The organism is Gemmatimonadaceae bacterium (genome assembly GCA_035633115.1).
Classification (GTDB): Bacteria; Gemmatimonadota; Gemmatimonadetes; order Gemmatimonadales; family Gemmatimonadaceae; genus UBA4720.
The window spans coordinates 173,014-288,356 of record DASQFN010000047.1; the positions used below are offsets into that span (position 1 = coordinate 173,014).

General features: G+C 61.3%; 103 protein-coding genes and 2 tRNA genes (2 of these 105 only partly in view). 75 read left to right on the plus strand and 30 right to left on the minus strand.

The window, feature by feature from the left end; genetic code table 11:
• The 12 genes from VES88_05355 to VES88_05410 form a co-directional block, all read left to right on the plus strand.
• Positions 1–534 carry the final stretch of a hypothetical protein gene (locus tag VES88_05355; protein ID HYN80909.1) on the plus strand. The gene continues 1,014 nt to the left of window position 1, outside the view, so 534 of the gene's 1,548 nt are visible here — the last part of the coding sequence; its start codon lies off the left edge, out of view; the stop codon is at positions 532–534.
• A 53-nt stretch (positions 535–587) separates the two neighbouring features.
• Positions 588–2,753: a hypothetical protein gene (locus VES88_05360; GenBank protein HYN80910.1), complete on the plus strand. Its 2,166-nt coding sequence runs from the start codon at positions 588–590 to the stop codon at positions 2,751–2,753.
• Positions 2,732–3,694 carry a glycosyltransferase family 2 protein gene (locus VES88_05365; protein HYN80911.1) on the plus strand — a complete coding sequence of 321 codons (963 nt, stop codon included), beginning with the start codon at positions 2,732–2,734 and terminating at the stop codon, positions 3,692–3,694. The genes VES88_05360 and VES88_05365 overlap by 22 nt, the downstream gene beginning before the upstream one ends.
• Positions 3,695–3,787: 93 nt before the next feature.
• Positions 3,788–6,067, plus strand: a complete 2,280-nt coding sequence (locus VES88_05370) for a hypothetical protein (protein HYN80912.1) — start codon at positions 3,788–3,790, stop codon at positions 6,065–6,067.
• Between the two features lie 7 nt (positions 6,068–6,074).
• Positions 6,075–8,006 (plus strand): glycosyltransferase family 39 protein, encoded by a 1,932-nt coding sequence (locus tag VES88_05375; protein HYN80913.1) that lies wholly within the window; start codon positions 6,075–6,077, stop codon positions 8,004–8,006.
• Positions 8,007–8,064: 58 nt separating this feature from the next.
• A complete protein-coding gene (locus VES88_05380; GenBank protein HYN80914.1) occupies positions 8,065–8,505 on the plus strand; it encodes a hypothetical protein in 441 nt (146 codons plus the stop codon).
• The gene (locus VES88_05385; protein ID HYN80915.1) at positions 8,502–9,617 is read left to right on the plus strand and encodes a DegT/DnrJ/EryC1/StrS family aminotransferase; all 1,116 of its coding nucleotides are present in this window, start codon (positions 8,502–8,504) and stop codon (positions 9,615–9,617) included. The genes VES88_05380 and VES88_05385 overlap by 4 nt, the downstream gene beginning before the upstream one ends.
• Before the next feature lie 175 nt (positions 9,618–9,792).
• Positions 9,793–10,887 (plus strand): hypothetical protein, encoded by a 1,095-nt coding sequence (locus tag VES88_05390; protein ID HYN80916.1) that lies wholly within the window; start codon positions 9,793–9,795, stop codon positions 10,885–10,887.
• A gap of 131 nt (positions 10,888–11,018) precedes the next feature.
• Complete coding sequence (locus VES88_05395; GenBank protein HYN80917.1) at positions 11,019–11,702, plus strand: glycosyltransferase; 684 nt, start codon at positions 11,019–11,021, stop codon at positions 11,700–11,702.
• Positions 11,695–12,762 carry an N-acetylneuraminate synthase family protein gene (locus tag VES88_05400; protein HYN80918.1) on the plus strand — a complete coding sequence of 356 codons (1,068 nt, stop codon included), beginning with the start codon at positions 11,695–11,697 and terminating at the stop codon, positions 12,760–12,762. The genes VES88_05395 and VES88_05400 overlap by 8 nt, the downstream gene beginning before the upstream one ends.
• Positions 12,763–12,802: 40 nt before the next feature.
• Positions 12,803–13,543 carry a glycosyltransferase family protein gene (locus VES88_05405; protein ID HYN80919.1) on the plus strand — a complete coding sequence of 247 codons (741 nt, stop codon included), beginning with the start codon at positions 12,803–12,805 and terminating at the stop codon, positions 13,541–13,543.
• Between the two features lie 172 nt (positions 13,544–13,715).
• Entirely contained in the window at positions 13,716–15,407 is a 1,692-nt protein-coding gene (locus VES88_05410) for a hypothetical protein (GenBank protein ID HYN80920.1), read from the plus strand.
• 64 nt (positions 15,408–15,471) lie between these two features.
• On the opposite strand, the gene VES88_05415 is transcribed toward VES88_05410, so the two are convergent.
• Together VES88_05415 and VES88_05420 are read right to left on the minus strand one after the other, a co-directional pair.
• The gene (locus VES88_05415; protein HYN80921.1) at positions 15,472–16,302 is read right to left on the minus strand and encodes a class I SAM-dependent methyltransferase; all 831 of its coding nucleotides are present in this window, start codon (positions 16,300–16,302) and stop codon (positions 15,472–15,474) included.
• A 136-nt stretch (positions 16,303–16,438) separates the two neighbouring features.
• A complete protein-coding gene (locus VES88_05420) occupies positions 16,439–17,839 on the minus strand; it encodes a right-handed parallel beta-helix repeat-containing protein (protein HYN80922.1) in 1,401 nt (466 codons plus the stop codon).
• Between the two features lie 143 nt (positions 17,840–17,982).
• On the opposite strand from VES88_05420, the gene VES88_05425 reads away from it, so the two are divergent.
• The 7 genes from VES88_05425 to VES88_05455 all read left to right on the plus strand — a co-directional run bounded on the left by VES88_05425 (position 17,983) and on the right by VES88_05455 (position 25,128).
• Positions 17,983–18,759 (plus strand): class I SAM-dependent methyltransferase, encoded by a 777-nt coding sequence (locus tag VES88_05425; protein ID HYN80923.1) that lies wholly within the window; start codon positions 17,983–17,985, stop codon positions 18,757–18,759.
• A gap of 70 nt (positions 18,760–18,829) precedes the next feature.
• The gene (locus tag VES88_05430) at positions 18,830–20,002 is read left to right on the plus strand and encodes a glycosyltransferase family 1 protein (protein HYN80924.1); all 1,173 of its coding nucleotides are present in this window, start codon (positions 18,830–18,832) and stop codon (positions 20,000–20,002) included.
• Positions 19,999–21,036, plus strand: a complete 1,038-nt coding sequence (locus VES88_05435; GenBank protein HYN80925.1) for a glycosyltransferase — start codon at positions 19,999–20,001, stop codon at positions 21,034–21,036. The genes VES88_05430 and VES88_05435 overlap by 4 nt, the downstream gene beginning before the upstream one ends.
• Positions 21,020–21,895, plus strand: a complete 876-nt coding sequence (locus VES88_05440; GenBank protein HYN80926.1) for a glycosyltransferase family 2 protein — start codon at positions 21,020–21,022, stop codon at positions 21,893–21,895. Before VES88_05435 ends, VES88_05440 begins: the two co-directional genes overlap by 17 nt.
• 8 nt (positions 21,896–21,903) lie before the next feature.
• Positions 21,904–22,854, plus strand: coding sequence for a glycosyltransferase family 2 protein (locus VES88_05445; protein ID HYN80927.1), 951 nt, complete (start codon positions 21,904–21,906; stop codon positions 22,852–22,854).
• Positions 22,851–23,750 carry a glycosyltransferase family 2 protein gene (locus VES88_05450; protein ID HYN80928.1) on the plus strand — a complete coding sequence of 300 codons (900 nt, stop codon included), beginning with the start codon at positions 22,851–22,853 and terminating at the stop codon, positions 23,748–23,750. Before VES88_05445 ends, VES88_05450 begins: the two co-directional genes overlap by 4 nt.
• Position 23,751: 1 nt before the next feature.
• A complete protein-coding gene (locus VES88_05455; protein HYN80929.1) occupies positions 23,752–25,128 on the plus strand; it encodes a hypothetical protein in 1,377 nt (458 codons plus the stop codon).
• A gap of 25 nt (positions 25,129–25,153) precedes the next feature.
• On the opposite strand, the gene VES88_05460 is transcribed toward VES88_05455, so the two are convergent.
• From VES88_05460 to VES88_05470, 3 genes are read right to left on the minus strand one after another with little or no spacing between them, the layout of a single operon-like run.
• Positions 25,154–26,116: an NAD-dependent epimerase/dehydratase family protein gene (locus tag VES88_05460; GenBank protein ID HYN80930.1), complete on the minus strand. Its 963-nt coding sequence runs from the start codon at positions 26,114–26,116 to the stop codon at positions 25,154–25,156.
• 39 nt (positions 26,117–26,155) lie between these two features.
• Complete coding sequence (locus tag VES88_05465) at positions 26,156–27,094, minus strand: glycosyltransferase family 2 protein (GenBank protein HYN80931.1); 939 nt, start codon at positions 27,092–27,094, stop codon at positions 26,156–26,158.
• Positions 27,091–28,368, minus strand: coding sequence for an NAD-dependent epimerase/dehydratase family protein (locus VES88_05470; protein HYN80932.1), 1,278 nt, complete (start codon positions 28,366–28,368; stop codon positions 27,091–27,093). The genes VES88_05465 and VES88_05470 overlap by 4 nt, the downstream gene beginning before the upstream one ends.
• Before the next feature lie 24 nt (positions 28,369–28,392).
• On the opposite strand from VES88_05470, the gene VES88_05475 reads away from it, so the two are divergent.
• Positions 28,393–29,427 (plus strand): glycosyltransferase family 9 protein, encoded by a 1,035-nt coding sequence (locus VES88_05475; protein ID HYN80933.1) that lies wholly within the window; start codon positions 28,393–28,395, stop codon positions 29,425–29,427.
• Here VES88_05475 and VES88_05480 read toward each other — a convergent pair.
• Entirely contained in the window at positions 29,420–31,156 is a 1,737-nt protein-coding gene (locus VES88_05480; GenBank protein ID HYN80934.1) for a hypothetical protein, read from the minus strand. The two genes, VES88_05475 and VES88_05480, sit on opposite strands and share 8 nt — an antisense overlap.
• 119 nt (positions 31,157–31,275) lie before the next feature.
• On the opposite strand from VES88_05480, the gene VES88_05485 reads away from it, so the two are divergent.
• The 3 genes from VES88_05485 to VES88_05495 all read left to right on the plus strand — a co-directional run bounded on the left by VES88_05485 (position 31,276) and on the right by VES88_05495 (position 34,869).
• Positions 31,276–32,487 (plus strand): glycosyltransferase family 4 protein, encoded by a 1,212-nt coding sequence (locus VES88_05485; GenBank protein ID HYN80935.1) that lies wholly within the window; start codon positions 31,276–31,278, stop codon positions 32,485–32,487.
• A 215-nt stretch (positions 32,488–32,702) separates the two neighbouring features.
• Entirely contained in the window at positions 32,703–33,722 is a 1,020-nt protein-coding gene (locus VES88_05490) for a glycosyltransferase family 4 protein (protein ID HYN80936.1), read from the plus strand.
• Positions 33,712–34,869: a GNVR domain-containing protein gene (locus tag VES88_05495; protein ID HYN80937.1), complete on the plus strand. Its 1,158-nt coding sequence runs from the start codon at positions 33,712–33,714 to the stop codon at positions 34,867–34,869. The genes VES88_05490 and VES88_05495 overlap by 11 nt, the downstream gene beginning before the upstream one ends.
• Before the next feature lie 45 nt (positions 34,870–34,914).
• On the opposite strand, the gene VES88_05500 is transcribed toward VES88_05495, so the two are convergent.
• Positions 34,915–36,549: a hypothetical protein gene (locus VES88_05500; GenBank protein ID HYN80938.1), complete on the minus strand. Its 1,635-nt coding sequence runs from the start codon at positions 36,547–36,549 to the stop codon at positions 34,915–34,917.
• 249 nt (positions 36,550–36,798) lie between these two features.
• Between VES88_05500 and VES88_05505 the strand changes: the two genes are divergently transcribed.
• Positions 36,799–38,466: a hypothetical protein gene (locus VES88_05505; GenBank protein ID HYN80939.1), complete on the plus strand. Its 1,668-nt coding sequence runs from the start codon at positions 36,799–36,801 to the stop codon at positions 38,464–38,466.
• A gap of 37 nt (positions 38,467–38,503) precedes the next feature.
• Here the strand turns inward: VES88_05505 and VES88_05510 are convergent, their stop codons facing one another.
• The gene (locus tag VES88_05510; GenBank protein ID HYN80940.1) at positions 38,504–40,243 is read right to left on the minus strand and encodes a capsule assembly Wzi family protein; all 1,740 of its coding nucleotides are present in this window, start codon (positions 40,241–40,243) and stop codon (positions 38,504–38,506) included.
• 171 nt (positions 40,244–40,414) lie between these two features.
• Here VES88_05510 and VES88_05515 point away from each other — a divergent pair, with 171 nt between their 5' ends.
• From VES88_05515 to VES88_05545, 7 genes are all read left to right on the plus strand, one after another.
• A complete protein-coding gene (locus VES88_05515; protein ID HYN80941.1) occupies positions 40,415–42,109 on the plus strand; it encodes a capsule assembly Wzi family protein in 1,695 nt (564 codons plus the stop codon).
• A gap of 129 nt (positions 42,110–42,238) precedes the next feature.
• Positions 42,239–43,300 (plus strand): hypothetical protein, encoded by a 1,062-nt coding sequence (locus tag VES88_05520; protein HYN80942.1) that lies wholly within the window; start codon positions 42,239–42,241, stop codon positions 43,298–43,300.
• An 8-nt stretch (positions 43,301–43,308) separates the two neighbouring features.
• Positions 43,309–44,772, plus strand: coding sequence for a flippase (locus VES88_05525; protein ID HYN80943.1), 1,464 nt, complete (start codon positions 43,309–43,311; stop codon positions 44,770–44,772).
• Between the two features lie 4 nt (positions 44,773–44,776).
• The gene (locus VES88_05530; protein ID HYN80944.1) at positions 44,777–45,865 is read left to right on the plus strand and encodes a glycosyltransferase family 2 protein; all 1,089 of its coding nucleotides are present in this window, start codon (positions 44,777–44,779) and stop codon (positions 45,863–45,865) included.
• Positions 45,862–47,145, plus strand: coding sequence for a DUF6337 family protein (locus VES88_05535; protein HYN80945.1), 1,284 nt, complete (start codon positions 45,862–45,864; stop codon positions 47,143–47,145). The genes VES88_05530 and VES88_05535 overlap by 4 nt, the downstream gene beginning before the upstream one ends.
• 4 nt (positions 47,146–47,149) lie before the next feature.
• Complete coding sequence (locus VES88_05540) at positions 47,150–48,451, plus strand: glycosyltransferase (protein HYN80946.1); 1,302 nt, start codon at positions 47,150–47,152, stop codon at positions 48,449–48,451.
• Positions 48,452–48,453: 2 nt separating this feature from the next.
• Positions 48,454–49,221, plus strand: a complete 768-nt coding sequence (locus VES88_05545; GenBank protein ID HYN80947.1) for a class I SAM-dependent methyltransferase — start codon at positions 48,454–48,456, stop codon at positions 49,219–49,221.
• 33 nt (positions 49,222–49,254) lie between these two features.
• Here the strand turns inward: VES88_05545 and VES88_05550 are convergent, their stop codons facing one another.
• The 10 genes from VES88_05550 to VES88_05595 form a co-directional block, all read right to left on the minus strand.
• Positions 49,255–50,256, minus strand: coding sequence for a glycosyltransferase (locus VES88_05550; protein ID HYN80948.1), 1,002 nt, complete (start codon positions 50,254–50,256; stop codon positions 49,255–49,257).
• A 62-nt stretch (positions 50,257–50,318) separates the two neighbouring features.
• A complete protein-coding gene (locus VES88_05555; GenBank protein HYN80949.1) occupies positions 50,319–51,059 on the minus strand; it encodes a sugar transferase in 741 nt (246 codons plus the stop codon).
• Entirely contained in the window at positions 51,056–52,069 is a 1,014-nt protein-coding gene (locus tag VES88_05560) for a transketolase C-terminal domain-containing protein (protein HYN80950.1), read from the minus strand. Before VES88_05560 ends, VES88_05555 begins: the two co-directional genes overlap by 4 nt.
• Positions 52,066–53,145 (minus strand): thiamine pyrophosphate-dependent dehydrogenase E1 component subunit alpha, encoded by a 1,080-nt coding sequence (locus tag VES88_05565; protein HYN80951.1) that lies wholly within the window; start codon positions 53,143–53,145, stop codon positions 52,066–52,068. Before VES88_05565 ends, VES88_05560 begins: the two co-directional genes overlap by 4 nt.
• Entirely contained in the window at positions 53,138–54,265 is a 1,128-nt protein-coding gene (locus tag VES88_05570; GenBank protein ID HYN80952.1) for a DegT/DnrJ/EryC1/StrS family aminotransferase, read from the minus strand. The genes VES88_05565 and VES88_05570 overlap by 8 nt, the downstream gene beginning before the upstream one ends.
• Positions 54,266–54,402: 137 nt before the next feature.
• Positions 54,403–55,410 (minus strand): dTDP-glucose 4,6-dehydratase, encoded by a 1,008-nt coding sequence (rfbB, locus tag VES88_05575; GenBank protein ID HYN80953.1) that lies wholly within the window; start codon positions 55,408–55,410, stop codon positions 54,403–54,405.
• Positions 55,411–55,430: 20 nt separating this feature from the next.
• A complete protein-coding gene (rfbD, locus tag VES88_05580; protein HYN80954.1) occupies positions 55,431–56,327 on the minus strand; it encodes a dTDP-4-dehydrorhamnose reductase in 897 nt (298 codons plus the stop codon).
• Positions 56,328–56,876 carry a dTDP-4-dehydrorhamnose 3,5-epimerase gene (gene rfbC, locus VES88_05585; GenBank protein ID HYN80955.1) on the minus strand — a complete coding sequence of 183 codons (549 nt, stop codon included), beginning with the start codon at positions 56,874–56,876 and terminating at the stop codon, positions 56,328–56,330.
• Positions 56,873–57,760, minus strand: coding sequence for a glucose-1-phosphate thymidylyltransferase RfbA (gene rfbA, locus VES88_05590; protein ID HYN80956.1), 888 nt, complete (start codon positions 57,758–57,760; stop codon positions 56,873–56,875). Before rfbA ends, rfbC begins: the two co-directional genes overlap by 4 nt.
• A 93-nt stretch (positions 57,761–57,853) precedes the next feature.
• Entirely contained in the window at positions 57,854–57,994 is a 141-nt protein-coding gene (locus VES88_05595) for a hypothetical protein (protein ID HYN80957.1), read from the minus strand.
• Between the two features lie 741 nt (positions 57,995–58,735).
• Between VES88_05595 and VES88_05600 the strand changes: the two genes are divergently transcribed.
• From VES88_05600 to VES88_05610, 3 genes are all read left to right on the plus strand, one after another.
• Positions 58,736–60,277, plus strand: a complete 1,542-nt coding sequence (locus VES88_05600; GenBank protein HYN80958.1) for an exopolysaccharide biosynthesis polyprenyl glycosylphosphotransferase — start codon at positions 58,736–58,738, stop codon at positions 60,275–60,277.
• A gap of 154 nt (positions 60,278–60,431) precedes the next feature.
• Complete coding sequence (locus VES88_05605) at positions 60,432–61,433, plus strand: NAD-dependent epimerase/dehydratase family protein (protein ID HYN80959.1); 1,002 nt, start codon at positions 60,432–60,434, stop codon at positions 61,431–61,433.
• 173 nt (positions 61,434–61,606) lie between these two features.
• Entirely contained in the window at positions 61,607–62,782 is a 1,176-nt protein-coding gene (locus VES88_05610; protein HYN80960.1) for a glycosyltransferase family 9 protein, read from the plus strand.
• An 86-nt stretch (positions 62,783–62,868) separates the two neighbouring features.
• On the opposite strand, the gene VES88_05615 is transcribed toward VES88_05610, so the two are convergent.
• The 4 genes from VES88_05615 to VES88_05630 all read right to left on the minus strand — a co-directional run bounded on the left by VES88_05615 (position 62,869) and on the right by VES88_05630 (position 68,507).
• On the minus strand, positions 62,869–63,897 hold the full coding sequence (locus VES88_05615; GenBank protein ID HYN80961.1) for a glycosyltransferase family 2 protein: 1,029 nt from the start codon (positions 63,895–63,897) through the stop codon (positions 62,869–62,871).
• Between the two features lie 54 nt (positions 63,898–63,951).
• Positions 63,952–66,549 (minus strand): SLBB domain-containing protein, encoded by a 2,598-nt coding sequence (locus VES88_05620; protein ID HYN80962.1) that lies wholly within the window; start codon positions 66,547–66,549, stop codon positions 63,952–63,954.
• 52 nt (positions 66,550–66,601) lie between these two features.
• Positions 66,602–66,675, minus strand: a tRNA-Val gene (locus tag VES88_05625).
• Positions 66,676–66,947: 272 nt separating this feature from the next.
• The gene (locus tag VES88_05630) at positions 66,948–68,507 is read right to left on the minus strand and encodes a capsule assembly Wzi family protein (protein HYN80963.1); all 1,560 of its coding nucleotides are present in this window, start codon (positions 68,505–68,507) and stop codon (positions 66,948–66,950) included.
• Positions 68,508–68,704: 197 nt separating this feature from the next.
• Here VES88_05630 and VES88_05635 point away from each other — a divergent pair, with 197 nt between their 5' ends.
• Genes VES88_05635 through VES88_05650 form a run of 4 tightly spaced genes read left to right on the plus strand, consistent with a single transcriptional unit; the run spans position 68,705 to position 72,666 of the window.
• A complete protein-coding gene (locus tag VES88_05635; protein ID HYN80964.1) occupies positions 68,705–69,124 on the plus strand; it encodes a hypothetical protein in 420 nt (139 codons plus the stop codon).
• On the plus strand, positions 69,124–70,248 hold the full coding sequence (locus VES88_05640; protein ID HYN80965.1) for a glycosyltransferase family 4 protein: 1,125 nt from the start codon (positions 69,124–69,126) through the stop codon (positions 70,246–70,248). The genes VES88_05635 and VES88_05640 overlap by 1 nt, the downstream gene beginning before the upstream one ends.
• 4 nt (positions 70,249–70,252) lie before the next feature.
• Complete coding sequence (locus VES88_05645) at positions 70,253–70,975, plus strand: WecB/TagA/CpsF family glycosyltransferase (GenBank protein HYN80966.1); 723 nt, start codon at positions 70,253–70,255, stop codon at positions 70,973–70,975.
• Positions 70,975–72,666: a capsule assembly Wzi family protein gene (locus tag VES88_05650; GenBank protein ID HYN80967.1), complete on the plus strand. Its 1,692-nt coding sequence runs from the start codon at positions 70,975–70,977 to the stop codon at positions 72,664–72,666. The genes VES88_05645 and VES88_05650 overlap by 1 nt, the downstream gene beginning before the upstream one ends.
• On the opposite strand, the gene VES88_05655 is transcribed toward VES88_05650, so the two are convergent.
• From VES88_05655 to VES88_05685, 7 genes are all read right to left on the minus strand, one after another.
• Entirely contained in the window at positions 72,638–73,666 is a 1,029-nt protein-coding gene (locus VES88_05655) for a glycosyltransferase family 2 protein (GenBank protein ID HYN80968.1), read from the minus strand. The genes VES88_05650 and VES88_05655 overlap by 29 nt on opposite strands.
• Before the next feature lie 11 nt (positions 73,667–73,677).
• Complete coding sequence (locus tag VES88_05660; protein ID HYN80969.1) at positions 73,678–75,078, minus strand: O-antigen ligase family protein; 1,401 nt, start codon at positions 75,076–75,078, stop codon at positions 73,678–73,680.
• Positions 75,038–76,159: a hypothetical protein gene (locus VES88_05665; GenBank protein HYN80970.1), complete on the minus strand. Its 1,122-nt coding sequence runs from the start codon at positions 76,157–76,159 to the stop codon at positions 75,038–75,040. Before VES88_05665 ends, VES88_05660 begins: the two co-directional genes overlap by 41 nt.
• A gap of 222 nt (positions 76,160–76,381) precedes the next feature.
• Positions 76,382–76,455 (minus strand) — tRNA-Ile (locus tag VES88_05670).
• Between the two features lie 31 nt (positions 76,456–76,486).
• The gene (locus VES88_05675; protein ID HYN80971.1) at positions 76,487–78,025 is read right to left on the minus strand and encodes a hypothetical protein; all 1,539 of its coding nucleotides are present in this window, start codon (positions 78,023–78,025) and stop codon (positions 76,487–76,489) included.
• Positions 78,013–79,020 carry a DUF2279 domain-containing protein gene (locus VES88_05680; GenBank protein HYN80972.1) on the minus strand — a complete coding sequence of 336 codons (1,008 nt, stop codon included), beginning with the start codon at positions 79,018–79,020 and terminating at the stop codon, positions 78,013–78,015. Before VES88_05680 ends, VES88_05675 begins: the two co-directional genes overlap by 13 nt.
• 38 nt (positions 79,021–79,058) lie before the next feature.
• Entirely contained in the window at positions 79,059–80,081 is a 1,023-nt protein-coding gene (locus VES88_05685) for a PfkB family carbohydrate kinase (protein ID HYN80973.1), read from the minus strand.
• Positions 80,082–80,168: 87 nt separating this feature from the next.
• Between VES88_05685 and VES88_05690 the strand changes: the two genes are divergently transcribed.
• The 26 genes from VES88_05690 (at position 80,169) to rsmA (ending at position 104,696) form a co-directional block, all read left to right on the plus strand.
• Positions 80,169–81,029 (plus strand): ABC transporter permease, encoded by an 861-nt coding sequence (locus tag VES88_05690; GenBank protein HYN80974.1) that lies wholly within the window; start codon positions 80,169–80,171, stop codon positions 81,027–81,029.
• Positions 81,026–82,087, plus strand: coding sequence for an ATP-binding cassette domain-containing protein (locus VES88_05695; protein HYN80975.1), 1,062 nt, complete (start codon positions 81,026–81,028; stop codon positions 82,085–82,087). Before VES88_05690 ends, VES88_05695 begins: the two co-directional genes overlap by 4 nt.
• A gap of 24 nt (positions 82,088–82,111) precedes the next feature.
• Positions 82,112–83,089 carry an MlaD family protein gene (locus tag VES88_05700; protein ID HYN80976.1) on the plus strand — a complete coding sequence of 326 codons (978 nt, stop codon included), beginning with the start codon at positions 82,112–82,114 and terminating at the stop codon, positions 83,087–83,089.
• 7 nt (positions 83,090–83,096) lie between these two features.
• Entirely contained in the window at positions 83,097–84,128 is a 1,032-nt protein-coding gene (locus VES88_05705; protein ID HYN80977.1) for an asparaginase, read from the plus strand.
• Positions 84,129–84,147: 19 nt separating this feature from the next.
• Entirely contained in the window at positions 84,148–84,822 is a 675-nt protein-coding gene (locus VES88_05710) for a carboxymuconolactone decarboxylase family protein (GenBank protein ID HYN80978.1), read from the plus strand.
• 30 nt (positions 84,823–84,852) lie between these two features.
• Complete coding sequence (obgE, locus tag VES88_05715; GenBank protein HYN80979.1) at positions 84,853–85,872, plus strand: GTPase ObgE; 1,020 nt, start codon at positions 84,853–84,855, stop codon at positions 85,870–85,872.
• 18 nt (positions 85,873–85,890) lie between these two features.
• Positions 85,891–86,754: a DNA-processing protein DprA gene (dprA, locus tag VES88_05720; GenBank protein ID HYN80980.1), complete on the plus strand. Its 864-nt coding sequence runs from the start codon at positions 85,891–85,893 to the stop codon at positions 86,752–86,754.
• A gap of 24 nt (positions 86,755–86,778) precedes the next feature.
• Positions 86,779–87,897, plus strand: a complete 1,119-nt coding sequence (hemW, locus tag VES88_05725; protein ID HYN80981.1) for a radical SAM family heme chaperone HemW — start codon at positions 86,779–86,781, stop codon at positions 87,895–87,897.
• 22 nt (positions 87,898–87,919) lie between these two features.
• Positions 87,920–88,960: a heat-inducible transcriptional repressor HrcA gene (hrcA, locus tag VES88_05730; GenBank protein HYN80982.1), complete on the plus strand. Its 1,041-nt coding sequence runs from the start codon at positions 87,920–87,922 to the stop codon at positions 88,958–88,960.
• A 10-nt stretch (positions 88,961–88,970) separates the two neighbouring features.
• The gene (gene dnaJ / locus VES88_05735) at positions 88,971–90,101 is read left to right on the plus strand and encodes a molecular chaperone DnaJ (protein ID HYN80983.1); all 1,131 of its coding nucleotides are present in this window, start codon (positions 88,971–88,973) and stop codon (positions 90,099–90,101) included.
• 96 nt (positions 90,102–90,197) lie between these two features.
• Complete coding sequence (locus VES88_05740) at positions 90,198–90,968, plus strand: 50S ribosomal protein L11 methyltransferase (protein ID HYN80984.1); 771 nt, start codon at positions 90,198–90,200, stop codon at positions 90,966–90,968.
• Positions 90,941–91,696 carry an RsmE family RNA methyltransferase gene (locus VES88_05745; protein ID HYN80985.1) on the plus strand — a complete coding sequence of 252 codons (756 nt, stop codon included), beginning with the start codon at positions 90,941–90,943 and terminating at the stop codon, positions 91,694–91,696. The genes VES88_05740 and VES88_05745 overlap by 28 nt, the downstream gene beginning before the upstream one ends.
• Positions 91,696–92,037 (plus strand): histidine triad nucleotide-binding protein, encoded by a 342-nt coding sequence (locus VES88_05750; protein HYN80986.1) that lies wholly within the window; start codon positions 91,696–91,698, stop codon positions 92,035–92,037. Before VES88_05745 ends, VES88_05750 begins: the two co-directional genes overlap by 1 nt.
• A 102-nt stretch (positions 92,038–92,139) precedes the next feature.
• Positions 92,140–92,328: a 30S ribosomal protein S21 gene (rpsU, locus tag VES88_05755; GenBank protein ID HYN80987.1), complete on the plus strand. Its 189-nt coding sequence runs from the start codon at positions 92,140–92,142 to the stop codon at positions 92,326–92,328.
• Between the two features lie 3 nt (positions 92,329–92,331).
• Entirely contained in the window at positions 92,332–92,775 is a 444-nt protein-coding gene (locus tag VES88_05760; protein ID HYN80988.1) for a GatB/YqeY domain-containing protein, read from the plus strand.
• An 82-nt stretch (positions 92,776–92,857) separates the two neighbouring features.
• Complete coding sequence (locus VES88_05765) at positions 92,858–95,266, plus strand: endonuclease MutS2 (GenBank protein ID HYN80989.1); 2,409 nt, start codon at positions 92,858–92,860, stop codon at positions 95,264–95,266.
• Positions 95,263–97,080: a DNA primase gene (dnaG, locus tag VES88_05770; GenBank protein HYN80990.1), complete on the plus strand. Its 1,818-nt coding sequence runs from the start codon at positions 95,263–95,265 to the stop codon at positions 97,078–97,080. Before VES88_05765 ends, dnaG begins: the two co-directional genes overlap by 4 nt.
• 17 nt (positions 97,081–97,097) lie before the next feature.
• Complete coding sequence (locus VES88_05775) at positions 97,098–97,805, plus strand: hypothetical protein (protein ID HYN80991.1); 708 nt, start codon at positions 97,098–97,100, stop codon at positions 97,803–97,805.
• 31 nt (positions 97,806–97,836) lie between these two features.
• A complete protein-coding gene (gene recJ, locus VES88_05780; protein ID HYN80992.1) occupies positions 97,837–99,594 on the plus strand; it encodes a single-stranded-DNA-specific exonuclease RecJ in 1,758 nt (585 codons plus the stop codon).
• Complete coding sequence (rsmD, locus tag VES88_05785) at positions 99,581–100,117, plus strand: 16S rRNA (guanine(966)-N(2))-methyltransferase RsmD (protein ID HYN80993.1); 537 nt, start codon at positions 99,581–99,583, stop codon at positions 100,115–100,117. Before recJ ends, rsmD begins: the two co-directional genes overlap by 14 nt.
• A gap of 1 nt (position 100,118) precedes the next feature.
• Positions 100,119–100,616 (plus strand): pantetheine-phosphate adenylyltransferase, encoded by a 498-nt coding sequence (coaD, locus tag VES88_05790; protein ID HYN80994.1) that lies wholly within the window; start codon positions 100,119–100,121, stop codon positions 100,614–100,616.
• A 1-nt stretch (position 100,617) separates the two neighbouring features.
• A complete protein-coding gene (locus VES88_05795; GenBank protein HYN80995.1) occupies positions 100,618–101,529 on the plus strand; it encodes a phosphate acyltransferase in 912 nt (303 codons plus the stop codon).
• 22 nt (positions 101,530–101,551) lie between these two features.
• The gene (locus VES88_05800) at positions 101,552–101,884 is read left to right on the plus strand and encodes an STAS domain-containing protein (protein ID HYN80996.1); all 333 of its coding nucleotides are present in this window, start codon (positions 101,552–101,554) and stop codon (positions 101,882–101,884) included.
• Positions 101,884–102,300, plus strand: a complete 417-nt coding sequence (locus VES88_05805) for an ATP-binding protein (GenBank protein ID HYN80997.1) — start codon at positions 101,884–101,886, stop codon at positions 102,298–102,300. Before VES88_05800 ends, VES88_05805 begins: the two co-directional genes overlap by 1 nt.
• Positions 102,297–103,889, plus strand: coding sequence for a GAF domain-containing SpoIIE family protein phosphatase (locus VES88_05810; protein ID HYN80998.1), 1,593 nt, complete (start codon positions 102,297–102,299; stop codon positions 103,887–103,889). Before VES88_05805 ends, VES88_05810 begins: the two co-directional genes overlap by 4 nt.
• A 3-nt stretch (positions 103,890–103,892) precedes the next feature.
• Entirely contained in the window at positions 103,893–104,696 is an 804-nt protein-coding gene (rsmA, locus tag VES88_05815; GenBank protein HYN80999.1) for a 16S rRNA (adenine(1518)-N(6)/adenine(1519)-N(6))-dimethyltransferase RsmA, read from the plus strand.
• A gap of 53 nt (positions 104,697–104,749) precedes the next feature.
• On the opposite strand, the gene VES88_05820 is transcribed toward rsmA, so the two are convergent.
• Positions 104,750–105,376 carry a redox-sensing transcriptional repressor Rex gene (locus tag VES88_05820; GenBank protein HYN81000.1) on the minus strand — a complete coding sequence of 209 codons (627 nt, stop codon included), beginning with the start codon at positions 105,374–105,376 and terminating at the stop codon, positions 104,750–104,752.
• Positions 105,377–105,519: 143 nt separating this feature from the next.
• Here VES88_05820 and VES88_05825 point away from each other — a divergent pair, with 143 nt between their 5' ends.
• The 11 genes from VES88_05825 to rny all read left to right on the plus strand — a co-directional run.
• Positions 105,520–106,755 (plus strand): arginine deiminase family protein, encoded by a 1,236-nt coding sequence (locus tag VES88_05825; GenBank protein HYN81001.1) that lies wholly within the window; start codon positions 105,520–105,522, stop codon positions 106,753–106,755.
• A complete protein-coding gene (locus VES88_05830; protein ID HYN81002.1) occupies positions 106,746–107,729 on the plus strand; it encodes a 3'-5' exonuclease in 984 nt (327 codons plus the stop codon). The genes VES88_05825 and VES88_05830 overlap by 10 nt, the downstream gene beginning before the upstream one ends.
• Positions 107,726–108,604 (plus strand): MBL fold metallo-hydrolase, encoded by an 879-nt coding sequence (locus VES88_05835; protein HYN81003.1) that lies wholly within the window; start codon positions 107,726–107,728, stop codon positions 108,602–108,604. Before VES88_05830 ends, VES88_05835 begins: the two co-directional genes overlap by 4 nt.
• 467 nt (positions 108,605–109,071) lie before the next feature.
• A complete protein-coding gene (gene infC / locus VES88_05840; GenBank protein HYN81004.1) occupies positions 109,072–109,587 on the plus strand; it encodes a translation initiation factor IF-3 in 516 nt (171 codons plus the stop codon).
• 37 nt (positions 109,588–109,624) lie between these two features.
• Positions 109,625–109,822, plus strand: a complete 198-nt coding sequence (rpmI, locus tag VES88_05845) for a 50S ribosomal protein L35 (protein HYN81005.1) — start codon at positions 109,625–109,627, stop codon at positions 109,820–109,822.
• 12 nt (positions 109,823–109,834) lie between these two features.
• Complete coding sequence (gene rplT, locus VES88_05850; protein ID HYN81006.1) at positions 109,835–110,197, plus strand: 50S ribosomal protein L20; 363 nt, start codon at positions 109,835–109,837, stop codon at positions 110,195–110,197.
• A gap of 97 nt (positions 110,198–110,294) precedes the next feature.
• The gene (pheS, locus tag VES88_05855; GenBank protein ID HYN81007.1) at positions 110,295–111,323 is read left to right on the plus strand and encodes a phenylalanine--tRNA ligase subunit alpha; all 1,029 of its coding nucleotides are present in this window, start codon (positions 110,295–110,297) and stop codon (positions 111,321–111,323) included.
• A complete protein-coding gene (gene pheT, locus VES88_05860; protein ID HYN81008.1) occupies positions 111,320–113,803 on the plus strand; it encodes a phenylalanine--tRNA ligase subunit beta in 2,484 nt (827 codons plus the stop codon). The genes pheS and pheT overlap by 4 nt, the downstream gene beginning before the upstream one ends.
• Positions 113,778–114,077, plus strand: a complete 300-nt coding sequence (locus tag VES88_05865; protein ID HYN81009.1) for a hypothetical protein — start codon at positions 113,778–113,780, stop codon at positions 114,075–114,077. Before pheT ends, VES88_05865 begins: the two co-directional genes overlap by 26 nt.
• Entirely contained in the window at positions 114,074–114,370 is a 297-nt protein-coding gene (locus VES88_05870; GenBank protein ID HYN81010.1) for a cell division protein ZapA, read from the plus strand. The genes VES88_05865 and VES88_05870 overlap by 4 nt, the downstream gene beginning before the upstream one ends.
• A gap of 80 nt (positions 114,371–114,450) precedes the next feature.
• Positions 114,451–115,343, plus strand: the 5' portion of a protein-coding gene (gene rny / locus VES88_05875; protein ID HYN81011.1) for a ribonuclease Y. 697 nt of this gene lie beyond the right edge of the window; only the first 893 of its 1,590 coding nucleotides appear in the window; its start codon is at positions 114,451–114,453; the stop codon falls past the right edge of the window.

Sequence of the window (115,343 nt, forward strand, 5' to 3'; positions counted from 1 at the left end):
CAGGCGGCAGCTCTGCCCGTGGTAACACGCCGGGTGCTCTTGTATCCCAGTTCTTCCAGTAAAGAGTTCGCCACACTGATCGATCGTAGTCCTGCCTGGCGCGACGCCATTCTTGCCGGAGAGCCGGACTACATCATGGAAGCCATGCCTTACTATGTCGGGAACAGAGTGTTCATGCCGCGTCAGCGCGCTTTCGACTATCGTGTCTACTTCGATCGTGGTGCGAGACGCAAGCTCAACCTGCGCCTCGGAGGGCTGATCGATATGGCGGACAGTCTGAGCTGCGCCACCGGGCGGCCGGTTCTCCTGGCGATCGGATACGCCGAGGTTCTTTCCGATTCTGCCGGCGAAGCGCATCCCGGCTACCCGGGAACGGTGTTCCGGTGGGACACAGCGGAGCGGGCGCGGCTGTTCGCCGAGGGAAAGCTCGTGGGCTCCTTCGTGCAGTCTACGGGGGATGAGAACTACTCGGTCTTCGAGTTCCGCCCCCCTGCGTGCGGCCGCGACCGGCAACGCCAGACGCAGCCAACGTGACCGAAGCCGAGCGAGCTACCCGCCTTGGCCCTCAGGCACTACATCCAGTCTGGATGCAGGCTGAGCCCCTGTGGATTGCCGCACTGGCGCTTCTCATCATACTGCCCGGCTATCAGTTTGGCCCGGGGTTCATTCAGTTTTTCGGAAGAGGAGGGCGAAGAGAGACGGTCGAGTGGCTAACCTATCTCTCCGTTCTAGCTGGCCTGCCGACGGGCGCATTTGTGATAGTGCGCCTTCTGCCGCGCGCGACTTCGTCACGCGTGCAGTCAATCGTCAAGATGGCACTGCTGTTCTTTGTAGTAGCCGAGAGCGCCGTGTACGTCGCCGGGTCTCAGTGGCAGGCGATTGGAGCGGCTGCCGTGCTGTCGCTGGTCACTGTCGCATCGGTCGCCAGGGCTGATGACCGGAATGATTCCCAGCCCGTAATGCATCCGGATACCCTCAGTTGGATCGTACCGATCCTGGTCGGCACGAGCGCCTGGATGAGCGCCGGGTCGCTCGTCTCGTGGTCTGATGCCACGCGGTGGTTCCTCGCGAGCCCCGGGCGCTTTGCGGTATTCGTCCTGGCATTTGCAATTTCGGTCCTCGCCATGCGGGCGATCTTTCGCTCGTCCGCGAAGCCGAGTTCGGGCAGGGTAGCGAAGCTTTTCACTCTTCTGGGGGTTGTGCTCCTTCTCGCGCTGAGCTTTCGCACCAATCCGGTCCTCGAGTTTTATCACTGGGCCTTCTACGTCGGGCCGATGCAGGAGCTGCGGCAAGGCGGCTGGCTGCTCTGGGATGCTCCGGCTCAGTACGGCGTTCTCAGCATTCTCATTCCCACTCTATTCCCCGGAAATGCCTGGCAGTCCTTCCACCTGTTCCAGTCCCTGTGCAACGCCGTCGTCGCGCTGCTCATGTTCTGGGCGCTCGGCGCCACAGGATCCTCGACCACCCGGATAATTCTTGCAACCGCTCTCACTGCAACGACGCTTTTCTTCCGGCCGAGGGAGGGGCCGGTGCTGATCGCCGGGCAGATGACGCCGTCAGGTGGGCCGGTACGGTTTATATGGCCTTTCGTCATGCTTGCCTTCGTTTTCCGCTACTACCGCAAGACGACGAACCGGGGCGGCCGCGATGATCGTGCAGATTCGCGTTTCGAGATTTGGGGTCATCTCATCTGGCTGGGATCGGTTTGCTGGTCGGTGGAGGCGGGCGTCTACTGCTCCGCGGTGTGGTTTCCGGTATATGCCCTGTTCCTGATGCAGCGAGCGTCCCATGATGTGCGGAGTGGCCCGAGCCGGGCAAACGCCGCCCGCCGGATTCTGCGGTCCATCGCGTTCCCGATAGGCGCACTGGTGTTGATCATCGGCGCCGTCTCAGCGTTCTACCGCTTCACGCTTGGTCACTTCCCCGACTGGATGGGTTATTTCGAGTACGCCCTGCTGTACAGCGGGGGCTTTCGCGCCCTGCCGATCGATCCGTCGGGCTCGGTGTGGTATCTGCTGACCATCTTCCTCGCAATCTCCACGGCCGCGGTGATCTATCTGCTCAGGGATCCGCATCATCCACGGGTCATGGTCCTCGCCGGCGCGTGGAGCGGAGTGTGGGCAATCAGCAGCTACTTCGTTTCGCGGAGTCACCCCGCAAACCTGCTGAGCATCGCCACGTTCCTCATCTTTGCGGCGGCGATCACCCTCCGCATGATCGCCGATCAGCCTCCGGAATCGTGGCATGGGCTGGTCCGCGTCGCTGTTCTTCCGATGTTCGTCACGCCGGTCGCACTGACGCTTGGTCATCCTTCATTTGTGCGTGAGATCACGACGCCTCAACTTTCCTACAGCTCGTTCACCGAGCAGATTCCTTTGATGGAGCTATCGTTGAATGAGCTGTTGCTCGAGGCGGGAGCGAAGCCGACGGATCCCGTAGTTAGAATAGGGGACGGCCGGCTGATGCTTCCGGCGTGGCGGCCGCGGGACCCGCGGGGCGCGAAAGTTGTGAGCCCCTATTCATGGCTGCCGAAACAGTACGAGATTATCGGCACCTTGCCGCCCGACGGGCGGCAGAAATACATCGACCGTATTGCCCAGCATCTCCAGTTGAGCGGTTGGCTCATTCACAGCAAGGCCGGTGGCATTCAAGACTTCGACAAGCAGCTCTCCGACATTCAAAGAACGCACGTCGAGACCAAGCGCTTCGAGAACAAGGATTGGATCGTATCATGGCACCAGCTCAAACACTGATGGCTGATCCCGTGCAACCAGTAATCTCTCTAGTGGTGCCGTTCTACAACGAGGAGCTCGTCATCGACGAGTTCCGCTCATGCATCGTCCCGGTTCTCGAAGCGACCAATGAGCTGTTCGAAGTGATCTGCGTCAACGACGGCAGCCACGACCGCACTGCGGAGATGCTCGACGCGATCTGCGCGGAAGATCCGAGATTCAAGGCTGCGCATTTCTCCCGAAATTTCGGGCACCAGGCCGCAGTGACTGCGGGGCTTCATATCGCGAGGGGGAGATGCGCGATCGTCCTAGACGCCGATCTACAGGACCCTCCGGAGCTAATCCGCTCGCTCCTCGCAAAATGGCGGGAGGGCTTCGACATCGTCTACGCGCAAAGGCGCGCGCGGGCGGGCGAAGGGCGGATGAAACGGGGGACCGCTTTTTTGTTCTATCGGACCCTGGCGAAGCTGACTGAAATCGAGATTCCCGTCGACACCGGGGATTTCTGCCTGATCGACAGGAGAGTCATCGACATACTGAACGCGATGCCTGAGCATAATCGGTATATTCGCGGACTCCGCGCCTGGGTTGGTTTTCGGCAGGCGGCAGTCGAGTTCGACCGCCGGGAGCGCTACGCCGGCGAATCGAAGTATCCTCTCCGGCGAATGGTTCGCCTCGCACTCGATGGGGTCTTTTCACTCTCGTGGGCTCCACTTCGAATGGCGATCTGGCTCGGATTGCTTTTGGCAGCGACAAGTCTGATTGTCGCGATAGTGCTGCTGGTCAGAAAAATGACGGGGACGTACGAGACCGCCGGCTGGGCCTCGATGATCGCCATTGTCCTCTTTCTTGGCGGAGTGCAGCTCGTTTGCATCGGAGCCGTCGGCGAGTACATCGGACGCATCTACGACGAAGTAAAGCAGCGTCCTCTTTACATAATTGCGCGCACGAGCGGACTCTAAGCCGGTCAACGACAACGCAATGCTCTTTCCGGTCTTTGACTGATCGTCAGGGTTGAAAAAATACACCACCGGGATAGAGTGTCCTCCGCGCCAGTGACCACGCCTCGAGCCCTGCCGGAGAACCAGGAGCGCGACGACCGGACGACCATCGCCGTTTTCGCGACAGTCATGGCGACGACCATCGCTGCCTTGTACTACCTGGGCAGATGGGGATTCGACAACCCGGTTTGTCCAGTCCTGACAACCCTCGGGCTGTCGTTCTTCATCACGGTTGCGCCGCTCGTTGTCTGGAGATTGGTCACGCAGAGTCATTACGCCGAGCCCGAGCCGTGGTGGCGGACCCAGCCAGCGCTGACGCTTGCCGCGCTTGGCCTGACGGCACTGGCGGGAATGCTCGTGCCCGCGACGGGATGGAACGCAATGGTTGTCTTAGGCGTCGCCGGCTTCGCGTCGGCTCTCGTGGCCGTCGTAATCTGGATGAGACACGGGGGGAAGGGGACGAACCTCCTTTTTCTGATGGGCGCCATTGTTTTTGCGACGTGGGCATGCGGTGTCGCGTGGAGCACGCGCTACAAGACTCCGGTTTTCTGGGAGACCCTCGAGTACCAGGCCAACGTCCATCACGACCCGCTCTACAATGTCAGCATGGCGAATACCATGCGGACCTACGGCATGCCGAGCACGGGTCTCGACGGATTTCCGTACACTCCGTACCACTACGGCGCGGCCTGGCTCAATTCGCAGTGGGCGTACCTCGCCAATACCGACGTGCTGGAATTCTACTCGCTCGGCCCACCGGTAATCGTCATCCCGCTCTTTTTTTCCGCGATTCTGATGCTGGCCGTGGAGGTGCGGAAAGCCTGGCGATCCTCAGTTGCGGACGTCGAGCGACCGCTCAGATCCGATTACGCTGCGTGGATTTTTCTCATCGCTGCGACAGTTGGCGTGATTCCGACGTCCGGCCTCGACGCAATGGGAATCTGGAATCAGCACGCCTTGATCTCGGAATCTTATGTCATCGGCATCCCCGTATTCCTCCTGGTGATGGCGACAACGATAGGGTTCTGGCGCCGAAAGGTAAGCTCGCCTCGTCCGGACGATGTCGTGTTCCTTCTCGTCTTCGCACCGGCGATGCTCGTTGCCCTGGCCTTCCTGAAGATCTCTCTGATGGTGCTTTTCCTCTGCGCAGGATTCGCACTCCTGCTTCTTGGCCGGCTGTACCGCGACCGTTGGCTCGCCGCTTCTGCGGCGATCTGCGTGGCGGTGTCGGTTGTCGCGTACAAGCTCGTGTCGGTTGCCGCGCAGAATCAGGGCCTTGCTCCTTTCGCATACATACGCTTCTCCGGCGTGAACACCGAGTGGTGGCCGTATTTCATTCTGATCCATCTCTTCTGGAGCTGGCTCTACATCTATCTGAGGTTGCGGGAGGAGAAGCTGAACGATGTTGGAGCGATCAGGCAGGCCGTGCTCGAGGGCAGACTCACAGATGTAGTGGTGATGGCGACCGTCGCCGTCGCTGGGTTCCTGCCGGGCGAGCTGGTCGACATACACGGTGGTTCCGCAATCTATTTCTCGGACGTTCAGCGCTGGCTGGCGATCGCGCTTCTCATGGCGTCAGCTCCGCGGTGGTTGGCGCAGGTGCGGGCAAACCGTGAAGCGGCTTCCGGCGAAAGGCGGTCGTTGGGGAGCATCCGGCTGTCCCATCTTTGGATCGCCGCGCTGATCCTTCCGATTAGTATCACGTTGATACTAAATGTGATTCGTGCCCCGATGACTGCGTTGCGCGCCAACGTCGCCCTCCGCCAAGCGTTCTACGCCCAAGCGGGCATAGCGGGCTCCGTCGGCATTCGTTCGCTCGCCGATTCCCGGCTGCTAGCGATCGGACTGCACCGGTCCCCCGCCTACAAGCTCATCGCCGCCCTTCGCGACCTCGACCGTATGCCACCGGCAATCAAGCGCCGGACTCTTCTCTTCATCCCGCAGTCGTACGGCGCCTTCTGGCGAATCTGGAAAGGCGAGCGCGGCCGCTGCTCGTACACGCCGATGATCGCTCCGGCAACTTCTGGCCTCGCGTTACTCGATGGAATGCCACCGGTCGACTGTGACGTGACGGACCAGTACGGGATGCTCCGCTACCACCGCCGCACGGTCCCGCAGACTCCAGCAGATGCGGCACCAGCCGCGCTGTGCGCAAAAGCCCGCGCTAAGGGCTTCCCGAGAGTCGTTGTGCTGAACGGCTCACCGTCCGGGGAGGTGAGTGTGAAGACCGTCGACTGCGGCGTGCAAGCGAGCTCGCCGGCCAGCGAATCGTCAGACAGGATTTCTCGTTTCCCCACGCACAGGGAAACCGCCGGCCTCAGTCACAGGCGGTGACTCCGGCATGGTGATCCTTCCGCTCGCGGCGCTGGTCGCACTGATCCTCGGACAGCGGACCGCGTCTGGAAGTATGCGGGAGGCGATTTTGCGCGGATCGGTACTCTGGGGATTCGCGCTCGTGTTGCTGACCGAGGTGCTGAGCGTGATGACGCTCCTGACGAGCTGGTCGGTCGCTGCGGGATGGGCCGCTGTACTTACCGTCGCGCTGATCTGGATGCGGCGTCGGAGTACATCGACGACCACCGCGACGGTTGCGTGGCGCGTCTGGCGAGACGATGCGGGTGCACTCTCTCTCGCGCAGATACTCGCGATCATCGTCGTGGCTGTCGTTACTCTGGCGCTCGCGCTGCTCGCTGCCCCAGCGACCGAAGATTCGATGGTCTACCACCTGCCGCGCGTGATGCACTGGATTCAGGACCGCAGCGTCGCGCCGTATCCGACACATATCGCGCGTCAGCTCTGGCCAAGTCCGGGCGGTAGCTTCGTCGCGCTGCATGGCCAGCTTCTAACCGGGAGCGACCGCTCGGTGCCCGTCGTACAGTGGCTTGCATTCATTGGCGACATCGTTCTAGCGAGCCTGGTGGCGAAAGAGCTCGGAGCGAAGAGGAAGGGCCAGCTGTTCGCCGCCTTTTTTTTCGCGCTTCTTCCCCCCGCGGTCGCACAGGCGTCCGGTGCGCAGGTCGAGCTCATTGCGGCGTTCTGGTTCGGAAGCGCTGTCGTGCTTGGCCTCCAGATGATGAACGACAGAGAGGAGACCAGGAGTTGGTTGTCGGTTTTCCTGCTCGGCGCAGCCATTGGGCTGGCAATACTGACCAAGACAACTGCCTTTATTTTTTTAGCGCCCTTCGTCCTTTGGTATCTGGCCACTGCCATTCGCCGCGGTCCGGGCCGCGCAATCGGCAGCTGGGTAGTGGCCGGATTCGTTGCGCTTGCCTTGAACGCACCGCACGCAGTCCGCAACCTCGCGACGTATGACAATCCCCTCGGAAGACGCGGTGGATACGGCCTGGTAAATTCGGAGTTCTTCCCGGCCGGATTCATCTCGAACGTAGTACGGAATACATCGCTGCACTTCGGTACCAGATCGCCGCGTGCAAATCTCGCAGTCTACAGCTCGGTCATTGGAGTCCACAGACTTCTCGGCGTGAGTGCTGATGATCCGCGGACTACTTTTCCGGGATTGCGCTATAAGCCAGTGCGGATGGAGTACGCGGAGCAGACCGCCGGCGCGCCGATTCATGTACTGCTTATTGTAGCTTCCGCGCTGATTCTGGGGTGGAAGGGTGGGAGAAAGCACGCCACCTCTCTTTTTCTTCTCCTAGCCGTAGTAACTGGATTTCTGCTGTTCAGCTTCTACCTGCGATGGCAACCCTGGCATTCCAGATTATGGGTTCCACTGTTCGTGGTGGGAGCAGGCGCAGTTGGTGTCGCGTTCGAATCAATCCTAGCTCCTGTCATTCGAGCGGGCATCATCGTGTCAATGATGTTGGGCGTCCTGCCTGCGCTTGTGCTCAATCCTCCCCGGCCTCTGGTGTTGCGGCAGCCCATCTACGCGATTCCCAGGGAACGGCAATACTTTGCCGAGGACTACCGGCCGTACACGACATATCGGGACGCTGCCGACCATCTGGCGAGTGCGGGCTGTTACGATATCGCAGTGTGGATGCGCGGAGACGGCGCGGAGTATCAGCTTTGGGCGGTATTGCAGACGCGCGCTGCGCGTGTCGGCAGGCAGACCCGCATCCGCCATTTTCTGGTACGCAACGAATCGAGGAAACTGGTGGGAAGGCTTTCGGGAGACAATTTCCGCCCGTGTGCCGTGGTATACATTCACCCGGACGTCCCGCTGTCGGCACTGCCGGTCCCCGCCCGCTTCAATCTCGTGTGGGAGCGCAATTTTTTCAGAATATATTCCGCGCCGGCAGATGTTCGGTAACCACTTTCGCTTCATCGATCCACACCTTTTCTGTCGGGCGGATTGTATCTTGTAGCCCATGATCGAGACCCTGAAAGTAGGCGACCAGCTGCTCGCGGTTATCGTCTCACGCAGCTTCGACAAGCCGGGAATCCATTTTTTCACTCCCGATGACCTGTCCCAGCAACTGGCCTACATGCGGCATCCGGTCGGGAAAGTGATTGATCCACACATTCACAATCCGGTGAGCCGCAGCGTCCAGTACACGCAGGAGGTGCTGTTCATCAAACGCGGCCGCCTCCGCGTGGATTTCTACGACAACAACCGGAGTTACATCGAGAGCCGCATCCTTGAGGGCGGCGACGTGATTCTCCTCGCAACTGGCGGACACGGATTCGAGGTGCTGGAAGAGATAGAGATGATCGAGGTGAAGCAGGGCCCTTACGCCGGCGATCAGGACAAGACACGGTTCGACGGCGTGTCGGCCGACGAGGTGACGATCGGGCGGGGAAGCGGGTGAGCGAATTCATTCCCGTCAACGAGCCGGTCCTCGACGGAAACGAAAAGAAATACCTCGCCCAGTGCATAGACAGCGGGTGGATCTCTTCCGAAGGGCCGTTCGTCCGCGACTTCGAGATCAGGTTCGCCGAGCGCGTCGGACGAAAGCACGGCGTCGCAGTGTGCAACGGCTCGGCCGCGCTGGACGCGGCAGCAGCTGCGATACGCCTCGGTGCAGGCGACGAGGTGATCATGCCGACTTTCACGATTATTTCGTGCGCCTCCGCCATTACGCGGCTTGGCGCTACGCCGGTGCTCGTGGACTGCGACCCCGCGACATGGAACATGGATCCATCGGCGATAGAATCGCGGGTCACACCGAAAACCAAAGCGATCATGGTTGTCCATCTCTATGGGCTTCCGGTGAATATGGATCCGGTGCTCGACCTCGCGAAGCGCCACAACCTCCGCATAATCGAGGACGCGGCGGAGATGATCGGCCAGACCCATCGCGGCCGGCCATGCGGATCGTTCGGCGACCTCTCGACGTTCAGCTTCTACCCCAACAAGCACATCACGACAGGCGAAGGCGGGATGATCGTCACCGACGACGAAGCTCTCGCCGAGCGGTGCCGGTCGCTTCGCAATCTCTGCTTCGCGCCGCGAAGGTTCGTCCACGAGGAACTGGGCTGGAACTTTCGCATGACCAATCTCCAGGCGGCGCTCGGCCTGGCCCAGCTCGAGCGGCTCGACGAATTCGTGGCGCGCAAGCGGCATTCATTCGCGCGTTACATGACGCTGCTCGCCGACGTTGGAGGCATCCGGCTTCCCGTGGCCTGCACCGAGTACGCCGACAACATCAACTGGGTATTTGGCGTCGTCCTGGACGACGAGGTTCCTTTTGACGCGATGGGAGCGATGACGCGTCTCACAAAGCTGGGCATCGGGACGCGTCCATTTTTCTGGCCGATGCACGAGCAGCCCGTGTTCAGGCGGATGGGACTGTTCGCCGATGAGCGGTACCCTCAGGCGGAGCGCATAGCGCGCCGCGGTTTCTATCTTCCCAGCGGACTCGCGCTCACTGACGACCAGATTGTGCGCGTCGCCGAGGCAGTGCGGCGGATTCTGGCTTGAGCTCATTTGTCGCCCGAGGCCCTTCCACTGGTGCACCCGGGGGTGACATTTCTACTGGCGTTTGACACGTCACCAAGTAGTAATTGACCTGAGTCAATACCGGTATGACATTTCTCACTCTTTCCGATTGCAAGCCCCGTTGACAACTCCGCGACCCCGCCCGACCGAGCCACTGTTGCCGCCAGTTCCGTGGGAGCCGGGGAGGGTGGATCCTCCCTCCGAGGGAGGATCGACCACTGTCGTGTCGTTGCTGAGCGTCCTCCTCAGGTACCGGGCACTGATTGTCGTGCTCGGGTTGCTTTCCGGCTTTTACGCCGGCTATCTGAGCCTGACCTCGCCCCGTTACTTCACTACCGAGGCCAGTTTCATGCCCCAGGGCGGGCGTGGGCAGAGCCAGCTTTCCGGGCTCGCACAGCAATTCGGCCTGGGCTCAGTGGACGGTGGGCAGTCGGCGTCATTCTACATGGACCTTGTAGAGTCGCGCTCCCTCCTGGCAGCCGTCGGCAACCGCGATTACTCGATGCGCACCGATTCGGGGGTTGTGACGGGAAACATCGTCAAGATCTACGGAATCCGTTCGAGGAATCCGGCAGTCCAGAAGATACGCATGGTCGACGCTCTCAGGGGCCAGGTGGACAAAGCCGTGAATACGAGAACGGGCGTCATCACGGTCAAGGTTCAAGCTCGAACTCCCGAGATGGCCGTTCAAATCAGCCGGAACATCCTCGACGAGGTGAACAGGTTCAATCTCAACCGGCGGCAGGCGCTGGCGGGTGCCGAGCGCAGCTTTGTCGAGAAGCGACTTGGCGAGGCGCAGCTGGAGCTCCGGCAGGCGGAAGAGAACCTCCAATCCTTCCTCACCGAGAATCGCGAATTCAGAAGCTCACCCGGTCTTCAGCTCGAATTCGACCGTCTCAATCGCACCGTGTCGATGAGGCAGCAGCTGTATAACGGGCTGGCGCAATCGTACGAGCAGGCGAAGATCGAAGAAGTCCGGGATCTTCCTGTGATCACGGTAGTCGAGCCACCGGAGACGCCGATTGCGCCGGAGCCACACGGCACCGTGCGCAAGACGCTCATTGGGATCATCGTCGGCGTGGCAATTGGTATCCTCATTGCCTTCGGCAGCCACCTGATAACACGGTTGACGCGCAACCAGCAGTCGGACGACTTCGTTGAATTTGCCGCGCTGTCGCGCGAGACAATGGACGACCTCATACATCCGTGGCGTATCTTCACGCGGCTGCTGCCCCCTCGGCGCCAATCCTGACGGTGTCGGCAACGGTTGGTCGAGTGGACGACTCAGGACATTCGGCGCGCCGTCCGACGGTCGAAAACGACCCTTCGAGTGCGTCTGCCGAACCGCGGGTTGGCTCCCGCGAGAAACTGTTCCGATAACCGATGCCCGCTCATCACATGCCTGCCGTTTCGCTCGTCGTCGCAGTCCGAAATCAGGAGAGGTACATCGGCCGGTGTATGCGCTCCATCCTCAATCAGACTTACCCGAGAGATGAGTTCGAGGTGATTGTGGTAAACGACGCGAGCACCGATCGAACCCGTTATGCGCTGGAGCTCTTCGGAGATGACATCCGGCTGATCGACAACACCGACCGGAAGGGCCTGCCCGGGTCGCTCAACATCGGTATCAGGTCGGCGCGGGGACGGTTTGTCGTGCGGATCGATGGCGACGATTACGTTCATGCGGAATACCTGAACGTTCTTTCGATGCACCTGGCGCTCAACACCTGGATGGATGCGGTGGCATGCGACTACCACCTGGTGGCGGACGACGACTCTGTCATCGAGAGGCGCAACTGTGCGGAGCATCCAATTGGGTGCGGCATAATGTTCCGGATAGATCAGCTCGTGGAGCTGGGCCTCTACGACGAGCAGTTTCTCCTTCACGAGGACCGCGACCTTCGCATCAGGTTTCTCGAGAAGCACCAGATCCACCGCGTCGCCCTTCCGCTCTACCGGTACCGGCGTCACGGAGAGAACATGACGAACGATCATGGGGTGGTGAACGGCTACATGAAGGATCTGGAAGCGAAGCACGGAGCGAAAAAGGTCAACGGGAATGCGTGAGCTCCACCTCGGCAGCCGTCACGTCACGGACGACTCACCACCTTACATCATTGCGGAGATCGGCGTCAATCACGAGGGGTCGCTCGACCTCGCGCGTCAGCTGATAGATCTCGCGCGGGAGGGAGGCGCGGACGCGGCGAAGTTCCAGACCTACAAGGCGGAGACGCTGGCGTCGCGGCACAGCCCGGCGTACTGGGATTTGACGAAGGAGCCGACGACGAGCCAGTTCAAGCTGTTTCAGAAATACGATGCTTTCGGCCCGGACGAGTACCGGCAGCTCGCTCGTCATTGCGAGGAAACCGGAATTGATTTCGTGTCGACTCCGTTCGATCGTAAAGCGGTGAAGCTGCTCGATTCGCTGATGCCCTTCTTCAAGATTGCTTCAGCGGACCTGACGAATACTCCACTGCTGCGACAGGTCGCGCGCTGCGGGAAGCCGGTGGTGTTGTCAACGGGGGCGTCGACGCTGCTGGAGATCGGGGAAGCGGTCGCGACGCTGCGCACCAGCGGGTGCCTGGAGCTGTCGCTCCTCCACTGCGTGCTCAACTATCCAACGGCCGACGAGAACGCGAATCTCGGGATGATCACCGGGCTGAGGCAGGCTTTCGGCGACCTCGTCATCGGGTATTCCGACCATACCGTACCGGACGAGGGCATGACCGCTCTGTGCGCGGCCTACCTGCTGGGGGCGCGAGTCATCGAGAAACACTTCACCCACGACAAATCGCTTCCCGGCAACGATCACTATCACGCAATGGACGTCGACGACCTGAAGCGCTTCGTCGCGAACGTCCGGCGCCTAGAGGTGCTCCAGGGTCAAAGCACGACGAAGCGCCCTGTGCCTACCGAGGAGATGGCGCGCGCGAATGCGCGGCGCAGCATCGTTCTCGACGCGGCCGTCAGCGAGGGCGCAGTGCTCACCGAGGAGGCACTGACGTACAAGCGGCCCGGGACGGGAGTGAGTCCCGTCTACTGGGACAGCATCATCGGGCGGCACGCAGCCCGGGATCTCGAGCGAGACCACGTTCTTCAATGGGACGACCTCATCCCGCTGGAATGACCGGCGCGTGGGGGCCGCCGTCCCCATGGGTCGGTGTCTGATGGAGCGAACGGTTGCCATCATCCAGGCCCGCATGGCTTCCGAGCGACTTCCCGGCAAGGTGCTCCTCGACATTGCCGGCCAGACGATGCTCGAGCGGGTCATCCGGCGCGTTCGCGGCGCCCGTCGGGTGGATGAAATCGTCGTCGCAACTTCGGTCAATCCGCTAGACGACGCAGTCGTCGCAGCGTGCACGGCTTTCGATGCGACGGTATTTCGCGGCAGCGAGGACGACGTGCTCGACAGGTTCCACTCCGCTGCGCGCGCATTCGGCGCCCGGGTCTGTGTCCGTGTGAGCGCCGATTCCCCGTTCGTCGATCCGGAGGTCTGCGATCAGGTCATCGATGCCCTCGCGACCTCGAATCCGCCTGCAGACTACGCCAGCAACAAGCTCCGGCCGAGCTTTCCGCTTGGCCTCGACGTGGAGGCGTTTACGGCCGTCGCGCTCGAGCGCGCCTGGCACAAGGCCGGGGAGGCTTACGAGCGCGCCCACGTGACGCCTTATATCTATGGGCATCCGGAAGAGTTTCGGCTGACTGCAGTCGAGACCGATGTGAACCGCCACAACTGGCGCTGGACGGTGGATAGCCGCGAGGATCTGGAGTTCGCGCGCGCGATGTTCGAGCGGCTTGGGGGGGGAAACGACTTCAGCTGGCGCGACGCGGTGGCGGTGGTGAATCGGGAGCCCGCTCTGGCCGAAATCAACGCGCTTTCGATGCAGAAGGACGTCACGGCCGGCTGAGCCCATGCGTGAGCGCTGAGTGGAGGAGACTCTGCTTGGGCTCCTTTGACGGCCTTATATTCATCCGCTACGTCACCACCAGTCCAGCCACCCTTAACATCCGTTTAGTCTCTCCGTCAACCAATATGATAGCGCGCACCATTTATAGAAATTGAGCGATACACTCAAATCAATGAGCCGCTATGCGCGCCTGGCCGCGCATATTGCGATTCAGAAGTCCCCGCCGTCATTGCAGGCATTGTTCAGCCATACTGAGGAATACCGCAAGCGGAAGATGGCGGGCTTGTACAATCGGGGCGTCGCGAAGGATCCGTCGAAGGGCACACTACTCTTCTGGGTCCCGGGCGGCATGCCTCTTCTCCTCCACGTCGAGACTTCGATCGCGGCCGCAATGAAGCTTCGCGGCTATCGCGTCCACGCCGTCATCTGCAATGCGCCCTACCGCGCCTGTGCCATCCGGACGGCGAGTGACGGTGTCCCGATTGAGAATTGGCGCGACCGGTGCCCTACGTGCCTCCGCAAGACGAGCTCGGTGCTCGAGACGATGGGAATCACTTATTCCTACAACGGCGACTTCATCTCCGAAGCGGAGCGCAGCGCTCTCTGGGAGAGCACGGCCGATGTCACGTGGGACACGCTGGAGACGCTCAGCTACAAGGGCATCAGCATCGGCAAGAACATTCGCTCCTCGATCGTCCGCTATCTGCAGGGGGGCTTGCTGGCAGGGCGCGAAGCTGTTGTGCGGGAGTTCGCCTTCAGCGCACTGGTTACTGCCTGCGCGGCGGAGAACGCCTTCGACCGGTTCGATCCCTGGCGCGTGTTCATGTCACACGGTGTCTACGTCGACTGGGGCCCGGCACTCCACGTGGCGCGCGCGCGGGGCATTCCCGTCACCGCGTGGAAGTCGTCGTACCTCTCGTGGCATTTCTACCTGCGTCATGTCGAAGATCCGACGCGAATCGACTTCAAGGGCGTCAGCCCGACGAAATGGAACGAGATTCGTCGCGCAGACCTGACTCCTCGCCAGAACGCCCGGCTCGACAAATTCTTCGACGATCGATACCAGAAACAGATAAGCTTCGACATGAGGCAGAACCTGAAAGCCTACAACAGCGACGTCAGCGCCCTCCGCGCGAAGTACGCGTCGACCGATAAGCCCGTTTGGGCGGTTCTCGCGCACATCAACTGGGACAGCGTCGCCGATTTCGCGCCGATGGCGTATCCATCGTTTGAAGAGTGGATGGTCGATACGATACGGCAGGCGATAGGAATTTCGGACGTCCAGTGGCTGATCAAGATCCACCCCGCCGAGGCCCGGGACGATCCGGCCGGTGGAGTGCAACGGCTCATCGAGACCACCTTCGCCACCTTGCCCGACCATGTTCGCGTCATTCCGGCCGAGGAGGAGATAAGTCCCGCCAACCTGTTCGAGCTTATTGACGGGGGCGTGACGGTGTACGGGACAGCGGGCCTGGAGCTCGCCCTCATGGGCAAGCCGGTAATTCTTGCCGGTGAGGCCCACTATGGTGGCAAAGGGTTCACACACGATGGACTCACGCCGGGCGAATACCGCGACCTTCTCCAGCGTGCCAGCACCCTCGGTCCGCTATCCAACTCGCAACGTGCCGACGTTCGCAAGTATTCGTACTCGCACTTCATACAGCGGCAGGTTCCGATGGAGCTGCTGCACGATCCAAAAGGTCCCTGGTGGAATCTTCAGCACGAAAAGCGCGAGCTTTTGCTTCCCGGGAACGATCCATTCGTGGGGCTTATCTGCGACCGGCTGGTGGACGGATGCGACTTCCACATGGACGAGTCGCTGGTCGCTGTGTCCGGCCGGGAGCTGGCCGGAGAATCTCGATGATCGTTCCCTACGAGGGGATGTAGAGGCATTCGTGCGCGATGAGCTGAAGCTGGCTGCCGCGGCTCTACGACGCGAGCTCCGGCTTCCTGAAGACTGCCGTGTAATGCCATGCGAACGGTCTCGAAAAGGGAAGCCGCAATACGCCTTTGTCAGCCAGCAGCAGGAGGCGCTCGATTGCCCGCGGCAAGCGGAGACGCCGACGCAGACGAAACACCCGGAAAATGGTCTCCAACCCGTAATGAGCGAAACCCGTAAAGAACCAACCCGGAAGAACTTTTTCCAATTCCCACCCGGTGAGGGACGCGATGCGCGCGAAATCGCTCATCACGAATCCATCAGCGACCTCATCAGCGGCGGAATGAGCCTTCGCCGGAAACAGCTTCCGGTAGACAGGCCGGAGCCGGGTGAGTGTCTGCATCCAGAAGAAATTGGGCTCTATCCCGAAGACGATCCGGCCACCAGGCTTCAGCACTCTGTCCATCTCCCGGACGGACTTGTCCAGATGAGGAAAGTGATGAAGCGCCGCTACCGTATAAACCACGTCGACCTGGCTGTCGCCGATCAGGATCTGGTTGGCATCGAGGCAGCACAAGACGACGGGTTTCTCGGCCAGAAGGTGGTTGTTCTCCCTCGCGTACTCCAGCATCGAAGGCGATAGCTCCGAGAGGATATAACAGCTGAATTGATCTGTCCGTCGCAGGAACAGGTCGGCATCGAACCCCACACCGCCCGCGAGCTCCAGGATGACCGCCCGGTCGTCCAGCTGTCTGGCCACCTCGTCGATCACCCGCTGATGCGCATTCAGGTTTCGCTCGGTGGCCATCTGGTTGTTCTCGACCCACCGCTCTCGCGAATCCGAGTGGTACTCGGCGTCGCGCACTGTGACTTCTTCCATGGAATCGGGAAGAAGATCCAGTATGTTGTCCCTGTTCCGCAGAAGATCCGGTACCGCTTGAGCGGTACGGAGCTTCAGAACCCTTGTGCGCATACGTGTTATGAAGGTGTGATTAAAGTGTTCAGGCGTTGGGGGGCTATCGGCCGGGTTGCGTTATCCACCGTTTGGATTGCACATCGTATGTCATAACCGCCGCGTCGCCGAAGGAATTCGGGTCTCGCGCGCCCGTGAACGAATAAGAGCCGACCACGACGGTGCTCACGCCGAGATTTTTCACGCCGCGCGCATGAGACTGGGCGCGGGCATCCGTGACGTGCAGGTCGGTCACGGAACAGCGGTGGCAGTTTGCGTCCACGAATATCGCATAGGTGTCATCTACCTTTGCCTGTGGGGAACCGTTGTCTCGTGACGTCACATTCGAGACGCTGATGTCGTCGCAGCCGATGAGACGCACCACATTGCCCGATGAAAACGACGACGCGACTCCGATGATCTGCGAGGAATCACAGGATTCCATCCGGATGCAACCGGTGTCGGTGGGACCGCCCAGATAATTGATTCCCATGATTTGAACCTGGCGAGCCGATCTTACGGCTATGCCACCGGCTTTCTTCGGGCCGACCTGCTGAATGAAGCAGCCGATAATCGACGTATAGCCCACATTGCGATCGCCCGGTGACTTCCCCTCGATCATGATGTTCTGTCCAATGTTCTCGCCGAGGTATCCACCGATGACAGAATTGATGAGGTTGTTGTGGGCAGATTGGCCGGTGATGTGAATGCCGTGCGAATCGTTGGAGTTGATGAGATTGTCGGTGATGCGGTTCCCCCCGCTGGCCACGATCAACCCGACGCCGACGTTCGAGCCTATCTCCGAGCCTGAGATCCAGCTGTCGCTATAGACACGTACTCCAGTGCCCTTGTTGTTGCGCACATACGACTGTCTGAGCTCACACAGCCCCTGGTTGAAATAGATGCCGCAAGTTGTGAAGCGGTCGACGAGAACGTTCAGCAATCTTGCCTTGTTCCCGTCCTTTCCATACCAGCCATAGGTGCCGAGGTTGTTGCCGTCGAGATGCACGAGTGACAGCTCGAGACCGTTCACTCCACCGGCGGGAACGAACATCGGTGACGCACTCGCGCTGACAAGGCGTGTGTTTGCCCCCGCGTCGAGGCTCCACCCCTGGCCTACGAACCGTATCGTGCCGCCGCGGATCCTCGGAATCCTGATTGAGTCCACAAGGTAAGTGCCGGCCGGGAGATCGATCACGCCACCGCCGGCCGCAGCGACGGCATTCACCGCCGACATTATTGCCGCAGTGTCGTTCGTGCGGCCATCGCCCTTTGCCGCGTAGGGATGCGCCCTGACGTTCACCGTGAGACCGCAGCAGTTGGCGGGCGGAGCTGTATCCGCGCTGTTGAAGGCAGGCGGTTGCGCGAATGGCAAGACGAGCGCACTCCCTGTGCCGCCGGCGACAGCGCCGCCGGCGACAGCGCCGCCGGCAAGGGAAAAGAAGGTTCGGCGATCGATTGTCATGCGCGAGGGCTCTCCGGCATTTTCCGAGTCTGGAAGTTGATTCTAAGTTTACAGTCCCGAGACGCGCTCCGTGATGATCAGTGTATCTTGTAGCTCATGATCGAGATACTCCATGTTGGCTGTGCGCCGAGAGAAATGCTCTCTTGAGCGTCTTCGCGGGCTACTCCCGCTACTATGACCTGCTCTACCGCGACAAGGATTACGCCGCCGAAGCACGCCACGTCCACGACATTCTGCAAAAACATGCGCCGGGCGTTCGCTCGCTGGTCGAGATCGGATGCGGCACCGGCGCCCACGCCGCGGAGCTGGCATCGCTCGGCTACGACGTCGTCGGGGTGGACATGAGCGTGGGTATGCTTGCGGCTGCCGCAGCGAGGAAGGGAGAGCTGCCGGCCGCGCATGCCGAGCGAATCGAGTTTTCGCACGGCGATGCGCGGAGTGTCCGGCTCGGGCGACGATTCGGCGCGGTGGTCTCCCTTTTTCACGTCATGAGCTATCAGACTTCGAACAGCGATCTCGCGGCGGCGTTTGCAACGGCGGCCGCGCATCTCGAGCCTGGCGGAGTCTTTGTTTTCGACTGCTGGTACGGCCCCGCCGTGCTCACCGACCGTCCATCGACCGTCGTCAAGAAGCTGGCGGACGAAGCGATCGATGTGACGCGAGTCGCCGAGCCTGAGATGCACGCCGAGGAAAACGTTGTTGACGTCAACTATGCCGTAACAATCACAGATCGGGTCACCGGCAAAGTCGAGACGCTTCATGAGACCCACCGCATGCGATATCTCTTCACCCCGGAGATAGCGATGATGCTTGAAGCGACGGGAATGGCACTCATCGAGTCCCGCGAGTGGATGACTGACAGAGCTCCGGGATTCCACAGCTGGTCCGCATGCTTTGTCGCCCAGCGGTCGCAATCTTGAGCCTTGCCGGGTGCCGGGCCGGGTTTTCGCGGGCACCCGGCGAACGCGAGGCGGTCGTTCCCCGCCGCCGATGAAGAGGATCGGCGTGCTTCTTACGGCTCGCCCGGTGGGAGGAGCGTTTCAGTACACGCAGGCCATACTCGAGGCCGCCCTCGAGCTGCCGCGCGACCGCTACTCCATCGTGCTTGCGTATTCCGATCCATCGTGGCTCGATGTAATTCGCGATCGTGCGAGGGCATTCCGGTTGAACGATTCGCTATGGAGTCGCCTCCTGAACCGGATATGGCACGAGGCCCGGCTCCCAGTGTCGGCCTGGCGGAAATTCGCGGCGCCATTCGACTCGAATATGCGCACGCTCGTTGCCGAACGATGTGATCTCTGGATCTGTCCCAACCATGATCGCTACGCTTTCAGGGCGGAGATCCCCGCATTGGGAACCGTGCACGATCTGATGCATCGGTATGAGCCGTCATACTCCGAGGTTTCCGAAAACGGTGAATACGCCGCCCGCGAATTCCATTTTTCCGAGACCTGCCGGTGGTCGAAGGGGATCCTGGTTGATTCTCGTGTAGGGAAGGAGCAGGTGCAGGCATCGTATGGAGTGCCCCCAGGAAAGGTATTCGTCCTGCCGTACATCGCACCCGGATACATTTACGACCATGACGCGGCGGCGGATGCCGGGCTCGAGCAGTGCTATTCGCTGCCCTCGAAGTACTTCTTCTATCCCGCGCAGTTCTACACGCACAAGAATCATCGTGCCTTGATTGCCGCACTGGCTCGAATGCGGGAGTCGCATCCCGATGTCAAACTGGTGCTGGTCGGTCTCAAGGAGCGAAACGGATTTCCAATCGTTCAACAGCTGGTCGAGGAGAACGGCCTTGGCGACAATGTGCTGTTTCTGGGTTACGTTCCCGACACGGATATCCCCGGACTTTACCGCCGTGCCCGCGCGCTTGTGATGCCCACATTCTTCGGTCCTACAAACATCCCTCAGCTCGAGGCATTCGCCATGGGATGCCCGGTCGCCACTTCCCGGATCTACGGAATTCCAGAGCAGGTAGGCGATGCCGCACTTCTCTTCGATCCCCATTCCGTGGACGAGATTCACGAGTGCATGGTGCGACTGTGGACCGACGACCGTCTCTGCGCGACGCTCGCCGAGCGCGGCAGGAAGCACGCCCGTGAGTGGGGGCCTCCGCAGTTCCGTGATCGTCTTCTCGAAGTGGTCGAAGCGCTGACGTGAATATCGACAAACCCCCGTTCGTATCGGTCATTATCCCCACATTCAACCGATCCGCAACGCTGCAGATCACCGTGGAGACCTTTCTCGCGCAGTCGTATCCCGCAGACCGGTTCGAGATCGTAATCGTCGACAACGGCTCGACGGACGACACACCGCAAGTCATCGAGAAAATGACCGCCCGCGCACCCAATGTTCGCGGAATGACCGACGGCCGTCGTGGGGCCCATTTCGCGCGAAACAGCGGAGCAATTTCCGCGCGTGGGAGCATACTGTACTTCACCGACGACGACATGCTCGCGGCGCCCACGCTGCTCGAAACGATCGTGACGGCATTCGCACCTGGCTCACAAGTCGGATCGGCAACGGGGCGAATACTGCCGCGGTGGGAGACCGAGCCTCCCCGCTGGGTTCTCGAGCATTGCCGGAATGAGCTTCTGAGCCTCAATGATCGCGGGGAAGCGACGATTATTTCCGACCATGATCTCGGAGTGTTCAGCTGCCATCAGGCGATCTTGCGCGAAGCTTTTATGGCCGCCGGAGGCTTCAACCCGGACACCAATGCGGAACACTTCACGGGCGACAACGAAACAGGCCTCAACATCAAGGCGCGGAAGCTGGGATATCGATTTGCTTACGTCGGCAGCTCTGTCACGCACCACATGATACCCGAGTCGCGGATGACTCAGCGGTACCTGAACAGCAGGTTCGCGGATCAGGGATTCTGCGACAGCTATACCGCGTATCAGGCCGTTCAGGCGAGAACGCCTCGACTCGCGGCGCGTGTTGTCGCGCACGGGCTGCTTGCCGGCGTCACTGCGGCCAGGGCTCTCGTACGGCGTGTCGCCAATGATTCGCGTTGGCGTCTCGATCTCGCGCGTCTGTTCTATTATCGCAATCGGGCCCGGTACGATACGCGGCTCATTCGTCACGCCGAGTGGCGTCGGTTCGTGCTCCGGTCCAACTGGCTGAGCGACGACGACGAGCCAGCTGACGAGGTCGCCCGGATGTCCGCGCGTCGTGCTGCGAGCCGCTAGTCTTTCGCCGGAGGAGTCGGTTCTGCCGTTGAAAGGCGGGCGCCGAACCCGCGGACATCGCGCCGCTGGAACAGCCGAGTACCCGCTCGTGTCTGTCGTGACAGTGGTTCACAATCGCGCGTCGCAGATCGAGAGAACGATCCTTGGCGTACTCGAGCAGACCTACCCCCACATCGAGTATATCGTCATCGATGGCGGCTCCACCGACGGGACAGTCGACATCATCCGTCGGTATGACGACCGGATCGATTACTGGGCGAGCGAACCCGACACCGGGATCTACGACGCCATGAACAGGGCGATCGACCTCGTTCTGGATCCCGATGCATATGTGCTCTTCGCCAACTCCGACGATCGTCTCTACGCCAACGATGCATTGGCGCGCCTGGTGGCGGGAGGCAAAGGCGCTGATCTCGTGTACGGCAGAATGGTACTCAGCGACGGCGACGTCTCGGCAGTACACGGCAGGGAGGTCGAGCTCAGGGATCTCGCGGGGGAGACGCTCTGTCATCCCGCAACGCTGACCAGGCGAAAGGTGTTTGATGAGGTGGGGAAGTTCGATACGAGCTTCCGCATTGCGGCCGACTACGACTTTCTCGTCCGTTGTTTCGCCCATCCGGTGACGACCCGGTATGTGCCCGAAATAGTATCGCGTATGGCGATGGGCGGCATGAGCGAGGACCACTACATCCTCTCATGCCGTGAGAGAAAGCGAGTTGTGCGCACGAGGTTCAAATCGCTCACGCGTCTCGTGGGAGTGTGGCGCGTCAACCTGTATGACATACCTCGCCACACGGCGCGTCACTGGCTCAGCCGCGCCGGACTGCTCGGCTACTGGCGAGCTCTCAAACGACTTTAACCGAGCCAATGCATCCCGCTGCAGGACTTACAGTTGTGGTTCCCACCTATATGCGCAGCGAGGGCCTCGGGCTTTGCCTCGAGGATCTCGCTGCGCAAGACACACAGGAGCCCTTCGAGGTGGTGGTCGTCCTGCAAGCACATCCGCCGGGCGCGGCCGAAGCGCTGAGAGAGCGATTCGGCGGTCGCCTTCAGCTCGAGTGCCTGACGTATCCCGAGGGACTCGGTACGAGCCGCGCCCGAAACATCGGTTGGAGGAAGGCCCGCGGCGAGATCATCGCTTTTACCGAGGACGACGTTCGGCTCCCGCGGCATTGGGTGCGGGCGCTGCTCGCCTTTTACGAGGACGAGTCCGTAGGGGCCGTGGGAGGATTCGTAGATCATCCCGGGCATTTCAGCCCTCTGCGGAACGCAGTGTATCGCCTTCTCGGCCTCACCTCGAGCCGGTACAAGATCGACTGGGGCGGCTTCAACGTGGGTCCCACCGCGCATCCGGATCACGACCTGCTTGCCGGGTGGCTCTCGGGTGGTAACATGTCGTTCCGGCGTTCCGCTATCGAGCGCGCCGGGGGCTTCGACGAAGCAATCGGGACTTTCTGGCATGAGGACGCGGATCTTTCTCATCGTGTGGCCAGGTCGGGGTGGCGGATGCTCAGTACACGGAAGATGACGGTCGAGCACTACCCCAGCGCGACAGGCAGGCCTCCGCTTCATGTTCAGATGCGCGAGCGTGAGCGCACTCGCGTTTTATTCGTGTGGAAGGCAATCGGCGACAAGCCTTTGTGGCGGGCGCGCTATGCCGCGCGACTGGTGCTCCAGGCAGCCGCGATGTCTGTCGTCGGACTCGCGAAGAGGGATATTCGGATCCCGGTGAACGTGCTGCGCGGCGGTTGGGACGGTTACAGGGGATTACCCACGGCGCGGGCGGCCAGTGAATCGAAAAGGGAGGCTCACGGTTGAGCGGCTCGATCACCATCGTCATTCCAACATTCAATCGCATGAGAGCACTCGAGGCGGTTTGGCCCTCATACCTTCGCCACCCCGATGTTGCCCGCATCATTGTCGTGGATGACGGTAGCACGGACGGCACGAAGACAATGGTTGAGCGCTTGGCCCGCTCGGCACCTGTCCCGGTCCATGTAATCCGCCATGACGAGAGGCGAGGGCAGCCGGCGTCACGACTGACGGGAATTGCCGCGGCGACTACGGAGTGGATACTGTTTGGCGAGGACGACGTCTGGCTTTCCGACGACTATTGCTCCACTCTGCTTCATGAAGCCGGAGCGCTGGGCGCGTCGATCATCGCCGGACGGATTGTGACGGCTTTGGTCCCTGGGGATTTCTCCGAGGACCGGCTGGTCGACCCGCCAAGTGACGCAAAGGATTACGAGTCGGTTTTCGACATCGATTCCATGGGCGCTGATTATTCGGCGCGAGTCCCCGAGCCGATGTCGGTGCCGTACTTACATTCGATCGCACTGATCCGGCGCAGTATTTTCGACAGCGTTTCCTTCGATACGTGGTACGCGGGAAATTCGTGGCGAGAGGAGACTGACTTCTACCTGGCGGCGAACACGAGCGGGGCGAAGGTCTATTTCACGCCCAACACCGTTTGCTATCATCTGCGCGGACCCATCTGCGCGTCGGGAGGTCAGCGCATCAACCGGCTGCGGCTGGAATATCTCGTCTGGCGCAATACACGTTATCTGGTGTCGAAACATTGGCAGTATCTCAAGCGTGTGCACGGCCTTCGCGGCTCGGTGAACGGCTGGATGGTCAGATACTATCTTCGTCGCCAGCTGGCTCAGCTGCAGAGGATCGCACGTCACGGCGCGAGGTCCACGTATCGTGGATAGCGTGAACCGGGAACGCGCCCCGAGATTCCCAACGTCCGCAGGAATACTTCTTGGCGTGGCGTTGTGTGCCAGCCTGACGGCGATCGTTCAGGCGACTCTGGGCGAGTCGACGACCGGCGCGACGCTTTTTTTTGTTGGACAGGCCGCGCTCTCGTTTGCTTTGATCCGGCTGATTGACGGCGATTGGATCTTTCAGGATATCAGGCTCCTGTTCGCCATCTTTGTTTTCCTTTACGGCGGCACGCTTCCCCTGATCGCCGCTTTTGACAACCATCACAATCCAGGCATCACGGGAGCTGCATTTCTCTACGGGACAGCCTTGTTGGGCTTCAACGTCGTGCAGTGGTGGTACAAAATGCCCTGGCGCGACGTGCCCCCCTCGGCCTTCGCGAGGATCCGCCCCACTACGGCGAATCTGGCGACCCTTGTCTCCGTGTTTGGTTTCATGATCGCGTATGCGTACTACAGAGGCTTGCGCCTCGCACTCAACATAGACCGTACGCAACTCCAGTTTCTCGGTACGCAGCTCTGGATAGTTTGTCAGTTCGCGATGAACGGGGCGGCGATGTTCATGTTTGCAGGATGGACAAATCTCACCCCCCGGAGACGCGCGATCGTGGTTGTCGTGGTTACGGCGTTCGTGCTGATCCAATTGTCATTCGGCAACCGTCGCGACTTCCTGCCGCTCCTGGTGTTCATCGCAGCTCTCATCGCCACACGCAGGCAGTCCGTAATCCGCGCCGGCACTGTCGTTCTGGGTTCCGCGGCGTTCGCGTTCTTCCTGCTGATTGCTCTGGTGCGTCAGATCATCCAGTACCCGAGTCTGCTGGCCAGGAGCTCGGTGCAGTTGCTGCTGGAGAGCAACGAGTTCGTCGTCCCGATTCAAACATTGATGCACTATTCGACAGTGGAGCGTCCGTTGCGCTGGGGCTGGACATATATCCTGGCGCCGGCGCTTTTCATTCCGCGGAAGGTCTGGTCCGGAAAGCCGGAGAGTCTCTCTCTGGAATTCCTGCGCGACACGTTCGGTTACACCGCCATGATGGGCTACGCTTATACGCCGGTCACCGAGGCGTTCATCAATTTCGGGTGGGTAGGGCCGTTCGCGGTATTTGCGATTCTCTCCCTCATGATAGTCAAGCTTGTCCGTCACGCGGATACGCATCCGAGCCTCTATTTCATCTCTTATGCAATGGTGGTGGACTTCAATCGCGGGGATTTCGCGGGGATTTTCTACACGTTTGTCGCTATCTGTGCGACCTATTACACAATGCACTTCCTATCGAAGCTTACGTGGGCCGGCAGATCTTCGCGTGTACCCCTGCGAACGCTGCCGGACTCGGGTACCTCGGGACATCCGGCACCACTGAACGTCTGATGCGATCGAATCGCACCCGAGACGACTATCGAGCTGCGTTCCTTGCGACCAGGTCGCGAGCAGCGGTTTCAAAGGTTCGCTCGGTCGTGAAGCCCAGCTCGCGCTCGATCTTCGCCGCGCTGTAGACAGCGTTTCGGGACAGCTTGGACAGCGCCGCCGAGTTGAACGGCAGCTTGCGCCGTGTGACCCGTTCGCCGAAATCCGCGGCCACCGCACTAGAGGCAAGCAGAGCCCGCGGCACATGCCATCTGGGCGGCCGCCGTCCAAGAGCCCGAAGAATGATCTGATAAATCTCGCGCGAGGAATACGCGTGAGGCTCGGCGACAATGTAGACCTTGCCGGCCGCTTCCGGCCTTTCGGCGACCAGAATCGCGGCGCGCGCCGCATCTTCGACATGGATGAGACTGCGCTTGCCCGCGTAATCAGGGAGCGGGGGGAAGACTCCTCGATCGATCGCCCTGATCATGCGTGCCAGATGGCCTTTGTGACCCGGGCCGTACACCATGGGAAGTCGAATGCAAACGGTCCTCATCCCTTCCAGGCCGTTCATTTTCAGCACCAGGTCCTCGGCATGCAGCTTGGCGCGGCCGTAGGGCGTCGTTGGATCTGGGGGACTGGTCTCATCGATCGCGGATGCGGAGCCCTCCGGCATCACGGCGCAGGTGCTGAAAAAGACGAAGACACCGGCCCCCGCGTTGGCAGCGGCGCGGAGAAGGTCCCGCGTACCCTCGACCGTTACGCGCGTGTGCTCCGCGTCTGCATCATGACCGTCGTCTACAATGTGAACGCGGGCGGCAAGGTGGAACACGACGTCCGGCCGAACGTCATTCAGTCCAACGATGGGATCCCTGCCGAGGTCGGCCGAGATCGCATCAGGTCCGGACGCTTTTCGCGAAAGGCGGTAAACCCCGACGCCCATTTCCTCGAGGCGCGAACAGAGTACGCGCCCGATGAAGCCGCCCGCCCCCGTAACTAGACACGTCTTCACTGCAGGAAGTCGCCCGGCTGAATGTCAGCCACTTTCTGATCAGCGATTCGCGGAACGATCTGTCGCAGAGACACCTGGAGTGCTGAATACTCGCTTGTCGCCGCTGAGCTCGTACTCGAGCAACTTGAACTTTTCGCGCAGCCAGATGCCGGCGCGAATAAGCGTTCGGGACAGGGGATTGTGCTGGCTCGCAATGTAGTAGTCGTAGAACTTCCGCAGCTCCCGATGCATCAGGCGGATCTCTCTCAGCCCATCCTTGTTTATGCTCTTTCCGCTGTAGTGAAGCACGACCGCGTCGGGCACATAATAGATGTTCTGCTTGTGCTGTCCCAGCATGTGGCAGTACGCCAGATCGACGAACGCGAGGGTCAATCTCTCGTCGAGCATGCCGTAAGTCTCCCAGGTGCTGCGGCGGATGATGAAGCTCGTAGTCCCGATGCTCTCGACGGTCTGCACTCGACTGTAGTCGAACCTGGTGTTGTAATAGACATCGGTGATCGGGTTGCCGGGCCAGATCCTATGCAGGCTCAGTGACTGGAAGGCCATCGCAAGCGGTCTTGCAAAGCTCCGAATACAGTGCTGCACAGAGCCGTCGGGGTTTACGAGCTTGGGTCCGGCCGCAGCCGCATCCGGGTGCTGATCCATGAATCGCACCAGGGTCTGAAACGCGCCCGGTCGAACTATCACGTCGCTATTGAGGAGCAATCCGTACCGCCCCTGGGCGGCCCGGAGTCCGGCGTTGTTCACCTTTGCGTAGCGAAGGTTGGTGGTGTTGCGAATCACGCGAGTCTCACGAAACAGCTCGTTCACCATCTCGACGCTGCCGTCAGTCGAGCAATCGTCCACGACAATCACCTCGAAACTGATTTCTTTCGTGGTGTCGTAAATCGATCTCAGGCAATCACGAAGAAGGTCCTTCGTGTTGTAGCTCGCGATGATGACGGATAGATCGACCGCACCCATTGACGTTGTCGTCACCGCGATGCGAGAGTCCGCTGATATCCGAGATTCCTTGACGCGAGCTCATCCGCCGCGATCTGGGAGCGATCGACGAACTCAGGTAGCGTCTTCGCCCATTCGGCGAACTTTTCCAGGCCAGCCTTCAGCGGAGTTGTGTCCCAGTCGGGGAAGTACTTCCGCAGAAGGTCGAGGTCCGCCCAGTTGTGGCGGATATCGCCGATTCGATAGTCGCCAGAGACTGCCATCTCGCTGGTGCTTCTCCACGTATCTCGGAGTATCTGCGCAAGGTCGATCAGTTTCGTGGGATATCCGCTGCCGACGTTCATCAGCACCGGAGAGCTCTTTAGACTCAGTGACGATGCAAGTATCTCGGCGACGTCGTCGATGTAAACGAAGTCGCGTGTCTCGTTGCCGTCCTCATAGATGTTGACGGGGAGATTCTGGCGCATCTGGTTGCTGAAGATCGAGATGATCCCCGTGTACGGGTTCCGAAGCGACTGGCCCGGCCCGTAGACGTTCTGAAGACGTAGAACCGTCGTCGCGATGCCCAAGGCACGTCCCATTGTCAGCGAGATGCTTTCCTGAGCCAGCTTTGTACACCCGTATATCGATGCGGGCTGGGCGACGCTCCATTCGGTCGTTGCGACTGGCCACGCCTCTTCGCCGCAGACGGGACAGCGCGGCTCCCAATGTCCGGATTCGAGCTGCGGCTTTGAACGCGGCTCGGGCGACACCAGCCCGCATCGGGCCACACAACGGTATGCACCTTCCCCGTAAACTGCCCGGGACGAGGCGACCACCACACGTTTCACCGTCGTCTTCTCGTTCGCCAGAATCTCCCAGAGCAGTGCAGTTCCGCCGACGTTTACATCCGTGTAGTCGGCGACTCGGTACATCGACTGGGCGGTACCGGTCTGGGCAGCGAGGTGTATCACGGCGTCGATGCCGTCCAATGCCTTTTTCCAGTCTTCCCGCGCACGAACGTCGCCGAGAATCATTTCGTTTGGCGGCCGGCAATAATCAGGTTTTGCGGCGGCGTCAGCATCATGAACCTGTGGATCCAGGTTGTCGAGCCAGCGAACCCATCGTCCAGTTGAATGGAGCCGTGCCGTGACGCCACGACCAATGAAACCCGCGCCGCCCGTAACGAGGATTTTCGTGGTGTCCGTCAGTGGTTTTCTCCGATGTCGAATGCGTTCAAGAGTTGAGCGCGAATTGTATCCAAATGGTGACGCTGCATCTATTTTGCTTAGGGGGAAACAGACCCGCGCGACAAGGACAAAGTGAGCCATTTGCTACTCGATAAACAAGTCGCAGTGACGCAGGACAACGGGCAGGGACGCCGCGGATTGCCGCAGGCCGTCGTGATCCACGACTCCTTCTGCCTCGGCGACCTGATCTATCTCGGGGCAATGCTGGCTGCCCTCAGGGAACAGGCACCGAGTCTGCCCATCTCGGTCGTGGTGGGCGGAATCGCGAGGGAGTTTCCGTTCTTCGAGAGCATCGGCGTGCGCCTTATCGAGCTCGCAGTGCCGTGGGACGATCGTCGCTGGTACAAGCGGCCATTTTATACGCTCAAGGGACTCCCCCGCGCCGCAATGGGTCTTCGCTCACTCGCCGAAGAGTCGCTTCTTGCCGATCCCCGCGGCGATCTGCGGCATATAGCCGTCGCCACGCTCGCCGGCCGGAGAACGTTGTCCAGCCTTTCTCTCGGGAAGTGGGGGCGGCTTTGGGGCCGGTTGCCGAATCACATATTCGTCGCGCGGAGAGACTGGTTCTGGAAGCTTCAGGACTCTCTTGGTCTTCCCAGAACCGAGCCGAAGTGGCCATGGATCGAGGTTCGGGGCGCGCCGCCGAAGGATCCAGCTGCGCCTCCGACCGTCCTCCTTTCGCCCGGAGTGGCGGGGCGGCTGAGAGAATGGAGCCCCGAGAAATGGAAGCAGCTCGCCGCGATTCTCCGCAACATGGGCCTTCATTGCGTCTTCATCAGAGAGCCAGGGAGGAGACCTTCAGTCCTCGATGAGGAAGAGGAATGGAGCGGGAGTATCGAGCAGCTCGCTTCGCTCGTTGCATCCGCCGATCTGGTCGTCGCCGTGGACTCGTTTGTTGGACATCTCTCGGCCGGTATCGGTACGCCGACGCTGACGCTGTTCGGGCCTCAGCTCCCGGAGCTCTGGACGCCATGGGGAGCACATGCGCAATACGTTATCGCTGAGCCGTTTTCGTGTCGTCCATGCGTTCAAAAAAGGTGCGTGCAGCCCGGTGGTGCGTCGTGCATGGACCTTCTTCAATTGAAGGTCGTGGTCGATGCAGTCGGTAATTTCTTTTCGAGAGCGGCGCCGGTTACCTAGCTATTCGGAAGCCCTTCGCCAGCGTGCCGCGATCCCTGAGCTCGAGCCGCTCGTCGGGCGGTTTGCTGCTGCAGGGGAGGGGAGCATCACCGCATCGGTCTCCGGAGACGGGCAAATAGACGCTCAAGCCCGACAGCGTCGTGATTGGCTTGACAAGACGTCGTGACGGGCGCCGCACGGGTTCGCTGAGCGCGACCGCGCATGCCGTCGCGAGCATTACTCCGAGGCCGGCAGGCACGAGTTTGCGCAGGCGAACCTCGTTTAGCCGCTCATCCCCCGACGCAGCAACGGAAAGCGCGAGCACCCCAATTGCAACCACCCACAATGGGCCAATTGCAAAACGAACGGCCGGCGCCGTGAAGAGCCAGAACGCCAGGAAAAGCACGGACGGCAGCAGGAAGATGTAAGCACGTGCCGCAGCGGGATTCGTCAGGCGTCTTCGCCGTCGTCGGTTGGCGAAAGCCAACGCGACTCCGAGCGCGAGAGCAAACGCTGCCCCCACGACGTCGCGATCGCGAGCGGTCGCAGCGAGCCATCTCTGAACCCAATCCTGGTTTGCGAGGACTTCGCGCGGATCCATTCCGGGACTCCTGGCCCAGGCGAAAATCCAGTCGGCGTCTGAACGAATGATCGAGGCCGGAGTTCTCCAGTCCACGGGAAGGTATCCGATGGCCGATGGGTAGGCGATGTACCCGCTCAGCATGACACCATGTGCGATCCATAGAACGCCAGCAAGGATTGCCGGCAGGATCATGCGAGCGAGCCGCCGCCCCCGAGCGCTGCTCCCGTGTGCGACGGAAGGAGAGCTTGCAGCCCGCGGCGTCCACCAATTCCACAGTGCCAGCGCGACGGCTCCGACCGCGAAAATCGCAAGGCTCACTTTCACGGTTACTGCAATGGCCATCAGCAGGATTATCTCGAAAACGCGGTAATCCCAGTCCGATTCCGATAGGTTTTCATCGGACGCTCTGCGCTCGGTACCAAGAAGTCGCAACAACTCCGCCGACACCACCACAGTGAGTAGGAATACGACGCCATCCGGCGACATCGACGATGCATACTGTCGCGCCTGCCAAAGCGTTACCGGGACCATCATCGTCTGGAACCATCCAACGGGACCCATTTTCTGCCTGCCCGTCACTGCCGCATGCACTCTCAGAATTCCCTGAACGATCACTGGCAAAAACATGAGGCCCGCTGCAAGGCGCAGCGTGGTGCCATGGATTCTCACGGCGTCGGTGAGCGCAGCGAAAAGGAAGAAGGAGCTGTTCGTTCCGAACCGCCCGTCGACGTTCGCCAGTCCCGGCACTACCGGGTAGGCTTGAGCCCAGCGAACGCTCTGCAGATGGTACAACCCCGTGTCATATTGCCGGTCGGGGCCCACTGCCATAGCGGCAACCGTGAGCCATGCAAGCGCGACGAGCGACGACAGGGCTACTGGATTGCGAAGCGACGGTTGGACTGCGCGCTTCCAGTCTTTCAGTGCAACCGATGCACCAGCGAGCCCCACGATCGTTATAGGCACGAACGCCCAGGCATTAACCGGCATCGCGAGGTGCCAGCCGAGGAGGAATATTATCACCAACCCCCAGCCGATCCACCAATCGAAAAACACGTCGCTTTCGTCCACGACGCGCGAGCGAAACGCGCGGCGCACCAGCGCCCCGACTCCGCAGAAAACGAGAGAGAGGAGGAGCCATGCGGCGGCAAGGACGAGGATCTCCAGCATCAGCCTACCGTCACGCGACATTCAGAATCGCCAACCGGCTTCACTCCTTTTCTGGACCTCGAACGTCAGTGAACGTTTCTGTTGCGGTCGCAACGGCGTCACCTAATATCGCAGTTGTAATGCGCACCCGCCGCAACTTCCTCGTCATCTCTCAGGTTTATCCGCCCGACCCCGCAGCCATTGGCCAGCACCTCGAAGACGTGGCGAAGGAGCTTGTTCGGCGTGGCCACCGCGTCATCGTGTACACAGCGGATCATGGCTACGACGATCCCTCTGCTGCGTATGCACGCCGCGAGACGCGGGAGGGCGTCGAAATCAGGCGCGTTCCGCTATCGTCATTCGGGAAGAGATCGATACCGGTGCGGCTCCTCGGTGGCGGTCTTTTTGTTGCCCAGGTAATACTGCGTGCTGCGTTTACGAGGGGAATCGACGCGATCGTGGTGAGCACTTCGCCGCCAATGGGGTCGTGGGGAGCGACGGTGCTCGGTCTGCTGCACCGAGCTCCGGTGAAATACTGGGTCATGGATGTGAACCCCGACCAGATGGTCGCTCTTGGCGTGCTTGGCCGGCGGTCCCTGGCGGCTCGCGGGTTCGACTTCCTGAATCGCCTGGTTCTGCGCCGCGCTCAGGATGTGATAGTCCTCGATCGTTTCATGGCTGAGCGGATAAACTCCAAGGTGGATGTTTCAGCAAAGCTCGCAGTTCTTCCTCCGTGGCCAGCTGAGGATCCAGCCGACGTCGTTTCTCCGGAGGAGAGCCCATTCAGAGCGGAACACGGGCTCGCTGGGAAACTCGTTGTCATGTACAGCGGCAATCACGGACCTTCCAACCCGATTACTACGATTATCGAAGCCGGGAAGCGTCTCTGCGACGAGCCGCGGCTTGTGTTGCTCTTCGTAGGCGGGGGAGTCGGCAAAAAGGAAGTTGAGGATGCGAACTGCCCCAATATCCGCTCACTGCCTTATCAACCTCGGCAGAACCTGGAGCATTCGCTCGCCGCTGCCGACGTGCACGTAGTGACAGTTGGCGACGAGGTGAAGGGAATCGTGCATCCCAGCAAGGTGTATGGTGCAATGGCGGTAGCTAGGCCTATTCTCCTGGTTGGTCCGGCCGAGAATCACATCGCTGACATTCTGAGTAGCAACGACATCGGCTGGCACGTTCGCCACGGCGACGTGGATGGCGCCGAGCGGCTGCTTCGCGAAATCCTGCGGACCCCTCCGGCAGAGCTGCAGGCCAAAGGCCGGCGTGCCAGGGAGCTAATTGCACGCGATGGGGGCAAGGTCGCCGCGTGTGAGCGAGTCTGCGACGTGATCGAGCGCGGGGTTTGACTGTTCGCGGCCTGCCTCGCCGGGCGCGAACAATCGGGTCTTGCACTTGCGAATTACGGCGCTCCATCTTACCTACGATTTCGCATTCTCATGGGCCGTTCCATTCATTAGACATTTCCAGATTCGGGAGATGACCTTGTCCCAGACTCTGGGGACCAGCATCAGGAAACTTCGTTTGGCCACCGGCGCGTGCTGAACGCCGAGGAACTCTCAGCATGGTTCTGAAGGGCGCGATCTTCATTGCAGCTGCCGCCTTGTTGAGCTGGCTGCTGGCAAGCAGGGTGCGATTGTACGCGCTCGACAAACTGGTGGACATTCCCAACGAGCGTAGCTCTCACTCGTCTCCCACACCTCGTGGGGGAGGTCTCGCTATCGTCATCACGGTGCTGGGCGGAGTGGTCGTAGCCGGCATCATGCGCTGGATTCCTCTTGACTTGACGCTGGCGCTGGCGGGTGGCGGGACGATGATTGCCACAGTCGGATGGATCGATGATCACCGCGATGTCGCGGCGCGCATCCGGTTTGCGGTCCAGGTCGCGGCGGCAGTGTGGGCCATGTATTGGCTTCACGGCATGCCGAGGCTCAGCGTCGGCGTTGCCGGCGTCGAGCTTGGCTTCGTGGGGACGATCCTCGGTCTCCTCGGCATATTGTGGGCGATCAACCTGTACAACTTCATTGACGGCATCGACGGGCTTGCAGCCGGCGAGGCAATCACTACCGGAACGATTGCCGGTCTCATGCTCGCGGCGATGGGCCACCCCGGGCTGGCTCTGATCTCGCTGCTGATAGCGGCGGCAAATCTTGGCTTCCTGCCGCTCAACTGGGCGCCGGCCAAGCTGTTCATGGGTGACGTCGGTAGCGGCACTCTCGGTTACCTCTTCGCCGTTCTATCGATCGCCTCCGAGAACGCGGGCGCCGTACCTGTGCTCATCTGGGTCCTTCTCCTTGGCGCGTTCGTGTTCGATGCGACTGTCACGCTTTTCCGTCGAATCGGCAACGGCGAACGCTGGTACCAGGCGCACCACAGCCACGCATATCAGCGCATGGTACAGGCTGGAAGAAGTCATGCGCAGGTGAGCTCGATGATCCTCGGGATCAATCTAGTGCTCGCCGGTCTGGCGATTGTTGCGTGGCTGCTGCCGTCGTTTTTCCTGATCGCGATTGCGGCGGGGACAATACTTCTGGCCGCCCTTTATCTGTCAGTCGAGCGGATCCGGCCGATGCATGCCCACTAGCGCGGCTGACGGCCGGGATCAGGTGGCTCGACATGCAGCGCAAAAGGGTGTGATCGAGGGCGCGTCGACAACCCGGCGTCGGCGCCAATACACGAATGGTCCGCGCGAGGAGACATCGCTCCTCGGGTTTCTGAACGTTCTGCTCCGGCATCGGCGTGTCATCGCCGTGTGCGCTCTCGTGGGTGGGGTGATTCTTGGCGCAAGCGCGTTGACCTCTCCCAGAATGTTCCACGCGTATTCCTCCTTCACCGTGCGAGGAGCGCGCGCGCCGTCGCAGCTGTCAGCCGTCGCCACACAGCTGGGACTCACTATGGGATCCCTGGATGAAAACCAGTCCCTCGTGTTCTACGGAGACCTGGTGACATCCGGCGTCATTCTCGGGCCGGTTTCCCGAAAGCCATATAAGAGCTCACCGAGAGGGAGCGAGAAGCCACTCGCATCGTTCTTCGGTATCGACGAGAAGAATCCCGACCTCGCAGCGTCGCGAGCCCAGGAGGAGCTCACCTCTCGCATCGCCGTAACACCAATTCCGCGGACGGGAGTCATCCTTGTTCGGGTGCGGGCGGAACGGCCACTGCTGGCGCAGCAGATTCTGCAGAACATCCTTACTGAGCTGGACGCTTACAACCTGACGCTGCGCCGGAAGCGGGCTGTCGCCGAGCGGGAATTCGTTGAAAAAAGACTGTCCGACGTCAGCGTAGCGCTGAGGCAAGCGGAAAGCAATTTGAGCACGTTCCTTCAGATGAATCGGGACTACAGCAGCTCTCCGGTGCTCCGGATGGAATTCGAACGCTTACAGCGCGCTGTTCGGATGCGCCAGCAGATCTATACCGCTGTGGCGCAGTCGTTCGAGCAGGCTAAGGTCGAGGAGATCAGGGATTTACCGACAGTTCTAATAATCGATGAGCCGGAAGCGCGTCGCTCCTCGGAACGGCCGATTGCCCTACGCAGAACGCTGCTGGGACTTATCGCCGGACTTTTTGTCGGGATCGTACTGGCATTCGTGCGTGAGCGGGCCGCTGAGACGCGCGAGGCTGGCACGAGCGCGTACACGGAATATTCTGCGCTCAAGAGGAAAGCGTTCGGAGACCTCGCGCGTCCGTGGGCGCCTTTCGGGCGCCTGTTGAAGGGCCAGACCAGATCATAGCCATCGGGTTTCTGCAACGACAGGTAAGCGCGGCGAATTGACGCGCTAGAAATTCTGCCGGATTGCGAGCACGAAATTCCCGTTGGTTCGATCGGCGAGGAAGTTACGGTCCAGGTCAACGGCAATTGCGGCGCGTGCCATCACGTCGACGGACCCAAAAAACCAGTTCGTTTCGACTCCGATCGAGTTGATCGCCGCGACGGCGCTCGACTCGACGGGTCCCGACCGATACTGCGTGAGAGCCTGATGTGTCACCATGCGTGACACGAACGCCGTCATTCGTCCGGCTGGCGTGAAGCGATCAAACGCCAATGTTTGCGCTCCCCCACTACCCGGGGCGACGTCAGCGCCGAGCAATTGCCCCCGGTTTGTATGCCCCTGGCGCAGAACACCGTGGAGATACACCCGTGCCTGCTCACGCGTTCGAGCACCGGCCGGCGATTGATAGTTGAACACTTCCGCACGCAACACCTTCATCACGCGGGGGGAGAGCCAGGTCTTGCGGAATCCGATATTGACGGTGCCTGCGTGGTCGGGCTCGAGCACCAGGTCGCGCTCATCTCCGGCATAGTCTTCGCGACCGTACTCGCCGTAAACGTCGAAGCCGCTCCCGGGAGGCGCCCACCGGATGAAGATCGACGCGAGCTGGTTGTCTCTGAGATTCGTAATGTCGTCCGGGTCGTCGTCACTGGTTTGAACCTTGAAGAGATTCTCAAACGGCAAACCAAGCACATGTGAGCCAAAGCCCGATGAGTCCCGAGCCGCATGAAAGAACCTCGCGCCGCCGACCTCTAGTCCCGGCGCCCCTCTAGGCTGAAGGCTCGCGACGATACCCGCCATGAATCTTCGTCTACCGGGCTCGGAGAAGCTCCGGAAGTACTCGGGCCCGCCTACTGACGAGTATTCCGACTGCTCGAGCTCCCCATACACCACTCGCGTGTGCAGCCGGGCCAGCCAGAGATTGGCCGGCCGCGAGGTGCCAACAAAAAAATGAGGGAAGCCCGCCGCATTGTTTCCGAGAATGTAGGGATACGTGTCGGTTGGCCCCCACCACTGGTTTGCGGTCGAGATTCCAGCTGCGACTCCGAACCAGTCGAACCGGATTGTGCTCTGGCCGGGGTCGACGCGAGAGTAGGGTAGCGTCCCGTATCGCTGCGGACGATCGAGAAGCAGTGGATACTGGCCGTCAGCAAAGATGAGTCGCCCGCCCAGTCCATTTCTGAATAATGGAAACGACTGGTTCTCCGCGCGGAATGCGACCGGCGCGAGAATGGCCGAAAAAGGTCCCCACCGCGCCGAGAGCCCCGCCTGGAACGAAGTGGTGAGTCCCTTGCCCTGCCACACCGCTCCGTCGTTTCCCCCGTACGCAAACGCGTTGTTGAGATAGAATGAAACGCGGGGGCGAACGTAGTCCCATTGAAACCCAGTCGATTCAGGCTTTCGATTGAGGTCGTACCGTTGGCCCCAGGGGTGTTCGCTGTCCGTCGCTGCCAGCCGGTCAACTTCGGCGAGCGAGAAGCTTCTAATGCTCCACGGATAGCTCTCTGATTTCCCGACCGTCTGAAGATTGCGGAGATAGGTCTCGAGCTCGCTTCCGGCGAACACTTCGCTTCGCCCGCCGACGCTGGTCTGCGCGGACGAGCGTATTGGGCTGATCAGCTGTGCCGCGAGTAGCGCCACCGCAGCGCAATGCAACCCTCGCAGCCATCTCGCTCGGTGAACTGCCGCCGTCCTGGCTGAATGACAGGAAATGCTCATCAGTGGTTGTTTGGGAGGAGGTTTGCCGGGCTGCGGCGGGGCCGCTAGTTTAACGCGAGCTTGCCTCAGGCTGACCGCCGCTAATAATTACCCTCGCGATCGGCCTGCGGCAAGCGGGATCAACTCCGACCGTTGCTTGCTCCGTGGCAACTATCACCCACTCGAAACCCGATGATGCGTCCGTTTCTGCGCTTCTGCTATTTGCTCGTCGCAGTAGCTGGTGTTGCTTTCCCGTTAAGGGTCGCAGGCCAGGCGATCTCCAGCGACAGCGGTGCCCGGGAATCGCTCACGCAGGGCGTGATACTCGTCAGTGGTGATTCGGTAGATCGGCTTCGACTCGCGCAGCTCGAAGGCCGAGCGCCCATAGAAGGCCTGATGCTGCGCTCGACATCCACTCTGATGGACTCGCGTCACAGCGGACGACGCCCCAGAGCTTTCACGATTGTTTTTCCGACTCTGACCTTCGTTAGCAACAGCACCCTTCCATTCGGGCAAAACGACGGAGCATTGTGGGCGGGGAAGGGTGCGAACCAGCGCCTATTGGCTGGATTTACGATGTCCGCGGGACCAGTGCGGCTCATCGTCATTCCCGAGCTCGCTTACTCGTCCAACAACCGCCTGAACATCAATCCCGCCGATCCGCGCTTCGTCCGGCCGGTCCCGCCGGAGCGGAGCCCGTTCTCGTCGCCGTCGAACGTATTCCCCTATTCGATCGACATGCCGTATCGGTTCGGCGGCGATCCGATCACCAGGATCTACCCGGGCCAATCGTCCCTAAACATCAGAGCGGGGCCAATCGAGGCGGGTGCGGCAACGGAGAACAACTGGTGGGGCCCGGCGCTGATCAATCCTATTGTACTGGGCGACAATGCCGCGGGGTTTCCACACGCCTTCCTCCGCACTTCGCATCCGATCAACACCATTGTTGGCAGGCTCGAAGCAAGATGGATCGTCGGGGGGCTCAAGGAATCGGATTTCTTCGACAACAACCCCGACAACGACGTGAGGTCGCTCAGCGCGCTCGGAATCGCCTGGAAGCGAAATGCTGGATCGGGGCTGACTCTGGGGTTTCTGCGGTCGGTGTTTTCAGTCGGGACGGGCTACAGCGACGTCCCGGGCAACGCTTTCGACGTGCTGAAGAAAACCGGTCATCCGAATGCGCGCGCGATCAGCGACTCCACCATGACACCAGGGAGCGACCAGATCTTTTCGCTGTTTGCTCGCTGGGCGTTGCCTCGCTACGGGCTCGAAAGCTACGTCGAATGGGCGAGAGCAGAGTTCCCGGTTTCCCTCCGCGATTTTCTCAAGCAGCCCGAGCACTCGCGAGGCTACACGACCGGCCTGCAATGGTCGAGGCCAATCGGAAGGGATACCCGCTTCCGCGTTCAGGGCGAGGTGACGAACGTCGAGCAGAGCTCCAGTTTCCGCTTCCGGCCGATTGGATCATTCTACACGAGCCGCGCTGTCGTTCAGGGATATACCAATGAAGGGCAGGTGATCGGAGCCGGGATTGGCCCGGGGTCGTCCGCCCAATGGATTGCCGCCGACTATTTCAAGGGTGGCTGGCAGCTGGGCGCCACCGCCGGGCGATTGCGCTTCAACAACGACGCCTTCTTTCTGCGCGGGTACGCGCATCGCTGCGGCCATGACGTCACGACATATCCAGGCATTCGTGCCGCGTACGCGACTTCATACTTCCGGCTGCGCGTCGATTTCGCCTCGGCTACCCGCTACAATACGTTCTTTCAGAATCTGCAAAGCTGCCACAGCAGCGACGGCGAAGGCAGCGATCGCTCGAACAAGTATCTCTCGGTGACGCTTGCGACCTTTGGCTGGTGACCGGTTTTTCGATCACGAACGCGAGCCTGATTCGTAGCTAGAAATTCTGTCGAATCTCCACGGCGAAGTTGGCGTTGGTGCGGTCTGCCAGAAAATAGCGATTCAGGTCGAAGTTGACGCTCATTCGCGCGGCCACGTCGATCGGGCCGACAAACCGCTTCACCTCGCCACCGATCGAGGTAATCGCATCCACCGGATTCTCGATTGCCGGCCCTGACCGGTACGCGATGGGACGAGGGACCTGATGCTGCACTTCGCGGCTCACGAAAGCGGTCATCCGCCCGCTGCTGTTAAAGCGTTCGAACGCGAGTACCTGTGCCGAGCCGCTGCCGGCGCCGACGTTTGCGCCAAGCATCTGTCCGCGTTGCGTATGGCCCTGCCTCAACACGCCATGAAGATAAGTCTGGCCCTGCCCCCGATTGCGTGAGCCGGAAGCACCCTCGTAAGTGAAGACTTCGCCCCGCACCGCATTCATGCTGCGAGCCGAAAGCCAGACCTTTCGAAACCCGATATTGAAGGAAGACGAGTGGTCGGGCTCCAGGATGAGATCGCGCGTGTCGGTTGAATGGTCCTCGCGGCCGTACTCACCGTAGACGTCGAGACCGCGCCCCGGAGGCGCCCATCTCAGGAATACCGTCGCGAGCTGATTCTCTTTCAAAGCCTGCGTCGTGCCCAGCACGAGAGTGTCCGACTGGCTGGGCAGGCCGGCCTTGAGAAGGCCCTGGAATGGAAGCTTGAGGTCATAGGCGGAAAAGGAGAACCCGAGCTCGTCCCTCGTTGCGTGAAAGAAACGCGTCCCGCCGATCTCGAGACCCGGGACTCCGCGAGGCTGAAGAATTCCGACGAGGCCCGCCATGAATCTCTTGGTGCCAGGCTCAGAGAAGCTGGCGAAATAATCCGGTCCGCTAACCGATGAGTAAGGCGACTGGTCCAGTTGCCCGTAAAAAACGCGCGTGTGGAGTTTCGCAATCCAGATATCCGCCGGCTTCGATGTGCCGAAGAAAACGTGCGGGAAGCCCGCCGCGTTGTTGCCGAGGATGTATGGATAATCGTTGCTGGGGCCCCACCAATCGTTCGCGGTAGACAGTCCGGCCGCGACGCCAAAACCGTCGAACCGAAGCCAGCTTTGGCCGACGTCCAACCGACTGTATGCCGTGGTGCCAAAGCGCTGGGGACGATCGATGTAGTTCACCCATACGCCGTCACCAAATTGCAAAAGGCCAGTCTCGCCATTCGCCATCAGCGGAAAAGACTGATTCTCCGCGCGGAACGCGATCGGCGCGAGACTGGCGGAAAACGGCCCCCATCGAGCGGAGAGACCACCCTGTAAAGCTGTGGTGAAACCCTTGCCCTGCCACACCGCCCCGTCGTTGCCGCCGTACGCGTAAGCGCTGTTGAGATACGCGGTGGCCTTCGGGCGAACATAGTCCCACTGAAAGCCGGGGGCTGTCGGCTTCTTCTGAAGATCGTATCGGCCCGCCCATGGATGCGCGCTGTCCGTTGCCGCCAGCTCGTCGATCTCGAGTGGCGAGAAAGCGCGCATGCTCCACGGGTATTCCTGTGATTTGCCCGCGGTTTGCAGATAACGGAGGTAACTCTCCAGCTCGCTGCCGGCGAACACCTCGTTCCTGCCGCCAACGGTCTGGGCCTCGCAACTCGGTGCGAGAGCATGCTGTATGGCGACGAGGAAGAGTGCCGGTGCGAGAACTCGCCGCCCGCGCAAAGCAGTCAGGCTGTGTGCGAAAGCCGCCCTGACAGGCGGGCTGCAAATGCTCATCAGTGTTGGTCTATGTGTGAGGTTTGCCGGGGTTCCGCACCGCCGCTAGCTTAACGCGACATGCCGGCGCATGCGCGAATTATAATTACTTTTGCGCTCAACCGACGGCAAGGAGGAGCTCCGGCCTCCTCTCGCCGCGACGCGACGACAATCAACCATCCCGATTGATACATGATGCGGTTTTTCCTTTGCTTCCAGCAAATCCTTGCCATCGCGATCGGTATCCTCGCCGAGATCGTTCCCATCGCGACCGCTGGATCCCAGGCCTTGAACGTGGCAAGGCCGTCGACCGAGCCGTTCGCGCAGGGAGTCGTAACCGTGAGCGGCGACTCTGTGGAGCGCTTGCGGATGGCCCAGCTCGAGGGACGCGCGGCACCGGGAGGCCTGATGCTGCGATCAACCTCCACGCTCATGGATCCGCGACGAGCGGGAGCGCGACCCAGTCGATTCACGGTCGTGCTTCCAACGGTGAATCTCGTTTACAACAGCAAGCTTCCGTACGGACAGAATGACGGCGCGTTGTGGTCTGGAATTGGCGCCAATGCACGTGTTCTCGCCGGCTTTACGGCATCTCTTGGCCCACTCAGACTCGTTGCAATTCCGGAGCTGGTATACTCGGCGAATGACAGTCTCTCACTGAACCCCGATGACACACGGTTCACGATGCCGTTACACCTGCGGCGTGCCAGGAATCGGTTTTCGATGTCATGGAACCAGTTCCCTTATTCAATCGACCTGCCGTGGAAATTCGGCGACGCCCCTGTCAGGAGACTCTACCCGGGGCAGTCTTCGGTGACGCTGAGCGGGGGACCGGTCGAAGTAGGCTTCGGGACGGAGAATGAGTGGTGGGGACCGGCTCTCCGGAATCCTATAATCATGAGCGACAACGCACCCGGCATGCCCCATGGGTTTCTGCGCACATCGCGGCCACTCGACACGCGGCTTGGCTTGTGGGAGGCACGATGGATTGTCGGCGTGCTTCAGGAGTCCAACTGGTGGACCAAGTTCACCGAGGAGGATGATCTCAGATCTCTGAGCGCGATTGCCGTCACGTGGCAGCACAGTGCCGAGTCCGGCCTTACGCTCGGCTTCCTGCGTTCGGTGTTTTCAGTTGCATCGAGTTACGGTGATGTCGCAGGAAACCTCTTTGACTTCATCAAGAACACCGGGCACCCGAACGCTCGCGCGGTGACTGACGGAACGATGGAGCCGGGAAAGGATCAGCTTTTTTCGCTGTTCGCGCGGTGGGCGCTGCCGGCCTATGGTTTCGAAAGCTACGTCGAATGGGGCCGGGCCGAGCTACCGGTATCGCTCCACGATTTCCTCGACATGCCGAACCACACACGGGGTTACACGGCCGGCCTGCAATGGGTTCGGCCCGTCGGAACGGATTCGCACGTGCGGCTTCAGGGTGAGGTCACCAACGTAGAGCAGAGTTCTACGTGGCAGTACCGGCCGATCGGCTCGTTCTACACCAGCCGCTCCGTCTATCAGGGTTATACGAATTCAGGGCAGATGATTGGATCGGGTATCGGTCCGGGCTCGTCGGGCCAATGGATAGCGGCGGATTACTACAAAGCGGCATGGCAGTTTGGCGGCGAGCTCTCCCGAACTCGATTCAACAACGACGCGTATTATTTGCTGCCGTTCCCCGCCGCCTACGTTCAGAACTGCGCGCACGATGTAAGCTTCTATCCGGGGATACGCGCGGCCTACTCCGGCCGACAGTTCCGGGTACGCGCGAACTTTTCACCGGGCACGAGATACAACACTTTTTTTCAGAACAGAGAAAGCTGCTTTGACGGCGCTGGAAGCGACCGCACAAACAATAACCTGTCGGTAACGCTGTCGACCTTCGGCTGGTAGCCGACGCAAGGATCGCGGGTTTTTTCCGTTCCCCTCCAGCCTCGGCGTAATTCCACTTGTGATCGAGCGGATGCAGGGGGATATTCGACGGCAGACTGCAGTGCGTCGAAGGGCCATGCACAGGATGAGATGAAAGAACCCGTCATATACCGCGAGTCGCTCCATCGTAATGAAGAGGCCGTCTCCCTGCTTGCGGTGGGGAGTGCGCTGCTTCGCTACCGCCGTATGATCATCGTCCTGAGCCTGCTTTGCGCTGCGGCTGGACTCGCGTCGGGTTTGCTCAGCAGGCGTGTCTATTCGGCGCGCGCGACTTTCATCCCGGAAGAACCCGACAAGCAGGCACTCTCCGGGCTGGCAATGGCCGCTGGCCAGTTCGGAATCAAGATCCCGTCCGGCGGCGAGAGCGGGTGGGGCCCGTCCATCTATGTCGAGCTGCTGAAGACTCGTGAATTGCTGGAGCCTATCGCCGCGGACACGCTCGTCGTGCCTGAGGAAAGCGGGCGTCGCATGGCTATCGCGGACCTTTTCCGCGTCAAACCCGGCGTCCCTCCGCTGAGGCTCGAACGTACCGTGCGCGCACTGAGGAAAAAGCTGATTGTGGAGGAGGACAAGAAGATCGGGGGAGTGAAGCTGACGGTTGCTACGCGATGGCCAAGCGTGTCGTTCGCCATCGCGAACCGCCTCGTGCGCGGGGTCAACCAGTTCAACCTCGAGTCACGCAAGACACAAGCGGGCGCCGAGCGCCGTTTCGTCGAGGCGCAGGCGATCGAGGCCGAGCGAACCCTTCGCGACGCGGAGAATCGACTGCAGTTATTTCTCCAAAGAAACCGCGGGGGACTGGCCGGCTCGCCTGAGCTACAGCTGGAGCGGGATCGCCTGCAGCGCGACGTTACCCTGCGGCAACAGATGTACACCTCACTCTTAGAGAATCAGGAAGAGGCCAAGATTCGTGAGGTCCGCAACACGCCGGTGATAACGGTGATCGAGCAGCCCAAGCTCCCCGTGCTCGCCGAGCCTCGCAACTCGGTGACGAAGGCCCTCCTCGGTGCGCTCGCCGGCGCCGTGCTCGGAGTGATCATCGCGTTTCTCTCGCAGCGAGTGGCAGGAGCCCGCACAGCTTCGTCGCAGGAGGCGACGGAGTTCTTCGAGCTGGTCGACAAGGCGACGCCGCGGTTCCTTCGCCGCGGCTGATAAGCCGAATGGGCAGGGAGCCGCACTGGCTCACGGGTTCGATCTGGAACCTGCTGGGAACCGGCGTCCCTTTTGGATTCGCCATCGTATGCATGCCCCTCCTCCTCCACAAGCTGGGGCCTGACAGGTATGGGCTTCTCCTTCTGGCCTGGGGTGTCGTAGGGTACTTCAGCCTCTTCGATTTTGGTTTAGGCCGGGCGATTACGCAGCTCGTTGCACGGGCCTACAGCGTCTCCGCCGCCGAGGCGATCCCCGTAATCGCGACGGGCGTGCTCGCTCTGGGTGTCTTCGGCACGGTCGGAGGGCTGATACTCTACGGTTCGGCGCCTTACATCGAGGACGTAGGACGAATTCCTCCGGCGCTTAGAGAGGAGGCGATCCAATCGGTGAAGGTGCTCGGGGTGGGATTGCCTTTCGTGATCGTCTCAGCGGGCCTGCGTGGCGCGCTCGAAGGGGTCTTCGATTTCGCCTGGATCAATCTCATACGAATTCTGCTTGGGATTGGAACGTACCTCGTGCCAGTGCTGGTAATCCTGCTGGCGGTTCGGCTGGACTGGATTTGCGGCGCCCTGGTTCTCCTTCGGGTACTAGGATGCATCGCGTACTACGTCCGCTGCCGGATCTTTTTCAGCCTGGAGGGTGCTCCGAAGCTCATCAACGCGATGGTTGCGAAACGGCTCATGGGTTACGGAGGATGGATCACCCTCTCGAATCTGATGAGCCCGATCATGGCTTATCTTGATCGCTTCCTCGTCGCCGGAGCGATCTCCGTGGCACTGGCCGGCTACTACGCCACGTCGCAGGAAATCGTAACGAAACTTCAGATCATACCGGGCGCTGTCGTCGCAGTTCTGTTCCCGGCCATCTCGAGAAGCCACGAGTTATCTCCGGAACGGGCCGGAGACATTTTCTTCCGTGGTACCCAGTACGTGACGTTCGCCCTGCTCCCATTGGCCGCGGCCCTCATTCTTTTCGCGCGAGAAGGCCTCGGGCTCTGGTTCGGTGACGAGTTCGCTACCCAGTCATACCGGGTCGCGCAGATTCTGACTGTTGGCTCGTTCATCAACTGCCTGGCATTCAATCCATTTTTCTTCCTGCAGGGAATCGGTCGTCCCGACATCACCGCCAAGATACATGTGATCGAGCTTCCGGTTTATCTCCTGCTTCTGTGGTTGCTGATGACACGCTGGGGCGTGACGGGTGTCGCACTCGCGTGGAGCCTCCGCATGGTGCTGGATCTCACGATTCTTACGTATGCCACGTCGCGTCAGTCTACGGTTATGCGCGAGATCATTGGACGCGCGGTGCCCCGGTTCCTCTGGCCCATCGCCGCGCTGACCTCGCTCATTCTCATTCAATCCCTCGCGATGAAAAGCCTGGCTATGCTCGCCGTTGCGGCCCTGAGCACTTGGGCACTCTGGACCGAGTGGCAATCCGGGCATATCGTGCTTGTCGACGCGCAGAAGCCGTAGCCGCATGGATCGTCTCGATCTCGGTGTGGTTGTCCTGAACTGGAATGGGCTTCAGGACACGCTTGGGTGCCTCGCTTCGATCTATGAGCAGAAGGCAATACCCGCATATGTGGTACTCGTCGATAATGGTTCGTCTGATGGCTCCGTTGCCGGAGTCATTGCATGGCTGCACGACCACCCACGACTCAGTGCAAGGGAGAGCCACGAAGACAGCGCTTTGGACTCCCGCGGTATGCGTGAGTTTGCCCTGCAGGAGAGACAAAACTCCGACGCCAGGGATGACGAAACCGGAGGATGTCACCGTTTCGTCATCATCGAGAACCGGAGAAACCTGGGGTTTTCTGCCGGGACCAACGTCGGCATCCGGTTTCTATTGCGCCGGGTTGTGAAGTATGTGCTTCTGCTGAACAACGATACCTGGCTGGCATCCGACGCCTTCGCGATCCTCGTGGCCGGAATCGAGCAATCGCCCGAATGTCAGTCCATGGTCCCTCAGATCAGATACGCCGGCGAGCCGAACCGGGTCTGGCAGTGCGGCGCTGAATGGAGCTGGTTCGGCACCCCTCGCTACCACTATGCTGAGGCGAATGTCGGCGCTCTGGAGGGCCGGGCACCGTTTGAGGTCGAGATGGTGTCAGGATGCGCGCTGATCATCCGATCATCATGGCTCGAGACTCACGGCATACTCACAGAGCGCTTTTTTTTTGGCGAAGAGGATATCGACCTGTCTTGGCGCATGAGGGCAACAGGCAGAGGAAGCATGTACTGCTGGCCACAGGCGGTTATCTATCACAAGGTCGGAGGCTCCCTCACAAAGCGAAGCGAGATTGGCCTCCTGCCCAAGGTCTATCTCGGCTATCTCAACCGGATGATTTTCCTGAGGGAGGCGTGGGGCAAGGGTTATCGATGGCAGGCACGGCGGATGGTCGTGCACACGTATTTCATCTGGATGATGATCTTCAAAATGGGACTTGCGCCTTCCGATGCGATTCGAGTTGTCAGGGATTTTGCGCGCGATTCGGTTGAGAAAAATGGCGTGGACGCTGAATTCTTCTCATACCTGATGAACGAGAAGTTCAAGGACGCGAGATGACTTACGCGGGATTCGTTGTCTTGCTCAGCTTCGCTGTGATGTTCTCGAACCACGAGAAACGGCTGTGGGGGTCGGGCAAAACGCCCTTTGCCTTTGTCGTCTACCCGTTTCTCGGGCTCCTCTTCATCGCGGTCTTCATCGCGCCAAGCATGGGATTTCGGACGCTCCATGTCGAGACAATCCTGGTGATCGGGCTGTTCTTCGCTCTGTTCGCGGTCGCGTCCGTTTCGCTGGCTCGGATCGCCGGAGAGAGGGCGCGGGCGCCTTCACGGTTGGAAGCCCTGGGTGCGAGGCCTTCATCGGCCGGAGACGAACACACCGTGACGAACCTCGAGTTTCTCGTACTGGGCGGCGTCTTTCTCCTGGTCTTTGGTGCGAGCATAGCGAGCCGCGGAATCGGAGTCGTGGAAAAAGGAATGCTTGGCGTTGGCGGATTCGAGAGCCACCTGATCGGGCTGGGTGTCGCTTATTTCGTAGTTGCAGCATCGCAGGTCGGCGGCCCGCGTGTGGTCCGGACTGCTTTCGCGCTCCTCGTGCTCTGGATTCTTGCCATCAATCAGGTCAAGTACCTGATCTTTGTTCCATTCGCCGGAGCGCTGCTGTATCGCTGGGTGTCGGGACAGTTGACGACATGGAAGGTTGTTCTCCTTGCCGTAGGCGTGCCGCTCATGCTCGGAGTTGCGGTATACGCGTACTTCGGCGTCTCAGCTGCCGTCTCCGGCGTAGCGCTTACGTCCGCACTCGTCACCAAATTGACCTGGCACCTGATCGGGTATGTCGTAGCGGGTATAATCGGCCTGGACCAATTGCTGCTCGAGATGCAAACGGTCGCATTCGGCGGGCGCGGATTGGAGTACGCATTCGCGCCGCTCGTGAACATCGCTCGCTTTGTTGTTGGCGCCGGTGAATACGTGAACACGGTCAACCCACTCTACCTGATCATTCACTCGAGCGATCTGATCGATTCCAATGTCTACACCGTGTTCGGTTCGTTGCTCTACCGCGCTGGCTGGGTAGGCGCGGTTTCGATTACGCTGACGTATGCGCTTGTCTCCTATTGGATCTGGACACGCTGGCGCATGCGCGAAAGCGCACTTGCGTGCGCTGCTGGAACATGGTGGATGGCCCCACTGCTTTTCACATGGTTTGATCCGTACTTCACGTCTTTTTCGGTCCTCGAGATAATGGTAATCCTGTCTCTCAGAGGCAGCGTGCGCATACCTCCGCTGTTGAGGCGCGCTCCCCGCGCTGCGGCAGAAACAAGTTCGGCACCCGCGTAGAGAAATGAAGCGAGCCGATGCGAGGAGCAACGGTCGCCTCACAATCTGGATATTGCAGACCGGTGAGCCGTTGCACCTGGATCCTGGAGATGCCCGGCCGATGCGCGCGATGAATCTTGCCAACGCGCTGGTGGACGCCGGCCATCGTGCCGTCGTCTGGAGCTCGGCCTTCTCGCACCAGGATCGACGGCAACGCTCGCTCGCGCCGGAGACAACGGTCATTTCCGAGAACCTCGAGTATCGCCTCATCCCCAGTCCCGGATACGACCGCAATATTGGCCTCGGCCGGCTGTGGGATCATGCAGTGCTCGGAGTGAATCTGCGTCGAATGCTCCGCGATCAAGTCGATTTGCCGGATGCGTGCTTCATCGGGTACCCGCCCATCGAAACGGCGTCGGTCATGGCGCGCTGGCTGAAAAAGAGAGGCGTGCCGACTCTGCTGGACGTCAAGGACCAGTGGCCGACACTGTTTCTCGCTTCAGTGCCACGACCGTATAGAGCAGTCGGCAGGATTGTCCTGTCGCCCTACTATCTCAGCGCCAGGCGCGCGATGAGAGACGCAACGGGGATTTCGGCGATGGCTGAGAGCTTCCTCGAGTGGGCCCTCCTGTTTGCGCGGCGCTCTCGATCCCCATACGACGTCGTGGTGCCGCTCACGAGCCCAAGGAACGAGTCAGGGGAAGCTGATCTTCTCGAGGCTGGCGAATGGTGGGCGGCCCGCGGCGTACGCGACGACGGCACCCCCAGGTTCTGCTTCATCGGCAATCACACTCGGTCTTTTGATTTCAATCCAGTCGCCGCGGCGGCCAGGAGCCTGGCTGAAGATCACGTGGACTGCGATCTGAACATTGCCGGCACCGGCGAATCCTCTGCCGACTGGCAGAAGGCCGCAGCCGGACTGCCAAACGTAAGGTTTCCGGGATGGATCAATCCCGCGCAGGCCCGTGTCCTGGCGCGCCTCTGCAGTGGCTTTCTCGCGCCGTACATCGGCTCGGACGACTTCGAGAGGAGTGTACCAAACAAGGTGATCGATGCTCTTTCACTGGGACTTCCGATTGTCACTTCGCTACGGGGCGAGGTAGCCGCCCTGATCGATCAATTCGGCGTCGGATTGCGCTACGGGACGGATTCGAATCGAACTCTCCATGATTGCCTGACCCTTCTAATCGAAGATCGGCCATTGCAGCGGCGCATGTCTCGCAACGCGCTCGCGCTGTACGATGAGCGCTTCTCGTATGAGAGAGTTTATGGAGCCGTGGTGGCGCATCTGGAAGATCTTGCCGCCGCCGCCCACCACACGGCCTGAAGGTGGACGACAAGGCCGAAGAGTTTCGGCGTTATGAAGAGGTCGCGCGGCAAGCGCTGGAATCAGCGGGGCCGATGGTACCGCAAAAGCTGGGAGCATCCGCTGTCGCCCCGGAACTTCGTACGCCTTACATCTATTACGAGCAGCGGATACATGAGCTGGTTTCGCCCGCTCATCGAGTCCTCGAGCTGGGTGCAGGCTCGGGGTTGCACACTGCCGCACTCGTCCGGACAGGCGCGCACGTAACGGCCAGCGATATCTCACCCAGCGCTCTGGAGCTGCTCCGGCGCAGGCTTGCCGCGCTCGCCCCCGAGCGACTGATCACGCGAGTAGCTGACATGGAAGCACTGCCCTTCGAATCCGGCTCATTCGACGTCGTCGCCTGCGCAGGTAGTCTGAGCTACGGGGAGCCAGGTCTCGTGGATGCAGAAGTAAGAAGAGTGCTGAGAGACGGCGGCACGTTCGTCTGCGTTGACTCTCTCAACCACAACCCTGTATATCGGCTGAATCGCTGGCTGCACTACACTCGAGGGGAACGAACCATGAGCACGCTCCTCCGGATGCCGGATGCACGTCGCATCGAAGCGATAGGGCAACACTTCCAATCCGTAGAGGTACGCTACTTTGGTGCCCTCACGTGGACGATGCCTCTGCTCAGACGAGTGGTCGGGAGCACTCGTGCGACACGGATCTCGGTTGCTGTTGACCAGCTGGTGAACGTAAAACGCTCGGCATTCAAGTTCGTGCTGGTCGCACAGGGACGCCGCTAGCATCCAGATTGTGCCCACCGACAGATAGAGTGGCTAGTCGGGGGAGACCTGCTCACGATTACGGAACTCACGTCCGAGAATCTCCGCATAAACCTGAATGACCGCATCGCGAATCCGATTCGAGTCAAGCTCTGCGATCTTTTCCCGTCCATTCGAGCGGTTCGCTGAGTTGATGATTCGCTCTGCGGCCGATGCAATAGCCTGCGGATCGCGCGCAACGATCTCCACTCCGGTCACGCCGCTCGTCCTCTCCTTCACGTCACCGACATCCACGCTTACGATGGGAAGATTCGATGCAAGCGCTTCCTTGACGATGTCAGGCGAACCCTCGAAGTCACTCGTCACCATAAGACAGTCGGCGGCGTTCATGTACAGGGGAAGCTCCTGATGGGGCGTTCTGCCATCAAGAACATGCATGCGGACCGTCGGAACGCGCTGGCGAAGCAGACCAACGGCTTGTTCGGCCAGATCGAGCCTCTTTACCTCCGGACTGAGCCCTGCGTTGAACAGGACCACCGGATCATTGAAGCTCCATCCAAGCTTTTCACGCGCCTCGATGCGGCCTGATGGCTTGAATGCATCCAGATCCACCCCAGTCGGAATTACGTGCGCATTGGGATGCTCGAACCAGAGCCTCGACCGGAGCTGGCGGCTGACGAGAATCACGCCTTTGGCGGATTTTGCCGCTGTATTGGACAGAATGTTCTGAACAGTGTTCCGGATCCACCCATCGGCGGGCGACGGGTTGAGGTCGCTTCCCCTGAAGGTGATGATTACCGGGACGTCCGCGGCTAGTACGGTGGCAAATGCTGTCATCGTGCCGAAATGAGCGTGGACGATGTCGGGATGGAACTCCCGGATCCGGGATCGGATCGACAGGATCTGCCTGAAGAGCACATCGGGACGAATCGAGGATCGAAACGGAAAGACTGCTGTCGAGACGCCGCTCGCGGCTATCCGATCGATCTCTGAATGAGCGAATACCATCGAGGCCGTCCCCGCGGGTCCCTGCGGAACGACATACAGAACTCTCAAAGCTGTTCGCTCGATGCTGATGGAAGTGTGGATCGGCCGCTGATAGCTCGTATTCTGCTCTGTCAGGCCACGATCGTGCGACTGATGACGATCCGCTCTGCACCTGGTGGTGGGGCAGTGGGCAGCGGTGCAGTTCGAGGAATCACTCTTAGAAGTGTTTCGTCCGCACCAAGAGACGCGGCAATTCGTGCCACACCCAACAGGCCGGCATTGCGATCGATCGCGGCGACGATCGTCAACCAGAGAATCCGCAGGTCGAGCGCGACACGCCGCGGCCCGTCGACGTACACCAGCCCGAGCCTCGATTTCCACGGCCGAATGATCTGGTTGTAGCGTAGATCCGGATCGTCACTGCCGCGAAGAATTTCGCCCTCATCAGCGAACACTATGGAAGCGAGGTCCGTGATCCCCGGCCGGATACTCAACAGCCGCTTCTCTTCGGCGGTGTAAAGCGAGGTTTCGCGTTCGACATTCGGGCGCGGGCCGACGAGCGACATGTCGCCGCGCAGCACATTCCATAGTTGTGGGATTTCGTCGAGCTTGAACCGGCGGATAAATGCTCCGAGGCGCGTTATCCGAGGGTCGTCGCCGGCCGTAGAGTCGACTCCTGAGCCGTCGGCGCGGATGACCATCGAGCGGAACTTGACCATCCTGAACGGACGGTCACCGCGCCCGGCTCTGGTCGCAACGTACAAAGGAGAGTGATAGTCCTGCAGATAAATCGCGATCGAAAGCACGGTGATCAGCGGCGACAGCAATATGAGCCCGGCGCCGGCGGCTGCGATGTCCAGCGCCCGCTTCATTCGAAAGTTTCTTGCTGCGCTCCCACAAGCGCGAGGGCGCGCTGTACGATGTAGTCGACGGTTGGATAGTAGCTCCGCTCGAGCGGATTACTCGTCGGCGCCGGGGCGTCGGGCAGCGTGACTCTCCGCGGGGCCGCGCGCATCACGCGTGGATCCAGTGCCTCCGCGATCGACGCGATTACCTCCGCCGCCATTCCACAGCTGCGCCAGTCGCCGTCTACCGCCAGCAGCCGTCCCGTCTTCTTCACGGACGAGATGATCAGTGTCGCGTCGAGAGGATTGAGAACTCTGAGGTCAATCACGTCACACTCGATCCCGTTCGCGCTGAGGCGTGCGGCAGCTTCCCGGCAGAGATGCGCGCTATAGCTGCAGCCAACGAGAGTGAGATCGGCGCCGGTGCGTGTCAGACGCGGCCCTTCCTTCGCGAGGTTTCGCTCCTGAATCGGCGGGAGCTCCTCTTCCAGTCCATACAGCCATCTGTCGTCGAGATACAACACAGGGTCGTCCGAAAGGACGCTGGCAATCAGCAAGTCGCGTGCGTCGGTCGGCGTTGAGGGCATCACCACCCGCAGTCCGGGAATGTGCGCGAACCAGGATTGCAGCGACTGCGAATGCTGCGCACCTTGCTCGCCACCGCGATTGATGATGGCGCGGACGGTGATAGGCGCCGATACCTGTCCTCCGAACATCGACCTCCACTTGGCGGCTTGAGTGACAATCTGGTCGACCGCCAGCAGCATGAAATCCACGCGCGGGTGAATCACTATGGGGCGATAGCCACAAAGGGCCGCTCCGAGCGCCGCGCCGGTGCAGCCAAGCTCTGAGACGGGCGTGTCGATCACGCGCTCGCGGCCGAACTGGCTGTCGAGGTCCGTCATCGAATTGCCGACGTACCACGGGCTCCACAAGCCCTGGCCGATGGCAAAGACCTCGGAGTGGTTCGCAAGCAGATGCTCGAAGCCGTCGCGAATGGCGGCTCCGTAGCCGGTCGTTACCGCGGCCTTGTTCAATGCTTGTTCGCCATCGTGCCGCTGTACACGCGGCTGAGCAATGCCTTGGCGGGCGGATAGCCGTCGTGAGTTGCAGTGGACCACGCCTCCTCGACGACGACGTGCGCCTCCGTCCAGAATTGCTTGAGCTGCTGGCGGTTCAGCGCGTTGATCTCCTCGAGTGAAACGGCAAGCCGGCTGATGGGATCGCGCAGCTTCCACGCGGCAAGGTCGTCCTTCCGCTTTACTCCCACGTCCTCGTCTTCACGGTGGCCGACGTGACCTCTCCAGCGATAAGTAACGAGCTCGAGGAACCTCGGCCCGTCGCCCGCGCGAATCGCCGCCACGGCTTCGCGTGTCACGGCCCGAACTGCGGCGAGGTCATTCCCGTCCGCGCGGGCCCACTCGATTCTATGTGCTTCGGCGTATCGGCACACTGAAGCATCCGGCTGGCGAAGCGCTATGTGCAGGTGGCTCGAGAAAAAATTGTTCTCGCAGACGAAGAGCACGGGAATCTTCATGAGCGCGGCAAGATTCATCGACTCGTGAAAGACTCCTTCCTCGGTGGCTCCATCACCGAAGAACGACACGGCCATCGCGCCATTGCCGTCCATTTTTGCGGCAAGGCCGGCACCGACGGCTATCGGAATCGTTGCGCCGACGATCGGCACCGTTCCATAAAGACCGTTTGGAATGTCGATCAGGTGCATCGAGCCGCCCATTCCTCGACTAACGCCGGTGTCCTTTCCCTGAACCTCGGCCAGGAGTCCGTGAGGCGAGCCGCCAAGCGCAAGGAAATGACTGTGGGAGCGATGTGCGCCAAACACCCTGTCACCCTGCCGGACGTAACTGGCGACGCCGACTGCCGGCGCCTCCTGGCCGATTGCGAGGTGGCAGGGGCATTTCACGACGCCCTGGGACACCATGTCACCGATTTTCTCTTCGACCACGCGAATGAGAATCATGCGCTGGAGACCCGCGAGAAGAGCCTCCGTGTCCTCGGCGTCGATCGCCAACGGCTCATGGAAATGATCGGCGCTGGCGAGCATGCCGAGGGAAGCAGCGTTGCGCTGGATCAGAGAGTCCACACTAGCCATGGAACTTCCGGATGCGGTCGCAGATGTACTCGACCTCCTCGTTGGTGAGCGAGGTATTCATTGGCAGCAGGAAACAACGTGTGAACAGTCTGTCCGTATATGGGAGATTTGCATCTGCGAGACCCAGGCCATCGAACTGGTGCACGGGCTTGCCGGCCCACTGGACGATCGTGCGAATACCGTCATCTTCCAACTGTTTACGCAGGTCGTCGCGCCTCCCCGATTCAACCTCGTAGTTCTGGTAGACATCGAAGTGGTCCGGGTCGTCGTCGGGCCCGGGCGGAAGAACGAGATCTTCCAGGCCCTCCAGACCCTCGCGATAACGTCGCGCAATGTCGCGTCGGCGCTCGATTTCGAACTCCAGCTGCTGGAATTTCACATTAAGCACCGCTGCCTGGAGATTGTCCAGGCGCGAGTTCAGGCCCCATGTTATGACAAGGCCGTTCTCATCGCGTCCGTGGTCCCGAAGCAGGGACATTTTTCGTGCCACACTCGAGTCGTTGGTCGTAAGACCGCCGCCGTCTCCGAAGCATCCCAGCACCTTGGCCGGGTAGAAACTGAACTCGGCGGCAAGGCCGAATGTACCAGCGTTGCGACCCTTGAACTTCGAGCCGAGTGCCTGAGCCGCATCCTCGATGATTGCCAGTCCGTTACGATCGGCAATAGCCTGGAGCGCATCCATGTCGCACGAGCGCCCGTTGAGCTGGACCGGCATGATCGCGGCACTTCTCGGCGTGACGGCAGCGGCCGCCGCGGACGGATCGATCATGTGATCCGGGCCGCACTCGACCAGAACCGGCGTTGCGCCGGCGAAATGGATGGACGCGGCGGAAGCGACGTAGGTGTGCGACGGCACGATGACTTCGTCGCCAGGCCCGATTCCAGCGGCGCGCAGCGCAATGATGAGCGCGTCAGTGCCGTTCGCTACGCCCAGTGCGTGCTTTGCGCCAGTAAAGCCGGCAAGGGCGGTCTCGAATTCCACCAGGTCGCTCTGGAGGATGAACGCTCCGCGGTCCATTACCGACGTCATGGCCTTCAGGATATCCTCACGCTGTTGAGCGAACAGGTGTGGATACCGGAAGAACGGGATCGACATCTTGGCAGGGGCGACTGAGGTCATGCGACTCGGGTTGGTTCGGAACGCAAAAAAGCGTCCTTCCGGTTCACGGCGAACCGCAGTGAAAGTGCCAACTCATTGTCCTTGCGCAATCTACAGACCCAGGGAGCGCCGGTGCCAGTGTCACGCCAACGCCGCGGTCATGAGTGCCGCTCGAAGTGCGCCGGATTCGCCAGATACCAATCGACAGTCTTTCGGATTCCCGATGCGAACGTCTCGCGTTGTTTCCAGCCAAGTTCCTTCTCGATCAGTGAGCAGTCGATCGCGTACCTGAAGTCGTGCCCAAGCCGGTCGGTTACCGAAGTCAACAGATCTGCATACTTCCCGCGGGCGCGTGGACGCATCTCATCGAGAATGCCGCATATCTCCGTCGCGATGTCGATATTCCGGCGCTCGCTCTGCCCGCCGATGAGATAGGTCTGCCCGTCGCGGCCGCGCCGCACGACGGTATCGATCGCCTCACAGTGGTCAGCTACGTAGAGCCAATCGCGAATGTTCAGTCCGGCGCCATAAATCGGAATCGGCTTTTCAGCCAGCGCCGACCGAATGACCGTCGGAATGAATTTCTCCGCGTGCTGGTACGGCCCGTAGTTATTCGAGCAGTTCGTCATCGTGATGGGCAGGCCATACGTGTGATGGTACGCGTTTACGAGATGATCGGACCCTGCCTTGCTCGCCGAATACGGAGAGTTCGGAGAATACGGCGTTCGCTCGTTGAACGGTGGCTCGCCTTCCTGGAGACTGCCAAAAACCTCGTCCGTCGAGACGTGGTGAAACCGAAAGTCGTTCTTTGTGGCGTTCGACAGCCACGCCTCGCGTGCTACCTCGAGAAGAGTGAATGTGCCAACCAGATTCGTCTCGATGAATGCCGCTGGCCCCGAGATGGATCGGTCGACGTGCGATTCGGCGGCAAAATGCACAACCGTGTTGATCGGACGCTCCCGGATCAGCTCGTCCACCAGCTCGCGATCGGTGATGTCGCCCTTCACGAAATCGTGGCGCGGGTCGTCGATCACAGTTGAAAGATTGTCGAGCGAGCCGGCGTAGGTCAGCGCGTCGAGCGTGGTGACGTGGACCTCGGGGTCCGTCCGCAGAACATGTTCGACGAAGTTCGCACCGATGAAGCCTGCTCCTCCCGTGACCAGCATCGAGCGAGGTGTATGGCCTGTCATGCGCGCGTGGCTGTTTCGGCTAGTGTCAGGCTGATCGTGTCGCGTAATGCGTCGCGCCAGGGTCGCGCCACGACTCCAAAGCGTTCAGCGAAGCTTTCTGTGTCGAGCACGGAATACCCCGGCCGCCGCGCAGCCGTCGAATAATCACTCGTCCTGATAGCGACAAGCCGAGGCAGGTGGGTTTCCCCTCTGGTCGATAGCTCTTCGAGAATCGCCTTGGCAAAATCGAACCAGCTTGTCTCACCCGCGTTGGCAAAGTGATATGTGCCCTTGATGGGCGAGTGTTCGGCCACCGAATCTGCAACCACAAGGAGAGCGTCGGCGAGGTCTGCCGCCGACGTTGGACGTCCAATCTGATCGTCCACCACGCGCAGCTCATCCCGCTCGGCGGCGAGCCGCAGAATTGTCTTCACGAAATTCGCCCCGCGATGGCTGAACACCCACGACGTCCTGATGATGACGTGGCGGGGTGCATGTTCACGGACGGCGTCCTCGCCGGCGAGCTTTGTCTTTCCATACACACCTAGCGGGGCAGTCGGCGCATCCGGCGTATATGGGATTCCCTCATCCCCGCCGAAAACATAGTCGGTGGACAGGTGAATGACTGGAAACCCGGCCGCGCTGGCTGCGCGGGCGATGTTGCGCGTGCCATCGATGTTGACGGCCGCAGCCTGCTCCGGCTCCGACTCCGCGCGGTCAACCGCGGTGTACGCGGCGCAGTTGATGATCGCATCCGGACGGCATGCTCGAACCGCCGCCTCGACGGCAGCTGCGTCCGTGATGTCCAGCTCGGCTCGCGAATAGGGGAAAACTGCCCAATCAGCGCGTTGCGCGCGCTCGCTCACTTCGGCGCCTGTCATTCCACTGGCACCCGTGACCAAGAGTCGCCTCATCTAGGTGACCGGCAAGTCAGAGCGGTCACTCGTTATTGGCGCGTACGCTGCGTCCTTTGGCGAAAGAAGCGGCTCGTGAATTGGCCACTCGATTCCAATCAGTGGATCATTCCACACAATCCCTCTGTCGTCGGTCGCTTCGTAGGGAACCGTGCATTTGTAGATCACGTCGGCCACTTCCGACAACACGCAGAACCCATGGGCGAAGCCCTCGGGCACCCAGAGCGACGCAAGGTTTTCGTCGCTCAGCTCCACCCCGACCCATTTTGCGAAGGTCGGAGAACCGCGCCGGATATCCACCGCAACGTCGAAGATCTTTCCGCGCGCGACGTGAACCAGCTTTCCCTGTGGATGGTCCAGCTGGTAATGAAGTCCCCTGACGACAGACTGCGCCGACCGGCTGTGATTGTCCTGCGCGAAATGCTGCGGCAAAGGGGTACCCGCCAGACGGCGGGCGCTGAAAGTCTCCAGAAAGTATCCGCGCTCATCGCGGAAAACCTGTGGATCCACGAGCAGCACTCCGGGCAGCGAAGTCTCGCGAACCTTCACCTGACAGGCCTCAGCTCGTCGAGCAGCGATCTCAGATATCCAGCGTACGCGCTCGATCCCAAGCCGTCGGCCAGCTTCAAAAGCCCATCCTCGTCAATGAATCTCATGCGATAAGCAGCTTCTTCGGGTGAGCCGATTTTCAGTCCCTGTCTCTCTTCGACGACCGCGACGAAGTTCGACGCTGCAAGAAGCGCATCGTGCGTTCCGGTGTCGAGCCATGCAATGCCGCGGCCGAGCGTCTGCACGCTCAACGTTCCGCGCTCCAGATATTTCCGGTTGAGATCCGTTATCTCGATCTCGCCGCGCGCAGACGGCGCCAGCCCGCGAGCGAGCTCGACAACCGAGTTGTCATAGAAATAGAGACCAACCACGGCGTATGAGGACTTTGGCTTGTCCGGCTTTTCCTCGATGCTCTTCGCGCGGCCGTCGGCATCGAACTCCACCACTCCATATCGCTCGGGATCCTTTACGTGATAGGCGAAGATCGTGGCCCCCGAAGTTTCGGACGCGGCCGTCTGAAGCTGCTCGGGCATTCCCTGTCCGAAGAAAATGTTGTCGCCGAGTATCAGTGCCGCGCTATCCTGCCCGATGAAGTCCGCGCCAATGATGAAAGCCTGTGCGAGTCCCTCCGGTCGCTCCTGCGCCGCATACGAAAACTCGATTCCGAATTGCCGCCCATCGCCGAGCAGCTCACGAAAGCGTGGGAGGTCTGACGGAGTGCTGATCACAAGGATCTCGCGAATTCCGGCGAGTATCAGCGTCGTCAGCGGATAGTAGATCATCGGTTTGTCGAACACGGGAATCAGCTGCTTCGACAACACGCGGGTAGATGGCCAGAGACGAGTTCCCGATCCACCCGCGAGAATGATTCCTTTACGCGTCATAGTCCGCATAATTCATGTTGTAGCGTGCGCCGAAAGTGGCGTTGATGCTCGAGGCATCGGCGGCGAACTCTCGATTGAAGCTCCGGACAAGCGTCAATTCTCCGGCTGGCTGCCGACGAAGATTTCCGATCGGAAAGAGTCACCCTCGGTTGTTGACGGCTGCGCCCACGCGATCGACATGTCGAGAATCAACGCGCCCGCCACCGCCGTGCCGAGCCGGAAACCCGCCGTCACGCTGTTCCTGCTTTGCGTCCTACTATAAGTTTTGCTCTCATTCAAGACAGCGTTATTCCACTAATCGGTCTCTGATTGTTGTTCTTGCGAGCCGGAAAATCTAAGTCAAGGTATCAGGTGCCGCTCGTAAGAAGGGTGCACTCTCACTTCATCGGTGTCGTCGCGTCGAGTGTTGTGTTTGCATCGCTGAGCGCGCCGCGGTCACCGGCCGCTCAGGCAGGTCCTCGCCTGGCGCTCGACTCACTCACCCGGTTCATACAGCCGCTGGTTCTTGCGTGGGCATTCCAGCCCGGCGCCCCTAGCCAGTGGCTCGCCGCCGATTATATGGACTCCAATTGGAGTTTCGGCATCTTCGGCGGACGGATCAAATGGAACGAGGACATCCATAGCACCTATGGGTTTCCGCTCTATCAGGGTTACTGTATTCACGATGTCAGCATCTATCCGGGCGCGCGAGCGCATGCTGGCGGCCGATTCGGCTATATTTCCGCCGAAATTACGTATGGGAACTGCTTGAACGCCTTTTTCAGGAACAGTCGGGATGCCCAAAGGGCAATTCGGTATTGGACATCCGGAACCAAACGCTTACTCTGAGGCGCGGTTCGTTTACCCCCGGGCGGTCGCGCTGACCCCTGCCTTCAGCGAGGGCGTGGCAGAATACTTGCCCATAGCCGAGCCGAGTCCGCGCGACATATATGTGTCGCGTGCTCGTCGTCAGGGTCTCATCCTCCACCATAGCTGATGGCAAAACGCTCGGCGCTGGCGAAGCAGCACCACCTGCGCCTCACCTCTTCGCCGGTTCCAACAATGGCATCGGGGCGCGCCGAATCGCCCCTGCACGTCCGCACGCGCCTGCGGGAGCGACGGCCCGTTTCCGTGAAGCGCCACACGGCGCGAATTGCAACGCGCTTGGGCGTGCTCCTCGCCGCCGACATTGCCGCAATAGCGATCTGCGCACTTCTGGCCCGTGCGGCCACGGAGCAGTCCGCTCTGGGCACGTGGATCTCGTCGGAGTTTGCAAAAGCGATTGCCGGGAGCTACGGCGGGCCGGTGTTTGGCCCCCTCCTCTTTCTGAGCCTCGTTTTCACAGGCTGCTACAGCCGGCACCGCAGTCTCAACGGCAAGTTCAGACTCCTTGCCGGCGCTGGACTCGCCTGCGGGTTCGTTCTGTGGAAGCTCGTCAGTGGCGGTGATTTGGTGGGTGCTCTCTCGGTGTACATACTCACCGTCACGGTAAGCTGGTTCGTTCTGCTCGGAGTTCGCGGACTCGCGGAGAACTTCCTGAGCAAGGTGTGGCCCGGTCCACGGGGCGCGGCTCCCGCTCTCCTTATCACCGACCGTAGGGAGTCGAGTCTGCAGCTCGAGCGCGCCGTGCTGGCCGCTGGGGGCGACTACTCACTGGCCGGCTACGTCACGATTGGACCGCGAAAATTCGACGGCTCCGTGGGGACCATCTGGGAGGTCGCGGACATCATAGATGCCCACGAGGCCGAGACGGTTGTGGTGTGCGAACACCTGAACGACCAGCAGATAACTAGCGTTCGTGAAGCGACCCTGGCGGCCGGGTGTCAGCTGCTCTATCCGGCGCGCGCGGTGAAGATTGCCGGAGTTCGGCCGGCTCTCGTCTGGCATCAGGATCAGCCGTTCTTCGAGCTCGGGGCCCCAGTGCTGAAGGCATCGGCTATTACCATCAAGCGGATTGTCGACCTCGTCGGGGCATCACTGGGGCTGGTGGTTCTTTCCCCTGTCTTCCTCCTTATCGCCTTGGCTTTAAGGCTGGATTCGCCGGGTCCCGTATTCTTTACGCAGGACCGGGCCGGGCTTGGCGGGCGCCGCTTCCGCATGCTGAAGTTCCGGACGATGCGCGTGGGTGCGGACGCGGAAAAGCATACGCTGGCCCATCTCAACCATACCGGTGACTCACGGCTCTTCAAGATCCCGCAGGACCCGCGTGTAACGAGACTCGGGGCATTGCTACGTCGCTGGAGTCTCGACGAGCTTCCTCAGTGCTGGAACGTTCTGTGGGGTGACATGTCGCTCGTTGGACCGCGCCCGTTCTTCGAAGCGGATTTCGCAACATATCAGGACCACCATTTCCGTCGCCTGGATGCGAAGCCAGGGATAACCGGGCTGTGGCAGGTCAGCGGACGCAGCTCGGTGGTCGACTTCGAGGACGTCGTGTACCTCGACAGGCAGTACATCGAGCAATGGACCTTCTGGCTGGACGTAAGTATCATGGCCCGAACGCTGCCAGCCGTCGTCAGGCGAACCGGCGCCTACTGACCGTCCTGCAGCCGCGCTGGCGGTAACGGAGTGATTGATTCCGCCGGTGGCTTCATCCAAATTGTGAGTCTGCTCGCGCCACACGCGCGAGTTTTCTTTACCGCATCCTGACGCCCACACTGTGGCGCTTTAGAAGACCCGATCCGAGGAAGTGTTGAGAGTATTCGTAACCGGCGCCGCCGGATTTCTGGGAAGCCATCTTGCCGATGCCTTCATCGCGAGAAACGATGAGGTCGTAGGCTGCGACAACATGATCGGCGGGGACCTCCAGAACCTTCCGGAAGGAATCGAATTCGAGGTTGCCGATTGCAACGATCTCGACGCGATGAAGCGGCTGACCAAAGGTGTCGATGTCATTTTCCATGCGGCGGCAATAGCGACGGAAGGTCTCAGTGTTTTTTCGCCGGCCCTGATCGCGACTCACGTCTACACCAACACTGCGACCGTCCTCGCGGCTGCGGCCACGAATGATGTGAGGCGATTCGTCCATTGCTCCAGCATGGCGCGCTACGGGAACGGGCCCGTTCCCTATGTGGAGGATCAGCCGCTCGAGCCTGCCGATCCCTATGGGATAGCCAAGCTCGCGAGTGAGCTCGTCGTGCGGAACGTGTGCGAGACGCACGACATCGAGTACACCATTGCCGTGCCGCACAATATCATCGGCCCGAAGCAGAAGTACGACGATCCGTATCGCAACGTAGCCAGCATCATGATCAACCGAATGCTGCAGGGAAAGCAGCCGGTGATTTACGGTGACGGGGGGCAGAAGCGCTGCTTCTCGTTCATTCAGGACTGCGTGAATCCGCTGATCAGGATGGGCACGCTGGATGTCGCTGTCGGAGAGACGATCAACATCGGGCCCGACGAGGAATACGTGTCGATTCTCGAGCTCGCGCAGATCATCGCTGAGCTGCTGAACTTCCCGCTCGATCCGATCATGGTGCCCGACAGGCCGCGCGAGGTTCGCTATGCGACATGCTCGGCGGACAAGGCGCGTCGTCTGCTCGACTATCGCACTACCGTGCCGCTGCGCGATGGTCTGCAGACCATTGTCGACTGGATTTCAGCGCACGGAACGAAGCCTTTCGATTACCACCTTCCGATAGAGATCGAGTCGCCTCTGGTTCCCGCGACGTGGACGTCGCGCCTGCTCTAAGAAGCTGCCCATTGCCGGCGGCGCAAACTACGACAGCCCGTTCCACCGAGAGCTGCGATCGCTGGCTGGAGACCGAATCATCCTCGGAACGGATCAGGAAGAATTACACGTGGAAAAAAATCGCCAGGTAGTACGCCAAGCTGTTTCAGGAAGTCCACGCGCGGTGAGCTGCAATGGCTGAGACATGGCGGGTCACGCTGGGCAGGCGGCTGCTGCTGGGAACTCTCGATGCACTCGCTCGGCCTTTCGCAGCGCTGCTGCTGCCGCGCCAGCGCGGGCCCGTCGAAGGAATCTGGAAAATTCTGGTAGTTGAGATATGGAGTGTGAGCGACGTCGTCATCGCAACTACGGCGCTGCAAGCGCTTCGAGCTCGTTATCCGGACGCATGGCTATCGCTGCTCGCAAAGCCCCACGCCGAAGAGCTGCTTCGCGGCAGCGGTCTAGTCGACGAAGTCATACCGTTCGTTTTCCCGTGGACGGCCGATAGCGACGAAGACCAGCTCTCCCGTTATGATCGCGACGCGATCTCGTCTCTGTTCCGTCGCTTACGCGAAGCGAAATTCGACCTGACTGTGGATTGCAGGATGGATTTCCGGAACAATATCGTGACATTCGCGACACATGCCCGGCGACGGGTCGGTTACGCATTCGGAGGAGGCAGTTTCCTCCTTACCGATGCGATTCCGGCGCCGCCGCGCGGACAGCACAGGGTCCGCGACTGGCTCAAGCTGATGGAAGCCCTCGGCTCTCAGCGAGGGGCCAAGGCCATCACGCGGAGCGAGAGCGGCAGACCGATCGCCCCGCGCCTGACACTCCTTCCGGAGGAGCGACACGAAGCTGCGGCAGCTCTCGAGTTGATGGGCATCGCTCCGCGCGATTTGATCGTCGCACTTCACGTTGGGGGCAGCCATCCCACGAAGCGGTGGCCGGCAGAAAGGTTCGCCGAGGTGGCCGATTCACTCGCCGAAGGTTATGGAGCGCGCATCGTTGTACTCGTGGATCCGGAGGGCCATGGGGAGCGGCTCCCGCTTCGAACTCCGGCGTGTTACGTGACGCCATCTCTGCGCGAGCTGATGGGGTTCATCGGGAGCTGCGATCTCCTGATCTGCAATGACGGCGCTCCGATGCATATCGCCGACGCCCTCGGTGTTCCGGTTGTCGCGGTTTTCACTTCGGGGACTCCACGCTCGTATGGTCCTTCGGGCAAGCATCAGAAAGTGGTAGGGAAGGGCGCGAAGCCGGGCGAGATGTCGGACGTGCACTTCGGCGACGTCTACACGGCTGCTCAGCAACAGGTCGAGCGGGCGATCACCGCGCGCGCAAAAGTTTACGGAATCGCGCAGAAATAAATTGGCGCAGCGGAAAGGCGAAGCGACTCAGTAAGGAGCTCGGCGGCTCCCAGCTCGCCGTGGGCGGGGAAACTCTGCGTCATCGACTAGCGCTTGGCGGCTGGACTCACGAACCCTTCAATCGTCCCCCTCAGAATTGCCCAGCCACTCTTTGGATGACCCTTGACCGTCTCCACGAGTGCGCGCCCGGGTTTGGTAACGGCCAGGTAGGTAAGCGCCGCAGCCTTTCTCAAGCCGCGATAGTTTCGGCGGACGTAAAATACACCGAGACGATTCCTGCATTGATGGAGGGCGGGCCCCACACCCTGCGTCATCGCCTCGGGAGGCCTTCGGTACACCGTCGCCTTCGGCACGTACAAGACCGCAAACCCAGCGTTGCGTGCCCGCAGCGAATACTCTCGGTCTTCCCAACATTCCGGGAAGTAACACTCGGCGAGCAGGCCGATTCGATCGAGTAGCGTCCGCGAAATCACCATGGCGCATCCGGTGATAAAGTCGGTCGGGGCCGCTTCAGACGACTCAGGCACGTCATACTTGTGCCGGACAAGGGGGCGCAATGAGTGCGCAACTCCGCCGGCATACCAGACTCGATCGCGCTGCGGATCCTCGAAGATCGTGCCGCTGAGAAGGCCGGCCAGTCGATTCCGCTCGATCGCTCGGCCAATCTCGACAAGAAAATCCGGAACGATCGTAGTGCCGCTGTTCAGCAGAACGAAATGCGATACGGTGGTTCGCTGCGCGAGGTAACGAATGCCGACGTTGCTACCGCCCGCGAATCCCCGATTCGCGCCGGCCCTGGCGATCACGAGCCATGGGGTATGTTCGGTGCTGCTTCTTCCGCTCGTGCCGGTGCTCAGTCGCCAGATCCAATGCTCGTCCGCCCATACCTCGAGCCGCTCCACTGAGTCATCCTCTGATCCGTTGTCCACGACAACGACGTGGTCAGGCGGCGTGTCAGCCCTTTCGAGAGCCTCCACGCATTCCATCGTTTCCCGCGCGCTGTTCCAGTTGAGCACGACGGCACCGAATGACGGCGCGCGAGACGCGACAGGCCGCGGGCTCGAATCTATCTGTTGGGGTTGGCTTCGCTCTTCAGGCAAGGCACGGCGCTGCATCGTTGATCTCGTCGATGCGCGCGACCTCCTCCTGCTGAGCGATCAACACGTTCGCTATCTGCGCAAGGCTATCGCGATTGCTACAAAGCTTGCAGCAAGCTGTGCTATCGAGCCGATGGTCGCGATGTAATCAATGCGGCGCTCGCTTGCGTCCTTTTCAGGAACGTAGACAGTGCTGCCGGGCCGAGGCCGCGGATCGTTCCTGAAGATGAACTTCCCGGTCGTTGCTTCGACCTTTCCGTTTGGCTGAGTCACGTATGCATACCTGAGGTCGCCCCTTCGGGTCACTCCACCCGCTGCACGAACGTAATACTCCAGTGAGCGGCCCGGTACGTATGTCACCGCAACCGGAGAGTTTACAGCGCCCTTCACGTTCACGACCGCGTTGAACCGCGGAATGAAAATCGAGTCACCGTCCTGCAGCTGGAGGTTGTCGCGCGATCGCGGATTGCGAAGAATCTCTGGCAGCGCAATGCCGATTCGGCCCACCTTATCGGTCGCTCGATAGAAAGTGACGCCGTCTGCGTATGCCTCTGGTGTAAGCCCGCCCGCGCGGCGGATTAGATCGGAGATTCGTTCCGTTTTTGTCGTGAGCGAGTACGTGCCAGGCCGCGTCACTTCGCCTGATACGACCGTCGTACGGTGCAGCTCCCAGTTAGGCTGACGGAAAATCAGGACATTGTCGTAAGGTCTGAGGGGAATCTCGGGCATCGAGCCGTTCGCGGCGGGAAGTCCCGGCGGCCCAAAATACTTTCCGTCAGGTCCGCGCTCGAAGATGTAGCTCGAGTCGAGCGGAACACGGCTAGTCGTTGCGGTTTGTCCACCGCGACGGTCGGCGGGAAGCCGCGCTATCTCCGCCTCACGAAGGTCGGCACTTTGCTCGAGGCCGCCCGCTTGCAGAATGAGATCACGCGCCGTCATTCCTTCGCGAAACGCCACCTGGCCGCTCTGCCGCACCGCCCCGGTTATCGCGACGTATCGCTCAGGTCTGAACTCCGAGACGGAGAAGACGCGAATCTGATCGTCTTCGCGGAGTGGGAAGTCGCCAACGACTCGCCCGGTCGTATCGGCCAACACAGCGTGGAGCTGAACTCTCGTCGAGTCCGAGTTGAGTCGTGTGACAAGTACCTGTCCAAGATAGGAGTCGGGCTTCACGCCGCCGGCCGCGCGCAATGCCTGCGATACGGTCATTCCGGGTGAAAGGCCGAGCGAGCCCGGCTGCCAGACGTTACCGGAAACGGCGATACGATTGCGAACTCTCTCGGTGACTTTGAAAACGCGGATCACGTCGCCCGGAAGCACCGGCACATTCGGTCCGGTGCCTTCGATGAACTCCGACGATGCAATATCGATTGTCACGCGGTCGCGGCCGCCCTCGCCCCGCTGATTGGGAGCCTGAATTCGCTCGATCTGAACGCGAGTGCGCGCCGCCGTCGGTGTGAATCCTCCGGCAAAACGGATCGCATCCGCGAGCGTCTCATTCGTCTTCAGCTCGTACGTAGAAGGCCTGACCACCTCACCCACTACGCGAACGCGACTCCTGTGCACGGGCACGAAAACGACGTCGCCATTTAGCAGCCTGGCGTCATGTGAGGCATCACCGTTGATCAGGTAGTCATAAACGTCGAGAATGTCGACGATTCTTCCGGCTCGCTTGATCTGCACATTGCGCAGGGACCCATTGTCAGTCGGTCCGCGCGCCGCGTATAGAGCAGAAAGAGCAGTACCCGCGCTGGAGATCCGGTAGCTGCCGGGCTGCATCACATCGCCTACCACATAGATCTGGTTCGTCCGGAGGCTCGCGACATTGATCGAGAAGCGCGTCGTAGCTCCTGAACCTCGTCTCACTCCCGAGTAAACTCTGCCGAGTCTCGCGTAGAGAATGTCCTCGAGCTGCCCCATCGTGAGATTGTTAACGTAGATCTGGCCGGCCTGAGGTACGACGATGAATCCTTCGCGCGTCACAGGCAGCGTATACGATTGCGACACATCGCCGGTGAGAATTAGCACGAGCCGATCGCCCGGGCCCAGGCGATAATTCGGATCGACCGGACCGGCGAGATTAGGCTCGAATTGCGTTGTTCGCTGGCGGAAGGTGGAGAGCCCGAAGATCACGAAGCCGCTGTCCTGTTGAGCCTTCAGCCGCGCGCTATCGGCGGGCGACAGGCGGCCGAAGTTCAATGAATCGAGTCTTTCGAGACAGCGCTGACGAGCCGCGAGCGCGACGGCTCTGCGGGCTCGGCCCACTGCACTTGTATCAGTGATCGCCCTCAGGCTGTCCTGTGTGTCGATCGTCGCGCAGCGAAGGTTTTCTGCCTCGAGCGTGTCGATGATTCCAAGCTGGCTCACGGCATTCAGCACATCGTCGGGGGTGCCGGCGTTGACTATTTCCGCTCCCGAGCCGGTGCCTCCAGGCAAGTACGCGTCGAGCAGCGTTTCGGGATAACCCTCTGCGCGAAGCCTCGCGCGGACTTGCTCCGGCGTCAGGCCGCTCGACAGGATACGCTGTCGGAGTTGCTGGAGGAGGAGTGGATTGGATTCGAGCATCCGCTGAGCTTCGGTGGGACCCTGCGGATTCTGCGCACGGAGAAGGGTCGGCGCGGCGAACAGAATTGCGGGCACGATCAGCAGCCGCAGTCGATTTGATTTCATCAGTGATGGAAATGAATTGAAAAAGGGAATCGTGGCCAGGTCGAACCGTGCATGGTCGCGCAGGGACTCGAACCCCGGACCTCTGGTATGTGAGACCAGCGCTCTAACCGGCTGAGCTACGCGACCGAAAGGGAGACACCGCCAAGCGGGCTGACCTGTGCGGAGCGAGCCCTGAACGAAGCCAATCCGAAAGTTAACAATGCACGTAGGGCTAGGGAATAGCGCAACCACTGCGTTCACGGTCAGAAGGGTCGAGTCGGGAATCGTTTGGAACGATCCCGAGATCGGTGTCTGCTGGCCCGTGCCCATCCGCTGGTCTCCGCCAAGGACCGTGGCTCACAAACTCCTTCGACAATGGCTGGCGCACGTCGAGGCGAACAGCTTCTCGATGTAGCGGCTTATCTTGGCAACGCTATCGCAACCGCTGCATTAAGATTGGAGCGACTGTTGGACAGGTCCCTGCTTAAATCCCGCATGAACGTGAACGAAGTCGTGATGTCGAATCGCCGCGTGAATTTGAGGCGCTCGTATCCAAATGCGTGTAGGACGTCGGAGATCTGAGGAACCGATGCGGCTGTCAGCGTACTATCGCTGGTTTCCAGGCGAACGTTGCGCCGCCAGAAAACCGCCCATCGCCCTCCATTGGAATAATGATCCCACCTGACGGTCGACGCCGCCGCGGCCGCGACTCCGATGTCGGCGCCAAGCAGCTGGCCACGATTCGTATGACCTTGCCGCATCGGAGAATGAAAGTAGATGCTGCCTTCGCCTCGACCCGTCGTCGCCAACGGTGGCATCTGGAAGTTCATCGCTTCCACACGAAACACATTGAACTGGGACGAGCGCTTGCCGAATACCTTGGCAAGGCCAAGCGAGTACGCGCGCTGGTGATCGGGCTCCTGCACGAAGTCGCGCAGATCGTGGCTGTTATCCTCCCGGCCGTACTCCGCGTATACCTCCAGTCCAGATTTCCTGAACGTCCATTTGGCGAACAATGAGGCGAGTTGATTGTCGGTGGAAACAAGCTGCAGATCGATGCCGGGCTGATTGACCTTGAGAAAGGCTTGGAGAGGTTTCGTGAGGTAAGAAGATGGGATCCCGCTGCGCGGCCAGATCGAATGAAGGAATCGAGAGCCGCCAATCTCGAGCCCGTCGAACCCGCGCGGTTGGAAGGTGGCCACAACACCGCTTGCGAACCGAAGCCGACCAGGTTCGAGGCGGGAGGCGTAGAACTTGGGGCCGGTTACCGGAGAGTAGTGCGACTGGTCAAGGCGACCATAAATCACCTTCAGGTGCGCTCGTCCGACGAAAATCGGAATGGGTCGCGAGCTTCCGAAGAAGAGGTGCGGGAAACCCGCCGCGTTATTGCCGACTAGAAATGGGTACTCGACCGACGGACCCCATCCTTCATTCGCGGTCGAAATACCCGCGCTCAAGCCGAGTGCATCGATGCGAACGGAACTCTGCCCAGGGTCGAGCCGCTGATAGGCGGCTGTACCGAACCGTTGCGGCCTGTCGACACCGATGCCGTGAATCGGTTGGCCGCATCCGCAAGGGAGAGTGGAAGGAGCTAGCAGGAATGCAGAGTTCTGCGCTCGAAAAACAGTTGGCAACAATGTGAGTGATAGCGGTCCCATCCGCGCGTACAATCCGCCCTGCGCGGCCATTGTGAAGCCGCGGCCTGCCCAAATGGCGCCATCGTTAGACCCGTATGGAAATTGGCTGTTGAAGCGCAGGCTGCCGTTTGGCGACAGGAAGCGGAATTCAAATGGTGAGGATGAAGCCGCGAACCGCGACAAGCGCGCTTCCCAAGGATGCCCGCCGAGCGCTCGCGCGAGCGCCCTGACCTGTGCGGGGGACATCGGCCGGATTGACCAGCCCTGTGTGCTCGAGGTGTCCGACAGATCGAAGTAGCGGAGATAGCTCTCGATTTCCGTGCCGACGAACACTTCATGCATGCTACCAGCCCCTGAGTGGGCCTGACCTCTCGCCGAGGGTGACCAGGTGAAGGCCACTACGACGATCCACATGCCAATTCGGGTAGAGAAAAGCCTTGCTCTCAGAAACCCTCCAAATAGTCCCCTGACAGGCTCGCAAGATATATTACGCCACCCGATGTTGTGAGTATGCCACTGGCGAAGAGGTGTCACGTCGAATGAAGCTGCCTTGGCGGCTTTTCCGCTCATTGCTCGTGATTGCCGGCGTTGCGAGCTGCGGCCCGCCTCTCACTGACCCATCATCGCTGGATATCAGTGGGCGCTGGGCTACGACCGATGCGATCGGTCCACTATCTGCCGTTGACATGAACATCACTCAGCTGCGTGACGGTACGGTTTCGGGCCAGTGGTCGGCGAAGGTGTTCCCGCCAAATCCGCCGTGCCCGCCGGAGCTCGGCAATCCGACGGGACCTGTGATCGGCACGCACACAGTTCTCGAGGTTCGACTCGCATTTCTGGGAGCCGGTGATTTCGACGGGCAGGCAATCGACAGCAAGACGCTAAGAGGCAGCTTCAATTCTTGTGATAACACCTACGCTGTTATTTTTTTGTTTGCCGGGCCCCTGCCCCCTCCTTGATGCGGATACTGCAGGTCGCACGGCAGTTCCACCCTAAAATCGGAGGAATAGAAAGCTGTGTCCTGAACCTCAGTCGAGGACTGATTGAGCGTGGACATCACGTGGAAGTCGTGACGCTCGATCGCGATCTGAAAAACGGACGACTGCTGGATTCGTCCGCGCGCATAGACTCGATTCCCGTCCATCGCATTTCCTACCTCGGTTCCCGCCGATATCCAATCGCTCCGTCCTGGCTTCGGTTCACCGATGATTTCGACGTTGTTCACATTCACGCAATCGATTTCTTCGTCGATTCGGCAGCGCTCGGAAAATCACTGGGCCTTCAGCGAAAGCCGTTCGTCGTCACCACTCACGGAGGAATCTTTCACACACCTGCCTGGCTCCCGCTCAAGCGACTCTATTGGCGACACGTTCTCAGTCGGAGCCTGGGTGCCGCCGACGCGGTTGTTGCCGACTGCGACAATGACGCATCCCTTTTCCGCTCGATCGTTCCTCCGCACAAGCTCGTAACCATTCCCAACGGGATCGACTCCTTGTTCGCGGAAACCCAGGCTGCCAGAGTGCGTGGTAGGATTGTCTGCGTTGGCCGCGTTACTGAAGGGAAGGCGATCGACAAGATCATTCAGCTGCTGCCGAAAGTCGCGAACGAATTCCCTGACCTCGAGCTCGTGATCGCTGGCCCGGACGAGAATGGGGCGACCGAGCGTCTTCTTCGAACGGCTGCCGCGGTCGGATTGCAGTCGAAAGTCCGGACCGTCGGTGAGCTTCCGCTACCCGAATTGGCGCAGCTCGTTGCCAGCGCTCACCTTCTCGTCTCGGCCGCGCCGCATGAGGGTTTTGGAATAACTACCGTGGAAGCCCTCAGCGCCGGCGTGCCGGTTCTCGTCACCCGTACGGGAATTCATGATGAAATCGTGCAGCCGGGCGTGAATGGGTGGTTCTGGTCCGGGCTTCCCGATGAGACCGCCGCCGCTACTCTGCGCAAGGCCTTATTATTGCCAGACGCGCGTCTCGACGAGATGCGGCTCGCGGCGCGAAACAGTGCCACCCCATTCGACTGGAAGCTGACCACTGAAAAGTACGAGCGTGTCTTCGAGAGTGCGCATCGGAAAACTCTGGGTTGATCGCATGTCCCTGGAAGGAATGCTGCGCTTCGTGAAAGCCTCGCTCGGCTCCCGCACCGCAAAAACCGTCTTCTACGCAAACTCTTACGCTGTGAAGCTTGCCGAGTCGGATGCTGCTTTTGCCGCTGCGATGGGCAAGGCCGACGCGATTTTCTGCGATGGCTTCGGTGTGTACGTGGCGTCGCGCGTGTTGGGGGGCGCGATCCCCGAGCGATTCGCCTGGCCTGACTGGATCGAGCGCCTCGGAGCCGTCTGTCGCGACAACGGAGCTTCGATGTTTTTTCTTGGGGCAAAGGATGGCGTAGCGGCGGAGGCTGCGCGGAAGCTCGAGTCGGCGATACCAGGGCTGCGGGTCAGCTCGCATCACGGACACTTTCAAAAAGACGATTTGTCATCGCGCGAGGTGATTGACCGCGTGAACCTAAGTGGCGCTGGCGTGCTTCTCGTGGGGTTCGGCATGCCGCTTCAGGAGGCCTGGATCACACAGCACCGCGAGAGGCTTAACCCGACAATCGTTTTCTCCGTCGGGGCAATGTTTGACTATGTGGCGGGCAACGCAGTGCGCGGCCCACGATGGCTCACGCAACACGGATTCGAGTGGCTGACAAGACTCGTGGTTGAGCCGCGCCGTCTTTGGAGACGATACCTGCTCGGCCTTCCGGAATTCGCGCTGTTGGTCGGCCGTCAATGGATGAATACACGCCCGAACGTTCGCATGGAAAAGTGATGAACGCTGGAATCAAGCGGTTCGCATTTATCATGGTGTCGGCGTTTCCTATCTTTCGACTCGGCGCGCAGACGGAAACACAGGACACTGTCGCACGACACGTCGATACAGTGGTCACGCCGACAGCAGCTGCACCGCTCGTCTGGTTGGTCGAGAGCTATCCACTGATGCGTGCGCGTCTCAACGAGCTCAATGGAACGGCGCCGGCGTTTCCAATCCTCAGGTCGACGAGCTCCTTGTTCTGGTCCGGGAACGATCCTTCCGATGGCGTTCGCGCAATTGCTCCGCAGCTGCAGCTCGTCACGAACTCGGCGATCCCTTATTCACGAAACGACGGCGGCTTGTGGGCCGGGAAGGGTCCGAGCACGCGCGTCAGTGGAGGCGTGGCTATTAAGCGCGGCTTCTTGCGCATTGTCATCGCGCCAGAGATTCTCACCACCGCTAACGACTCATTTCCGCCGCGCGCTGAGAATATTATCCCATCGCCCGCGATCCCGCCGAACCGCAGCAGCTTCTCATTTCCATGGTACGCGAACGGCCCGTACTCGCTCGACATGCCGCTTCGTTTTGGTGACAAGTCGCGAGCGCAGCTTCGCCCCGGACAGTCGTCCATCCTCGCCGATTTTGGTCCGGTTTCGTTCGGCTTCAGCACGGAGAACGAATGGTGGGGACCGGGCATCGACAACGCTCTCGTGCTTAGCAACAACGCGCCAGGGTTTCCCCATCTATTGCTTAGAAGCTCACACCCGTTGCAGACACTCGCCGGCAATGTCGAGTTCCGCTGGCTGACGGGCGGTCTCACCCAATCTGGGTTTTTTTCCACCGCCACTAGCAACACCGGCCGATCCATATCGGCCGCGGTTGTGTCGATCCGTCCGCGCGGGCTTGAGAACCTTTCGATCGGACTGGCGCGCAGCGTCATCGGAACGTCAACCGGCTGGAATGAGATTGCGCTGCGCTGGCTGGAGGTTCTTCATAGCACCGGGCAGCCTAACGCGGGCGCGCCATACGATTCCACGCTCTATCCTGGTGGGCGCGATCAGCTTTACTCCATGTTCGCTCGCTGGGTGATGCCGGCATCCGGGGCAGAGATTTATGGGGAGTGGGGGAGGCTCGACTTTCCGAGAAACCTGGGCGATCTGGTCGTGCAACCCAACCGTGGCCTGGCCTACACACTCGGTCTACAATGGACTCGACAGGCGTTCACTCCTACTGGCCGATTTCATCTCCGCATGGAAAACACTTCACTAGAGCAGAGCCTGGCGCAACGCAATCGATTCGCCGGGGTGTGGTACACCAGCCGGCGCGTGCTCCAGGGGTTTACGAACGAAGGCGAGGTGCTGGGAGCGGCCGTGGGCCCGGGTTCCTCGGGCCAGGCAATCGAGGTCAACTACTTGTCAAAGAGGGGTTACTTCGGCCTCGAGTTTGGGCGCACGAGGTACAATGAAGACGTTCACCAGGCGTCACCGATGCTGGATTACCTGCGTTGGTGCTCCCATGACGTCGCGCTTCAGTGGGGCATGCAAGGCGGCTTCAGCGCGCCGATAGGGACCGTGTCGATACAAGCCCTGTTTCAAAACCGGCTCAATGCCTGGTTTCAGAGCGGTCACGGTTGTCCTCGCAGCCAGGCGATGGTCGATATCAGGAACACCAACGTCACCATCACCCTCTCGCCCGGGCTTCGCTTTTAGAATCGTCGTTTGCGACTGGGTCGAACAGTCCAGCCAGAGTGCCGCGGATGAATGCTGAGCCACTTCGTGGTCGGCCGCGCAGGACTTCCCACAGCGCGCGGGCGGGCTTCGTCAGCGCGAGATACGCGATGCCGCCGGCGCGTCGCCAGCCACTGTAGTTCCGGCGCATCGCGTACCCGCGGTTTCTATTGAACCAGTAAATCACCTGCGGCGAGCGGATCTCGCGTCCAAGGCTGCTGCTGACGCGATGAAATGCTTTTGCGTCCGGGACGTACAGCAGCTCGAAGCCCGACGCTGCGACTTTCAGAGAATAATCCGCATCCTCGCAGTAGCACGGGCTATATAGCTCCGGCAGCAGGCCGACCCTCTCGAGCACAGCTCGTGAAATCAGCATCGTGCAGCCGCAGATGAACCCTGTGCTGCGCGGCTGACCGTCGGTCGGAACAGCGAGAAAATGTTCGGCCACCGCTCTCAACGGATTGAATCGTCCGCCGGCGTACCATACGGTGCGTCGATCCCATTCGTAGATCGTTCCGGTCGCAAGGCCGACATTGTGAACCGTCCGAATTCCCGCAGCCATGTCAGGGAAATACGATGGCGCGACTGCAGCGTCGTTGTTCAGCAACAGGGCAAAAGGCGCGTCGGTGTGATCGCGAACGAAGCGCAGGCCGATATTGCACGACGCCGCGAAACCGGAGTTCGTTTTGGAGGCGACAATCGTGAGCCACGCTCTGGCCCCTTCGCGTGTTTCGAGCTCGCCAGGCTCGACGACCGCATGCGATTCCCCGGATTGCGCCACCCAATCGGCGATTGTCGTGACTGCGTCGTCGGTCGACGCATCATCGACGAGAATCACTCGCTCCGGTCGTGAATGAGCTTCACGCAGCGACGCCAGGCAGTTGACCGCATCGTCAGCGTGGTTGAAGCTGGGAATTACGACTGACCACCGCGTCGTGTCGAGATCAGCGTCGCTCCACGAGGAAGTGTCGGCCGGTTTCACGCGTCGGCGACTCACTCCGCTTGCGCCCGCAGTGCCCGTAAGTCAGAACGCTGGTAGGCGCTTATCGCGGCGCCTGCGAGGATAAAGAAATTGTACGCCAGGAACACCGAGTTGAATGGTGAAGAGCTGGTGCCGTTGAGCGCGATCCCCAGCGTGGTGAGAAAGACAGTGGCAGCGACCATCCGAATGCCTGCGGTCGGGGCGCTCGCGAAAAGCCGTATTGAAAAAAAGCCAAGCGTGACCAGCACAGCGAGGTACCCGATAAGTCCGAGAACACCGAGGTCCACGGCATAACCGAGAAAGATGTTGTCGGCGGTCAACGGCGTGCGGCCGAATCGCGCCGCGACTTGATCGCTGGAGCCAAGACCGTGGCCCCACGGCCGCTCGAAGAACGCCGCGATCCCGCTTCGCCAATCGAAGATATGAGAAAAGCTGCTTGCAGTTTGGAACGTCGCAGTTGACAGTACGAAAGACGCCAGGCCAGGGACCAGAATGAGAGCCGTGAGAAAAACAGCGAGGGCCGTCAACGCGGCTCCAACGACTCGCGTCGGCCGACGTGAGATCAGGAAATAGAGCACCACCTGCAGAGTGCAAACGATGATTGTCGTGCGCGTTATCGACACAAGCAAGCCCGCCCAGATGACGGCGTAGCCTGCCAGGCTCCACAACTTGAGTCGCTTTGATGGATCGAAGACCCAGGCTGTCGCAGCCGGCATCAGCAACAGAAAGGGAAGCGCAAATGCTTGTCCCCCGAGGAAGACCGATCCGGCCCGTCTTACCGGGTGGCGTCCGAGGACGCTCCAGTAATTCGAGGGCAGTCCCCAGTCATTGCCGGCTGTCGACACGGTAAGACCGAGAAAGTCGTTCATGTAAGAGGCTGCGCCCATCGCGACGAGCATCCCGGGAGACACGAAGATCCGCTCGAGAATCCCGATTGCGGCGACGACAACCGCGACCCGAAAAAGGTGCTTGACGTAGGTCGATCGCTCACCGATCTCCGGCACTCCCCGTCCGAAATAATAGAGCAGCATGAAGAAAACCGAGCTTCGAAAACCGAATAGCTCGACCTTCGGCGGGATGCCGGCCGCGAAGAGCGGGTTCTCCACGATCGCGAAAAGGACGGCCAACGCGACGAGTCCGGTGATCGCGATATCCGGGGCGATGATCGCGACACCCGGTCCCCGGGACAATACGCAGCGCATCACGACGATCGCCAGGAGGATGACGGCCACTCCTTCCTTCCACGACGCCATGATCATCGTCGCCTGCATTCCCGTTTTGAGAACGCCGAAGAAAAAAGCAATCGTTACCGCGTGGAACGGCAAAACCCACAGCAGTAGAACGATCGGGAGCGCGATCAGCGCTCCTGTTCTAGGTGTTGAGCCTGCGCGCGCTGGAGCGCTTGAAGGCATTGCGAATCTCGCCCTTCACCATTCGCAGCGTACTCGAGAGATAACTCGACGAGCGCGGATTGCGCCCGCGCCAATCAGCGTAAACAGCGGCGGCCCCGGCGACCATTAACCCAAGGAAAAGGCCCGCGAAGGGAACTGCAACCCCCAGGATTGCATAGTCCGGCCAGACCGCTTTTCGTGGTGTGACCCCGGCGTCGAGCACAGTAATGCGCGCTGCGTCGTTAACTTCGTCGAGCAGCGTACTCTCATACTGGCGCTGCAAACTGAGATACAGATCGGCCGTGCGGTCCATCTCGCGCTGCAGGTGCTGCTGCTCGAATACAAGCCCCGGGGCGGCGCGCCATGAGCGATTCTGCTCGTTGAACTGTCGAAGTCTGTTTTCGGCGGCGTCCATATCCGATCGCGCCTTGGCGACCCGAGTTTCGAGAAAGATTCTCTTCGATCGCACTCTGGAAACACGCTGTTCGCTATTGAAAGCGCTCACGAGCTCGATCGTGCGATTGGCGATCGCCGAGCTCAGCTCGGGCCAGCGAGCATTGACGTCGAGAAACACTACGTTCGTCATGATATCGAAAGACCCCCCCATCGCCTTCGACATTTTCTTGATGCCTTTTTCCAGTCGTCGCTGTGGATCCGAGCCGCGAAGGCGGAGGATGTCGATCAATCGCGCGCTATCACCCGGTGAGGCTCCGCGCGGGTCTCGAAACCTCGATTGAAGGAGCCGGGTAAGAAGCTCCCTGCTCCGAATCAGCTCGACGTAAAAGTTCGGTGATTCGGAGGGGTCGGCCCGCGAAGCGGCGCCGAACTGCGTCGCCAGACCCGCCAACGGTCCTGCCGCGCCGAGCGCTGCGGTTGGCAGCAACGAGCCCGCGGTAGTATTGGCGACGAAGGAGACCTGCGTTCGATAGATCGGGGGGATTAAGATAACAGCCAGCACCGCGGCAACGAACATCAGCCCCACCGCGAGTGCGATTAGGCGCCAGCGGAGAAGCGTTTCGGCCAGCCACCGCGAAAGCGTCAAGTGATCCGAGGCATCAACCAGCTCGGTCGGCATCTCGCGTTCCTTGAGCACAGTGGCCACTATATCCTCTTAGCGCGCTTTAGGTACTACAGAAAAATAGCGTAACCGGCACTGCTGACTTAGCGTCGGACGCCAATGATCAGTGTTACGGGTCCGGTAAGGTAATACTGCCGAGGCTGGTGAAGAGGTCGAGCGGCTTATCGAGTGGGTCGCGGTTCAGGACCACGTCACCGGTGAGGACGAGCACAAGCTCGTCACCCGCGTGAAGCACGTAGAGACGAATGGGCCCTGCAGGGTTCGAACCTGCGACCGTCGGATTATGAGTCCGCTGCTCTGACCGGCTGAGCTAAGGGCCCACACTGATCTCAAGCTACCGGAGCAATCTCGCTACTGAAAGGTGACAAGCCACCGCGGCACCCAGACGACTTTGACCCGTCCCTCGAAAGCGGTGATGTCCCTTCCGGAAACGTTGTGCCGGTTTCTCACCTGATTGATGCCGATGTCCCCCGTCAGCTGCAGATCACGGCTCACGGACGCCGCCCCGCTCAACCCGATGCGGTTGACGGTCCAGAGAACTCCACTGAGAAACCCGGGGGTGGTCTCGTAGTCGGCGGCCGCGGGATAGATCTCACGGTAATCGCCCTCGCCCTGCCGGCGGCGTGCCACGTATAGCTTGAGTGGCGTTCGAGGCACGAGCGCAATGTCGGCGCCAACCCGGACTTCGTCGTAATCGCTATACGAACGCCCGAGTCCGATTCCGAAGCTCGCGTATCGTTCCGCGATATTTGGGGTCCGATAGGCGAGATTCGATACGCGTGTGTAGCTCGCAAACCACTTTTCGTCGCCGCTGAGCGGCAGTCCTTCAGCGCTCGCACTGAAACCATAGGATGTCGGCTCGTTGCATACTGTGTCACACTTATCGATCTGGAGATCGTCCAGCATCAGATGCGCAGCGTATGTCCCGAATCGCCCGGCACGCCAGGAGCCCTCGAAGCCCATGCTCAGGTTTCCATCCACTCGCTCGTTGCGCCAGCTCAGCGAGTACACGTTGAATGGATTGATCACCACCGGTTCCAGCCCCCTCCCGACTCCCGTATAAAGGAAGCCTTCGCTCAGTGCGCCCTCGAAGCGCCCATGGCGATAGGAGAGGCGATGGATCGAGAAATAGCGCGACGTTTCGACGCCGGGCGTGATGACATAATTCTCGAGCCTCGCGATCACGCTCGAGATGTGGATCCTGTCGGTACCGAACCGCGAATAGAGATGATCGTACGTGAACGCCGCGCCACTCACCTGCAGTCCATGCACGGCGGGAGGACCCCAGTTCCTCGCCACGCGGCCGAATGCGACTTCCGCGTATTTCCACTGTCCGCCGACATATCCGTCCTGTGTTCTCCCGGCGATCTTTCGATCCTTCCTTCCGGTGAAATCAGGATCCCGGTTCAATCGAGTGTCGAGGATCGCTCGGACAGCTGCAACGAGATTGCCGCCTCCGAGCACGAAGTAGCCGGCCATTCCCGGCTCAGCGTCATTGCTTGCGTCGGCGAGCATGAGCTCCTGCCGCGCCGAGGTCTCCGCGGTGACGTAGATGTCGAACGTTGCCTTGGCGCGGAACGGAAGCGAATCCGACGCCGGCTCACCGCGCTTTCGAAGCTCGTATCGCTCGAGGCTTTTCTCGAGCGCGCGAAGATATCCCTCCAGTCGTGGCGTGGGTCCCCGCTCGGACGCGGTGTCGGCAGCGGCTCTGATTGCGTTCACGGTGTAGGGCCTCTCGAGCGTTGCAAGCGCCTGGAGCGACCCTCGCGCCATCAGTGCGTCGACGTAGCTGTAAGCGATGTCGTCTACCGGAACGTAGGGAGAGGCCTGACCTCGCAGTGACAGCGGCAGCAGAATGGCCGCGCACACGAGGCCCCTCAGCGATACCACTTGAGCAGCTCGAGGTCCGGGGTCAGCTGCAGCGCTGGCGAGGGCAGGTGGATGTAGCTGAGGTTCCGCTTGAAGGTTTTCCAGATTGGGTTATCGCCCGGAAGCTTCTCGGGATCGAAATCGATCGTCAAGAGGATTCTTCGCTTTGCGCGCATGTTCGCCCCCGTCTTCGCGTCGATCCAGTCAGTAATGGAATGGCCGGCTGAAACTCGCAGAAAACCAGGCCAGTACGGCTTTGCGTCGTCCGGGAGCATCGCGTTGATGTCCGCCGAGACCCAGTAGGTCTGTCCTGAGTAGTCGAGCGAAGGGCGAAGCTCGCCGGGGATGTTTCTCGCGTTACGCATGGCTGCTGTCCTCGCGTACGAGATCGTGGGCTTTACGGCACGAAGGGGCGGTTTCTTCTGCTGCGCGACTGCCCACGCCATTCCCAGCGTGTTGGCGAGTAGATCGGGGTATGAGAATCCATACTTGTCGAACCTGCCGTCCCATATCTCGATCTGCAGCTGGAACACTGTGGCGTACGCCGCGCTCCACCACAGTGCATGGGATCGCGACATACATGCGTCACGCAGAACCGCATTTCCGATCCGCGCGAGATGGTAACCGCCGTGCATGTGTCCGAACTTGTCCTGGTCGCGGAAATCCTCATCCCAGTCCGAGCGAAAAAAAAAGCGGTCTGCCTTCGTGCCTGACCACCACGCGCGCTTGAAATAGCGGTAGAGCAGGGCATTCCCGCCGACGAAAACTGCGCCCGCGGCCACTCTGCGCGCCTGCACTTCAGCCTTGTTCCGCCCGCATGTGGAAGGGGGAACAGCAACCGGCACGGCGGAGTCAGCCTGATGAATCGAGTCCGGTTTCGCCGCGGTCGTGTCTGCTGTCGCAGTCGTATCCGGTGGCGGGGTTTGCGCGCGCGCGGACGACGCGCCGCCAAACGCGATGAAGCTCACGACGAGCAGGAAAAGCCTCCAGCCTCGTATCTCTCCAGCAGATACCAATACCGCTCCCATTGATCGTGATCGACTGTTACGACTTGCTAGTGGAGTGGAGATGAGGCGCCCGATGTCACGCTCTCGCTGAAGTGATCGTACGCCGCAATCACCTCGTCGGTCTGGACCGTCGCCGCGCCAAGCTTTCCAATCTCGACTCCCGCGGCAAAGTTCGCGATCACCGCCGCCTCGGCCGGCGTTCCACCCGCTGCAAGCATTGTTGCGAGATAGGCCGTCACTGTATCCCCCGCGCCAACGACGTCATACACCTCTCGTGCCGTCGTGGGGATTCGGCCGATCTCACCGTCCGCGGAAAGCAGGGCCATTCCCTTCTCGCCGAGCGTGAGAAGAAGGTGTTCGACACCGAGGCGGTCGAAAGTCGCGGGCAGAGCTTCGGCTTGATCGAGCTTGAATTCTGCGCCAAGCGCGGACTCGAGCTCCCGGAGATTCGGCTTGAAAATCGTCGCTCCGGCGTAACAGAAAAAGTTCCTGTACTTTGGATCGACTACCACCGGAATGCCGCGGCTCCTGGCGTGGCTTATTACGGGAGTGATCAGCGACGGAACGAGCAGACCCTTGTTGTAGTCCTCGAGCACGACGGCATCCGCCGCGTCGACGGCGCTCAAGGCGGAGGACAGGAGACTATCCATGTCCGCACCGGTGAAATCCGCGTCGTCCTCCTCGTCGTAGCGGACGAGCTGCTGCGATCGCGCCAGCACTCTCGTCTTCGTTGTAGTCTGTCGACTGACGCGCACTACGGTCCGTGTTCTGGCACCGACCTCGTGAAGCATCTGTCGCACGAGCACCCCAGCGGCGTCCTCACCGATGGCGCATACCATGTCACACGCGGCTCCGATCGCTGTGATGTTCTGAGCGACGTTAGCGGCACCCCCGAGAGCGAGTTTTCTCTCCGTAACTCTGACAACGGGAACGGGGGCTTCGGGAGAGATGCGGTCGACGTCGCCGCGCAGATAAACGTCAAGCATCGCGTCGCCGATAACGGCGATGCGCTTGCCCGCGGCGGCGTTGAGGAGCGCGACCAGCCGCTCGCGTGTAATTGTCTCGATCATTCGCGTGGAAGGTAAATGGGCACGGTGCGTGCGGCAAACCGGGCGTGCGCTTTAGTAAACTCTTACATTATCTGCGCAAATTGATCATTGGGGTGGCTCCAGCGCCGCCCCGATGCGACGCTCGCTTCCTTCCACGCCTCCCAATTGCTCGATCGCTTCAACAACGCACTGAAGCGCCAGGTGCTTTCCCTCCAGGAATATTTCGTTCTGGCAGGGAAGTCGATCGGATTCATCTTCGCCCGGCCGTTCTATCGCGGCGATCTCGTTCAGCAGATGGATGCCATTGGCGTGGGCTCGCTCGGAATCGTGCTTCTCACCGGTTTTTTCACCGGGATGGTGCTCGCGCTGCAGACGTCCGTCCAGCTCAGGACCTTCGGCGCTACGATGTACATCGGGCGTCTCGTGGCCGGCTCGATGATAAGAGAGCTCGGCCCGGTACTGGCCGGATTGATGGTTGCGGGACGCGTTGGATCTGGAATCGCCGCGCAGCTGGGATCGATGCGCGTCACCGAGCAGATAGATGCACTCAACACGCTCGGCACGGATCCGATCAAGAAGCTGGTCACGCCGCGCGTGCTCGCGGCGCTCATCATGGTGCCGACGCTTACGGTGATCAACGATCTCGCCGGCATTCTCGGCGGCAATGTCATCGCCGAGCTCTACCTCGGAATTCCGACGTCGATGTACTGGCGCACAGTCTGGGAGCAGATTGCGTCGGGCGGGTTCATGCTGACGTACGTGCCCCATGATTTCATCCATGGCCTCGCGAAGCCGTTGGTGTTCGGAGGCATCATAGCTACGGTCGGATGCCACTTCGGTCTCAAGACAACAGGCGGAACCGAGGGAGTCGGGATTGCCACTACCAGAACTGTGGTCACCGCGAGCATTCTGATTCTCGTGGTGGACTATTTCATAACGCAGCTGCTGCTGGCGGTTCTCGGTACATGAGCGACGACGAAGAGCCCAAGGCTGAGCCCGCCGCGGAAAACGGCGCGGTAAATCCGGCGGCCGAGCAGACTCCGGCCGAGAGCCGGGCATTTGAGAAGGATCGTCTCCAGCCGCCGATAGGCAAGCGCCAGGATAAGCAGGAGGAGCGCGGGGAGCGGCGGGCGCCGCGGCCGGACGAGGCCGCCATCCCCGACGCCGAGCAGGGCGATGCGCCTATACGCCGGGGCGGAGACGACACGCGCGTTCGCCGTGCGATTCGATCGGAGCTCGATCTCGATCGCGGTCCGGAGCCGCCCGAGCCTGCGAGCACGATGGAGTACAGCGCGATGAACATCGTCGCGCTCGACCACGTGTACCTCTCTTTCGATCAGCCTATACTCGAGGATGTTTCGTTTACCGCAAAGGCCGGCGAGACGGTGGCGGTCCTGGGTGAGTCCGGGACGGGTAAATCGACGATCCTCAAGCTCCTGCTCAGGTTGCTCGTTCCCGACCGCGGTCGCGTCTTCCTCGATGGAGAGGAGATCACACAGCTCCCCTTCGACCGTGCGTTGAGAGTGCGCCAGAAAATGGGGATGGTGTTCCAGGGCGCCGCGCTCTTCGACTCGATGACCGTTTATGAGAACGTCGCTTATCCTCTTCGTGAGCACACCGCACTGTCGGAGCAGGAAATCGAAGCGCGCGTGCGCGAGAAGCTCGACTTCGTGGATCTCGACCCCGACAAGGTTCTGGATCAGATGCCGTCGGAGCTCTCCGGAGGAATGAAGAAAAGAGTCGGCATCGCGCGCGGCATGGCAAACAACGCGAAGATCATGCTGTACGACGAGCCTACGTCAGGCCTCGACCCGCTGACGACGGGAACCATCACGAACCTGATTCTGAAGCTGCAGCGGGAGCTCAGGGTGACGGGCGTCGTGGTCACGCACGATGTTCGATCGGCGTTCAGGATGGCCAGCAAGATTGCTGTTCTGGCCAATAGAAAGATTCATTTCTTCGGGACCCCTGAAGAGATGTCGGGAAGTGATGACCCGTATCTTCGCGATTTCCTTGGCGGTTTTTGACATGGCATTAACTTCCAGCCGACGATGAAACGCTCGACATTCATAACCTGGGACCAGCTGAAGGTCGGCGCGATGATCGCCGTCGCCCTCGGGATAATGGTCGTTGCCATCATCAAGCTGGGCCAGCAGGCGAATCTGTTCGCCAGCCACTACGAGCTCGTTACGTTCGTGCCGAGCACCGCCGGGCTGCGTGAGGGAGGTCAGGTTACAATAGCCGGCCAGCTCGCCGGCTCGGTCAAGTCGATTGAGTTCCTTCCGGTGGACCTCGACACCACACGGAATCTCAAGATCATCATCCAGCTCGACCAGAACGACTCGGCGCAGGTGAGGCGCGACTCCAGAGCGACGCTTCGGACGCTCGGACTGATTGGCGACAAGGTGTTCGACATAAGCCCGGGAACGCCGCGCTACGCGACGCTCAAGGCCGGCGATACGATCTCCCTCGCAAACGCGCTCGATTACGAGGCTGTGTTGCGGCAGGCAGCCGGGGCACTCGACAGAGTCGTCTCTCTGACCGGCACCATCCAGTCGCTGGTCAATGGCGTGTCGCGCGGCGAAGGGACGCTTGGCGCGCTCGTCACAAGCCGCACACTTTACGACGAGCTGAACTCCACGCTGGTCAGCACCAACCGCGTGATGGTTAGCCTCCAGAACCCGCGCGGCACAATCGGTCGTCTGCTGAACGATCCCGCGCTGTACGCAAATCTGAATCGTGTGCTCGTTTCCGCCGACACGATCGTCGCCCAGCTCGGCTCGAGCCAGGGCACCGTTGGAAAGCTGTTGAGGGATGACCAGCTCTACACGCGTCTCGTTTCTACCGTCTCGGCGCTCGATACGCTCGTTGGAACAATGTCGCGCGGAGACGGCACGATGACGAAACTGTTCACTGACAAGGAGCTCTACGACCGCCTTCTGTTGACGGTGACTGAGCTGAATACCGTTCTTGTCGATGTGCGTCGAGACCCGAGACGGTACACAAAAGGATTGATCTCGGTATTTTGATTATGTAATGCGAAGCCACGAGCTGGATGTCGTTGTCACGCGCGGAAACGCGGTAGAGTCGTATCACCGCGTGCACGCCGCGGTCGTCGCGGATGGCGACAAGCTTCTCGCCGAGGCCGGTGATGCGCGGATGCTCACCTACTGGCGCTCGGCGGCCAAGCCTTTCCAGGTCATGCCGTTCCTTGCAAGCGGCGGGTTCGATACGCTCGGCTGGGGCGACGAGGAGCTCGCGATTGCGTCCGGCTCTCACGGCGGCGAGCCCGAGCATGTCGCGCTCATCGAGAAGATGCTGGCGGAGATCGGGCTCGAGGAGGGTGACCTGGCGTGCGGGCCACAGGAGCCTCTGACCTCGCGCGGCGCGAAGATTCTCCGCGAGGCCGGCAGCCGAACTAAGCGAACGCACAACAACTGCTCGGGGAAGCACACGGCGATGCTGGCCTACGCCCGGCAGAGCGGCTGGCCGATCGAGGGCTACGAGCGCATCGAGCATTCGGTACAGCAGTCGATCCTGAACCACGTTGCGCTCTGGGCTGACATGCGGCCTTCAGAGCTGGACCTCGCCGTTGACGGCTGCGGCGCGGTGGTCTTCGGACTTCCGCTGGATCGGATGGCGCGCGCGTACGCGCGGCTCGGATCCGCTGCACGGCGCGGCGAGGAGATACCGTCGCGAATCGTCAACGCCATGGTCACGCATCCCTTTCTCGTTGGCGGCACCGACAGGTTCGACACCGTCCTGATGGAAGAAACCGACGGCAGAATTGTCTCCAAGGTCGGTGCGGAGGGAGTTCACTCCGCGGTGGTGCCTGAACGCGGGTTGGGAATCGCCCTCAAGGTCGAGGACGGCAACAGCCGGGCGCAGTATCCTGCCCTCGTGCGCCTGCTCCAGGAGCTCGACGAGCTGCCGGAGAGGCTGCCGCCTCGTCTGGCTGAATTTCTCCGAAAGCCTGTCCGCAACAGTCGAGGCGAAGTGGTCGGCGTCATCTCTGTCGGAGGAGGCGCGGGGACGCGCTTCGCGGCGCCGGCCCTCGCGTCAATCTGATTCCACCTGCGGACGGCGGATGCCGTCGGCGGCCGCCGGCAGCTCCATGATTTCGTTTCTCGATCGGGAGACGTGCGCGCTCGTGAGACTCGCGGCCGCAATCGCCGGCTCGGACGAGGCAACCACAAGGCGCGTGATCGACGAGATTGCGGGCTCGGTAAGTCCGCAGGCCGCCGACGAGGTAATTCTGCAGTCATACTTGTTCGCGGGGTTTCCACGCGCACTCAACGCGGCGCGCATGTGGCGCGGGGCATCGGGCGTCCGGGCGCCGCTGGCTGACGAAAGTGCCTCGGCCCGGCATGCCGAGGAATGGGAAAGAAACGGGGAGGCAACTTGCGGGATTGTGTACGGTGCATCGTACGAGCTGCTCAGACGCAATGTCCGGGAGCTTCATCCGGCGCTGGACGCTTGGATGATCACGGACGGCTACGGCAAGGTGCTGTCTCGTCCGGCGCTCGACCTCAAACGGCGCGAGCTGTGTGTCGTCGCTGCGTGCGCGGCCGCAGGACAGCAACGACAGCTGCATTCACACCTGCACGGCGCCATCAACAGCGGCGCATCTCCGAAGGAAGTCTCGGCGACGCTCGAGGCGCTAAGCGATCTGGTTGGTCCGAGGGAGATCAAGCAATACCAGGCTCTGCTGGCGCGGGTTGTCGCGAGCCGGTCTGCACAATCGTCGCCGGATACGGGATGATCCGCGCCCGGGCCAGAGTCGCAGGCTTCGATGTTCGTTGATCGAGTTGTCGTGACCGTCGAAGCCGGAACCGGTGGCTCGGGCTGCACCTCTTTCCGCCGGGAGTTTCGCGCCCCGATGGGCGGGCCCGACGGCGGTGACGGCGGACGCGGCGGCGACGTGATTGTCAGAGGCGACGGTAATCTCGCCACCCTGCTCGACTATACCTATCGCGATCGCTGGGTGGCGGACCGTGGCGAGCACGGCATGGGCTCGAACAAAACCGGTCGCGCCGGCGGGGACATAGTGCTTCCCGTTCCACCGGGAACGATCGTGCGCGATGCCGCGACCGGGGAAATCGTCGCGGAGATTCTGGCCGATGGTCAGGAGGAGATAGTTGCAAAGGGCGGCCGCGGCGGGAAAGGAAACACTTTCTTTGCTACCGCCACGCATCAGGCGCCGCGCGAATGGCAGCCGGGTGAGGAGGGCGAAGTCCGGAGGCTCGAGCTCGAGCTCAAGCTCATCGCAGACGTCGGGCTCGTGGGTCAACCCAACGCGGGCAAGTCCACACTGCTCTCCGTGATCTCGGCGGCGACCCCTAAAATCGGCGACTACCCCTTCACCACGCTCAGCCCAAACCTCGGTGTCGTTCAGCTGAGCGATCATCGCACATTCGTGGTGGCCGACATTCCCGGCATCATCGAAGGAGCTCATGAGGGGAAGGGCCTCGGGCTGCACTTTCTTCGTCATATCGAAAGGACTCGCCTGCTGGCGTTCCTCATTCCGATCGACGCAATGGACTGGCAGGAAGAGTACGACCAGCTTCGGCGCGAGCTCGATGCATACTCGCCGGAGCTCATGCAGCGCCCCCACTGCGTGGTTTTCACGAAGCTCGATCTGCTCGGAGAGGACTATCTCCCCGCGATTCGAACCGACGATGCGTTTGGCGTGTTCGCGGTCAGTGCGCCGGGCCGCCAGGGACTGGACGGGCTGCTCGCGGCTTGGTGGTCCGAGCTGCAGTGGCTGAGAAACAAGGCGAGCGACTCGGCTGCAACAGCTGAATTACCATAGGTTTGTACTGCCTGCTTCATGCCAGTTATTCACGTCGCGCCGGCACTCTGGAAGCGTGGAGACAACGATTATCCGACCGCTCTCGAGGACCTCGAATACCCGCCCCGCCAGCTGCACGCACTTGGCGACGCGAGAATGCTCGAGGGACCGTCGGTATCGGTTGTCGGAACTCGACGGCCCACTGCTTATGGCCTGAGGATTACGCGCGCGATTGCCGGCGAGCTCGCGCGGGGGGGCGCATGCATCGTCAGCGGAATGGCGCGCGGCATCGATGCAGCCGCGCATCGCGCCGCGCTCGAGGTAGACGGCCGAACCGTCGCCGTGATGGGAACAGGAATCGACGTGCCGTATCCGGCTGGACACCGCGCACTGCATGACCTCCTCGCCACGCGCGGGCTTGTCGTTTCCGAGTACGGTACTGGCGCGACCGCGCATAGGGGGACCTTCCCCCGGAGGAACAGGATCATCGCCGCGCTCGCGCCCCTGACTATAGTGATCGAGGCAGGCCACAGGAGTGGCGCCCTCAACACCGCGCGTCAGGCAGTTGATCTCGGCCGCGTTGTCGCCGCGGTCCCAGGCCCGATCGATTCCCCCGAGAGCTGCGGCACGAATGAGCTGATCAGAGACGGCGCGATGCCAATTGTGTCGGTCGGCGACGCTCTCGCTCTCGCTGGCGTGAGCCCGCCTCCGAAAAAGCGCGACGCTGAGCTGACAGAAACGGAGTCGCGTGTTTGGGGGGCACTCTCGGGCGGAGGGCTCGACGCTGACGCTCTCGCTGCGCGCTCGCGTCTGCCGGCCCGCGAATGTCTTGCCGCCGTCACTTCGCTCGAGCTTCTCGGGATGGTCGAATGCCTGCTTACAGGGGAAATACGGCGGAGATAGGGCGCGGACGGGGTATATTCAGCCGTGCTTCCATCACATCTCTACGTCCACGTTCCTTTCTGCGCACGTCGCTGCTCCTACTGCGATTTCTCGATCGCGGTGCGCCGCACCGTGCCGGTCACGGATTATCTAGGCGGAATTCAACGGGAGCTGGTGGTAGTCACCGCGCCAGCTGGCATGAAGTCTTCGTCCTGGAATCTTGGCACGGTCTATCTCGGAGGCGGAACTCCGTCGAGCCTCGGAGCCGAAGGTGTGCGCCGGCTTCTCACGTCGATTGAGGCGTTCGCGCAGATCGCGCCGGGCGCAGAAGTCACGATCGAGGCCAATCCGGAGGACGTGACACCAGAGGCCGCCGACGCATGGGCTGCGGCGGGAGTCAATCGTCTCTCGCTCGGCGCGCAGACCTTTGACGATGAAGTCCTGAAGTGGATGCATCGCACGCACGACGCCAGCAGGATCGGGGACGCGGTTCGATCCGCGCGTTCCGCGGGGATCGTGAACATTTCGCTCGACCTGATTTTTGCCCTGCCGCCCGAGATTCCGCGTGCGTGGACACGGGATCTCGACGAGACCCTGGCCTTGTCGCCGCAGCATGTTTCGCTCTACGGTCTGACGGTCGAGCCGGCAACGCCCCTGCAACGGTGGGTAAGCGCAGGGCGGGTTTCATCGGCCAGCGAGGACCGATACGCGGATGAGTTCCTCGAAGCGCACCAGCGAATGACAAGTGCAGGGTTTGTACACTACGAAGTCTCCAACTTCGCGCAACCGGGTCGAGAGTCGCGGCACAACTCCGCTTACTGGACTGGCGCACCATACATGGGAATTGGTCCGGCCGCCCACAGCTTCGACGGCGAGCGCCGGCGGTGGAACGTAAAGCCGTACGCGCAGTGGCTCGCTGCACTAGGCCGGGCAGAATCCGTCGTCGAAGGGTACGAGCTCATCGACGCGGAGAGCGCGAAATCGGAGCGCATTTATCTCGGGCTTCGTACCCAGACAGGTTACCTCGCCGGCGCTTCCGATCGCGCCGCCGCGGAGAGCTGGGAACGCGCCGGCTGGGCAGTGATCGACGGTGATCTCGTGCGTCTAAATGCCGAGGGTTGGTTGCGGCTGGACAGGCTGGCCGCCGGGTTGACAGGACTTTGAGGCGATTCTTACGTTGAAACTCATGGCTTATCCCGAGCTGAGCGAGCGCGAGAGGCGGGTGCTCGAAGCCGTCATCCAGTCATATGTGGAGACCGCTCAGCCTGCCGGCTCGCATGCCATTGCCCGTCGCTTCGGCCTGGGCGTGTCGGCGGCGACGATTCGAAACACGATGAGCGACCTCGAGTTCAAGGGGATGCTGTATCATCCTCACACGTCGGCCGGTCGCGTCCCGACCGACGTCGCATACCGGGTGTACGTCGACTCGCTCATTCGGCTGCAGCCGATGAAGAAGCGGGAACACGACAGGCTCACCGCCGAGATTGCGTCGGGCGGATCCGCCGTCGAAGCGATACTCAGACGTGCGGCGCAGAGTCTCGGTGTGATCACTCAGGAGCTGGGCATCGCGCTGGGCCCGCGACTGGACAACAGCGTGCTCGAGCGTCTCGACCTCGTGCGTTTGTCGGCGGAGCGGATTCTCGTCGCTCTCACACTCACCGGCGGCGCGGTGAGAACGATTTTTGTCGAAGCAAAAGGCGAGGTTGCCGACGCCGCACTCGCGGAGGTAACCGCCGTTCTGAATGAGCGCCTCGCCGGATCGACGCTGCGTCAGATCAGAGCGAGCCTCGGGGCACGCCTTCGCGACAGCAGTCCAAGCGACAACGCGGCAGAGCTGTTGAATGTCTTCATCGAGGAAGGCGATCAGCTTTTCGATGTCGCGATGCAGCGGCCCGAAGATGTAATGCTTGGACACGCGTCGGTGCTCGCGGAGCAGCCGGAGTTCGCGAGCGTCAACAGCATGAAGAAGCTCGTCGCGCTGACCGAGACGCGGGAGGATCTCGCTGATCTTCTCAGAAAGCGCAGCGATGTAGGCGGGATAACGATCAGCATCGGATCCGAGCACAACGATCCCCGCCTCGAGAATTTCACCGTCGTGACGGCGCAGTACCACGCGGCCGGCTTGAGCGGCGTCATCGGCGTGATCGGACCGACTCGCATGCCTTACGAGAAGGTCATCTCGCTCGTTACACACACATCGAAGCTGATTACAGAGCTACTGGAGTAGCTGAGCGCGTATGGCTGAGTTCTACCAGATTCTCGGCGTCCCTCGCGACGCGACCGAAGACGAGATAAAGCGCGCCTATCGAAAGCTGGCGATGACTTATCATCCGGACCGGAACAACGGCTCGCGCGAGGCCGAGGACAAGTTCAAGGAGATCACCGAAGCCTACGATGTGCTTCGCGATCCGAACAAGCGCGCGACATACGACCGCTTTGGTGAAGCCGGGCTACGCGGCGGCGCGGGCGGGTTCCATCACGTCGACCTGTCGGAAGCGCTCAACATCTTCATGCGTGATCTCGGTGGATTCGCCGGGTTCGGCGATCTCTTCGGCGGCGGCGGGGGATCGACGGGTCCGCGGACGGGATCGGACATTCGCATCACTCTTCCACTGCGACTCGCCGAAGTTGCGACGGGCATCGAACGCTCGGTTACCGCGAAGCTTCTCATGACGTGCGATCGCTGTGAGGGGAAGGGTGCGGAGCCCGGCACGGAGGTGCTCCGCTGCACCACCTGCGCGGGCTCCGGCGAAGTGCGGCGTGCACAGCGCTCATTCTTCGGCCAGGTGATCAGCGTCACCCCATGCCCGACCTGCGCGGGAGAAGGCACCGTGATCTCTTCGCCGTGCAGGAAATGCCGTGGTGAGGGTCGGGTGAGGCAGGAAGAGAAGATCACCGTCAAGGTGCCCGCCGGAGTCGCGACCGGACAGTACATGACGATGCGCGGCGCTGGAAACGTTGGTCCGCGCGGCGGAGGGCGCGGCGACATCCTGATCGTATTCGAGGTCGAGGAGGATCCTCGGTTCGAGCGCGATGGAGAGGACCTGTACTGTGAAGTGCTGGTCACATACCCTCAGCTCGTGTTTGGAGCCGACGTGGAAGTACCGACGGTGAGCTCGAGCGTCACGCTTCACGTCCCGCCGCGAACTGAAAGCGGTCAGGTCTTTCACCTGAGGGGCCGAGGGCTTCCGCGGGTCAACGCGTCAGGAGTAGGCGACCTGCACATCCGCCTGCAGCTGCACACGCCCGAGACTCTCATCGAGGAAGAGGAGCGGTTGATCAAGCGGTTGGGGGAGATACAGGTCGCGCCGCTCGAGCGCCGCGGGAAAGGATTCTGGTCGAAGGTGAAGGAATCGCTGGGCGCGTGATCTTCAGCGGACGCGGGCGGCTACACGCCTGATCTCGGTCGCGCGTCGTCAGACTGGCTTCGGATCAGCGTCGCCGGCCCGCGTCGGCGACAAGCGGTGATCGACGCCCTCATCGCGCACGGGTCACCCGGAATCGAAGAAACCGGCGTGGATATCGTTGGCCACGTTCCGGCAGCGTCGTCCATCGATGGGCTTCGATCAGCGATACTCGCAGCCGACCCAGCGGCGAGCGTCTCCATTGCTCCGGGTATTGCGCGCGACTGGAGTGAGTGGAAGGCGAATGTGCGGGCGCACAAGGTCGGCTCGCTGACAGTGGCGCCGCCCTGGCTCGCCGCAGCGTCCGATCGCGCGACGACCGTTGTGATCGACCCGGCGATGGCGTTCGGCACAGGGGAGCACGCCACGACCCGGGGCGTGATCCACTTGATGCCGAGCGTTGTCACGGCAGATTCCCTCGTCGCGGACCTCGGCGCGGGATCGGCGATTCTCTCGATTGCGGCGGCGAAGCTTGGCGCGAAGCGCGTCGTTGCGATCGAGCTCGATCCGGATGCCGAGAGCAATGCTCTCGCGAACATCAGGCGCAACGGGGTCGAGGACCGTGTTCATTTCATCGGTGGTGATGCGCTTACGCTTCTGCCGCTCGTTGCTCCGGTAGATCTCGTGCTGGCCAACATTCTTTCGTCAGTCATTGTCGAGCTACTTCCCATAATTCGCGACTCGCTTGCCCCGGAAGGGCGCGCGATTCTTTCCGGAGTTCTAATTGAAGAACAGCCGTCGATGGTGGGCGAGATCGCGCGCGGCGGGTGGGCTGTCGAGGCCGAACACACTGAGGAGGGTTGGTGGAGCGCTCTGATCGCCAGGCCGTAGCGACGTTCTTTTCTTCCGATCAGTTCGTTGCCGGCGAGCACGTCTCCCTCGGCGACGAAGCGGCACAGCACGCTCGCGTTCTTCGTATCGGCCCGGGGTCGGCGGTCGAGCTCCGGAACGGCGCCGGCGGCGCGGCGCGTGGTGACATTGCGCGAATGTCGAAACGATCCGTGATGATCGACGTCGAGGAAGTCTGGTCCCTTCGGCCTGCTCCGCCCGTGCATCTCCTTGTGCCGGTTGCGGACCGGGACCGGATGCTGGTTCTGGCGGAAAAAGCGACCGAGCTTGGTGTGGCGAGCTGGCGGCCCGTCATGTGGAAGCGGTCGAGGAGCGTTGCGGGGAGGGGCGAGGGTCCGACATTCGTCGGACGAATTCGTGCACGAATGATCTCCGCCTTGACGCAGTCCGGTGGGGGATGGCTGCCCGAGATTCACCCGTCGGCGCAAGTGAGTCGCGCTATTGCCGCTGCGCCGCCAGGCACACGATTGCTGCTCGACGCGTCTGCGGCTCAGACAATGCTCGCGGTAGATCCTGTCTTTCCGCTCGTGATCGCTCTCGGTCCGGAAGGAGGACTGGCAGACGAGGAGCGTCAGGAGATGGTCGACGGATTCTTCACCCCCGTCCGTCTTGCTTCCACCGTGCTCCGTTTCGAGACCGCCGGAATCGCGGCACTCGCGGTTGCCAGGGCGATTGCGGAATCAAGAATCCAGCAACCGGTGAACGGGTAATGCCTTCGAAATGTCTTTTCTGCAGAATCGTCAGTGGTGACATCCCGGCGGACATACTCGCCGAGCGGGACGATGCTATTGTCTTCCGCGACATCAATGCACAAGCTCCCTCTCACATGCTGGTGATCCCGCGGCGGCATGTGGAATCACTCGACGATGCCGACGACGCAGTGGAGCTCGGCGAGCTGCTGCGGCTTGCGGCGGAGGTCGCGAGGGATGAGGGGTTGGCGGATTCGGGATATCGCGTCGTAATCAACACCAATGACGACGGAGGTCAGACCGTTCGCCATCTGCATCTTCACGTACTGGGTGGCCGCCGGATGACCTGGCCGCCAGGCTGAGATGCGGAGCGCTTTACTTGCTCGTCATATACCCACGGGACTAACTTGTTACGTCTATACACACTACCGGCGCACAAACGCCACGAAGGGGGGAAGTAGATTTTGTCGGAAGTCATAATTCATGACGACGAGAACTTTGAGCGCGCGCTCAAGCGCTTCAAGAAGAAGTGCGAAAAAGCGGGCATTCTTTCCGATCTCCGCAAGCATCGGCACTACGAGAAGCCGAGCGAGCGTCGCAAGCGCAAGCTGAACACCGCGATGCGCAAGAACCGTCGGACGCGTCGCGTCTAGCCAATGTCCGAGCTGGTGACGCGGTTGCAGGCAGATCTCAACGCGTCGCGAAAAGCGCAGGACAAGCCCGCCACCCTTCTGCTCGGCACGGTCATCTCCGATATCAAGAATCGGCGCATAGAGCTTCGGCGGGATCTCGCGGACCCTGACGTCGTGGATGTCCTGCGGAAGGGAATCAAGCGGCGGCGGGAATCAGTGGACATGTACGAGAAGGGCGGCAGGGAGGATCTCGCGGCGAAGGAACGGTCCGAGGTCGCTCTTCTCGAGAAGTATCTGCCGCCGCAGGTCGGCGAAGACGAGCTGCGCTCGGCCGTCAAAGCAGCGATTGCCGGAGGAGCAACTTCCATCGGCGCAGTGATGGGAACCGTCGTGCCGCGCTTCAAAGGGCGGGCCGAGGGCGCCACGATCAACGCCATCGCGCGTGAGGAGCTCGCAAAACAGGGGTGAATGTTCTTGTCGCAGCATCAAAAACCCGAACTGGCGATGACATTCGCGAGTTCGGGTTTTCGCGTTTCGGGATCGTCGTGAGATGAACGCTCACGCGCTCCGTGTAATTGAATTTCCGGCTACGCTGGAGCTTGTCGCGGGCAAGGCGTCGTCCGCGCTCGGCGCGGAGCGTGTTCGCGAATCGTCACCGCAGACCGAGCGCGCGTGGCTCGACAGCGAGCACGCGCGCGTCACTGTCGTTCGATCACTCGTCGAGAGCGAGCTGCACTGGCACCCGCAGGCAGTCCCCGACATACGCGTGGCTGTCGAGCGGCTTCGCATTGAAGGTGCCTCGTTGACGGCAGCTGAGCTGCTCGCGATTTCGGGCGTGCTCCGCAGCTCCCGACTGACACGCGAGGCGCTCAAGAGCGAGCAAGTACCGCCTCTCTCGCGAGCGCTGCTCGCTCCCGAGCTCGAATCTCTTCTCGCATCGCCAGCCGACGAGAAGAAGATCGCGACTGCAATTGACGACGACGCGAACGTAAGAGACGAAGCATCGCCCCAGCTTCGTCGGATTCGTCGCGAGCTCCGCGGCTCCCAGGGTGAGCTCGTCAAGCTTCTGGAGCGCCTGATCGCGAGACTCGAGCCTCACCACCAGGTTCACGACATGTCCGTCACCGTGCGGAACGGGCGCTTCGTGATCCCCGTGAGGAGAGAAGCCCGCACGACGGTTGGCGGAATCGTCCACGACACATCGTCGACCGGGGGCACCTTGTTCGTCGAGCCGCCGGCGGCTGTCGAGGCAGGGAATCGCATTCGCGAGCTCGAGGTGGAGGAGATTCGGGAGATCGACCGCATTCTCGCCGAACTCACTGAAGCGTTGAGGCCATCGCGCGATGCGATTGCGGCGACACTCGAGGCGCTCGTCGAGCTCGACAGTCTGTATGCCCGCGCACAGTTCGGAATTGAATTCGAGTGCGGAACCCTCGAGCTTGGCGCGGCGGCCCAAGGATTCACGATAATCAACGGGCGACATCCTCTGCTACTCGCGCAGGCAATTCCTGTTGTGCCGTTCGATCTGAAGCTGGAGCCAGCCGAAAGAACGCTGCTCATTTCCGGACCGAACACCGGCGGAAAGACAGTCCTCCTCAAGTCGCTCGGACTTTTTGCGGCGATGGCGCAGTCGGGAATCCCAGTGCCGGTTGGAAAGGGTTCGAGGCTCGCGATCTTCGATGAAGTCTTCGCGGATGTTGGCGACGAGCAGTCAATCAGCTCCAGCCTTTCAACCTTCAGCGCACATGTTCGCAACCTTGCCGAGGTACTCCGCTTCGCCACGGCCGACTCCGTGGTTCTGATTGACGAGCTGGGATCGGGCACAGATCCGGTCGAGGGCGCGGCCCTTGGCGGCGCGATTCTGGAATCGCTTACCCGGCGCGGAAGCCTGTCTGTAGCAACGACACACCTCGGCGCTCTGAAAGACCTTGCCGCGGAAGTGCCTGGAGTCGTCAACGCGTCGCTGCAATTCGATTCCGTCGCTCTCGCGCCGACTTACCGGCTGATCAAGGGAATCCCAGGTAGATCCTACGGCCTCAGCATTGCGCGGCGGCTCCAGCTTCCCGACGAGGTGCTGGACCGGGCGGAGGCTCGTCTTCCAACCGGTGAACGGGACGTAAATGCGCTGCTGGCGGAGCTCGAAGCCCGGGAGCAGCGACTCACCGAGAGCGAAAAGGAAATCGCCGCCATCGGCGACGACGTCCGCCGGCGCGCCAAACGTGTCGCCGATCGGGAGCGCAGTGTGAAAGAGCGCGAGCGAAACGCAGAACGCGATGCGCGGAAGGAAGCTCGCCGCGTCCTTCTCGATGCCCGTGACGAAGTCGAGAACACGATCCGCGAGCTGCGGCAGAATGCGGCGGATGCCGCTGAAGAAGCAGCGCGCGAAGCGAGACGCAGAGTCGAGCAGCTTGCGGCGGACGAAGCAAAAGCCATTTCGGCGCTGGATGAAGCAGCCACCGCCGACGCTTCGCGCACAGGGGAACAGGAATACGAGCCTTCGCCGTCGTCGGGCGCACTGATCGAAGGCGACTTCGTGTCCGTTCCGTCGATGGGAGGGCGCGTGGCGCGGCTCATGGAGTTTCGCGGTGACGATGCCGTTGTGGCCATGGGCTCGGTCAAGCTTACGGTTCCGCGGTCGTCGCTGGAGCGCGCGCGAGCCCCCGAATCCGGCGAGCGCGTGCAAGTCGCCATAAGAGGCGACGTACCAGAGCTTCATGTGAGCAGTGAGATAGACCTGCGTGGAATGCGGGCTGCAGAAGTGGACGATCTGGTCATGCGATCGGTGGATTCAGCGGTTCGCGCGGATTTGAAAACGCTGCGGTTCATTCACGGGAAGGGAACCGGAGCATTAAGGGAGCGTGTTGCGGAGATGCTCCGGAAGGAAAGTCGCGTCTCGAGCTTTCGGCTTGGTGCCTGGAACGAAGGCGGAGCCGGAGTCACGGTGGTAGAGCTCGCATGATCCCCGACGAAACCGTTGAGCAGGTTCGAGAGGCGGCCGATATCGTCGGAATAATCGGCGAGTACGTCCCGCTGAAGCGCACCGGTGCTGATTTCCGCGGACCGTGCCCCTTTCATCAGGGCACGCGGCGCAACTTTTCAGTCTCGCCGTCGAAGCGGATGTATCACTGCTTCGTCTGCAACGAGAGCGGAGATGTCTTCAAGTTCCTGACGAAGCGTCTCGGCGTGGATTGGCCCGAGGCCGTGCGGATCGTCGGCGAAAAAGCCGGCATCGAAGTGCGGGACACGAAGACGAAGCGTGAGGGCCCCGATCCGCGGGAGCAGTTCTGGGAGCTGAACGCAACCGCCGCTGAATATTTTCGGCAGCTGCTGTGGGACGAGACGATTGGAGCCCCGGCGCGCGAATATCTGTCCGAGCGTGACATTTCCCGCGCGGTCGCGGAAGAGTTTTCGCTCGGCTTCGCGCCGCGGGAGATCGGGCTCATGCGAACGTACATGAACACCCTCGGGTTCGATGACACTCGTCTGCTCGAAGCCGGGCTGCTGGTTCAACCGGACCAGGAGACCGAGCCTCGCCCGCGCTTCCGCAACCGTCTGATATTTCCCATACAGGACTTCGCCGGCCGTCACGTCGGCTTTGGTGGACGCCTCCTCGGGCCGGGCGACGTGAAATATCTCAACTCATCCGATACTCCGGTCTTTTCGAAGGGAAAGCTTCTTTACGGACTCAACAGATCACGCAATGCAATACGCCGCGCCGATCGTGCGCTGATCGTCGAAGGCTATTTCGACGCATTGCGCCTGATGGCGGCCGGTCTCGAGGAGGTCGTCGCGCCGCTTGGCACGGCGCTCACGGAGATGCAGGCAGCACTCCTGCGGAAGTACACGCGGAATGTCTTCCTGCTCTATGACAGCGACGCGCCGGGACTCAAGGCGACGTTTCGCTCGGGCGATGAGCTCCTCCGTCAGGGATTGTCGGTGAGAGTCGTAACCCTGCCTGCCGGCGAAGACCCCGACAGCTTCGTTCGCACAAAGGGCGCGGCGGCACTCGCCGCCGAGCTGGACAACGCGATAGATATTTTCGAGCGAAAGATCCAGATCCTCGAGCGCGGTGGCTGGTTCGGCGAGCTTCAGAAGAAACGTCGCGCGCTCGACCGGCTGCTTCCAACGATTCGGGCGACGTCCGATCCCATCATGCGGGATCTCTACGTCTCGCGCGCCGGCGAAGTGACCGGCGTCAACAGACAAATCCTCCTCGGTGAGCTTGGTTTGACCGGAACGGCGGCTGCGCCACCCCGTCAGCCGCCCGCTCCGCGCATCAATCTCGAGATACGCGCGCGTCGGGGAGACCGCCGGACAAGGGCTCATGTAAACAGGGCGTCGGCCGAGCGGGAGCTCATCCGCGCGATGCTCGCCCAACGATCGCAAGTCGAGGCAATCGCGGAGCGCATCGGGCCCGAGTCGTTCAGGGACGAGCGCTATCGCGCGATCTTCACGGCTCTGCTTTCGGCCCCCGACGGCGCGTCACTGAGTGATCTCGCTCCAATGCTCGACGCGGAGACGATAGAGGTGGCGGAGCAGCTGCTGGAAGATCGACTCGGGCTCATCAATGCGCAGCGCACGATAGATGATTCGCTCGCACAGCTCGAGGTGCGAGCGATGGAAGAGCGGCTCGCGGAGATCGACGGGCTGCTGTCGCTCGCCAGCGAGGAGGAAAAGGCGGCACTCGATGACGAGCGGCGAAAGCTCGTTACTCTGATGCGCGCATCGGGCAAGATGTCGTTCAAGGCATTCCGGCGCGGCCGGACACGCTGATAACCCGGAGGAAAATGATGCAGACGGATGTCGAAGTTTTGCTGGCCCTGCAGGCGGACGACACGGAGATCAGCGATCTCGAAAACCGGTTGCGGGCGCTGGAGCCGCGGATGACGGCGCTGGATCGCAAGCGCGAAACCGCTGTCTCAGCCCTTGCGCGAGCACGCGGCGCGGTTGAATCCGAGGAGAGGCGGCAGCGCGATCTCAACACGAAAGTGGCGGCGCACAAGCAGATGCAGGAGCGAAACCTCGCTCAGTTCGACGCCGTGAAGCGGCTCAAGGAAGCGACGGCCGCGATGGCTCAGGTCGAGTCCGCGCGGCGTATCATCGCTGAAGACGAGAGCGAGCTTCAAACAATCTCGCGCCGCCTGAACGAGCTGCGCTCGTCGGTAGAGACTCACGAGCTCGCGGTGGTGGAGATCGAAGCAGAACAGGCGACCGCCCGCGGCGAGATAGACGCCGAGCGAGAGGAAATCAAAAGCTCACTCGAGTCCGCGCGTCGTGCCCGCGACGACAAGACGGCCGGCGTCCCGCGGCCCTTGCTCGGCAAGTACGACCGGATTCGAACGCGGCGGCCGAAGGCACTCTATCCGCTCCGCGGGGATTCATGCGGCAACTGCGATACGGCAATTCCAATGCAGCGACGAAACCTCATGGCTGTGAATGGTGCGATAGACGTGTGTGAAGCGTGCGGAGTGCTGCTCTACCGCGCGTCGGGCGCTTGAGCGCATTCGCGGCGCCGCCTAAGTTGCGAAGGTGACCGCAACAACCGCCGTCCCGGGAGCACGCGGCAGCCCACGTGCCGGCGCCCGCTGGATCATCCCGCGAACGCCCGACCCGGACGCCGTCGCTGCGCTGTGTGCAGCTCTGAGCCTGCCTGAAACGGTTGCGAATCTCCTCCTTATTCGAGGTCACGCTGACGCGGATTCCGCCAAAGACTTCCTGCGACCCCGTCTCGCCCATCTTCATGACAGTTTTTCCATGCTCGGCCTCACCAAGGCGGTCGAGCGGCTTGCTCGCGCGTGCAAGGATGGCGAGACCGTTCTCGTTCACGGCGACTACGATGTAGATGGGATCTGCTCCACCACGATCATGACGCGGACCCTCCGCGAGTTTGGAGCGAAGCCCGTTCCATTCATTCCCCGGCGAATTGAAGATGGGTACGACCTGAGCAAAGCCGGTGTTCACGCTGCGCTGGAGAATCGTGCAGCTGTCGTTGTCACCTGTGACTGCGGAACCAGCGCGAGGGAGCCGGTAGCCGAGCTGTGCCAGGCGGGAATCGATGTCATTGTCACCGACCACCACCTCCCGGGCGAGGCGCTCCCCGATTGCCTTGCGGTTCTCAATCCCCGGCAGCACGGGTGCGAGTACCCGGACAAGGATCTCGCAGCGGTTGGTGTGGCCTTCAAGCTTGCGCTTGCTCTGGCCAAGCACATCGGCAGGAACGACGCATTCATCTGGGGAATGCTCGACCTCGTGGCGCTCGCCACGGTAGCGGACGTGGCGCCGCTCAGAGGCGAGAACCGTATTCTTGTGCGATACGGTCTGAGGATGCTTGCCTCCACGCGAAACATCGGCCTGCGGTCGATGATCAGGGCAGCTGGGCTTCAGGGCAAGCTCATGACAGCCGGCCGCGTGGGGTTCATTCTGGCGCCTCGGCTGAACGCGGCGGGCCGAGTCGGCCACGCGATGCGCGGCGTACAGCTCCTGATGAGCGACAACGAGCACGAGGCGAACACTATTGCACGAGAGCTCGAAGAGCTCAACGCGCGGCGTCAGGAGCTCGATCACGAGACGCTCGACCAGGCGCGCGAGATGCTCGAGCACATGGATCCCGCGGAGACTTACGGGATTGTTCTCGCGAGCGAGAGCTGGCATCCGGGAGTAATCGGCATCGTCGCTTCGCGAATCGTCGAGGAATACGGAAGGCCGACTGTTCTCATCGCGCTGGAGGGCGAATACGGCAAAGGGTCGGGCCGGGCGATACACGCTCTCGATCTGCACGGAGCGCTGGCCAAATGCAGCGATCTTCTCCTGCGCTTCGGCGGACACCGCGCAGCGGCCGGTATCACCATCGCGCGTGACAGGGTCGATGAGTTTGCCTCCCGCTTCAATGAGGTCGCGCGAGCGTCACTCGCACCCGAAGACCTCATTCCGGAAGTGCGGATCGACCTGGAAGTGGGGCTCGACGGCGCGAATGAAGATCTCGAGAAGATGTTGCGTCACTTCGAGCCGTTCGGGATGGGGAACCCGGCACCGGTGCTCGTCGCGCGCGGTGTACATCTCATCGCGCCGCCCAAGCTCATCGGACGCGATGGCCTCAAGCTCCGCCTGGCCGCAGGTGGCGGCGAGCTCGAAGCGATCGGCTGGGGGTTCGCGTCCAGAATTGGGGAATTCGATCCGGCACTGCCGGTGGATGTCGCTTTCCGACTGGAGCGCGACGACTTCAGGGGGGAGAGCAGGCTTCAGGCGCGCATTGCGGACGTCTGTCCGCACACTCATGCAGAGACCTGACATGCGTATCGTGGCCGGGCGCTGGAGAGGTCGCACGATCGACGCTCCTTCCGGCCGAGGCGTTCGTCCAACGCTCGACCGCGTCCGCGAAGCGTGGATGAGCATTCTTCAGAAAGATCTCCCGGGAGCTCGTGTTCTCGATCTTTTCGCCGGGTCCGGTGCACTCGGACTGGAGGCGTTGTCGCGAGGGGCCGAGAGCGCAGACTTCGTCGAAAAAAACACAGCGAGCCTTCGCTCTCTACGCGCGAATATCGACAAGCTCGAGGCAGGCGACGTGGCAATAATGCACAAGGCCGACGCGATTCAATTTGCGGAGAGTCTCCCGCCGGGTGCATATGATGTGGCGTTCGCCGACCCGCCCTATTCGGGCAGCGGCGCAGTCGTTCTCGCTTCGCGCTGGCTGCAGGTTCCGTTTGCAACGGTTCTGTCCATAGAACATTCGGCCTCGACGACAATGCCACCGGGTGCCGACACCCGTCGGTATGGCACGACGGCCATCACCATCTACCGCAGCGAGGGCTAGCGTGGGGACAATCGCGATCTACGCCGGCAGCTTCGATCCGGTGACGCGCGGTCATGAGGACCTTATCCGGCGGAGCTGCGAGTTCGTCGACAAGCTCGTCGTTGCAGTCGCGCTCAACAGCCTGAAGAAGCCGCTGTTCACGGCGGACGAGCGTGTCGAGCTGATAAGGCGCGTCACGAGTGATAACACGTGCGTTGAAGTTCACCAGTTCGAGGGCCTCCTTGTGAACTTCGCCAGGAGTGTCGGCGCAACACTGATCATTCGCGGGCTCCGCGCGATGAGCGACTTCGAGTACGAGTTCCAGATGGCTCTCATGAATCGCCACCTGTCGCCTGGCCTCGAGACGGTGTTCATGATCCCATCACTCGACACGACTTACATCAGCTCGAGCATCGTGCGGGAGATTGCGCTGCATCGGGGGTCGCTCGACGGCCTCGTCCACCCTGCCGTCGCGGAGGCGCTGGTAAGGCGCTACTCCACAGCAGCGCGATCGCAATAGGATGAGCTTCATCGAGAGCCTCCGCAGCCGTGCGGCAGCCCTCGAAGTCCGGATCGTTTTCCCGGAATCTCGCGACGAGCGCGTGATTGCCGCGGCGGACGCGCTCGCAAAGTCTCGCGTCGTCCGACCAGTTCTGATTCTCGATCCTGCTGCGACAGAGCAGCAGCATTCGGTCGCCCGCGCGACCGGAGCCGAAACAATTCTTTCCGGTGCCGCTTCACCACTCGAGTACGGCCACGGGCTTGTCGCGTCCGGCGCCGTTGATGGCTGCGTAGCCGGTGCTCTGTATACGTCGGCCGAGGTCTTGAGATCGGCGCTCCGGGTGATCGGCCTCAGGCATGGCCTCAAAACCGTGTCCAGCGCCTTCTATATGGTGGCGACGTCACCCTGGGGCGCCGGCGCTGAGGTGCTCACGTTCACCGACTGCGCCGTCGTCCGATACCCCAGCGCCGATCAGCTCGCGGACATCGCGCTGTCCGCGGCCGAGGATCGCCTTCGGATAGTCGGTGACGAGCCGCGGGTCGCTCTCCTTTCCTTCAGTACCTGCGGGAGCGCGGAGGGCGAAAGCGTCGACACGGTGCGTGAAGCCCTTCGACTCATCCGGTCTCGCGCCCCCGATCTCCGCGTGGACGGAGAATTGCAAGGCGATGCGGCGCTGGTTCCGGAGGTCGCCCTCCGCAAGGCGCCTCGCGGAAGTATCGGTGGCAACGCGAACGTGCTCGTGTTTCCCACGCTCGACGCGGGAAACATCGCGTACAAGCTGGTGCAGCGTCTCGCAGGGGCGAGCGCTATCGGTCCAATTCTTCAGGGACTGGCCCGGCCGGCTGCCGATCTCTCGCGCGGCGCGACGGTGGAGGACATTATTAACGTCGCCGCGGTTACCGCACTGCAGTCGGTGCCGGCTGCGGCCTGATGAAACACACTCGGAGACAAGAATGAGCTTCTCGATCAGTAAGCAGGGCGATGTTGTCGTTGTGGACGTCGAGGGTCAGCTGATCGTCGGCAACCGGCAGGAGCTGAAGCAGAAAGTGCTCGACGAGCTGGAGAGGGGCGAGAAAAAATTTCTCATCGACTTCAGCCAGACTGGCTATATCGACAGCTCCGGGCTTGGCGTGCTGGTCTCACTGTCGAAGAAAATCCGGGAGCAGGGCGGTGAGCTTCGCCTCGCCAACCTCAACGATGATTTGCAGACTCTCTTCGAGCTGACGAAGCTCGACACGCTGTTCCAGATCTCGGATACCAGGGAGCGCGCACTCGAGAGCTTCTGATGGCCAAGCCGCGCGTCGCGCTCGATGTCGAGATCCCAAGCGACGTCAAATACATAGAACAAGTGGTCGAGCTCGCGACACGTCAGTGTCGCGAGTTGCATCTGCCTCCGCACAAATGCTCCCTCAACGTCCCGGTGGCGCTTTCGGAGGCGCTGTCGAACGCCATTCTCCGCGGCAATGCCAACGGCCAGGGAAAGGTGCGGATTCGCGCGGTGATAAGGGACGACGCCGTCGTGTTCGACATAACGGACGAAGGAGCCGATTTCGACATCGACGCGATGCGAGTCGAGCCAACACCCGAGACCATCCTGCGCGAGGAGGGCCGGGGCCTCTTTCTCATGCACCGCCTCATGGACAGAGTCGAGCACAGCTATGATCGCGGCAACAAAATAAGACTCACACTCCGTCGCAAATGAGAGAGCTCGAGACGGTCCTCGTTGCATTCCGCGACATAACGCAATGCGAGGCTGCCGTCTGGAGGGCTCCCGAGGGGGATGTTGACGCGCTTGTCCCGGTGGCGCGCTCCGGCCCGCGGCTCGAACGTCCCGACAAGGTTCCGGTTGGGAAGGACGCCAGTCCAATCGCGTCGAACGACGGCAAGATGCTCGTCGCGCAGGTGCCGGGCATCAAGCGGACCTGGCTGGCCGTCGCGCCGTGCGAGCCCGGAGGTGAACCAGAGGAAAAGCATCTCCGGCTCCTGCTGCCGTTTGTCGTGCAGGTTCTTCGCGGTGCGCAAGAGGTCGACCACGCTGCGCTCGAGCTCGCAGAGCGATACGAGGAGATCAATCTTCTCTACACGATCGGTGAGATTCTCGGCCGCACGGTGACGCTCGAGGAGGCGGCAACCACAATCCTCACCGAGATATCGGAAACCGTCGGTGCGCGGCACGCATCGATTCTGGTTCACGACCCGACGACTGATACGCTGCACGTCGTTGCGGCGATCGGTCATGGCTCGCAGGGCGGCCCGCCAATCGCCGTCAACGATCCCGTCTGTGTCTCGGCGCGCGTGTTCCGCACGCAGCACCCGCTGACTGTAGACGAGGGCGAGATGGTTTGTGACGCCGAACGGCCGTATCGGCGCGGGCAGATGCTGTCTGTCCCGATCATGTGGACCACCCCGTCGGGCGGCGAGCCGCTCGGCGTCGTCAATCTTTCGGACCGCAGGTCGCACCAGCCGTACAGCGCCGGGGATCAGAAGCTCGTTGCCGCGATAGCAACGCAGATTGGAACCGCGATTCAGAACGCCCGGCTCGTGCGGGCATCGCTCGAGCAGCAGCGGCTGCTACAGGAGATGAATCTGGCCCACGATCTCCAGATGAAGCTCCTGCCGAATCCTGCGATCGTCGCGCCGGAAGCAAAAGTCGCTGCGCGTGTCGTTCCCGCAGAAAGCGTCGGTGGAGATTTCTATCATCTCTTCCGCATTCCGGGAGGACGAACGGGCGTCATGATAGGCGACGTGTCGGGTCATGGGTATCGCGCCGCCCTCATCATGGCCCTTGCGATGAGCGCCGCCGCCATCCATGCGCAGAATGCGGCCGACCCCGGTGAGATGCTGTCGATGCTCCTTGGGACTCTCCGGGAGGAGCTTGCGACGACCGAGATGTTCATCTCGATGTTCTTCGGCGTGCTCGAAAAAAAATCCTCGACTCTGCGGTACTCGAACACGGGTCATCCTCACGCGTTCATCTTCGGATCGTCGGGCCCACCTCGACGGCTCCACGCGCACGGCCCACCACTTGGCATGACCGACGAAGCGCCCGGCGCGAACGCCGAGCCGTGGCGAAAGGGTGAAGATCTTCTCGTGCTCTTCACCGACGGCATCATCGATGTCATCAATCCGGCCGGAGACCGGCTCGGCGAGCAGAAGGTTCTCGACGTAGTAAGCGAAAGCCGCGCCCTTCATCCGGACGAGATTTTGCGGCGTGTGTTCGACATGCTCGGCGAGTATACCGGCGGCGCGCCGAGTGCCGACGACCTGACGCTGCTCGTCCTGCGAAGCTGACCGTTGCCCCGTAAGCGGGGCTTTCCCCCCGTACTCAAGCGGTTCGGGCAGCATTTTCTGAACGATCGCGACGCGCTGACGGCGATCGCCGACGCGGCTCAACTCGACAAGAGCGACGTTGTGGTTGAGATCGGACCTGGCAGAGGTGCGCTGACGGACTTGCTGCTCGAGCGTGCCGGCCGCGTCATCGCTGTTGAGATCGATCGTGAGCTGGTGGACAGGCTGCGAAAATCCCACGAAGGGGTCTCTCGGCTCACCGTGATCGAAGGCGACATCCTCTCACTCAGGTATGAGGACATCGTGGGCCAGCCTTTTTCAGTTGTCGGCAACGTCCCGTACTACATCACGACACCGATTCTCTTCGGGCTGCTGCAGCCACCGCTGCCGGTTCGCGCCGTTCTTCTGGTTCAGGAAGAAGTCGCGGAGCGAATCGTCGCGGCACCCGACTCGCGCGCTTACGGAGCGCTGTCGGTGAATGTCCAGGCGGTTGCGCGAGCGGAAATCGTGAGAAGCGTGCCCGCGAGCGCATTCACGCCGCCGCCCAAGGTCGAATCGTCGGTGATGAGGTTCACGCCACTGGAAACGCCGCTCGTTCCGCTGGATGAGCTGGTAGAATTTCGGACGTTCGTGCAAGCCGCGTTCGGTATGCGGCGCAAGCAGCTCGCGAACATCCTGCGATCAGTACGAAGTCTGTCACTCGACGAGGCCACGGCCGTGCTCGAAGGGCATGGGGTCGACCCCCGAGCGCGGCCCGAGACTCTTTCTCCTTCCCAGCTAGCGGTGCTGATGCGGGCGAGTCGCTCGTGAGCCCACATGCTCGCGGCTGGAGCGTTACAGCAGGAACCTAGGCCTGAACGTCGTCAGTCGCCCTTATTCGTGAGAGCGAACGTGAGACCCTCGAGCTCCATCGCCATATTGACGGTGCGGAGAGCAACATCGTCGGGCACGTTGAGCTGCACCGGAGCAAAGCTGAGGATGCCCTTGATGCCCGCCTTCACGGCGCGATCAACGAGCTTTTGCGCCACCTCGGCTGGCACGGCGAGCACGGCGATCTGGAAGTTGTGAGCGACGATGTCACGCTCGAGCTGCGCCTCGTCCCGCACCGTGACGCTTCCCCAGCGTGTCCCGATCTTGGACGGATCGCTGTCGTAAACTCCGCTCACGATGAAGCCGCGCTCAGCGAAGCCGGCATAGCGGGCGAGAGCCGCGCCAATCTTCCCTGCGCCGATGATGCACACCCGCCATTGGCGGCCAAGGCCGAGAATCTTGCGGAGGCGCGACGAGAGCTCGGGTACGGAGTAACCGAGACCCCGCTTGCCGAACGATCCAAAGAACGACAGGTCTTTTCTGACCTGTGCCGAAGTGGTGCCGCCAAGCTTGGCGAGGTCGTCGCTCGATGTTGTCCGAACTCCGCGAGCTTCGATTTCGTCGAGGAAGCTGAGGTAGAGAGACAGGCGGCGTATTGTTGATTCAGCTATCCGTTTCACGCAGGCTTGTGAATTAGTTCACAAGTTAGTGGAACTGCGAGTCGGTCGGCAAGGAAACAGCCTTTATCCTTTTCCGTTTCCGTACGGGTACGGGGACCGGCTGACGGGAAACAGCTGACGCGCAACGGATTATTTTGATTTCAATGGCAGTGCATGTGACTTCGGAGATCGGCAGGCTAAAGTCAGTCCTCGTCCACCCTCCGGGCGCCGAGCTCTACGCGGTGACCCCCTCGACAAGAGAAGATTACCTCTACGACGACATCATGGACGTGCCGGCGGCGCAGCGCGAGCACCGTCGATTCGTCGCAATCCTCGAGCGTTTTGCCGAGGTGCACTACGTACATGATCTCCTGACGGAAGTTCTTTCCGACGCGGACGTAAAGCAGCTGCTGATTCGCGACACGCTCGACATTCTGCCGTCCGTTCCCCTAGCGCGCGAGCTCGAGGAAATGGCTCCCGCCGATCTGGCCCGCGCGCTCATCGAAGGCCGCGAGGAAGCACCGGGCCCCCTCGCCAGCGCGCTCAATGAGGGTGGCTACGCCCTGCCGCCGCTGCCCAATCTGTTCTTCACGCGCGACGTCGCAGTCGGCCTGAACGAGCACATCATGATCGGGTCGATGCGCTACAGCATCCGCTGGACTGAAGCGCTTGTGATGAAAGCCATTTTCACCCACAACCCGCGTCTGCAGAACAAGGGGATTGTCTACGACGGCTCCATGGAGCACAGGCTGAACTACACACTGGAGGGCGGAGACGTCCACCCGATACGCCGCAACACGCTGATGATCGGGTTCAGCGAGCGGTCGAGTCCGGCCGCGATCGACCAGCTGGCTTCAGTGCTCTTCGCCAACACCGACATCGAGGACCTGATCATCGTCGTGATGCCAGGCGAAGACATCGCGATCCATCTCGACATGATCTTCACGCAGGTCGATAGGCAGCTGTGCGTGGTTCATCCTCCGCATTTCATCGGGCCGGGCCGGCTGCCGATCCTGCTCTGGAAAAAGGGCGCGTCGAGCATGCGTGAGATGCCGAGCGTGTTTTCGGCGCTCGCCGAATGCGGCGTTCCCATGGAGCCGGTGTTGTGTGGTGGCGAGCGGCGAATGATGCAGGAGAGGGAGCAGTGGTCGTCGGGCTGCAATTTCGTTGCAGTCCGGCCGGGCCTTGTCCTATCATATGCGCGCAATGAGCTCACACACCGGGAAATGGAGAAGGCGGGATTCGATATCATCAACGCGGGTGATTTTCTCTCGGGAGAGCGAGCGATTTCTGAGGAGAGTCGAGCCGTCATTACTTTCGACGGTGGCGAGCTGGTGCGCGGCGGCGGTGGAGCGCGGTGCATGACGTGTCCTCTGGTCAGGGACGAGCCGTGGAGCTGACACGGGTGGGAACCGCGCGAGCCAACGAAACGGCGCGCGGCATTGGCACGCGAATGGAATCGACGATCCTTGCTGAGCGGGCGGCGCACTTCCTCGAGAGCGGGCCTGCCGATCCCGTGGCGCTGATCAGTCACGTCTGCAATCTCCCGGGCGCTCCGCTCATCGTGGCCGAGCACATGGCGCAGGCAATCTTCTCCGGCCGTCCCGAATTCGTGCGTGACGATGTCGGCAGGTGGCTCCTCCATGCTCCAGCGCCTGCGTACACTGTTGAGATCGACATGTCAGACGTCGACTTCGATACCGCGCTGGCGCGTGCGCGGCGTCCCGACCCCGACGTCCTCAGCGGACTCTCGTACGTGGTGGTCGACGTGGAGACCACAGGCACTCGCCATTACGCCGGAGACCGGATTACCGAGATAGCTGCGGTTGTAGTGCGCGACGGGCGCGTGACCGAAGTGTTCGAGACGCTCGTGAATCCTCAGCGTTCGATTCCTCCGTTTGTGACGCAGCTCACGAACATCACGTGGGAGATGGTCAAGGACGCGCCCACATTTCGAAAGGTCGAATCGCAGCTACTCGATGTGATGGCGGGACATGTCTTCGTTGCACACAACGCGAACTTCGACTGGCGCTTCATCTCGAGCGAGGTGCGGCGCGCATCCGGCCGCGAGCTCATCGGCCGGCGCCTCTGCACGGTGAAGCTCGCTCGGCGGCTTCTCCCGCAGCTGCCTCGGCGGTCGCTCGACTACATCGCGGGATACTACGGAGTGGAGATAACGGCGCGTCACCGCGCAGGGGGCGATGCAATAGCGACCGCTCATTGCCTGCTGCGTCTGCTTTCGGATGCAGCCGACCGAGGTTGTCTCACCTGGAGCGACCTCGATTTCATGATCGGGTTCCGCGCGCGCGCCCGTCGCGCCCGCCGTCGCCGGTCAGCGATGCCGGGCCCCGCGAATACGGACATGACGGCGTGAGCGCGCCGACGCCGCTGGTTGAGAAGCGTGTGGTCGGTGGGCTGACAATCCACGCAATTCAGTCCGGCGGTCAGAAGCTCGACGGTGGCGCGATGTTCGGCGTCGTACCCAAGGTGCTGTGGGAACGGCGGATTCCAGCAGACGAGCGCAACCGCATTCAGCTGGGGATGCGCTGCCTGTTGATCGAGCACGCTTCCGGACTCGTGCTTATCGATACCGGAGCCGGAAACAAGGAAGATCAGAAATTCAAAGCCATGTACGGAATCGAGAACGATGGTGCGGACGGACGGACTTTGCTCGAGGACGGTCTCCGCGAAATTGGCGCGCGCCCCGAGGATGTGGCCATCGTGATCAACACTCACCTGCATTTCGATCACGCCGGAGGGAACACCTATCGCGACGAATCAGGCAAGGTAAAGCCGTCATTTCCGAATGCGCGCTATTTCGTGAAGCGCGGCGAGTACGACTACGCGACTCACACCAACGAGCGCACGAGCGCGAGCTACTTCGAGCGCAACTTCATGCCCGTTGTCGCGACGGGCAAATTCGAGTTCGTGAGCCGCGAACGCGAGATAGTGAAAGGGATTCGCGTCGTTCCAACGCCGGGACACACTCCGTTTCATCAGAGCGTTCTCATCGATTCCGGCGGCGAGCGCGCCTTCTTCCTCGGAGACCTGTGCCCGACTCACGCGCACCTGCCTCTCCCCTGGATCATGGGCTACGACGTCGAGCCGCTCGTGACGCTCGAGACCAAGCGGCGGATTCTACGCCAGGCGGAGGACGAGGGCTGGCTCCTCGTGTTCGAGCACGATGCAAGCGTCGCGTGGGGGAGAGTAGAGCACGACGGGAAAGGCTACGGGCTCAAAGGCGACTGACTGTGCAACGCGCACATCGAGCATCTATGACGAAGGGTGAGAAACGATTTGGCGGATTCAACGGATTCGGCGGATGACTGCAAAACTCTTGGGAACTACGGAACAGCATTGCATCAACTCGGACCGTCGTTGCCGTTAACCAAAGAATTTCCGTAGTATCCGCCGAATCCGTTGAATTCGCTGAATCGGTTTTCACCTTCGTCATAGATGCTTGATGCGAGAAGCGGTTGGTTGTCTTGCCCCGATGTCGGAGATCGTTTAGTGTTATGGAGTTACAAGACGAGAAGCAGGCACTCCCGGCGGAGCGCCTCACCCTCTGGCCCTCGCGCTGAATTGAAGCGAGGCGTGCTGAAGGAGTTCATGCCGAGCGGGGCCGGAGGATCATTCCGGTCTCACTTCCGCGCGGGCTTCTCACAAGGGGCTCGCGCTTCTCGTTTTCAGTTTTCTTCAATTAGAGGTAGCCGAGTATTCAGGACACAACAAAACGTGTACGCGTGAACAGGCAGATTCGCATCAGCCCGCTCCGCGTGATCGCCGCCGACGGCGCTCAGCTTGGGATCATGGATGTGGAAGCAGCGCTGGCCGCCGCGGTGGAGCAGGGGCTGGATCTAGTGGAAGTCGCTCCGTTGGCTCGCCCCCCGGTTGTCCGCATCATGGACTACGGGAAATACAAGTTCGAGATGGCCAAGATGGCGCGGCAGGCTAAAAAGAAGCAGCACGTGATCCACCTCAAAGAAGTGAAGTTTCGTCCTGGAATCGAAGAGCACGATTTCGCCACGAAAACGCGTCATGCGCGAGCTTTCCTGGCGGACGGTAACAAGGTGAAGGTGACGCTGATGTTCCGCGGTCGTCAGATCGCGCATCCGGAGCTCGGCCGAATTGTTGTGAATCGGGTGGCGCAGGAGCTGTCCGACGTAGCGAAGGTCGAGACAGAGCCGAAGTTCGAAGGAAAGTTCATGACGATGATTCTCGCGCCGAAGTAAGCGCGAACACCGTCAATCAACGAATACAGAGACTGAAATGCCGAAAATGAAGAGTCACAGGGGCGCGAGAAAGCGCTTCAAGATCACGGGGACAGGCAAGGTCAAGCGCATGAAGGCCTTCAAGAGCCACATCCTCACCAAGAAGACTTCCAAGCGGAAGCGCCGACTTCGCCAGTCAGCGGTGATAACCACGCCCGGCGAAGCAAAGAACATCAAGCGCCTTCTGCAGGCGTAAAGGAGAACCACCATGCCTCGCGTCAGATCGAACGTAGTGCGCTTGAAGCGCAAGAAGCAGGTCATGAAAGCCGCTCGCGGCGCCTTTGGCGCGCGCAGCAAGTTGTGGAAGGCGGCGAAGGAAAACGTCGAGCGTGGCTGGAAATACGCCTACCGCGACCGCAAGAACAAGAAGCGCGATTTCAGGAAGCTATGGATCGTCCGCATCAATGCGGCGGCTCACCAGCACGACATGAGCTACAGCGTATTCATGAATGGACTGAAGCGCGCCGGCGTCGAGATCGATCGAAAAGTGCTGGCGGATATCGCAGTCAATGATCCTGCTGCATTTGGCGCTCTAGCCGAAGCTGCCCGCGCTGCGTTGGCCGCGGCCTAGCCCGCTGTAAGTCATCAAAGGGCGGCCCGGGAACGAAGCAGCGCGACCTTCCGGGGCCGCCTTTTCACATTTCGCCATTCTCATCATCGCCGTCCACGTGAAGCTCCAGGAGTTCATCGCAAGAATCGCCGAAGTCGAGGCGCGGGCCGCTTCGCTCGTTGCAGCAGCGGCGTCCACGGCCGCGCTCGAGGCGGCGCGGCACAGCCTCGTCGGTCGGAAGAGTGGGGAGCTCACCGCTCTCATGAAGGAGCTGCCCGCCCTCTCCCCTGAGGAGCGTCGCGAGGCAGGCGCCGCGGTCAATCGAGCTAAATCCGCCATTGAAAACGCCCTCGATACGCGAGCGATCGATCTGATCAGCGCGAAGACCACAGGCTGCACGATCGATCTCACGATGCCCGCCCGTCGCCACTGGAAAGGAGCAAAGCACCCGGTGACGCTCGTCATCGAGGAGATTGAAGAAATCTTCCGGGAGCTCGGTTTCACGATCGCGCTCGGCCCCGAAGCGGAAACGGAATGGCACAATTTTGGTGCGCTCAATTTTCCGCCCGACCACCCGGCGATGGACATGCACGACACGCTGTACCTCGACGACGGGCTGCTGCTCCGCACGCACACGTCGCCGGTGCAGATCAGGACGCTTCAGAGTTACGAGCCGCCGATACGAATTCTTGCACCGGGCAACGTGTATCGCCGCGACTTCTTCGACGCGTCGCATGCGCCGGTCTTTGCGCAAATCGAAGGACTTGCCGTAGACGAGGGAGTGAGCTTCGTCGACCTGAAAGCGACGCTGACTCGTTTTGCGAATCGCTTTTTCGGAGCGACGCGCACACGGTTCCGCCCCAGCTACTTCCCGTTCACCGAGCCATCGGCCGAGATGGACGTCGAATGCACGCTGTGCAAAGGGTCCGGTTGCGCCGCATGCAAGCACACCGGCTGGTCCGAGATTCTCGGCTCCGGAATGGTCCACCCGTTGGTGCTCGAAGCCTCAGGCGTGGACAGCGAGCGCTACACGGGCTGGGCGTTCGGGATGGGACCGGGCCGGGCGGCAATGCAGCGCTATGGAGTTCCCGACATCCGCCTGCTTTATGATTCCGACATGAGATTCCTGGAACAGTTCGCGGAATGAACGCATCGTACGAGTGGCTGCGCGACTTCGTTCCCTTTGCGCTCAGCCCGGAAGAGCTTCGGGACCTTTTGACTTCGCGAGTCGCGACGGTCGACGACATCGTTCGTCTCCGCGCTGATCTCGACGAGATCGTCGTTGCCCGGGTGGTCGAAGTCGAGCGTCACCCCAACGCCGATCATCTCTGGGTTACGAAAGTCGATGCCGGGTCCGGCGAGCTTCGGGATGTCGTATGCGGAGCCCCCAACGTGACCGCGGGTGCGCTGTATCCTTTCGCTGCCGTTGGCTCGACGCTCCCGGGTGGACTCAAGCTCGAGAAGCGAAAGATCAGAGGAGTCGTATCGGAAGGCATGCTGTGCTCGGCGAGGGAGCTCGACCTCGGGACCGATCACGAAGGCATCATGGCGCTCGACGTGAACGTGAGCCCGGGGACGAAGTTCCTCGATGCCGTCGCCGTCGGTGACGTCCGGCTCGTGGTGGATGTACTGCCGAATCGTCCCGATCTCCTTTCGCACGAAGGATTGGCTCGCGAGATAGCGGCAGCCATCAGTGTCCCGTTGCGCGTGCCCGCGATTCCGGGTCATACCGATTCTCCTGGCCCAGCCGTCGGCAGGCAACCGCACGCGACTGTCATGGTTGAGGATGTCTCTGGATGCCCTCGCTACATGGCAGCCATCATCCGCGACGTAAAAATCGCGCCAAGCCCTTCGTGGCTTGCGGCGCGAGTGGAAGCAGTGGGTTCCCGCTCGATTAACAATGTCGTTGACGCAACGAATTACATGTTGCACGGATTCGGCCAGCCGATGCACGCCTTCGATCTTTCGCGGCTCGAAGGAAATCGGATCGTCGTTCGCCGCGCACGAAACGGTGAAAAGATCAGAACACTGGACGGCATCGAGCGCATCCTCGATCCCGAGATGACCGTCATCGCGGACGGCAGCAGCGCGCAGGCGATCGCGGGCGTAATCGGCGGAGAAGGCAGCGAGGTCACCGATGCGACAACGGACATTCTGCTCGAGGTTGCGTCGTTCGACGCGCGGCGAGTGCGTGCCACTCGCCGGAAGCTCGGCGTATCGAGCGATGCCAGCTATCGGTTCGAGCGGGGCGTCGACGCCCATGCGTGTTCCCGCCATCTCCGATACGCGATCGAGCTCATCACGGCGGTGGCCGGAGGCACGCTTGACGGCGACCCTGCGGATGTTTGCGCAACGCTTCCCATACCGCCCGTGATTCCGGTTCGCAGCCAGCGTATCGAGACACTGCTCGGTGAGGCGATCGATAGCGAAGAGATCGACCGGGAACTAACGTCGATCGGGTTCTCAGTCGCGACTGGCAAGCGCGACGATGGTATCTCAGTGACGCCACCGACATGGCGGAGCGACGTCGTCGCCGAGGTGGAGGTGATCGAGGAGGTCGCCCGCCTGCACGGATACGACAAGTTCTCCTCGGAGATCAGGCCGTTCCGACCAGGGAGCGTTCCAGATGCGCCGCTTCATCTTCTCTCGGCGCGTGTTCGGAATGCCTGTGTCGCGGCTGGACTGCTCGAGGTGCGCCCTCTCCCGTTCACCCGCAGCAACGACAAGCGCTCGCTGAAGGTCCGCAACCCACTGGCGGAGGACGAGGCATTTCTTCGACAGGACATTCTCGACACGCTCGCCCGGCGCGCGGAGCTCAACCTCGCGCATATGCAGCGCACGATTCGCCTCTTCGAGATTGGAGCGGTCTTTTTGAGTAACGAAGCGGGCAAGGGAGCGCTGCCCGACGAGCGAATTCATCTCGCGATACTAGTGCTGGGAGATCGACGTCCTCCGCACTTCACCGAGCCGCGTCCGCCCCACTACGACGAGTGGGATGCGAAAGGAATTGCCGAATCGCTCGGCGGGGCTGTGTTTCCCGGTCATGTGATATCGTGCGTGCCGGCGGAAGGCGACGCCCTTTGGACCATCACCGCAGCCGACGTGAAGGTCGGCATTGTTCGGCCCGTGCCTCTCGATGCACCTGCCTGGGCGGCTCCGGCATTCGGAATTGAAATCGACCTCGAGGCACTTTCCGCTTGGCCTGGCCGGATGTATTCGGCGTCTCCAGGCGCGGCTGATCGGCGCTCGGATGGGACCGTCGGCAAACGATCCGGCGACGCGGGTGCACGCGCTGCGCCAGCCGTATCTGCCCCCGCGCGTTTTTACACGCCGATTCCAGCCATGCCAGCGATGGATGTGGACATCGCCCTCATCGTTCCGGATCGGATCGATGCGGGGCAGGTGGAGCGTGTCATCCGCGAGGCGGCGGGAGAGCTACTCGAGCGGCTGGCGCTGTTCGACGAGTTCCGCGGCGCGGGGGTACCGGAGGGGTCGCGTAGTCTCGCCTGGCGATTGACGTTCAGACATCCGGAGCGCACACTACGCGAGCGCGAGATTCAGGGAAGAACGGAAAGGATCGTGAAAGCTCTAGAGGGAGAACTTGGCGTCAGACAGCGAACTGCCTGAATCGGAGGCCGCATTCGCGGACCTCGAAAAACTCGTCCATCATCTGGGCGATGAGCTGGCGTCTTTCCGAAGGCGCGCGCTGCAGGCCGAGGCGAGGGTGAAAGCGCTCGAGGCGTCGCCTGGAGCGACCCGTACCAGCCCGGAGCGAATCGAAAAGCTCGAGCGCGAGAATGCCAGCCTGAAGATGCGGCTCGAGACGGCCCGCGGACGCACCCGGCAGATGCTCGAGCGGGTTCGCTTTCTTCGCCAGCAGCACGAGACCGCCGCCCGATGACCTCCCGAAAGAATGTCGTGAAGGTCACGATACTTGGCGGCGAGTACACTCTCCGCACCGAGACCTCACCGGAGCACGCGCGTGCGGTAGCGGCTTATGTCGACGACACAATCTCAGAGACGATGCAAGGCAGCCAGATGGTCGAGAGCCACAAGGCGGCAATTCTTGCCGCTCTCCGCATCGCCGGCGAGCTTTTCGAGGCGCGGGATGAGGCGGCCCGCCTTACCACGTCGCTGCGCGAGCTGAGTGACGAAATCCGCCCCTGGCTCCCCCCCGCCAAGCGGCACGATTAATTTACCCCCAAGACACGCGACGACTTTTCGGCGCGATTAGGGGCCGCCTGTGGCGCTGCCGCGGGCCTACATAGATCAAGATGACTCAAACAGCGTGGCTTGCCGCGGCTGGCCTCATTCTTTTTGTGGTAGCCTGCGCGGCTTTTTTCTTTGTAGGGCGACGGTTAGGAAAAAAAGGCGAGACGGCCCGACAGGCAGACGCCAGATCCGGCGCTGAGCAGTCGGCGAAGCGCATCCTCGATGAGGCCGCCAGGGAGGCGGAATCGCTGCTCAAGACGGCAGTCCTCACCGGAAAGGAAGAGCTCATAGGGCTGCGCGAGGAATGGGAGCAGGAAGCCCGCAAGCGACGTGAGGAGATCGAGCGCGAGGAGCGCCGTGTCCAGGAACGGGAGTCGCTCCTCAACCGCAAGTACGAGCTCCTCGAGCAACGCGAGAAGGATGGCGCCAAGCAGGCCTCGGCGCTGACCGCGCGTCAGGAGGCAATGGCGGCACGCGAGCAAGAGCTCACCAGGCTCGTCGGTGAAGAGCGACGCCGGCTCGAGCAGCTTGCCGGCCTTACGGCTCAGGAAGCGAAAGCGGAGCTCATCCAACGTCTAGAGGACGAGGCGCAAGCTGATGCTGCGAACAGACTTCGCGACATTCGCGATACCGCGAAACGGAACGCCGACAGAGAGGCAAAAAAGATCATTGCCCTCGCAATTCAGCGCATTGCGGCCGAGCAGACCGCCGAGACGACGGTTTCCGCTGTGTCACTGCCAAATGACGAGATGAAAGGCCGCATCATCGGCCGGGAAGGCCGGAACATCCGCGCGTTCGAGCTCATAACGGGTGTCGACGTGATCATCGACGATACGCCTGACACAGTCGTCGTTTCCTGCTTCGACCCGGTGCGCCGCGAGGTCGCCCGGCTCTCACTCGAAAAGCTCGTTGCCGACGGCCGCATCCATCCTGGCCGAATCGAAGAGGTGGTCAG

Excerpts from the sequence above, each read along its gene's own strand:
- VES88_05360 (HYN80910.1), top strand. The coding sequence starts at position 588 with ATGCAGGCTGAGCCCCTGTGGATTGCCGCACTGGCGCTTCTCATCATA.
- VES88_05365 (HYN80911.1), top strand. The coding sequence starts at position 2,732 with ATGGCACCAGCTCAAACACTGATGGCTGATCCCGTGCAACCAGTAATC.
- VES88_05375 (HYN80913.1), top strand. The coding sequence starts at position 6,075 with ATGGTGATCCTTCCGCTCGCGGCGCTGGTCGCACTGATCCTCGGACAG.
- VES88_05380 (HYN80914.1), top strand. The coding sequence starts at position 8,065 with ATGATCGAGACCCTGAAAGTAGGCGACCAGCTGCTCGCGGTTATCGTC.
- VES88_05395 (HYN80917.1), top strand. The coding sequence starts at position 11,019 with ATGCCCGCTCATCACATGCCTGCCGTTTCGCTCGTCGTCGCAGTCCGA.
- VES88_05400 (HYN80918.1), top strand. The coding sequence starts at position 11,695 with ATGCGTGAGCTCCACCTCGGCAGCCGTCACGTCACGGACGACTCACCA.
- VES88_05405 (HYN80919.1), top strand. The coding sequence starts at position 12,803 with ATGGAGCGAACGGTTGCCATCATCCAGGCCCGCATGGCTTCCGAGCGA.
- VES88_05410 (HYN80920.1), top strand. The coding sequence starts at position 13,716 with ATGAGCCGCTATGCGCGCCTGGCCGCGCATATTGCGATTCAGAAGTCC.
- VES88_05415 (HYN80921.1), bottom strand. The coding sequence starts at position 16,302 with ATGGAAGAAGTCACAGTGCGCGACGCCGAGTACCACTCGGATTCGCGA.
- VES88_05420 (HYN80922.1), bottom strand. The coding sequence starts at position 17,839 with ATGACAATCGATCGCCGAACCTTCTTTTCCCTTGCCGGCGGCGCTGTC.
- VES88_05430 (HYN80924.1), top strand. The coding sequence starts at position 18,830 with ATGAAGAGGATCGGCGTGCTTCTTACGGCTCGCCCGGTGGGAGGAGCG.
- VES88_05445 (HYN80927.1), top strand. The coding sequence starts at position 21,904 with ATGCATCCCGCTGCAGGACTTACAGTTGTGGTTCCCACCTATATGCGC.
- VES88_05470 (HYN80932.1), bottom strand. The coding sequence starts at position 28,368 with ATGGCTCACTTTGTCCTTGTCGCGCGGGTCTGTTTCCCCCTAAGCAAA.
- VES88_05480 (HYN80934.1), bottom strand. The coding sequence starts at position 31,156 with ATGCTGGAGATCCTCGTCCTTGCCGCCGCATGGCTCCTCCTCTCTCTC.
- VES88_05485 (HYN80935.1), top strand. The coding sequence starts at position 31,276 with ATGCGCACCCGCCGCAACTTCCTCGTCATCTCTCAGGTTTATCCGCCC.
- VES88_05490 (HYN80936.1), top strand. The coding sequence starts at position 32,703 with ATGGTTCTGAAGGGCGCGATCTTCATTGCAGCTGCCGCCTTGTTGAGC.
- VES88_05495 (HYN80937.1), top strand. The coding sequence starts at position 33,712 with ATGCCCACTAGCGCGGCTGACGGCCGGGATCAGGTGGCTCGACATGCA.
- VES88_05505 (HYN80939.1), top strand. The coding sequence starts at position 36,799 with ATGATGCGTCCGTTTCTGCGCTTCTGCTATTTGCTCGTCGCAGTAGCT.
- VES88_05510 (HYN80940.1), bottom strand. The coding sequence starts at position 40,243 with ATGAGCATTTGCAGCCCGCCTGTCAGGGCGGCTTTCGCACACAGCCTG.
- VES88_05515 (HYN80941.1), top strand. The coding sequence starts at position 40,415 with ATGATGCGGTTTTTCCTTTGCTTCCAGCAAATCCTTGCCATCGCGATC.
- VES88_05520 (HYN80942.1), top strand. The coding sequence starts at position 42,239 with ATGAAAGAACCCGTCATATACCGCGAGTCGCTCCATCGTAATGAAGAG.
- VES88_05525 (HYN80943.1), top strand. The coding sequence starts at position 43,309 with ATGGGCAGGGAGCCGCACTGGCTCACGGGTTCGATCTGGAACCTGCTG.
- VES88_05530 (HYN80944.1), top strand. The coding sequence starts at position 44,777 with ATGGATCGTCTCGATCTCGGTGTGGTTGTCCTGAACTGGAATGGGCTT.
- VES88_05535 (HYN80945.1), top strand. The coding sequence starts at position 45,862 with ATGACTTACGCGGGATTCGTTGTCTTGCTCAGCTTCGCTGTGATGTTC.
- VES88_05540 (HYN80946.1), top strand. The coding sequence starts at position 47,150 with ATGAAGCGAGCCGATGCGAGGAGCAACGGTCGCCTCACAATCTGGATA.
- VES88_05555 (HYN80949.1), bottom strand. The coding sequence starts at position 51,059 with ATGAAGCGGGCGCTGGACATCGCAGCCGCCGGCGCCGGGCTCATATTG.
- VES88_05565 (HYN80951.1), bottom strand. The coding sequence starts at position 53,145 with ATGGCTAGTGTGGACTCTCTGATCCAGCGCAACGCTGCTTCCCTCGGC.
- VES88_05570 (HYN80952.1), bottom strand. The coding sequence starts at position 54,265 with ATGACCTCAGTCGCCCCTGCCAAGATGTCGATCCCGTTCTTCCGGTAT.
- rfbB (HYN80953.1), bottom strand. The coding sequence starts at position 55,410 with ATGCTGGTCACGGGAGGAGCAGGCTTCATCGGTGCGAACTTCGTCGAA.
- rfbD (HYN80954.1), bottom strand. The coding sequence starts at position 56,327 with ATGAGGCGACTCTTGGTCACGGGTGCCAGTGGAATGACAGGCGCCGAA.
- rfbA (HYN80956.1), bottom strand. The coding sequence starts at position 57,760 with ATGACGCGTAAAGGAATCATTCTCGCGGGTGGATCGGGAACTCGTCTC.
- VES88_05600 (HYN80958.1), top strand. The coding sequence starts at position 58,736 with ATGGCAAAACGCTCGGCGCTGGCGAAGCAGCACCACCTGCGCCTCACC.
- VES88_05610 (HYN80960.1), top strand. The coding sequence starts at position 61,607 with ATGGCTGAGACATGGCGGGTCACGCTGGGCAGGCGGCTGCTGCTGGGA.
- VES88_05615 (HYN80961.1), bottom strand. The coding sequence starts at position 63,897 with ATGCAGCGCCGTGCCTTGCCTGAAGAGCGAAGCCAACCCCAACAGATA.
- VES88_05620 (HYN80962.1), bottom strand. The coding sequence starts at position 66,549 with ATGAAATCAAATCGACTGCGGCTGCTGATCGTGCCCGCAATTCTGTTC.
- VES88_05630 (HYN80963.1), bottom strand. The coding sequence starts at position 68,507 with ATGCATGAAGTGTTCGTCGGCACGGAAATCGAGAGCTATCTCCGCTAC.
- VES88_05635 (HYN80964.1), top strand. The coding sequence starts at position 68,705 with ATGAAGCTGCCTTGGCGGCTTTTCCGCTCATTGCTCGTGATTGCCGGC.
- VES88_05640 (HYN80965.1), top strand. The coding sequence starts at position 69,124 with ATGCGGATACTGCAGGTCGCACGGCAGTTCCACCCTAAAATCGGAGGA.
- VES88_05645 (HYN80966.1), top strand. The coding sequence starts at position 70,253 with ATGTCCCTGGAAGGAATGCTGCGCTTCGTGAAAGCCTCGCTCGGCTCC.
- VES88_05650 (HYN80967.1), top strand. The coding sequence starts at position 70,975 with ATGAACGCTGGAATCAAGCGGTTCGCATTTATCATGGTGTCGGCGTTT.
- VES88_05660 (HYN80969.1), bottom strand. The coding sequence starts at position 75,078 with ATGCCTTCAAGCGCTCCAGCGCGCGCAGGCTCAACACCTAGAACAGGA.
- VES88_05685 (HYN80973.1), bottom strand. The coding sequence starts at position 80,081 with ATGATCGAGACAATTACACGCGAGCGGCTGGTCGCGCTCCTCAACGCC.
- VES88_05695 (HYN80975.1), top strand. The coding sequence starts at position 81,026 with ATGAGCGACGACGAAGAGCCCAAGGCTGAGCCCGCCGCGGAAAACGGC.
- VES88_05700 (HYN80976.1), top strand. The coding sequence starts at position 82,112 with ATGAAACGCTCGACATTCATAACCTGGGACCAGCTGAAGGTCGGCGCG.
- VES88_05705 (HYN80977.1), top strand. The coding sequence starts at position 83,097 with ATGCGAAGCCACGAGCTGGATGTCGTTGTCACGCGCGGAAACGCGGTA.
- VES88_05710 (HYN80978.1), top strand. The coding sequence starts at position 84,148 with ATGCCGTCGGCGGCCGCCGGCAGCTCCATGATTTCGTTTCTCGATCGG.
- obgE (HYN80979.1), top strand. The coding sequence starts at position 84,853 with ATGTTCGTTGATCGAGTTGTCGTGACCGTCGAAGCCGGAACCGGTGGC.
- dprA (HYN80980.1), top strand. The coding sequence starts at position 85,891 with ATGCCAGTTATTCACGTCGCGCCGGCACTCTGGAAGCGTGGAGACAAC.
- hrcA (HYN80982.1), top strand. The coding sequence starts at position 87,920 with ATGGCTTATCCCGAGCTGAGCGAGCGCGAGAGGCGGGTGCTCGAAGCC.
- dnaJ (HYN80983.1), top strand. The coding sequence starts at position 88,971 with ATGGCTGAGTTCTACCAGATTCTCGGCGTCCCTCGCGACGCGACCGAA.
- VES88_05750 (HYN80986.1), top strand. The coding sequence starts at position 91,696 with ATGCCTTCGAAATGTCTTTTCTGCAGAATCGTCAGTGGTGACATCCCG.
- VES88_05760 (HYN80988.1), top strand. The coding sequence starts at position 92,332 with ATGTCCGAGCTGGTGACGCGGTTGCAGGCAGATCTCAACGCGTCGCGA.
- VES88_05765 (HYN80989.1), top strand. The coding sequence starts at position 92,858 with ATGAACGCTCACGCGCTCCGTGTAATTGAATTTCCGGCTACGCTGGAG.
- dnaG (HYN80990.1), top strand. The coding sequence starts at position 95,263 with ATGATCCCCGACGAAACCGTTGAGCAGGTTCGAGAGGCGGCCGATATC.
- VES88_05775 (HYN80991.1), top strand. The coding sequence starts at position 97,098 with ATGCAGACGGATGTCGAAGTTTTGCTGGCCCTGCAGGCGGACGACACG.
- rsmD (HYN80993.1), top strand. The coding sequence starts at position 99,581 with ATGCAGAGACCTGACATGCGTATCGTGGCCGGGCGCTGGAGAGGTCGC.
- VES88_05795 (HYN80995.1), top strand. The coding sequence starts at position 100,618 with ATGAGCTTCATCGAGAGCCTCCGCAGCCGTGCGGCAGCCCTCGAAGTC.
- VES88_05800 (HYN80996.1), top strand. The coding sequence starts at position 101,552 with ATGAGCTTCTCGATCAGTAAGCAGGGCGATGTTGTCGTTGTGGACGTC.
- VES88_05805 (HYN80997.1), top strand. The coding sequence starts at position 101,884 with ATGGCCAAGCCGCGCGTCGCGCTCGATGTCGAGATCCCAAGCGACGTC.
- VES88_05810 (HYN80998.1), top strand. The coding sequence starts at position 102,297 with ATGAGAGAGCTCGAGACGGTCCTCGTTGCATTCCGCGACATAACGCAA.
- VES88_05825 (HYN81001.1), top strand. The coding sequence starts at position 105,520 with ATGGCAGTGCATGTGACTTCGGAGATCGGCAGGCTAAAGTCAGTCCTC.
- rpmI (HYN81005.1), top strand. The coding sequence starts at position 109,625 with ATGCCGAAAATGAAGAGTCACAGGGGCGCGAGAAAGCGCTTCAAGATC.
- rplT (HYN81006.1), top strand. The coding sequence starts at position 109,835 with ATGCCTCGCGTCAGATCGAACGTAGTGCGCTTGAAGCGCAAGAAGCAG.
- pheT (HYN81008.1), top strand. The coding sequence starts at position 111,320 with ATGAACGCATCGTACGAGTGGCTGCGCGACTTCGTTCCCTTTGCGCTC.
- VES88_05870 (HYN81010.1), top strand. The coding sequence starts at position 114,074 with ATGACCTCCCGAAAGAATGTCGTGAAGGTCACGATACTTGGCGGCGAG.